Origin of the sequence: Enterococcus sp. DIV1767, from assembly GCF_050542585.1 — a bacterium.
GTDB lineage: Bacteria > Bacillota > Bacilli > Lactobacillales > Enterococcaceae > Enterococcus_D > Enterococcus_D innesii.
On the sequence record NZ_CP172936.1, the window covers coordinates 3373187 to 3455000 of the forward strand.

General features: G+C 45.3%; 68 protein-coding genes, 6 tRNA genes and 1 riboswitch (2 of these 75 cut by a window edge). Of the genes, 13 read left to right on the forward strand and 61 right to left on the reverse strand.

Translation table 11 applies throughout. The features are described from left to right. Nucleotides 1-767: the 3' portion of an argininosuccinate synthase gene (locus IGI78_RS15950; protein WP_005233014.1), read on the forward strand. It extends 448 nt beyond the left edge of the window; the window shows 767 of its 1215 coding nt (coding positions 449-1215); its start codon lies off the left edge, out of view; it ends in the stop codon at nt 765-767. Between the two features lie 54 nt (nt 768-821). Beyond that, entirely contained in the window at nt 822-2201 is a 1380-nt protein-coding gene (argH, locus tag IGI78_RS15955) for an argininosuccinate lyase (RefSeq protein WP_430618167.1), read from the forward strand. A 40-nt stretch (nt 2202-2241) separates the two neighbouring features. Here the strand turns inward: argH and IGI78_RS15960 are convergent, their stop codons facing one another. Beyond that, nucleotides 2242-2730: a Dps family protein gene (locus IGI78_RS15960; RefSeq protein ID WP_005230382.1), complete on the reverse strand. Its 489-nt coding sequence runs from the start codon at nt 2728-2730 to the stop codon at nt 2242-2244. 125 nt (nt 2731-2855) lie between these two features. Here IGI78_RS15960 and IGI78_RS15965 point away from each other — a divergent pair, with 125 nt between their 5' ends. Beyond that, nucleotides 2856-3527, forward strand: coding sequence for a prepilin peptidase (locus IGI78_RS15965; protein ID WP_430618169.1), 672 nt, complete (start codon nt 2856-2858; stop codon nt 3525-3527). An 81-nt stretch (nt 3528-3608) separates the two neighbouring features. Here the strand turns inward: IGI78_RS15965 and IGI78_RS15970 are convergent, their stop codons facing one another. Beyond that, a complete protein-coding gene (locus IGI78_RS15970) occupies nt 3609-10472 on the reverse strand; it encodes a Spy0128 family protein (RefSeq protein WP_430618170.1) in 6864 nt (2287 codons plus the stop codon). Between the two features lie 294 nt (nt 10473-10766). Between IGI78_RS15970 and IGI78_RS15975 the strand changes: the two genes are divergently transcribed. Further along, the gene (locus IGI78_RS15975) at nt 10767-12182 is read left to right on the forward strand and encodes a helix-turn-helix domain-containing protein (protein WP_121260512.1); all 1416 of its coding nucleotides are present in this window, start codon (nt 10767-10769) and stop codon (nt 12180-12182) included. A 64-nt stretch (nt 12183-12246) separates the two neighbouring features. Here IGI78_RS15975 and IGI78_RS15980 read toward each other — a convergent pair whose 3' ends face one another. The 8 genes from IGI78_RS15980 to rpoB all read right to left on the reverse strand — a co-directional run bounded on the left by IGI78_RS15980 (nt 12247) and on the right by rpoB (nt 25064). After that, entirely contained in the window at nt 12247-13146 is a 900-nt protein-coding gene (locus IGI78_RS15980) for a ketose-bisphosphate aldolase (protein ID WP_005230365.1), read from the reverse strand. A 21-nt stretch (nt 13147-13167) separates the two neighbouring features. Continuing rightward, complete coding sequence (locus IGI78_RS15985) at nt 13168-14022, reverse strand: class II fructose-bisphosphate aldolase (RefSeq protein WP_430618171.1); 855 nt, start codon at nt 14020-14022, stop codon at nt 13168-13170. A gap of 17 nt (nt 14023-14039) precedes the next feature. After that, nucleotides 14040-15119: a PTS fructose transporter subunit IIC gene (locus IGI78_RS15990; RefSeq protein ID WP_086291468.1), complete on the reverse strand. Its 1080-nt coding sequence runs from the start codon at nt 15117-15119 to the stop codon at nt 14040-14042. Between the two features lie 46 nt (nt 15120-15165). Next, nucleotides 15166-15480 carry a PTS fructose transporter subunit IIB gene (locus IGI78_RS15995; RefSeq protein WP_010748878.1) on the reverse strand — a complete coding sequence of 105 codons (315 nt, stop codon included), beginning with the start codon at nt 15478-15480 and terminating at the stop codon, nt 15166-15168. A gap of 16 nt (nt 15481-15496) precedes the next feature. Beyond that, nucleotides 15497-15994, reverse strand: a complete 498-nt coding sequence (locus tag IGI78_RS16000) for a PTS sugar transporter subunit IIA (protein ID WP_430618172.1) — start codon at nt 15992-15994, stop codon at nt 15497-15499. A gap of 2 nt (nt 15995-15996) precedes the next feature. After that, the gene (locus tag IGI78_RS16005; protein WP_430618173.1) at nt 15997-17463 is read right to left on the reverse strand and encodes a BglG family transcription antiterminator; all 1467 of its coding nucleotides are present in this window, start codon (nt 17461-17463) and stop codon (nt 15997-15999) included. Nucleotides 17464-17708: 245 nt separating this feature from the next. Next, entirely contained in the window at nt 17709-21359 is a 3651-nt protein-coding gene (gene rpoC / locus IGI78_RS16010) for a DNA-directed RNA polymerase subunit beta' (protein ID WP_144771836.1), read from the reverse strand. Between the two features lie 87 nt (nt 21360-21446). Further along, on the reverse strand, nt 21447-25064 hold the full coding sequence (rpoB, locus tag IGI78_RS16015; RefSeq protein WP_008381746.1) for a DNA-directed RNA polymerase subunit beta: 3618 nt from the start codon (nt 25062-25064) through the stop codon (nt 21447-21449). 432 nt (nt 25065-25496) lie between these two features. Here rpoB and IGI78_RS16020 point away from each other — a divergent pair, with 432 nt between their 5' ends. Then, complete coding sequence (locus IGI78_RS16020) at nt 25497-26459, forward strand: biotin--[acetyl-CoA-carboxylase] ligase (RefSeq protein ID WP_430618174.1); 963 nt, start codon at nt 25497-25499, stop codon at nt 26457-26459. A 278-nt stretch (nt 26460-26737) separates the two neighbouring features. Here IGI78_RS16020 and menA read toward each other — a convergent pair whose 3' ends face one another. The 3 genes from menA to pplA form a co-directional block, all read right to left on the reverse strand. Beyond that, nucleotides 26738-27691 (reverse strand): 1,4-dihydroxy-2-naphthoate polyprenyltransferase, encoded by a 954-nt coding sequence (menA, locus tag IGI78_RS16025; protein WP_142968601.1) that lies wholly within the window; start codon nt 27689-27691, stop codon nt 26738-26740. Between the two features lie 12 nt (nt 27692-27703). After that, nucleotides 27704-28780 (reverse strand): FAD:protein FMN transferase, encoded by a 1077-nt coding sequence (locus tag IGI78_RS16030; RefSeq protein WP_074536301.1) that lies wholly within the window; start codon nt 28778-28780, stop codon nt 27704-27706. Nucleotides 28781-29042: 262 nt separating this feature from the next. Continuing rightward, on the reverse strand, nt 29043-29981 hold the full coding sequence (gene pplA, locus IGI78_RS16035) for an extracellular electron transfer flavoprotein PplA (protein ID WP_430618175.1): 939 nt from the start codon (nt 29979-29981) through the stop codon (nt 29043-29045). Nucleotides 29982-30251: 270 nt separating this feature from the next. Here pplA and IGI78_RS16040 point away from each other — a divergent pair, with 270 nt between their 5' ends. From IGI78_RS16040 to IGI78_RS16055, 4 genes are all read left to right on the forward strand, one after another. Next, nucleotides 30252-32192 carry an NAD(P)/FAD-dependent oxidoreductase gene (locus IGI78_RS16040; protein ID WP_005230327.1) on the forward strand — a complete coding sequence of 647 codons (1941 nt, stop codon included), beginning with the start codon at nt 30252-30254 and terminating at the stop codon, nt 32190-32192. 207 nt (nt 32193-32399) lie between these two features. Beyond that, on the forward strand, nt 32400-32807 hold the full coding sequence (locus IGI78_RS16045) for a NusG domain II-containing protein (RefSeq protein ID WP_005230326.1): 408 nt from the start codon (nt 32400-32402) through the stop codon (nt 32805-32807). Nucleotides 32808-32817: 10 nt separating this feature from the next. Next, nucleotides 32818-33378: a Gx transporter family protein gene (locus IGI78_RS16050; protein ID WP_005232987.1), complete on the forward strand. Its 561-nt coding sequence runs from the start codon at nt 32818-32820 to the stop codon at nt 33376-33378. 11 nt (nt 33379-33389) lie between these two features. Then, nucleotides 33390-34376 (forward strand): polyprenyl synthetase family protein, encoded by a 987-nt coding sequence (locus tag IGI78_RS16055; protein WP_195266417.1) that lies wholly within the window; start codon nt 33390-33392, stop codon nt 34374-34376. Nucleotides 34377-34537: 161 nt separating this feature from the next. Here IGI78_RS16055 and gor read toward each other — a convergent pair whose 3' ends face one another. From gor to IGI78_RS16145, 18 genes are all read right to left on the reverse strand, one after another. Then, complete coding sequence (gene gor / locus IGI78_RS16060) at nt 34538-35884, reverse strand: glutathione-disulfide reductase (protein ID WP_096741972.1); 1347 nt, start codon at nt 35882-35884, stop codon at nt 34538-34540. 93 nt (nt 35885-35977) lie between these two features. Next, nucleotides 35978-37219 (reverse strand): peptidase U32 family protein, encoded by a 1242-nt coding sequence (locus IGI78_RS16065; protein ID WP_008381725.1) that lies wholly within the window; start codon nt 37217-37219, stop codon nt 35978-35980. A gap of 13 nt (nt 37220-37232) precedes the next feature. Then, nucleotides 37233-38153, reverse strand: coding sequence for a peptidase U32 family protein (locus tag IGI78_RS16070; RefSeq protein WP_195266419.1), 921 nt, complete (start codon nt 38151-38153; stop codon nt 37233-37235). A 269-nt stretch (nt 38154-38422) separates the two neighbouring features. After that, nucleotides 38423-40903, reverse strand: coding sequence for an ATP-dependent Clp protease ATP-binding subunit (locus tag IGI78_RS16075; protein ID WP_008381720.1), 2481 nt, complete (start codon nt 40901-40903; stop codon nt 38423-38425). Nucleotides 40904-40908: 5 nt separating this feature from the next. Next, a complete protein-coding gene (locus tag IGI78_RS16080) occupies nt 40909-41376 on the reverse strand; it encodes a CtsR family transcriptional regulator (protein ID WP_005230319.1) in 468 nt (155 codons plus the stop codon). A 223-nt stretch (nt 41377-41599) separates the two neighbouring features. Beyond that, nucleotides 41600-43603 (reverse strand): Stk1 family PASTA domain-containing Ser/Thr kinase, encoded by a 2004-nt coding sequence (pknB, locus tag IGI78_RS16085; protein WP_195266421.1) that lies wholly within the window; start codon nt 43601-43603, stop codon nt 41600-41602. Further along, a complete protein-coding gene (locus IGI78_RS16090) occupies nt 43600-44340 on the reverse strand; it encodes a Stp1/IreP family PP2C-type Ser/Thr phosphatase (RefSeq protein ID WP_077454136.1) in 741 nt (246 codons plus the stop codon). Before IGI78_RS16090 ends, pknB begins: the two co-directional genes overlap by 4 nt. A 14-nt stretch (nt 44341-44354) precedes the next feature. Continuing rightward, entirely contained in the window at nt 44355-45713 is a 1359-nt protein-coding gene (gene rsmB / locus IGI78_RS16095; protein ID WP_015510616.1) for a 16S rRNA (cytosine(967)-C(5))-methyltransferase RsmB, read from the reverse strand. After that, on the reverse strand, nt 45703-46656 hold the full coding sequence (fmt, locus tag IGI78_RS16100; RefSeq protein WP_195266423.1) for a methionyl-tRNA formyltransferase: 954 nt from the start codon (nt 46654-46656) through the stop codon (nt 45703-45705). Before fmt ends, rsmB begins: the two co-directional genes overlap by 11 nt. Continuing rightward, a complete protein-coding gene (gene def, locus IGI78_RS16105; RefSeq protein WP_005230314.1) occupies nt 46649-47140 on the reverse strand; it encodes a peptide deformylase in 492 nt (163 codons plus the stop codon). Before def ends, fmt begins: the two co-directional genes overlap by 8 nt. Nucleotides 47141-47150: 10 nt before the next feature. Continuing rightward, nucleotides 47151-49553: a primosomal protein N' gene (gene priA, locus IGI78_RS16110; protein ID WP_194195668.1), complete on the reverse strand. Its 2403-nt coding sequence runs from the start codon at nt 49551-49553 to the stop codon at nt 47151-47153. A gap of 128 nt (nt 49554-49681) precedes the next feature. Beyond that, entirely contained in the window at nt 49682-49987 is a 306-nt protein-coding gene (gene rpoZ, locus IGI78_RS16115; protein ID WP_005232977.1) for a DNA-directed RNA polymerase subunit omega, read from the reverse strand. Nucleotides 49988-49992: 5 nt separating this feature from the next. Next, nucleotides 49993-50607 carry a guanylate kinase gene (gene gmk, locus IGI78_RS16120; protein ID WP_005230308.1) on the reverse strand — a complete coding sequence of 205 codons (615 nt, stop codon included), beginning with the start codon at nt 50605-50607 and terminating at the stop codon, nt 49993-49995. A gap of 124 nt (nt 50608-50731) precedes the next feature. After that, complete coding sequence (locus IGI78_RS16125; protein ID WP_005230307.1) at nt 50732-51013, reverse strand: hypothetical protein; 282 nt, start codon at nt 51011-51013, stop codon at nt 50732-50734. A gap of 13 nt (nt 51014-51026) precedes the next feature. Further along, nucleotides 51027-51911, reverse strand: coding sequence for a YicC/YloC family endoribonuclease (locus IGI78_RS16130; RefSeq protein ID WP_086332810.1), 885 nt, complete (start codon nt 51909-51911; stop codon nt 51027-51029). Nucleotides 51912-51938: 27 nt separating this feature from the next. Continuing rightward, a complete protein-coding gene (locus tag IGI78_RS16135) occupies nt 51939-52154 on the reverse strand; it encodes a YdbC family protein (protein WP_005230288.1) in 216 nt (71 codons plus the stop codon). Next, nucleotides 52147-53811, reverse strand: a complete 1665-nt coding sequence (locus IGI78_RS16140; protein WP_195266425.1) for a patatin-like phospholipase family protein — start codon at nt 53809-53811, stop codon at nt 52147-52149. Before IGI78_RS16140 ends, IGI78_RS16135 begins: the two co-directional genes overlap by 8 nt. A 75-nt stretch (nt 53812-53886) precedes the next feature. After that, nucleotides 53887-54603: a class A sortase gene (locus tag IGI78_RS16145; protein ID WP_077454132.1), complete on the reverse strand. Its 717-nt coding sequence runs from the start codon at nt 54601-54603 to the stop codon at nt 53887-53889. 231 nt (nt 54604-54834) lie between these two features. Between IGI78_RS16145 and IGI78_RS16150 the strand changes: the two genes are divergently transcribed. Next, entirely contained in the window at nt 54835-55623 is a 789-nt protein-coding gene (locus tag IGI78_RS16150) for a hypothetical protein (protein ID WP_096741981.1), read from the forward strand. Nucleotides 55624-55677: 54 nt separating this feature from the next. Here IGI78_RS16150 and thiT read toward each other — a convergent pair whose 3' ends face one another. The 7 genes from thiT to IGI78_RS16185 all read right to left on the reverse strand — a co-directional run bounded on the left by thiT (nt 55678) and on the right by IGI78_RS16185 (nt 62647). Continuing rightward, entirely contained in the window at nt 55678-56250 is a 573-nt protein-coding gene (thiT, locus tag IGI78_RS16155; protein ID WP_321206003.1) for an energy-coupled thiamine transporter ThiT, read from the reverse strand. A 52-nt stretch (nt 56251-56302) separates the two neighbouring features. Beyond that, a riboswitch (TPP riboswitch) is annotated at nt 56303-56404 on the reverse strand. Between the two features lie 181 nt (nt 56405-56585). After that, nucleotides 56586-57560, reverse strand: coding sequence for a ribose-phosphate diphosphokinase (locus IGI78_RS16160; protein WP_005230276.1), 975 nt, complete (start codon nt 57558-57560; stop codon nt 56586-56588). 116 nt (nt 57561-57676) lie between these two features. Further along, nucleotides 57677-59050 (reverse strand): bifunctional UDP-N-acetylglucosamine diphosphorylase/glucosamine-1-phosphate N-acetyltransferase GlmU, encoded by a 1374-nt coding sequence (glmU, locus tag IGI78_RS16165; protein ID WP_195266427.1) that lies wholly within the window; start codon nt 59048-59050, stop codon nt 57677-57679. Between the two features lie 177 nt (nt 59051-59227). Then, nucleotides 59228-60052, reverse strand: a complete 825-nt coding sequence (gene purR, locus IGI78_RS16170; RefSeq protein WP_005230273.1) for a pur operon repressor — start codon at nt 60050-60052, stop codon at nt 59228-59230. Between the two features lie 151 nt (nt 60053-60203). Continuing rightward, nucleotides 60204-61034 carry a metal ABC transporter permease gene (locus tag IGI78_RS16175; RefSeq protein WP_005230272.1) on the reverse strand — a complete coding sequence of 277 codons (831 nt, stop codon included), beginning with the start codon at nt 61032-61034 and terminating at the stop codon, nt 60204-60206. Next, nucleotides 61007-61687 carry a metal ABC transporter ATP-binding protein gene (locus IGI78_RS16180; RefSeq protein ID WP_005232967.1) on the reverse strand — a complete coding sequence of 227 codons (681 nt, stop codon included), beginning with the start codon at nt 61685-61687 and terminating at the stop codon, nt 61007-61009. Before IGI78_RS16180 ends, IGI78_RS16175 begins: the two co-directional genes overlap by 28 nt. Nucleotides 61688-61699: 12 nt before the next feature. Beyond that, nucleotides 61700-62647: a metal ABC transporter substrate-binding protein gene (locus IGI78_RS16185; RefSeq protein ID WP_195266429.1), complete on the reverse strand. Its 948-nt coding sequence runs from the start codon at nt 62645-62647 to the stop codon at nt 61700-61702. A 306-nt stretch (nt 62648-62953) separates the two neighbouring features. Between IGI78_RS16185 and IGI78_RS16190 the strand changes: the two genes are divergently transcribed. After that, nucleotides 62954-63133 carry a hypothetical protein gene (locus IGI78_RS16190; RefSeq protein ID WP_081119209.1) on the forward strand — a complete coding sequence of 60 codons (180 nt, stop codon included), beginning with the start codon at nt 62954-62956 and terminating at the stop codon, nt 63131-63133. A 177-nt stretch (nt 63134-63310) separates the two neighbouring features. On the opposite strand, the gene ispE is transcribed toward IGI78_RS16190, so the two are convergent. After that, nucleotides 63311-64162, reverse strand: coding sequence for a 4-(cytidine 5'-diphospho)-2-C-methyl-D-erythritol kinase (gene ispE / locus IGI78_RS16195; protein WP_195266431.1), 852 nt, complete (start codon nt 64160-64162; stop codon nt 63311-63313). 174 nt (nt 64163-64336) lie between these two features. Between ispE and IGI78_RS16200 the strand changes: the two genes are divergently transcribed. Then, on the forward strand, nt 64337-64744 hold the full coding sequence (locus tag IGI78_RS16200; RefSeq protein ID WP_077454126.1) for an Hsp20/alpha crystallin family protein: 408 nt from the start codon (nt 64337-64339) through the stop codon (nt 64742-64744). 57 nt (nt 64745-64801) lie between these two features. Here IGI78_RS16200 and IGI78_RS16205 read toward each other — a convergent pair whose 3' ends face one another. The 3 genes from IGI78_RS16205 to IGI78_RS16215 all read right to left on the reverse strand — a co-directional run bounded on the left by IGI78_RS16205 (nt 64802) and on the right by IGI78_RS16215 (nt 66733). After that, nucleotides 64802-65557 (reverse strand): DUF6681 family protein, encoded by a 756-nt coding sequence (locus IGI78_RS16205; RefSeq protein WP_086291449.1) that lies wholly within the window; start codon nt 65555-65557, stop codon nt 64802-64804. 8 nt (nt 65558-65565) lie between these two features. Then, entirely contained in the window at nt 65566-66000 is a 435-nt protein-coding gene (locus IGI78_RS16210; RefSeq protein ID WP_077454124.1) for a hypothetical protein, read from the reverse strand. 181 nt (nt 66001-66181) lie between these two features. Then, a complete protein-coding gene (locus tag IGI78_RS16215; protein WP_195266433.1) occupies nt 66182-66733 on the reverse strand; it encodes a hypothetical protein in 552 nt (183 codons plus the stop codon). 124 nt (nt 66734-66857) lie between these two features. Between IGI78_RS16215 and IGI78_RS16220 the strand changes: the two genes are divergently transcribed. Then, nucleotides 66858-67370 (forward strand): type 1 glutamine amidotransferase domain-containing protein, encoded by a 513-nt coding sequence (locus IGI78_RS16220; protein ID WP_142425192.1) that lies wholly within the window; start codon nt 66858-66860, stop codon nt 67368-67370. A 138-nt stretch (nt 67371-67508) separates the two neighbouring features. On the opposite strand, the gene IGI78_RS16225 is transcribed toward IGI78_RS16220, so the two are convergent. From IGI78_RS16225 to IGI78_RS16315, 19 genes are all read right to left on the reverse strand, one after another. Then, nucleotides 67509-67808, reverse strand: a complete 300-nt coding sequence (locus tag IGI78_RS16225; RefSeq protein WP_005232957.1) for a hypothetical protein — start codon at nt 67806-67808, stop codon at nt 67509-67511. Between the two features lie 175 nt (nt 67809-67983). Continuing rightward, entirely contained in the window at nt 67984-69132 is a 1149-nt protein-coding gene (locus IGI78_RS16230) for a mannitol-1-phosphate 5-dehydrogenase (protein WP_195266435.1), read from the reverse strand. 22 nt (nt 69133-69154) lie between these two features. Next, on the reverse strand, nt 69155-69592 hold the full coding sequence (locus tag IGI78_RS16235; protein WP_096741989.1) for a PTS sugar transporter subunit IIA: 438 nt from the start codon (nt 69590-69592) through the stop codon (nt 69155-69157). Nucleotides 69593-69607: 15 nt separating this feature from the next. Continuing rightward, nucleotides 69608-71380, reverse strand: a complete 1773-nt coding sequence (locus IGI78_RS16240; protein WP_142425191.1) for a PTS mannitol transporter subunit IICBA — start codon at nt 71378-71380, stop codon at nt 69608-69610. A 315-nt stretch (nt 71381-71695) separates the two neighbouring features. Further along, entirely contained in the window at nt 71696-72130 is a 435-nt protein-coding gene (locus IGI78_RS16245) for a PTS sugar transporter subunit IIA (RefSeq protein WP_016612038.1), read from the reverse strand. A gap of 12 nt (nt 72131-72142) precedes the next feature. Then, nucleotides 72143-74173, reverse strand: a complete 2031-nt coding sequence (locus IGI78_RS16250) for a BglG family transcription antiterminator (RefSeq protein WP_142963102.1) — start codon at nt 74171-74173, stop codon at nt 72143-72145. After that, nucleotides 74154-75902, reverse strand: coding sequence for a PTS sugar transporter (locus tag IGI78_RS16255; protein ID WP_142425188.1), 1749 nt, complete (start codon nt 75900-75902; stop codon nt 74154-74156). Before IGI78_RS16255 ends, IGI78_RS16250 begins: the two co-directional genes overlap by 20 nt. Nucleotides 75903-75972: 70 nt before the next feature. Beyond that, a complete protein-coding gene (locus IGI78_RS16260; protein ID WP_195266437.1) occupies nt 75973-77334 on the reverse strand; it encodes an NlpC/P60 family protein in 1362 nt (453 codons plus the stop codon). 185 nt (nt 77335-77519) lie between these two features. Next, nucleotides 77520-78029 (reverse strand): rod shape-determining protein MreD, encoded by a 510-nt coding sequence (gene mreD / locus IGI78_RS16265; RefSeq protein WP_005230239.1) that lies wholly within the window; start codon nt 78027-78029, stop codon nt 77520-77522. Between the two features lie 2 nt (nt 78030-78031). Next, on the reverse strand, nt 78032-78889 hold the full coding sequence (gene mreC, locus IGI78_RS16270) for a rod shape-determining protein MreC (RefSeq protein ID WP_077454117.1): 858 nt from the start codon (nt 78887-78889) through the stop codon (nt 78032-78034). A gap of 142 nt (nt 78890-79031) precedes the next feature. After that, on the reverse strand, nt 79032-79664 hold the full coding sequence (locus IGI78_RS16275; protein WP_144771828.1) for a thiamine diphosphokinase: 633 nt from the start codon (nt 79662-79664) through the stop codon (nt 79032-79034). Continuing rightward, on the reverse strand, nt 79665-80315 hold the full coding sequence (gene rpe / locus IGI78_RS16280; RefSeq protein WP_034871943.1) for a ribulose-phosphate 3-epimerase: 651 nt from the start codon (nt 80313-80315) through the stop codon (nt 79665-79667). 12 nt (nt 80316-80327) lie between these two features. Then, nucleotides 80328-81212: a ribosome small subunit-dependent GTPase A gene (gene rsgA / locus IGI78_RS16285; RefSeq protein ID WP_195266439.1), complete on the reverse strand. Its 885-nt coding sequence runs from the start codon at nt 81210-81212 to the stop codon at nt 80328-80330. Between the two features lie 103 nt (nt 81213-81315). Beyond that, a tRNA-Pro gene (locus tag IGI78_RS16290) sits at nt 81316-81389 on the reverse strand. A gap of 30 nt (nt 81390-81419) precedes the next feature. Next, nucleotides 81420-81493: transfer RNA gene (locus IGI78_RS16295), tRNA-Arg, on the reverse strand. An 11-nt stretch (nt 81494-81504) separates the two neighbouring features. Next, a tRNA-Leu gene (locus IGI78_RS16300) sits at nt 81505-81590 on the reverse strand. A gap of 18 nt (nt 81591-81608) precedes the next feature. Beyond that, nucleotides 81609-81680, reverse strand: a tRNA-Gly gene (locus IGI78_RS16305). Nucleotides 81681-81690: 10 nt separating this feature from the next. Next, nucleotides 81691-81763 (reverse strand) — tRNA-Thr (locus IGI78_RS16310). Between the two features lie 7 nt (nt 81764-81770). Beyond that, a tRNA-Leu gene (locus IGI78_RS16315) sits at nt 81771-81814 on the reverse strand; it runs 38 nt beyond the window's last position.

An 81814-nucleotide genomic window follows, 5' to 3' on the forward strand; every position in this document is an offset into this window, starting at 1 on the left:
GGGAAGAAGAGATTGCCTATGCGGCTGAAAAAGGGGTACCGATTCCCGCTGACTTGGACAATCCGTATTCCATCGACCAAAACTTGTGGGGACGTGCTTGTGAGTGCGGCGTCTTAGAAGACCCTTGGGCAACACCGCCAAAAGGAGCCTACGCCATCACGCAAGAATTAGAAGATACTCCTGATGTACCAACGATCGTTGAGATCACCTTTGATCAAGGGGTACCGACCGCCATTGATGGTGAAACGATGAATCTAGCAGAATTGATCATGAAACTAAACCGGATGGCTGGCGAGCATGGCGTTGGTCGGATCGACCATATCGAAAATCGTCTGGTGGGGATCAAATCACGGGAAGTTTATGAATGTCCAGGAGCGATCGCTTTGATGACGGCTCATAAAGAATTGGAAGATTTGGTCTTTGTACGGGAATTGGCGCATTTCAAACCAATCATCGAGCAGCAATTAGCGCAAGTCATCTATGACGGCTTATGGTTCAATCCATTGACGGAAGCCTTGATTACCTTCCTGAAAAGCACACAAGTCTACGTCAACGGAATCGTGCGTTTGAAATTATTCAAAGGCAACGTCATTTGTGAAGGACGGAAATCTGAAAACAGCCTGTACGATGAAAACTTAGCAACGTATACTTCTGCAGATACCTTTGATCAGCATGCGGCTATCGGCTTCATCAAATTATGGGGACTGCCAAGCAAAGTGCACGCTGAGATCCAAGCACAACAGCAACTAACAGAAACATTGATTTAAGTATGCACGGCTGAAGCTGCCGCTTCAGCCATAATCTTTTTTTGAGGTGAGAATATGGCAAAATTATGGGGCGGACGTTTCGATGGGAAAAACGAAGCATGGATCGATGCTTTTGGGGCTTCCATCACGTTTGATCAAAAGTTAGCAAAGCAAGACATTCTTGGCAGTTTGGCACATGTCAAAATGCTGGTCCATACGGGCATCATCAGTCAACCCGATGGCGAAGCGATCATTGGCGGCTTGACCACGATTCAACAGCAAGTAGCCGCTGGCGAATTGACCTTCACGATTGAAAATGAGGACATCCATTTAAACATCGAGACATTCTTGCATGAATTGATTGGACCAGTGGCAGGCAAATTGCATACTGCCCGTAGTCGTAATGACCAAGTGGCGACCGATATGCATTTGTATTTGAAAGAAGTCGTTCAAGAGGTGATCACTTTGATCGCTGAATTGCGAGAAGCGCTGGTTTTACAAGCCGAAGCCAACATCTACACCATCATGCCTGGTTATACCCATCTGCAGCATGCACAGCCGATTTCTTTTGCCCATCACCTCTTAGCCTATTACAGTATGCTGACGCGTGACCAAGAGCGTTTCAGTGAGAGTTTGAGCCGCATCGATGTGATGCCTTTAGGCAGTGCTGCTTTGGCAGGAACTACCTTCCCTATCGATCGTGATTTCACTGCTCAAGAGTTAGGGTTCAGCAATATTTACAGCAACAGCCTAGATGCGGTCAGTGATCGTGATTTTATCTTGGAATTTTTAAGCAACGCCTCTTTATTGATGATGCATCTGTCTCGTTTTTGTGAAGAGCTGATTCTTTGGTGCAGCCACGAGTACCAATTTGTGGAACTGACCGATACCTTCTCCACCGGCAGTTCCATCATGCCTCAAAAGAAAAACCCTGACATGGCGGAGCTGATCCGTGGAAAAACAGGACGTGTCTATGGGAACCTCTTTGGTCTTTTAACAGTCATGAAGGGCTTGCCGCTGGCGTACAACAAAGATTTCCAAGAAGACAAAGAAGGCATGTTTGACAGCGCCGAAACCATCACGAAAAGCTTGCAGATCATGACAGGCATGATCGCAACGATGAAGGTCAATCAAGCACGGATGCAAGAATCCACTGAAAAGGATTTTTCCAACGCAACAGAATTAGCGGATTACTTAGCTGGCAAAGGCGTGCCTTTCAGACAAGCCCATGAGATCGTCGGCAAGCTCGTCAGTGAGTGTTTGAGCAAAGGCATCTATCTGCAAGATGTTTCCTTGGAAGACTACCAAGCGATCCATCCTGCCATCGATAGCGATATTTTTGAAAAACTTGATTCCTATACCGCCGTCAAAAATCGTCATTCTTATGGCGGCACCGGTTTTGATCAAGTGGCACAACAAATTGAAGCCGCCAAAGGGTTATTAGCAATCAAGTAAAAAAACCAGCGAAGAAAATTCTTCGCTGGTTTTTTGTTGATTAATGACGTACGCGAGATTTCGCTGGATCGATCAATGGCGCTTCGCCTAAGTGCGCTTGGATCATCCAAATACGTTTTTCGATGGCTGTTTTGAAGCCGATGAAGATATCTTGGGTTGGATCGTCGCCTTCTTCACCAGATACTTCGATCCCTTTTTGGTATAAGTCCGCTAAGTAACGGTAACCTTCCACCAATGTAGCTAAGCGTTCTGGAATCGTGCGGTCCCAGTTACCCACTTCATCAGGGATTTGAGTGTGTTCTGCCATTTCACGCAAAGTTGAATATGGTGAACCGTCTAATGTAATCAAGCGTTCAGAAACTTCATCCAATTGCTCATTTAAATCATCCATGAATTCGTCCATCATTGGATGCAATGTCAAAAAGCCAGGTCCACGCATGTACCAGTGTGTTTGGTGAACGACCATAGCCATTTGGCTTAAATCAGCAACAAGTTGGTTTAATACTTCTTTTGTTTGTTCAAATTTCATAACGATTCCTCCTCTAAATTATCTATTTTAAGGATAATACGAAACAAATAAAAAGTACAACAAAATCATCTATTTGAGAAAATTTCTCACTCTCTTACGTATTTCTTTATAAGGAGGATCGAAAAATGACGATTTTCGTGTTTTTTTTAGGCGCTTTACTCGGCTTCTTTTGGCTTTTGCTCTTACAAACCCTGTTTTGGAATCCGTCAAAAAGTGATTCTCGTTCTCATTACCAGAAGGTGAACAAAGTTTCGGATAACCATTGGTTTTTTCTGCTTCCTACAAGATGGCCTTCATCCCCGCTTTATTGGGTCTTCGCTTGCATATGCTATGGCGGACTTTGCGGGGTTGCCTTTCATGCTTCAGAAAGCTTTCTGGCTTTTGTCTGGCTGACCAGTGCCTTTTTACTCAGCTTGACCGACTTGATAGACTATAGCGTCTACCCGCAACTGCTGTACCCCGCCCACCTACTGCTAGCGCTGGCACAGCTTAGAAGCGACGCTTTTTTTCAATGGCTGTCTTTAGGCTTGCTGGTTCCACTGGTCTTTTTTGTCTGGCAGAAAAAAATGGGCGGCGGCGATCTCTTAGTGCTGGCAGGCTGGGGCACTTGGCTAGCGCCAAAGACACTTTTGGCCCTCTTACTAGTAGCCAGCAGTCTCGGTCTCCTCGCTTTTTTTAGCTATCAAGGCATCTGGAAGAAACGATTGGCGCAGTTGCCCTTCGTCCCCTTCTTGAGTCTGGGTTTGCTGATTGTTCGCTTTCTAGTGTTTCATACTTTTGACACTTTTTTTCTTTGAAGTGAAGAAAAACAGGACAGGAAAAAGCGGGACAAGTTGGCCTCATCCCGCTTTCTCTTTCTGCTCTGTTGCTTCCCCTGCCTATGATAACGGCGTCCGTTTTTTGCGATCAAGGTAGATGGCTACTGCGATCACTACTAACAACAGTCCCAAGACGACCCAACCAGCGGTCGTGGTGTCATTGGTTTTCGGTAAGTTGCCAGTTCCCGGTTTCGTTGTTTTGCCTTCTTTGACACGGTTGTTGAATACCATGTCTGCCGTTTGCTCCGCTTCAGCTACTAATTTTCCTGCTTGATCTTTGACGGTGACCGTTACTTGATAGGTGGTTTCATCATAGATGATCGTTGCATCGTTGCCAGCTTTTTCACGAATCGTGTAACGATGTTCCCCAGCATCGTCATACGTCAATGCATCAAAGGTAATCGTTCCATTTGCATCATTGCGTTGGGTTTGCAGAACCTTTCCAGCTTCATCCACTAATTCAAATGCGAATTCGTTGGCTTGCAAATCTCTACCTGTCAAGACTTTCTTAGCACTTAGTACGACACTGCCAGCTTGTGGCTGGTAGCTGTTTTCAAAGACTTGACTGCCTTCGTATTCGGCAACTGCGGTCAACTGTCCGTCTTCATCAGTGACGGTCACAACTACCGCTAGCTCTTTCGTATCGTACGTGATGGTGCCATCAGTTCCTGTTTTCTCACGAATGGTGTAGTGGTACTCACCTGTTTCATCATAGGCGAGAGCGTCAAAGTAGATCTTGCCCGTGGCGTCGTTGGCTTTTGTTTGAAGTACGTTGCCTTCTTCATCGACTAGTTCAAAGTCGAATTCATTTGCTTGTAGTGTACGACCAGTTAAGGTTTTCTCGGCACTTAGAACGACACTGCCAGCTTGTGGTTGGTAGCTGTTTTCAAAGACTTGACTGCCTTCGTATTCCGCCACTGCGGTCAACTGTCCGTCTTCATCAGTGACAGTAACGACTACTGCCAGTTCTTTCGCATCGTACGTGATGGTGCCATCAGTTCCTGTTTTCTCACGAATGGTGTAGTGGTACTCACCTGTTTCATCATAGGCGAGAGCGTCAAAGTAGATCTTGCCCGTTGCATCATTGGCTTTTGTTTGAAGAACAGTTCCGTCTTCATCGACTAGTTCAAAATCGAATTCATTTGCTTGTAAGGTACGACCAGTTAAGACTTTCTCAGCACTCAGTACGACACTGCCAGCCTTTGGTTGATAGCTGTTTTCAAAGACTTGATTGCCTTCGTATTCCGCCACTGCGGTCAACTGTCCGTCTTCATCAGTGACGGTAACGACTACTGTCAGTTCTTTCGTATCGTAGGTGATGGTGCCATCGTTTCCTGCTTGCTCACGGATGGTATAGCGGTATTCGCCAGCTTTCTCATAGGCGAGAGCGTCAAAGTAGATTTGTCCGGTTGCATCATTGGCTTTTGTTTGAAGTACAGTTCCATCTTCATCCACCAGTTCAAAGGCAAATTCGTCAGCTTGTAAGGTGCGGCCTGTCAACACTTTCTCGGCACTTAGTACGACACTGCCGGCTTTTGGCGTATAGTCGTTTTCAAAGATCGCATTGCCATCATACGTTGCTTTTGCCACTAGTTGCCCGTCTTCATCGGTGACTTTTACGACAACGCCAATTTCTTTCGTGTCATAGGTAATGGTACTATCTGCGCCAGCTTTTTCCCGAATCGTATAACGGTATTCGCCGACTTCGCCATATGTCAATTCATCGAAATAGATTTGACCATTTACGTCATTGGTTTTCGTCTGCAACACGTTGCCTGCTTCACCGACTAGCTCAAAGGCAAACTCGTTGGCTTCCAGCGTGCGGCCCGTCAATACTTTCTCAGCATTCAGCACCACTCCGCCGGCTTTTGGCGTATAGTCGTTTTCAAAGACTTGGTTACCTTCATATTCGGCAACTGCGGTCAACTGTCCCGCTTCATCCGTCACAGTAACGACTACCGCAAGTTCTTTCGTATCGTAAGTGATGGTGCCATCGTTTCCTGCTTGCTCACGGATGGTGTAGTGGTACTCGCCTGCCTTGTCATATGCAAGAGCATCGAAGGTAATTTGTCCGGTTGCATCATTGGCTTTTGTTTGAAGAATGTTACCTTCTTCATCTACCAGTTCAAATATAAATTCGTCAGCTTGCAACGTGCGGCCTGTCAACACTTTCCCGGCACTCAGTACGACACTACCAGCTTTTGGTGTATAGTCGTTTTCAAAGATCGCATTGCCATCATACGTTGCTTTTGCCACTAGTTGCCCGTCTTCATCGGTTACTTTCACGACAACACCAATTTCTTTCGTGTCATAGGTAATGGTACTATCTGCGCCAGCTTTTTCCCGAATCGTATAACGGTATTCGCCGACTTCGCCATATGTCAATTCATCGAAATAGATTTGACCATTTACGTCATTGGTTTTCGTCTGTAACACGTTGCCTGCTTCACCGACTAGCTCAAAGGCAAACTCGTTGGCTGCTAGTGTGCGGCCTGTCAACACTTTCTCTACATTCAAGACCACACCGCCAGCTTTTGGCGTATAGTCGTTTTCAAAGACTTGGTTGCCTTCATATTCCGCCACTGCGATCAACTGTCCGTCTTCATCGGTGACGGTCACGACTACCGCTAGTTCTTTCGTATCGTAAGTGATGGTACCGTCAGTTCCTGTCTTCTCACGAATGGTGTAGTGATACTCACCTGTTTCCTCGTAAGGGAGCGCGTCAAAGTAGATCTTGCCAGTGGCGTCATTGGCTTTTGTTTGAAGTACAGTTCCATCTTCATCGACTAGTTCAAAATCGAATTCATTTGCTTGTAAGGTACGACCGGTTAAGACTTTCTCGGCACTTAGTACGACACTGCCGGCTTTTGGCGTATAGTCGTTTTCAAAGACTTGGTTGCCTTCGTATTCGGCAACTGCCACAAGCTGTCCGTCTTCATCGGTGACGGTCACAACTACCGCCAGTTCTTTTGCATCGTAAGTGATGGTGCCGTCAGTTCCTGCTTTCTCACGGATGGTATAGCGGTATTCACCTGCTTTATCGTAAGGAAGAGCGTCAAAGTAGATCTTGCCCGTTGCATCATTGGCTTTTGTTTGAAGTACAGTTCCTGCTTCATTGACTAACTCGAAGTCAAATTCTTCTGCTTTCAAATCACGACCAATCAGTACTTTCTCAGCACTCAAAACGACACTACCGGCTTTTGGCGTATAGTCATTTTCAAAGACTTGATTGCCTTCATAGACTGCTTTCGCAATCAACTGGCTGTCTTCTTCCGTGACGGTCACAGTTACCTTTAGTTCCTTGTCAGTATAGGTGATGGTTGGATCGTTGCCGGCTTTTTCCCGAATCGTATAGTGGTACACGCCAGGCTCGTTGTAAGTGATGGCGTCAAAGGTAACTTGACCGTTACCGTCATTGGTTTGCGTTAAAATCACAGAGCCAGCTTCATCCACCAGGTGGAAAGTAAATTCGCCGTCTTTCAACTCGCGTCCATCAAGCATTTTCTGAACATTCAAGGCAAGGGTTGTTTCTTTGATTTCTCGCTTATTGGCTAGTTCAAAAACATAATTGACTTGCTCATCAGAAATAGTGAAGGTGTACTGAGTCGCATCTCGTTCATATCCTTCTGGTGCGGCGATTTCTTGGATCATGTAATCACCGTAGCGCAGATTGTCGATCCGTTCAATGGCGTTGCCGTTTTCCATGATCTGATTGTTTTTCACCACCAGATTCGACAAGATGACTTCATAGGTGTTTTGCGCATTTTTGCGGCTTAGTTGGAAAACTGCTTCTTCATCGATCCCTCGTTCTTTCGTGCCATCGGCATCGTATTTCACGATCGTCAAGGAGCCGTTCGTCCCAGAAGAGGTTCCGCTACCGTCTGTCGATTTGATGGTAACTTCTTTGGTCACTGTGTGAATTTCGATCTCACTACCCGTCAAATTGACACTATTGGCCACCCGTTCATTGTTCAAAATCCCGGGATCAAGCTGTGTTTGATAAACGATAAAGTACGGTTTATCAATCAATTCTTCAAAAGCGATCACTAACGATTGCGTCCCTGCGACCACATCCGAGGTGATTTTCGGATTGTCTTCGTTGGTGAAGGTGACTTTTTCGCCTTTTTCCCACGTGCCATTGTTTAAGACTGCTTCATACACATCTACGATCACGTTATCGTCGGCATCGCGTAAAAAGGTGTGCTGATTGTAGTTGATGGTATCGGTCACTACCGCATTGTGGATTTTGCGACTGTCAGCGTTGATCATGATTTCCCAATCGAGCAATCGATTGTTCTCGGCATTCTGGCTGCCGTTTTTCATCAACCAGTCCGTTTTCGCAGACTTGTCGACTTGCCCATCAGCCGTCAACGTTGTGTCATTGTCCGTCAATGTAATAGTATTTTTGTAGGTAAATACTTCTTCAGATGCTTCCGTTGCCAAGAAGACCGCCAGTGTTTCTGACGTTTCTTTCAGCAAGGTGATCGTAACTTTCTTCGTGTCAGGGTCATAAGTGTAACTGTAATCCTCGTTTAGCACCAATTGCTCTTTCAGTGCTCTGACTTGTGTCGTATATCCAGTTACCGTGACCGTGTAAAGCGCCAAGTCTTTCAAGGTTTGGCCTTCTTGCAGCTGGTCCGTTATGATTGCATCTTTGTTGATTTTTTCTTTGTACGTATTGAATAGCCCCATCCAATAGACTTGATCGCTTGAAGCAGTCTGCTCATCAAAAATAGTTCCTAGATTCCGACCAAATACAGCGGTAATCGCTTTGGCGACATCTTCCCCTTCACCAATGAATAGGCCATATTTCAAGGCATTTTTTAACCAGTTGGTATCCATCCAAGTATTGGATTCAGAAGCTTCCGTGAACGTATTGCCGGCTTCATCTTTATAATGGACAAACGCTGCATTACTAAACCGGCTGCTAGAACTTCCTAATGCGATCTGCTGTGAAACATCGAAGCTGGTTTTGAAATTAGCAGTGATCGTTGCCGAGGTCGTTTGGTACGCTCCTTGCAACTTGATGCGAAAACCAGTCTCAAGTTCCTTCGTTGAGCCATCGGCTAGCGTTTTCGTTTCTGTGATCAGCTCTAGCGTATAGTCGGTATTGAGCTCTAAAGGCTCGGTCACCCCGCTGGCTGTCACGACTAGCGTATCCGCCAATAAAGCTAAAGCACTGCTGTTTGCACCAGAGATCAATTGATAGCGGTCTTCTATGATCAGGTCGCTAACTTTTTGCTGATTGGTATTGGCTTCAATTTTCCATGCGACAGTCTTCGTTTCATAGTCTTTGGTGCCAGCGGTTTTCACGACACCGATCGTTTTGGTTGGTGTCACTGTCCCGCTGCCCGTCAACGAGGTATTTTGATTGTCGCGGATCGAAGCGTAATTGTATATACGGGTATCGGCTAAAACCGATTCATACAACTGGGTGTCGTATTGGATCTTGTAGTAGCCAGCTTTGGCAAACGTGATGCCAAAGCGTACGATTTCCCCCTCTTTGTCCAGCTGGTATGACCCATCAAAGGACCAGTCCTCTGAAGGGATTGGGTTACCGTCTTTGTCAGTGATCACCAAAGTTTCTGGAACAAAAAAGTGCAAGGCTTTTTCAGGATCTGTTCCCGAGTAGGTCTGATCCAAAACTCTGGCTTGATCTTTGTCCAATGTAACGGAAATTTCCCAAGATGCTCGTTTCGTTTCTGGATCGTAGCCTTTAAATCGTTTGTATTCTGATTGTTCATCGTAGGTAACCGTTGCTTCTGCGGTTTTTTCTGTAAAATCGCTACCGTTGATTGTTGCCGTGTTTTTGAAAGAAGAAGCCGTTGGATCGGTGACTGCACTATTGATCACGATTCGAACCGGTTGATTAACCGTTTGATTGAAGGTAAACGTATTGTTAACACTGTTATACGTATATAAGCCATCGGTACGAATCCATTCATCGGTGGATTCATCGTACAAGTAGCCTGTCGAGGTACTATAAGCTAATCCTTGTGGCATCTTATCGGTGATCACAACATCATGCAATTCACGACTGGCTTGGTTAAAAATAATTTCCCAAACCACTGAACCGCTGGAAGTTACGTTACCCGTCTTAATGATATCGACCTCATAAATAGGCAATGTAATGATGATCTCATGGCCATCTTCATCGTAAATCCCGGTAGGAATGGTCACTTCCTCAGTAACGGTGCTTACACTTAATTCAGTGATCAGATCAATAGTCCCTGAGCGGTTGGAAAGTGTTTGTGCTGCCTCATTAAAAGTAACGGTCAATGTACCATCGAGTGCTAAGGTAAAGCTTCCGATCGATTGTCCGCCGGAACGGGTCAATTCACCACTGACGGTGTTATGAATGGCAAAATAATTCGGCAATTGATACGTATAATAATCACCAGCACGAATTTCTTCCGTATCTGCTAACGACCAGTCAAAATGAATTTTGATATTGTCATTATACATCGGTGGATTTTCGGCAGTGAAGGGTTGATCGTTTAAGTCAGTGATTCGGACATTGTCAAAAAGTTGTACTCCCCGTTCGTTTAGGTTGGCACTAAGATTTTCAGCGGTAGTAGAAGCTTCCGTTTCCGTCTCTGTCTCAGTATCTGGTGCTCGGGGTTGAATGCTGTTTTGATTCAGTGTCGAAGATGCTTGGGTTGCTTGACTTTCACTAGGGACGGTTGCTTGTTCTTCTTCTGCTTGACTCGTTGCTGACTGAACTGCTCCCGCTGTCGATGAATCCGTAGGTGCTTTTTCCGTATCGATCGTTCCGGTCACAGGTTCAGTACTTTCTAACGTTTCGGTCGTTCTTTCGGTACTTTCGGTTGCATTGATTGCTTCTGCTAGAATGATCGTTGGTTCACAAAAAATGGAACCAAGCAAGACTAGCAAACATATATAGATAGAAAATTGTTTTTTCATAATTGTTCATTCCTTTTTATAAATTTTTTTTCAATTGATCTCGGAAGTGCTCTGCGCATAACATTGTTCAACAGTGAGCAATACATCCCAATAAACAACTGCTTTTTGCCTCCTCACTAAGGTTCAATCATTTTGGTCTTTGCTACTTGTATCAAACGTATTACTACTATTCCACACTTCTATTTTCCCAAAATTTGGGTGGGGGATGTATTCAAAAAAAATACAACACGTAATTTTTTTGAATACATGTAAAAACGTGATACTATTTACTTAAAAGGGGGCTCGACAGGCATCATGTTACGGAAATTGTTATCATCTACCACACAAAAGAAACTACAGCTGATTGAGTATTTATTAGACGATCAGGGGACGAGTCTTCACGATTTGGCAGTGAAATTTTCCATTTCAATGTCTGCAGCGAAAACCTATATCGCGGAAATCGACAATGAATTTTCGTTTCTGGACTTACAATTTGACGATTATTCAGCTGTTCGCCTACACTTGCAGCCTTTCGCTACTCGACTAGACGTATACAGCCAGTTTTTAAATCGCTCGTCTGCGTTTCAATTGTTAGAACTACTCTTCTCATCAAGTTTCACTAGTTATGACATGCTGGCACTAGAATTAAATTTAAGCAAGTCATCGATCATTCGTTTGATCAAGAGGATCAATTTGGTTCTGGCACCGTATGATTTCTTCATCGCAACCAAACCCATCCAGTTAAAAGGAAATGAAAACAATATTCGCCAATTTTTTCTGATTTTCTTCTTAGAGAAGTACCAGTATGAATTTGTGGATGCCAACATTAACCAAGAGCAGGATTTCTTGAAGATCGCCCGTATCATGGCTGCTGCGACACCCTTAAAACTTTATTTTTCCGACATCAAAAAAATTGCCTTTGTAATCTATATCAACACGAAGCGCGATCGCTTATACGCTTCCAATCCCAATGGGAACCACATCGAATATTTCTTAGAAAAAATCGATTTAAGCGAATTTACTGGCTACAGTCGTGCTTACGTCGAGAAAATGGTCGGCTATATCACAACCCATATCGGTCAAGACCCCGCTGTCTTTCGCGAGACCAAACAAGAGTTTTATCAAATGACCAAGCGTATATTTAAAAAATACAACTATCATGAAGCCAATTTTGAAGAGAAGTTGGATGCCGTCGTCTTTTCCTATTTTCTTGGAATCAACTTGCAGGTTCCTTACTGCATCTTGGATGATCGCTTTGCTCGTTTTGTCAATAACTGTGATTTGGTCCAACAGACAGTCAATCAAGACATCGTTCAGGTTTTGACCCATTCGAATTTGCCAATCATTCGACCAAGTACGATCAATTACCTAATTTATATTTTCCATACCTCTTTTCCAAATTTCGCCAAAGAAATCATCGATACCCACGCTGACTTTCGCTTAGCTTTGTTTTATGATACAAATAGTTACCATACGGAATTTATCCAGACGAAAATCCAACAGTTTATTCCTTATCAGCTAACAATCACGATTTTAAATCCTCTGGACTCGTTTTCTCTGACCAAACTGGACGAGACTTATGATTTGATCATCGGCAATTTGACCCCCTCCTGCAGAAAAAATGTGTTTCATTATGCAGACATCAACCTGACTTCGAATGATTTGGCGTTTATCGCTCGGCAGATTCAGGAAAAGGGGATTCGGATGCTGCAAGAAAAGAGTGCGCAATAAAAAAACCCTCGAAAAGTCGCAATTTAGCGATTTTTCGAGGGTTTTTTTGTTATTTATTTACTGTTTAATTTTGTTCACTACGCCATGGCTGGACGTTTTGCTGGCGATACAGAGCTGCTTTCCCAATTGCATTGAAGAGGGTCATTTTTTGCGTAACCACTGCTTTGGCTGCCTCAATACATTCTGGGTAAATGGCATTTGGATCCCACAATTCCGTTTCTGCTAAGATTTGGCGGCATTTTTTATAAAAGGCGTATTTATAGTCAGAGGAGATATTTACTTTTTGGATACCGATTGCCACTGCCTGAGCGATTTCTTCATCGGGATTGGCCGATCCGCCATGCAACACCAATGGGATATCGACACGATCTTTGATTTCTTGCAAGACATCCATTTTTAATTCCGGTTTGATATCTTTTGGATAAATACCATGGGCAGTTCCAATCGCAACTGCTAGTGTATCAATGCCTGTCTTCTCAATGAATTCTTGTGCATCTTCTGGACGAGTATAAATCACTTCGGAGACGCCCCCTTCAACGGAGGTTCCGGTATTGCCGATCGTTCCCAGCTCGCCTTCGACAGATACCCCAATCGGATGGCAAATCTCGGTAATCTGTTTTGTCAGAGCAATATTTTCTTCAAAAGGCAGCAACGACCCATCGATCATCACTGAGCTGAACCCGCAATGGATCGCCCGCATAATACTCGCCAGACTGTCGCCATGATCCATATGGATCACGATTGGCACAGAACTGTTTTTCGCTCTGGAAACTGCATAGTGGAAAAATTCATCCTTTGTAAAGGCCAATTCTGTTGGGTGGACCGCAATGATGGCTGGTGCATCGTTTTCTTCCGCTGCTTCGATAACGACGCGTAAGAAGTTACTGTCTGCGACATTAAAGGCACCAACAGCAAATTGATTTTCTTTGGCAACGGTCAGTAATTGTTTCATATTGATTAACATATAAGTGTGCTCCATTCTTTTTTAAAGTGATTTGTTTTTTGATCCAGATAATTCGATATACTCTTTAACGACTGCTTTTCCTGCTTCGATGGTTTGGTGGATCAGGGTCGGATAATCGCTCTCGGGACAAGCATCCAGCTGTTGGTGTAGGGCATTTCTTTGGGCTTTCATAAAATCAGCCCCTACATTGATTTTATTGATTCCTAATGCCACGGAACGTAAGATATTCTCTCTACCGGCTCCCGAGCCACCATGCAAAACCAGCGGTAGGTCAGTGGCTTCTTTGATTGTTTGAACGATATCAAAGCGAAATGCCGGGCGGTACCCTTCTGGATAATCCCCATGACTGGAGCCGTAAGAAAGAGCGAGACAGTCGACCCCGGTTGCTCGAATAAAATGGATGGCTTCCTCTGGATCGGTATACATCCCATCGCTAGTATACTGATCCCCAGCCACTGCTCCCATGTCCCCAACCTCTGCTTCGACACTGGCATTATAGGCTTGCGCAAATTGCACGATCTCTTTGGTGATGGCGATGTTTTTTTCTAAAGGATGCATAGAGGCATCCATCATGACGCTTGAGAACCCTTCATGGAGACATTGTTTGACGAAGGCGATATCCTGTCCGTGATCCAGATTGATGGCAACCTCCACATTGACATTTTCCGCCATCCGAATGATCGGCTGGGTTAAGTAACGATGATCCAGATGGGTTTTTAAATGGCCTTGCAACAAATCCACGATGATGGGTGCATGAGATTCTGCAGCGGCATCGATCACTGCTTTAGCGGTTTCTAGGTTAAAACAATTGATAGCCATAACCGCATAGTTTTCTCGATTGGCTTTTTGCAGCATCTCTTTCATTGATACATACATCTTCTTCGCTCCTTTTCTTAAGAAATTTCAATCGACGAAAAGTCAATGTCTTCTTCCTCTTCCACGATGGGCGTTTCAACGGGTGCCTTTTTCAATGCAAAGAGCAAAACACCGGTGATGGCAGAACCAATCAAGAGTGCGATGGTAAATTTCAGTGGATCCGTCATGGCAGGAATGATGAAGACCCCTCCAGATGGTACCGGTGAACCGACGCCCCAAACCATGCTTAGACCACCGCCGACGGCTGCTCCGGCCGTACAGGAAAAAATGACGCGAAACGGATCGACGGCAGCGATCGGGATCACCCCTTCTGTGATCATGCAAAGACCCATTGGAAAAGCGATCTTGATGTTGTCTTCTTCTTCCGTAGAATATTTGGGTCGGCGTAAGAGACGAGAGAGGACCCAAGAGATCGTAACACCAAAGGGCGGCACCATTGAGGCTAAAATTTTCACGGCTTCGGGTTCTTGAATGCCTTCCAATAATAGCCCATCAGCAAATAGCGAGGCGACTTTGTTGACGGGTCCGCCAAAATCAAAGGCAGCCATACCACCGACAATCGCGCCAAATAAGAAATTCCCCGAGCCTTGCAGATTCGTTAAGAAGGTAGTCAACGCGTCAGTGGCCCACACGATCGGTACACCGATGACGAAGAACATCAAAGCACCGACGATCAGTGTCGACAAAACTGGAACGATCATCATTGGCATCAGACCTTGTGCCCAACGTGGTACTTTAAGGTTTTTTACTAAGAATAAGACCAGATAACCTGCGAGATAGCCTCCTAACATTCCCCCTAAAAAGCCTGCGCCAATCGCATTGGCAATCAGTCCCATAAAGAGTCCGGGAGCGATTCCTGGACGATCGGCAATGGAGTAGGCGATCGCGGCAGCGATCACTGGCGCCAGCAGCCCCATCCCTAAAACGCCCAGCGAGACCAGTGCATCCGGGATCGTATAGGCAGCATCGTAATTTTCAATGACTGTGCCGTTGGTAAGATTTCCGATCGCAATCAAAAGCCCGGCTGTTACAACGACCGGCAGCATATACGAGATGGCGGTTAAGGCATGTTTTTTCAACTGCAGCTGTTTCATCATTTGTTTCATCCCCCTTTAAATTTGCATTGTCAGAACATCCATTGATTCATCCCTGATTTAATTTTTCTTCAATCGTTTCAAGCAAACGCTTAGGCGCTTTGATCACCATACTAGTTGGAATTTCTACTATTCGCTTGCCTTCAAAGCGGTCTCTGCCGCCGATTTTGATATCTGCCGCAATAATGACAACATCAGCTGCTTGAATATCTGCTTCTGTCAATTCACTTTCTGTCCCGATGGTTCCTTGGGTTTCGATATGGACTTCATGACCAAGTTCTTTCGCAGCTGTTTCAATTTTTTGCTTAGCAATATACGTATGAGCGATTCCTGAAGTACAAGCAGCTACACCAACGATTTTCATCTCTTCTCCCCCTTTCTTAGTTTTCTGCCATTGGATCTTTAGCAAGCAAGGCCATCATTTGATCCTTTGTCCCTGACGCAACGAGACGATCAATAAACGATTCATCTGCTAGTAGCATCGCTACCTTTTGCAGCAGCTTGATATGCATCGTATTGGCATCGGTATTTTTGACTGCAAACAAGATAATTACTTGAACGGGCGCTTCATCGATGGACTCCCATTCAAGCGGACGCTTGATTTTTCCGATCACTAAGGAAGTCTTTTTCACACTGTCTGACTTTCCATGTGGGATTGCTAAGCCATGTCCGATACCGGTCATTCCTTCCATTTCTCGGGCAAAGACATCTTGGGTGAACCCTGCTAAATCGGTAATTATCTGGTTTTCATATAAAAGTTCAGAGAGTTCAGTGATTGCCTCTTCTTTTGAATTCGCTTCCATTTCCATCTTGATAAGATTGGGATTGATTACATCTGCGATACTGAACGCTTGGATCGTTTGGCTTTCGTTTTTCATCTTTACATCTCTCCTAATAGTTGTTTGACTCGCTTTTCATCCTGTTTGGTAAATACCGAATTGACTAAAATCGTCGGCACCTTCGTTTCTACTGGCAAATTAATGGTGGTTAAGATCAAATCGATATTCTGGTAGTCTTGCGCATGCTTTCGGTACATACGAGCGGAAAGCACATCCACGATATCCAACTCTGGAAATGCTCGTTGGACTTTGACTTTCAGCAGCTCAGAAGTCCCTACGCCGCTGCTGCACATGATTAAGACTCGCTGTCTGCGCCGACGAATGACTTTAAATTTCACAAAATACAGCACTAAGAAACCAATCTCGTCTTCCGATATGGGATTCGTTCCATAGGTTCGCTCCACTTCCTTGCTGACTTGTGCCACTTGCTCAAAAATCCTTGGATACTCTAGTTGAATGTCATTTAGCAGACCGTTTTTCACGATAATTTTATTCTTTAGCCGATAGAGCATCGGCTGGATATGGCAAAGTAGATCGGTCTTGTCTGTTTGCTGGTTCAATTGAATACCCAGTGCTTTTTCCATCTGGTTAGTAAAAAACTCCGTGATTTCGCTGGCTTCTTTTGTCAGATTGGTCATTGCCAAGGGTTTGTTTTCCACTCTGGAAGACACTAGATACTGGTAGAGATAAAATACCTCACTTTCTGGCAGCTCCGTCACGAGATAGGCATTGATTCTTTCAATCACTTGTTGGGCAATTTGATAAAACTCTTGGTGCTGTTCAATCAAATGCTGTTCTTCCTCATCTAAACCCTCAATTATCTCTTCACGGTCAATTTCTCCTTCCCTCATTCGTAAAATCAGAATATACAGATGCGAGAAAATATTCATGTTGTAAGGATACGCAATACTGTTCGCGAGTTTTCGCTCAATGAATTCAAGAATTGAGGTAATAAAGTTGATATCAAAGGCATTGATGGGATATTTTTGCGTGACCATTTCTTCATTCCACACATGGGTTTTCGTAAAGAGATCATTGACACAGCGACGGATATTTTTTTCGGTACCAATCACTGCAATTCTCTTATCGGATCGGATCAACTGGAGTTCAAAGTACTGAAAATATTCCGAAAGACGATTGATATCACTACTTATCACTGCTTCACTCAAATAGTAATGAGCGAACAACTCTTTGATCATTAAACGCTTTGGTGATTTAAACAATAAATGCAGTGCAATCGCATGACGTCGCTCAAGCGGCTCATCATGTTGATCCGTTTCTTGATTTTCAATCGTCCCTTTGAGATACGCTTCATAATCCAAACAAAATCCTTTGCCGATTTCAGACCGAATGATTTCTGAACCAGCAGCCTCATTGATCCGCTTGATCGTCCGATAAATGGTTTTTGTTGAAACCTTAGCAGCTGTGGCTAGTTCATTAGCGGTCAAATTCATCCCCTGTATCATAAACTGCTCAATCAAACGTGTTTCTCTCTTGCTCAGCTTCATACTGTCTCCCTCCGTATCTTTACTATAGCCTTCTTTGGCTCGAGTATTTCTTAATCGATGTCCACTGATTTGGACATTTCAAAAATAACGCTTTCATTAATCGTCCCAAATGCCCCCTTTTCTAAGATGAAAGAAGGGCGCATTCTTTTTCGTGACATCTCCTTTTGCTAAACAAAAAAAGCTTGCCATTCCGAAGAATGACAAGCTTTTCCTTCACACTGAGTCAATCAGGTGCTGGGCATTGATTAGTTTTGGCTGTTCAATGCGTCTTCAGCAGCCATTTGTGCTTCGATGTCTGAGATGCTGTAGACATTTTCGCTGGCAACTGTTACTTCTTTTGGTTCCATTTCACGGTAACGAGGCATACCAGTACCAGCTGGGATGATCTTACCGATGATAACATTTTCTTTCAATCCAAGAAGTGGATCTTTCTTGCCGCGGATCGCTGCATCGGTCAACACGCGAGTGGTTTCTTGGAAGGACGCAGCAGACAAGAAGCTGTTGGTTTCCAAGGATGCTTTCGTAATCCCTAATAGGACTGGACGGCTAGTTGCAGGAACGCCGCCGGCTACCAAAGTGTCGTAGTTGCGGTCTTTAAAGTCGGCGATATCCAACAATGTTCCTGGCAAGATGCCTGAATCACCTGGATCCATGACGCGGACTTTGCGCAGCATTTGACGAACCATTACTTCGATATGTTTGTCGCCGATTTCTACCCCTTGCATACGGTACACGCGTTGAACTTCCCGTAATAGGTAGTTTTCAACAGACAAGACATCGCGAACTTGTAACAGTTGTTTTGGATCGATCGATCCTTCTGTCAATGGTGCACCACGATGGATAAAGTCGCCTTCTGCTACTTTCATCCGGGCAGTATAAGGAACGGTATACGTACGCGTATCGGTTTCCCCTTTGATGGTCACTTCTTTGGTCCGAGTTGAAGGATCTTCTGAGATATCGATGACTTCTCCGGTAACTTCGGTAATGACCGCTTGTCCTTTCGGATTACGGGCTTCAAAGATTTCTTGGACACGAGGGAGACCTTGCGTGATATCGTCTCCGGCAACCCCGCCGGTATGGAAGGTACGCATGGTCAACTGAGTACCAGGTTCACCGATTGATTGGGCAGCGATGGTACCGACTGCTTCCCCAACTTCAACTTCAGAACCAGTGGCTAAGTTGCGGCCATAACAATGTTTACATACACCATGTTTGGTGTTACATGTAAAGACAGAGCGAATCGATACTGTTTCGATGCCAGCATCTACCGTTGCTTTGGCTAGGTCTTCGGTGATCAATTGGTTGACCCCAAGAATCACTTCGCCAGTTTCCGGATGGATGATTGATTTACGAGTGTAACGACCAACTAAACGTTCTTCTAAGGATTCGATGATTTCGTTTCCTTCGCGAATTGCTTGAATATCTAAACCACGGTCAGTGCCACAATCGTCTTCACGGATGATGACATCTTGGGCAACGTCAACGAGACGACGTGTCAAGTAACCGGAATCGGCTGTTTTCAAGGCGGTATCGGTCATCCCTTTACGGGCACCATGGGTCGAGATAAACATTTCCAAGACAGATAGACCTTCACGGAAGTTTGAGATGATCGGCAATTCCATGATACGTCCGTTAGGCGCGGCCATCAATCCACGCATCCCAGCAAGCTGAGTAAAGTTGGAGATGTTACCACGGGCACCGGAATCAGACATCATGAAGATTGGGTTTTTCGCTTCCAATGATTCCATCAGTTTTAACTGAATTTCATCTTTGGCTGCATTCCAAACACCAATAACTCGTTCATAACGCTCGTCATCGGTAATCAAACCACGACGGAATTGTTTCGTGATCGTTTCTACTTGTTTGTGGGCATTGTCGATGATGTCATGTTTTTCGTGCAAGTTCATGATATCAGCGATACCAACGGTGATACCCGCCATTGTTGAGTGGCTGTATCCTAAGTCTTTCATGCGGTCAAGCATGCGTGACGTTTCAGTGATGCGGAAACGTTTGAAAACTTCTGAAATGATGTTTCCTAAGTTTTTCTTCTTGAATGGGCCAACAAGCTCTTGTTCTTTGATGAAGGCAGGCACATCTGTACCAGCTTCAATAAAGTACTTGTCTGGTGTTTGAACCGTCAAGTTGTAGTCTGTCGGTTCGTTCAAGAATGGGAATTCTGGGGGCATGATCGAGTTGAAGATCACTTTACCCACTGTTGTTACCATCAAACGTTGTTTTTGTTCAGACGTGAATGGTTTGTCCCCTAAAGTGTTTGGATTGATGGCGATCCGTGTGTGTAAATGCACGTAGCCATTGCGCCATGCCGTAACTGCTTCGTCCATGTCACGGAAGATCATGCCTTCCCCTTCACGGCCTTCTTCTTCCATCGTCAAGTAGTAGTTCCCTAGGACCATATCCTGAGATGGTGTTACAACTGGTTTTCCGTCTTTTGGATTCAAAATGTTTTGGGCTGCTAACATCAGCATACGTGCTTCTGCTTGCGCTTCTTCGTTCAACGGTACATGAACGGCCATTTGGTCTCCATCGAAATCGGCATTGTAGGCTTCACAAACAAGTGGGTGCAAACGAATGGCACGGCCTTCAACTAAGACTGGTTCAAATGCTTGGATACCTAATCTGTGAAGCGTAGGTGCCCGGTTCAATAGCACTGGATGTTCTTTGATGACATCTTCTAAAACATCCCAAACTTCGTCTTCTTGACGTTCGATTTTGCGTTTGGCATTTTTGATGTTTGACGCGATTTCACGAGAAACAAGTTCCCGCATCACGAATGGTTTGAACAATTCGATCGCCATTTCTTTTGGCAGACCACATTGGTACATTTTAAGGAATGGACCAACGACGATAACTGAACGACCTGAGTAATCGACCCGTTTTCCTAGCAAGTTTTGACGGAAACGACCTTGTTTCCCTTTCAACATGTGAGAAAGAGATTTCAATGGGCGGTTCCCTGGACCTGCAACTGGACGGCCGCGACGACCGTTATCGATCAAGGCATCAACTGCTTCTTGCAGCATCCGTTTTTCATTTTGAACGATGATGTTTGGTGCATTCAAGTCTAACAAGCGTTTCAAACGGTTGTTACGGTTGATTACACGGCGATACAAGTCGTTCAAGTCACTTGTGGCAAAACGTCCACCTTCTAATTGCACCATTGGGCGCAAATCAGGCGGGATAACTGGGATAACGTCCATGACCATCCAGCTTGGTTTGTTTCCTGAAGCACGGAATGCTTCTAAGATATCCAAACGGCGGATCGCACGGGTCCGTTTTTGACCAGTTGCGTTTTTCAATTCTTCTTTTAATTCAGCAACTTCGCCTTCAAGATCAACGCCATCTAATAATTGTTTGATGGCTTCGGCACCCATCGCTGCTGAAAATTCTTGACCGTATTGGTCACGTTTTTCACGGTATTCCCGTTCAGTCAATAGTTGTTTTTTCTCAAGGCTGGTGTTTCCTGGTTCAATCACTACGTATGAAGCAAAGTAGATGATTTCTTCCAATGCACGTGGGCTCATGTCTAGGACAAGACCCATCCGTGAAGGAATGCCTTTGAAATACCAAATGTGTGATACTGGTGCTGCTAATTCAATGTGTCCCATGCGTTCACGACGCACTTTTGAACGTGTTACTTCCACGCCGCAACGGTCACAAACGATGCCTTTATAGCGGATCCGTTTGTATTTGCCGCAAGCACATTCCCAGTCTTTGGTTGGACCGAAAATACGCTCGTCAAACAACCCTTCGCGTTCAGGTTTTAACGTACGGTAGTTAATGGTTTCTGGTTTTTTTACTTCACCATAAGACCAGCTTCTGATTTTTTCAGGAGAAGCCAAACCGATTTGCATACTTTCGAATTTATTTACATCGATCAAAAAAGGTTCCCTCCATTTCATTTCATGGACATATCCGATAGAACGGGGGCTATTTCCGCTAGTGGCGGAAATAGCGAGGGCCGTCTATTATTGCAAGCGATCTTCTGCTGTCTCGATTTGTTGGTTCAACGCGTCGGCGGCATTTTTAGCTTCTGTTTGTGCTTTTTGTTCTAATTCGCGGGCTGTTTGTTGCTCCGCAAATTTTGTTAAGGCATCAACGGTGATCAAATCATCATCGTCATCATCCATATCACGCAGTTCGATCTCTGCATCATCGATATCTAGGACACGCATGTCTAGACCCAGTGATTGCAATTCTTTTACTAATACGCGGAATGATTCTGGTACACCTGGTTTTGGAATTGGTTCCCCTTTGACGATCGCTTCGTATGTTTTCACACGACCAACCACGTCATCTGATTTGTAGGTCAAGATTTCTTGCAAGGTGTAAGCAGCACCGTATGCTTCCAGTGCCCAAACTTCCATCTCTCCGAAACGTTGTCCACCAAATTGGGCTTTTCCTCCCAATGGTTGTTGAGTAACCAATGAGTAAGGTCCAATGGAACGGGCATGCAATTTATCATCGACCATGTGGGCCAATTTGATCATATACATGACACCAACGGAGATGCGGCCATCAAATGGTTCGCCGGTACGTCCGTCGTAAAGCACTGTTTTGGCATCGCTGGCCATTCCTGCTTCAGCAACCGTTGCCCAAACATCTTCATCGCTGGCTCCATCAAAGACTGGTGTTGCCACGTGAATGCCTAATTGACGCGCAGCCATTCCTAAGTGTAATTCTAATACTTGTCCAATGTTCATCCGAGAAGGTACCCCTAATGGGTTCAGCATGATATCGACTGGTGTGCCATCTGGTAAGAAAGGCATGTCTTCTTCTGGCATAATGCGAGAAACGACCCCTTTGTTTCCGTGACGTCCGGCCATTTTATCCCCTTCATGGATTTTCCGTTTTTGAACGATATAAACGCGAACCAGCATGTTCACACCTGGTGACAATTCATCGCCAGCTTCGCGGGTAAAGATTTTGACATCGTGGACGATTCCGCCGCCGCCGTGAGGCACGCGTAGAGAAGTGTCACGCACTTCGCGGGCTTTTTCACCAAAGATTGCGTGCAACAAACGCTCTTCTGCTGAAAGTTCCGTTACCCCTTTTGGAGTGACTTTCCCAACAAGCAGATCGCCATCTTTGACTTCCGCACCAATGCGGATAATCCCCATTTCGTCTAGATCTTTCAATGCGTCTTCCCCTACGTTCGGGATTTCGCGAGTGATTTCTTCAGGTCCTAATTTTGTGTCGCGGGCTTCTGATTCATATTCTTCAATATGAACAGAAGTGTAAACATCATCTTTCACCAAACGACGGCTCATGATGATGGCATCTTCATAGTTGTACCCTTCCCAAGTCATGAATGCGACTAAGACGTTTTGTCCTAGTGCCATTTCGCCTTGTTCCATAGATGGGCCATCTGCTAAGATGTCGCCTTTTTCCACTTTTTCACCAAGTGCCACTAATGGACGTTGGTTGTAGCTGGTTCCTGAGTTTGAACGACGGAATTTGGTAACAGAATAAACGTCTAATGCGCCATTGTCACGACGAACGCGCACTTCGGCTGCATCCACGTATTCTACGATCCCATCATGTTTACATAACAAAGCAGCTCCTGAGTCATGTGCTGATTTGTATTCCATACCAGTACCAACCCAAGGTGCTTTCGGATTGATCAATGGTACTGCTTGCCGCTGCATGTTGGCACCCATCAAGGCACGGTTGGAGTCATCGTTTTCCAAGAAAGGGATACATGCGGTTGCGACTGCGACTACTTGTTTTGGTGATACGTCCATGTAGTCGACTTTATCGATCGATACTTCCAAGTTTTCAGAAGTAGCACGCGCCATAACAACGTCGTTTACGAAAGAGCCGTCTTCATTTAACAAGCTGTTTGCTTGGGCCACAACGTAGTGGTCTTCGGTATCGGCAGTCAAGTAATCGATCTTGTCAGTAACACGACCTGTTTCGCGGTCAACGCGACGGTATGGTGTTTCAATGAAGCCATACTTGTTGACTTTGGCATAAGAGGCCAAGCTGTTGATCAACCCGATGTTTGGTCCCTCAGGCGTTTCGATCGGACACATACGGCCATAGTGGGAATAGTGAACGTCTCGGACTTCATAGCCGGCACGGTCACGGGTCAAACCACCAGGTCCTAAGGCAGATAGACGACGTTTATGGGTCAACTCACCCAGTGGGTTTGTTTGGTCCATGAACTGTGACAACTGAGAAGAACCAAAGAATTCTTTGATACTTGCGACAACCGGACGAATATTGATCAATTGTTGTGGTGTCAAGGTTTCAGTGTCTTGGATCGACATCCGTTCACGCACGACACGTTCCATCCGAGCAAGCCCGATACGGAATTGGTTTTGCAATAATTCACCAACAGAACGAATCCGACGGTTTCCTAAGTGGTCGATGTCATCGACATTGCCGATGCCTTCCATCAAGTTGAAGAAGTAGCTCATTGAAGCAATGATGTCTGCTGGACGAACGGTACGTGTGGCAGTATCTGGATAGCCATTACCGATCACGTTGACTTCTTGTTCTGGATCTTTTGGTGAAAAGACTTTGATGACTTGGACGGTCATTGGTTCGGTCACGACCCCATCTTCTGATGGATAGTACGTTACACTATTTAGGCCATTATCGATAAATGCGCCTAATGTTTCCATGACTTGGTGAGTCAAAACAGTGCCTTTTTCAACAATGATCTCGCCTGTTTCAGGGTCAACCAAGGTTTCTGCTAAGGTCAAGTTCAATAGACGTGTTTTCAAGTCTAATTTTTTGTTTACTTTGTAACGACCAACATTTGCTAAGTCGTAACGTTTTGGATCGAAGAAACGTGCGTTCAGCAAGCTGCGTGAGCTGTCTGCTGTTTTTGGCTCGCCTGGACGAAGACGTTCGTAAACATCTTTCAATCCCTCTTCGGTACGAGAATCGCTTGCGTTTTTATGCAAGTCTTTTTCGATCGTGTTACGCAATGATTCACTGTCGCCGAAAATTTCAAAGATCGTATCATCAGAACCAAACCCTAGGGCACGGACTAAGACCGTCAAAGGAATTTTACGGGTACGGTCAATCCGTACGTAAGAGATATCTTTGGCATCAGTTTCCATTTCTAACCACGCACCGCGGTTAGGGATAACAGTTGACCCAAAGCCTTCTTTGCCGTTTTTATCGACTTTGCCATGGAAATATACACCCGGAGAGCGGACCAACTGAGAAACGATAACCCGTTCTGCCCCGTTGATGATAAAGGTTCCTTGTTCAGTCATTAATGGGAAATCACCAAAGAATACTTCTTGGGATTTGATTTCCCCAGTTTCACGGTTCGTCAAACGCAAAGTAACATGTAATGGTGCCGAATAGTTTGCATCATGGGCACGTGCTTCTTCTACTGTATACTTTGGTTCTTTCAATTCATAATCCACAAATTCTAGGGACAAGTTACCGTTGAATCCTTCGATTGGCAAAATATCTTCAAACATTTCTCTTAGGCCCTCATCTAGGAACCATTGGTAAGAGTCGGTTTGAATTTCAATCAAATTCGGTAATTCTAATACTTCACTGATCCGTGCGAAACTTCTACGTTCGCGATGCTTTCCGTATTTTACTACGTGTCCAGCCAAGCTCTTCACCTCTTCATAAAGTCTTTCAAAAAGGCTATCCGATTATTTACAAAACTGTAACAAATATTAAATATAGGTTACAGAAAGCATTTTTTGCGGCTTTTAGGCAAAAAAAAACCAAAAATAGAACGGATGCATTGGGCATTTTCTACTTTTGTTTCCTTATTCCTAAGCCGAAACGGACAATATTTCGTTTCTGCTTTTTTCGTTCAGATAGTTTTTGCAACTCCTTATTATACAGATGAAGCACTTTTCTGTCAAGCTTTCATTGGAAGTTACAATGCTTTTCTGACGCACCCATTTCCTAAGATTTTCTAAAGAAAAAAACAGGCTGGTGGGGACTGTTTTTCGTAAAAAACTACTTTGCTTTTTGCCGATTTCTTGCTATGCTAACGAAAACGTTACACGTGAAACATTAGGAAGGATATCCTTATGACGACAAAAGAAAAAATACTGACCTTATTACAAAAAGAAGATACTGTGCTATCTGGAGAGAAATTAGCCCAAGCTTTGTCGATCTCCCGCACCGCAGTCTGGAAAGCCATTAAAGAACTTGAGAAAGAAGGCTATCATTTCGAACACTTGGCCAACGGCTATCGCTTTGTCTCGGATGATCGCTACGATCAAGCAGTACTTGCGGCCGCCTTGCCGATGATCCCCACGATTCAAATCAAGGAAGCTGTTGAATCCACCATGAAAGAAGCCAAGATCGCCGCTTTGGACAGTGGACTGGCAACCCCCGCCCTTTTTTTGACCGAAACACAAACAGGCGGTCACGGCCGCTTCGAACGTCCGTTTTTCTCACCGAAAAAACAAGGGATCTATATGAGCTTGCTTTTAAAACCAAACCAAGCGTTTCAAGAATTGCCACAATATACCGTTTTGGCGGCGGTGGCAGTCGCCGAAGCCATCGACGCCCTTCTAATGAAGGAAACGGCCATTAAGTGGGTCAACGATCTATACTTAGATGAAAAAAAAATCTGCGGTATTTTGTCTGAAGCAACCAGTGACTTTGAGACAGGCCGCATTACCTCGGTTGTGATCGGTATCGGCATCAGTTTTTCGATTCCGCAACAGCAGTTTCCAGCAGAGATTCGGGAAAAAGCGACTTCACTCTTTCCTGGTGAGGAGTATCCAACCTTTTCTCGGGCAACCTTGATCCAAGAAATTTGGCGTCGGTTCTTCCAATTGTTGGCACAACTGCCTGACATGGATTATATGGCCCGCTATCGGCAAAAATCCTTCGTTTTGGGCCGCACCGTTCAATTTACGCAACAAGGTGTGACCTATGAAGGGATTGCCAAAGACATTACCAACACCGGTGAATTGGTGGTGGAAACAGCGACGGAGCGCAAGGTGCTTTCTTCTGGAGAAATCAGTTTGGAGCGGTATTGAGGCTGCTTTCGTAGGTAACCAGTCACAGCAAGCGTAAACACAAACACTCCATAAACAGACCTGCTTATTCCGAGGGGTCAAATAAAAAGCAACCTAGGCAGCTCCCAAACAAACTTTACTGCTACGATCAATTCCGCAGAAAAAGCGAGCCTTATCTTTTCATAATAAGTATCATGCTCGTTCTTTTATCATGTCTTTTCTACAGTTTTTACACGCTATTTCATTCCCCACATAAAAAAGATCGACCTGCTCTTTCAAGAGCGGGTCGATCTTTTCTTTTACAGCAATTGCCACAACAGACAGAAAAGCAAGCCTAAGGCATAGCTGCTGTTGAATAAAATCATGTTCTTAATCGAATAGCCGAAGCTACGTGGGTGGGGCAGGCTGGCTTGATGCTCCTTCAAGTTTTGGCGGATTTTCGGCAGTGTTAGAAACACGAGCAAAATCGGCCATTGGAAGAGACCAAACAAGAGGCCCAACAAAATAGCGGCGTAGGAAGCTAGCATCATTCCTTGAAACAGACGGATACCTGCTTCGCGACCGATGTAGTACACCAGCGTGTAGCGGTGATTTTCGATATCGGCTTCCAGATCCCGTAAGTTATTGGCTAACATGATGTCAGCAATCGTGAAAATCAATGGCAAAGATGCCAACACGATGGCACACACGGCCCAGAGGTTCCCCACTAAGCCAAAGGTTCCGTTCGCAAAATCCAGTGCCAGATAAAACACTTTTTGATCAATAGTATTGATATAGATCGTGATGGCAAAAATCCCTAATCCCATCGTTACGCCACTGAACACCTCGCCTAAAGGCATCCGCGATAACGGAATGGGGCCAAAGGTATAAAAGACTCCGATAAAACAAACCACCAACCCCATCACTAGCAGCAGCCAGCCGGTAACAAAGGTCAAGTAAAGACCGATCAGTAAGGTTCCTGCCAACATCGCAAAAATCAGATTGCGAACAGTAGCTTCTGAGATGTTTTCGCGCCCGATCACATTGTGCTGGTATTTGTAGGTTTCTGATTTGGCTTTTTTGAAATCCATATAATTGTTGATGGATGTCGTCGTCAAATCAAACAGCAGCATCCCCAGAAAAAAAATTACAGTATTCAACGGATGAAATTCATGAAAATACACCAACGAGAACAATACACCCATAATGAAGGGGAAGACACTGGCCACTTTGGTACGGATCTCCACTACTTCTAAAAACACTGAAAGAGACATCTTTCACTCCTCCTATTCTAAATCCGCACGATCACCCATCGTGTAGCCTGATTCCTCTGAAAGTTCAAAGGTATCTTTGATACCGTCGGTTACATACACTTTGTCTTCTTTTGTGATAAAGATCGCATCGGTACCCTTTTCGGTATGTTGTTCGATATAGGCTAAGCCTTCCTTGACCCCTTTATCAAATGCCACCGTAGTTAACCCATCGCCATCGATGGATTTGTCGGTGATGACAGTTACACTTGCCACATCGCTGTCGTAAGGATAGCCAGTCTCAGAATCGAAAATATGATGGTACGTTTTGCCGTCTACTTCTAAATAGCGTTCGTAGATCCCTGAAGTAACTACTGTTTTATTGGTTTCTTTGATACTGCCGATAATCGAGCCGCGAGATTTGTTCGGGTCTTGGATTCCGACATTCCATGGCTCATCTGTGCCGCGGTTACTATGACCTAACACATAGACATTCCCGCCCAAATCGACGATCGCGGAAGTCACACCATTGTCCTTCAACACTTTGACGACTTCGTCCGTGATATAGCCTTTAGCGATCGCCCCAAGGTCAAGGATCATGTCCTTGTCTTTTAAATAAACGGTTTGATCTTCATCGTTAAACTCGACTTGTTCATAATTGATATGTTTCAATGCTTCATCGATCTCAGATTGCTCTGGCTTGCGGGCATCATCAAAGCCGATCCGCCATAATTGAGTGATGGCACCGATGGCCATATTAAAGCCGCCTTCTGATTTCACACTATAATCGTAAGCTTCTTTTAACAAATAATAGATGTCATCCGAAACCTTTACCGGCTTGATACCAGCTTGCGCATTGATCTCATCGATCTCTGACCCTGCTTGGTTGATGGTGATTTTATCGCCTAACTCTCTGATGCGGTCAAAGGCCGGCTTCATGGCGTCCTCTTTGCCTTCATCATAAATGCGAATCCGAGTATAAGTGCCTAATAAAAATTCTTCTTGAAAATATGGTTCTTCTCGCAGCGTCGTTGCTTCCTGATCACTGCCACAAGCTGCCAACATTGTGCCTAAAAAAACAAACATCAGAAAAAACGTTACTTTCTTTTTCATGATTTTCCTCTTTTCTATTGTCTTCAACCTTCATATAATAGCCTTTTTTTGGCAGAATGAAAAGGGGCATTCCGTGATTCCGCAACGTATTTTAGGAATCCTTAATCGAACTTTTTCTTCTTTGTAAAAAACAGTTCTTTTAAAAAAACCTTCCCACCAGATTGCTTCCTTTTGCACGAACTTGCTTTTGTGACCTTGCTGCCTACGAAAAAAAGACAGCACTCAAAGCGAATGCTGTCCTCTTCATTCAAAGAAGTTGTGATTATTCAGTAACGAAGTTATCCACTTCGATTGTTGTTTGGTCGCCTTTTTCAGCGGCATTCAACAATTGTTGTGCATAGATAACAAAGCTGTGGAAGCTGTGGGTTGCACCAGAAACTACATCCATGTCTGCCACAGAACCATCTTCAGCATTGACTGCAGAAACAAAAGCTTCATTGAAGTTTGGAATGAATTCTTCTGGACTTGTACCAGATTTAGCTTCCATGTTTTCGTTGTATGATGCATCATCTTTTTTCGACTCGCCGGCTTCGTTTAGGTAGTCGTAGTTTGATTCAGAGATTTTGCCGTCAGCCACAGTCATTGAGAAGACCACGCGGTAACCGTTTGAGTAGTTCTTTTCTTCTAATGTATAGGTTCCGTCTTTCAAGTCTGCCCCATTGTCGATTTCAATGGTTTCCGTGTTGCCTGCTTGCGCCGCTTGGATCAATTGTTGTGCATAGTTTTGGAAGGAATCAAAGGAATGAGTCGCGCCAGAAACTACTTCGATTGAAGAAGGGCTTTGTGCGGCAACTAATTCTTCATTGAATTTAGGAATAAATTCTTCTGGGCTGATACCTGCTTTTTCTTTCATCGTTTCATTGTATTCAGTGTTTTCTGTTTTTGATTCGCCATCCGCATTGACGTTGTCATATTTTGATTCAACGATTTTGCCGTCTTTGACTGTGATCTCAAAGGTAACACGGTAGTCGTTTTTGTAGTTCTTTTCTTCTAAACGATATGTCCCATCTTGCATTGGCTCGCCTGCAACAACGGTTGCTTCCGTGCTTTCTGTTGATGCTGAATCGCTCGCAGAAGTTTGTGATGTACTTTCACTAGTTGACGAAGAAGCTGTATTGTTGTTGTCCGCTCCGCAACCCCCTAAAAATAATGCTGCGAATGAAAATACCGCCATACCTACAATCAATTTCTTTGCTTTCATAATTATCCACCTTTTACTTGTTTATTTTCCCCACAAAAAAGTTTGTGATACATCTAACATTGTAAAGTAAATTTACGATATGTCAACCGCTTCCTTTCCGCTTTTTCTCGAAAAAACGACTTATTTTTTGATTTTCGCAAGTTTTCACGAATTTCAGGAAATATGCGTTTTTTTCATCAGAATCGTTAGACAAATGAACCATTTGTCTATATAATAGGAACGATTGTGTAATTATTATCATAGATTATTTTTATTAAGGAGAGATTTGCAATGGCAAAGAAAAACATTGTCGTTGTCGGTGCCGGTTATGCAGGCGTTTCTGCTACGAAGTACATGGCAAAGAAATTGAAAAAAGACAATGATGTTGAGATAACATTGATCGACCGTCACTCTTATCATACGATGATGACTGAACTGCATGAAGTCGCTGGAGGACGTGTAGAACCTACCGCAATTCAATATGACTTGCAGCGCTTGTTCTCACGCAAGAAAAATGTTCGTTTAGTAACCGATACAGTAACTGGGATCGATAAAGAAAATAAAACTGTCCAAACAAAATTAGGTAGCTATTCATTTGACTACTTGATCTTAGGGATGGGTGGCGAACCGAATGACTTCGGTACACCTGGCGTTAAAGAAAACGGCTTTACTTTATGGTCATTTGACGATGCTGTCCGCATTCGCGAACACATTGAAAAAACTGTCGCAAAAGCAGCGATCGAACCAGATGCAGCATTACGCAAAGCAATGTTGACCTTTGTCGTTTGTGGTTCTGGATTTACCGGGATCGAAATGATCGGTGAACTGATCGATTGGAAAGATCGTTTAGCTTCCGATTATAAATTGGACCCAAGTGAAATCAGCTTGAAAGTCGTTGAAGCAATGCCAACGATCTTAAACATGCTTGATCGTAACGATGCAGCCAAAGCAGAACGTTACTTGAAGAAAAACAATGTTGATCTTGTCTTGAATGCACCAATTGTTGAAGTGGCACCTGACCACATCAAACTAAAAGATGGTTCAACGATCCCAACCCACACATTGATCTGGACTGCCGGTGTCAAAGGAACTAGCGATGCTGCTGATTTCGGTTTAGAAACCGCGCGTGGGTTCCGTCTAGTTGCCAATGAGTACATGGAAGCAAAAGGCTACGAAGACAAAAACATCTATATTATTGGTGACTTGGTTTACTTCGAAGAATTCCCGAATACACCAACACCACAAATCGTGCAAGCAGCTGAACAAACAGGTCACACTGCAGCAACGAATATCGTTTCAGCCATCAAAGGCGGCGAAAAACATAAATTCAAAGGAAACTACCAAGGATTTATGGTTTCCATCGGTGCCAAATGGGGCGTGGCGAACTTATTCAATAAGATTCACCTGAGCGGTTTCTTAGCGATCATTATGAAACACATCGTTAACTTGAAATACTTCTTTGATATTCGTTCTGGTTACTACATGTTCCAATACTTGATGCATGAAATCTTCCACATCAAAGATGACCGGACAGTCGCTCGTGGTCACACGTCTCGTTACGGTAACGTCTTGTGGAGTGTTCCGCTTCGTATTTTCTATGGTCTTGTCTGGTTCGTTGAAGCCTTCAAGAAAATTTTAGGTACGAATGGGGAAGTCTTCAAACCTGGTACTTGGTTCGGTGAAGGTTCTTGGTTCCAAGGCAACAGCGTATTCCCTTGGACTTGGGAATATCAAACAGTCGCTGATGCAGCCAGTGGTGCTAGTGAAGCAGCCGATGCAGCAAGTGCCGCTAGTGGTGCCGGTGAAGCAGCCGATGCAGCGACACAAGCCGCACACTTCGGTTTGAGCTATGCTTACGGTGAGCAACCAATGATCGTGATTGAAAAATCACCTGACTGGTTCACAAAAGTTATGCAATTTATTATGCCAAACAACGACGTTGCCATGTTCTTCCAAAAATTCATGGTCTTCTTTGAAATTGCTTTAGCTCTTGCATTGATGGCTGGTCTCTTCACTTGGTTAGTAAACGCAACGACTATCGTTTTGGTGTTGACTTTCTGTATGTCTGGTATGTTCTACTGGGTAAACATCTGGTTCATTCCAGTTGCATTTGCCTTGATGAACGGTTCAGGACGCGCAGTCGGTTTAGACCGTTGGGTAATCCCATGGTTGCAACGTACCCTTGGAAAATGGTGGTACGGTACCCCTCGCTCCTTATATGGCAATAAATAAGCCAGCAAAATAGAATACCTGTACGACTTCATGAGACTAAGACATTCTGATTTTTCAATCAGTGTCTTGGTCTCTTTCCAAGTACAGAACTTTTTCTTGATCGTCCTTGCACAGAAATCGGTGGATTATTGAGGATTCAGCTAGTAGAATCTTGTCTTCTTATGCTAGAATGAGACACATCACATGAAAGAACAGGAGTCTTTTTTGATGAAACTAAAAGAATTTATCCGCGATGCCCATTTAAAACCATGGGATGGCGTCATCATACTTGTTTTGATCCTCAGCTCTTTTTTACCGCTTTTTATTTTTGGCCAGACACAAACGGCGGACAAAGAAGCCGTCTTACGGGTCGATGGGACAGAAATCAAACGTTTTGACTTAGTTGAAGGTCAAAAAGCATACACCTATCTTTATGAAGATGAAGACGGAGATACCAATTTACTGGAGATCGAAGGCGATCGGATCCGAATCAAGGAAGCTGATTGCGGCGACCAGATTTGTGTCCGCCGTGGCTGGGCCAGTAAAAATGGGGAAACCATCGTCTGTCTGCCTCATAAATTGGTGATCGAAATCCAAGCCGCAGATGGGAGTGAGACCGACGATCTAATTTATTGATCGTTTGCTTATGAGTCGATTACAACGAATAATTTTCATCTCACTGCTGGTCGCCCAAGGGGTCGTGATTGGTTTAGTTGAAAATATGATCCCTTATCCATTTGCCTTTGCGCCTGGTGCGAAACTAGGTTTGGCAAATTTAATTACCATTATTGCTTTGTTCACCATGCCGAAAAAAGACAGCTTTCTCTTGATTTGGCTAAGACTGATTTTAACGACGTTACTAGGAGGAACGGTTTCGACCTTCTTATATAGTATGAGCGGTTCCTTACTGAGCTACTTTGGGATGTCTTTGGTGAAACAGTTGGGGCCTAAGCGTGTCAGTATCATCGGCATTAGTGCGGCTGGCGGTTTCTTGCACAACGTCGGACAGTTGATCACCGCCTCATGGATCGCTCAATCCTGGAGCGTGATGCTCTACTTGCCGGTCCTGTCTTTCTTTGGGATCTTGTCCGGGATCGCTATCGGGATCGCCGCCAACTACTTGCTGCGCCGTGTCGAAACACTGCGCCGTTTTCAAATTGATTATGAACGCCAGACCAAAGTCAAATGGCGCTCGGATTCAGAATAAAGGAGTTAATTATGAAACTTCATTCCATGTGGCAAGAGTATCCAGCACTGCAAGCTGACTTATCTGCCTCCTTGCAATTGATGGAAAAATCATTAAAACTAAAAAACAAAGAGGTCGAACAAGCGATCCTGTCCATGATCCATTCAGGTGGGAAACTGCTGCGTCCTGCTTATCAGCTGCTCTTTTCTGCTTATGGCAGTGACAAAGATCGCGAGAAAGCCGTCGCATTGGCGGCTTCGATCGAGATGCTCCACACTGCCTCGCTGATCCACGACGATATCGTCGATCATGCGGACACCCGCCGCAAGCTGCCGACCATTCGTTCCGAATTTGGCAACGATGTCGCTGTCTATGCTGGTGATTACCTCTTCGTCTGCTGCTTTAAATTGATGGCGGATTATGCCAGCTCCATGAAAAGCTTGCAGATGAATTCCCGTAGTATGGAAAAAATCCTGGCCGGCGAATTAGGGCAAATGAGCAAACGATATGATTTGTCCGTCACTGTCGAGGATTACTTAGAAAACATTCGCGGCAAAACCGCTGAGTTGTTTGCCTTAAGCTGCTTTATCGGGGCTTACGAAAGCGGCACTTCCTTGCGCTTTGCCAATCAAGCCCGTGAGATCGGCGAAGCCATTGGCCTTGCCTTTCAAATCATGGATGATGTCTTGGATTACAGCCAAGAAGCGACTGCCTTAGGAAAACCAGTATTGGAAGATGTTCGGCAAGGCGTCTATTCTTTGCCGCTGTTGATGGCACTGAAAAGTGACCGCCAACAGCTGTTGCCACTGCTGGAAAAACAAGCCGAAATGACTGAGGCGGATACCCATGAAGTCTATCGGATCGTCCAAGAAAGTGCCGGGATTGACGAAGCCAAGAAACTCGCTGCCGACTACACGAAAAAAGCTTTGCAGGCGATCCAGAAACTGCCTGAGACCAAAGATGAAACCAAAACATATCTTTATCAGATCACTGCTCAGATCCTTGGGCGTCAGAACTGATCAAGGATCTAGCATAAACCCAGCAGCTGGGATCATCCTGAAATAAGCCCCCAAGGTTAGATTTCTGATCTACTTTTGGGGACTTTTTAGTTGATAGCTAGAAGTTTATACGAAAAAAGCCTCAACGGACAATTCATCTGTCCGTTGAGGCTTTTTTTCTTTTAACGCATCGTCACAAATTCTTCTGACCCCGTCGGATGAATGGCAACGGTTTGATCAAAGTCTGCTTTCGTAGCACCCATTTTGATGGCTACAGCGAAGCCTTGCAGCATTTCATCGACACCGATCCCGATGCCGTGCAGACCGATGATTTTTTCTTCTTCTCCTAAGCACACCAATTTCATCTCACACTTTTGGCGATACTCATTTAAAGCAAAGTACATCGGTGTAAAGCGCGAACGATACACCTTTATCTGCTCTTGGCCGTATTTTTCCAAGGCTGCTTCTTCGGATAAACCAATCGTGGCAATCGGTGGATGCGTAAAGATGACCGTCGGTACTAAATTATAATCCAAGTACGCATCGCTTTGACCGTTGAACAAGCGTTCAGACAAGCGACGACCGGCGGCGATCGCAACCGGGGTCAAATCCAATTTTCCAATGACATCGCCCACTGCAAAAATCGAGTCAGCCGTAGTAGTTTGATATTTGTCCACAATGATAAACCCTTTTTCATCCAATTGGACATCGGTGTTTTCTAGGCCTAACTTGTCCGTATTCGGCACACGACCACCAGCAAAAAGGACGCAATCGCCGGTCAAGGTTTCGCCATTTTCAAAGTGAACGATATACTCGTCACCTTCTTTAATGATACGAGAGGCAACGTAGCCTGCATAAGTTTCGATTCCTGATTCTTGGTACATCTCCACGAGATTATCCGCAAGCATCTTGTCAAAGGTTCGTAATGGCCGCTCTTTGCGGTACGCCCAAGCCACTTGGCTGCCCAGCTGTTGGCTGACACCGCTGATTTCGGCTGCGATGTAGCCTGCCCCTAAGACGACCATACGCTTTGGTGCTTCTCGCAACGCAAAAAAACCATTCGAGTCAATGGCGTACTCACCGCCGGGAATATTCATCGCGCTAGGTTTTCCACCGGTGGCAATCAAAATATTTGCTGCATGGTAGTTTTCCCCATTGACGGTAATCGTGTGGTTATCCACAAACTGTGCATAACCGTGGATAACTTCTACATTGTTGCTGTCTAAGCCTTTTTGATAGGCCGTGTGTAAAAAATCAATGTATTTTTCACGGTTATCCACAAGCTCAGTGAAATTAAATTTATCCACATGTGGATAAATGCCGTAGCTAGTTGCGTCCCGTTTGATCATTTCTAACATCTCACTAGCTTGCCACATGACTTTTTTCGGTACACAACCGACATTGACACAGGTGCCGCCTAATTCATTGCCTTCGATCAATAATACTTTGGCGCCGTGCATCCCTGCCCGATTGGCTGAGGCGATCCCGCCGCTGCCGCCACCAATTACTATGTAGTCGTATGTTTCCATATTTGTTGTTTCCTCCTTAAGATTGTCTATGTTCTCATCGATCCTTTTTGGCTGGATTGATTCAACAAAAAAAGCCGAGAGAAACTCTCGACCTTATTTTTTCTTCCGAATCATGTCTCCGACTTCCACCGGTTCTTTGACCGGCATCGTCAGCAGCATCATAGGATTTGGTGCACGATCGATGGATTCACCGTCTTCATTATACATGACTTCGACGGTTTGGTGAAAGTGATGGAATCCGGGACCGTAAAATTCGATTTCATCGCCGACGGAAAAGTGGTTTCGTTGCCGAATCGTAGCTGTTTTCGTTGCCGGATCATACGCCATGACTTCCCCAATAAATTTGTATTGCGGAATTTTCCGACGTGGACCAAACAACTGCTCATTTTCACTCGGGGTATCGTAGTAAAAGCCTGACGCAAGCTCGCGCTGCGCAACTTTCCACAATTCATCGATCCATTCTTGTTTGCAGACATAGTTCTCTGGATCGGCCATGTAACTGTCCACGGCTGCTTTATAAACGTTCGCCACAGTTGAAACATAGTGGATCGATTTCATGCGACCTTCGATTTTGAAACTATCCACGCCGTTTTCAATCAAATCAGGGATATGTTCGATCATCGACATATCCACGGCACTCATGGAAAACTCTTCTTCCACTGTCCCGTTTTTAGTCAAACTGTTTCGTTCCGTTGCAAACGGCATGTCAAACAAATCATATTTCCAGCGGCAAGATTGCGAACAGCCGCCGCGATTGGCGTCTCGCATCGACATATGATTGGACAAAGTACAACGGCCAGAATACGAAATACACATGGCGCCATGAATAAAGGCTTCGATCTCCACGCTAGTATTTTTGCGGATCTCAGCGACTTCCTCCATCGACACTTCTCGGGCGAGGACGACCCGTTCTAGGCCTTCTTCCCGCCAAAATTCCAATGTTTCATAGTTCGTGGCACTAGCTTGGGTGGACAAATGGATCGGTAGACCCGGCGCTTCTGTTGCGCAGATCTGGATCAAAGCGGGATCAGAAACGATCACGGCCGAAATACCGACATCTCGCAATTCCCGAAAGAATTCCCCTGCACCTTCTTGATTGCCCTCATGGGTCACCATATTGGCTGCTACATAGACTTTTGCGTTGTGGGCTTTGGCAAAAGCCACCCCTTCCGCCATTTCTTCATAGGTAAAGTTACCCGCGCGACTCCGTAGACCATAGGCATTGCCGCCGATATAGACAGCGTCAGCGCCATAGTGGATCGCTGTTTTTAATTTTTCTAACGTACCAGCTGGTGCTAACACTTCTGGTCGTTTCAATGCTTGTTTAACGGTCATTTGTTCTTGCTCCTTACTTGATATCGTCAGGATCGATGGCATAAAATCCAGTGTCTAACCCACGTTCTGCCGGATGAAGTTGGGCAACTTGTTCACTGAGCACAGCTGCTTGCTCTGCTTGCCACTTCCCACTTTCCACAAGGCTCTTGGCTTGGGCAAACAGTTTAGCAATTGCCACAAAGGCAGCCCCTCGTGTATAGATTCCGTCCAGCTTCCAGGTTTGAAAGCCTGTTGCGTCTAATTCCGCCAGCTGCAGCATCAGATTGATGTCGTTATTGGCAAAAATGTGCGTGCCGTGGCTATCTTCATAAATGGAATAGTGGGTTTCTTCTTTTTTCGGTTCGGATAAAAACAACCCACGGTCGTGGTTCTTTTCTTCCGATTGTTGGGTATAGTTATAATAATTTTGTAAAAGCGGACGCTTCGATTGGTGAATGCAGGTCGCACCATAAACCAATACTTCCACAGGAATATTTAGTTGCGGGGCCATGATTTTCATTTCCTCGAAAGGAACTTCTCGCGCTAAAACGGCTGCCTTTGCTCCTTTTTGTCCCCAAAAATTGATTTGACGAGCGCTCGTTACTAAGGTTTCCCCTGCATAGATAAATGGCAAGGCACATTCTGGATTTTGCTTCATGCGGTAAATAATCCCAGGATCTCCGAGAGCGATTTGATCGGCTTGATTGGTCTTCAGAAATGCTAGGTATTCTGGAATCAGCTTCATTTTTTCTGGATGCATGATGCCATTGACTGCGATCGTCACTTTCTTTCCAGCTTCGTGGGCCATGTCGATCAGTCCGATTTGCTCTTCACGAGAAAAAGAGGCCGGTAGGCGCAGCCCGAATGTCTCTTCTCCAAAAAACAATGTATCAACATAAGGGATGAGCTGCTGTGCTTGCTCGATCGATTCCACCGTGGCGATAATCTCAACCATAATACTCCTCCTTTTTTCAACTCATTCATAGTATCACACAGCAGGGTTCTTTCCAAGAGGTCTCGTTACTCTTTTTTTCACGAATAGTGCTTTGATCATTAATCAACCGTTGTCATAAAGCTGTTTATAAGGATATTTCTTTGTGAATCATCAATCATAATCAGTGGAGACTTCTTGATCACTACTAGACATAACAAGACAAAAAAGCGGCGTTCCTATGGATGCCGATTGCTCGACCATAGAAACGCCGCTGCCGTTATTGGCTCGACTTAAACTTGTTGCAAGACACGTGCTTGTCCCTCTTTGACATTGAGGGTGATCGATCCTTTGGAAGCACCGATCGTCACTTTGTCACCTAAATGAATTTGTCCTGATAGGAGTGCTTCACTTAAACGGTCTTCGACTTCTTTTTGCAAGGCCCGACGAATCGGCCGTGCCCCATATTCTGGATCAAAACCAGCTTTACCGATCACATCAATGGCAGATGGCGTGATCTTCAATTGGATGTCTTGGTTGCCTAATCGTTTGATGATCGCTTTGCTCATGATCTTCACGATCTCGTGGATCTCCCCTTCACCTAAGGATTGGAAGACCACTGTTTCATCCACACGGTTCAAGAACTCTGGACGGAAGGCTTTTTTCAGCTCTTCTAAGATCCGTTTTTGCATCGCTTGGTGATCTTTCGTTAAATCAGTGACATTGAAACCAACGCTTTTTTCTTCGCGGATTTGTTGGGCACCGATATTAGAGGTCATGATCAAAATCGTGTTGCGGAAATCGACTTTCCGACCTTTGGCATCCGTCAAATGGCCATCATCCAGCACTTGCAAGAGGATATTGAAGACATCGGGATGGGCTTTTTCCACCTCGTCCAATAAGATGACGGAGTAAGGTTTTGAACGGATTTTTTCCGTCAATTGCCCACCTTCATCATAGCCGACATAGCCTGGCGGTGAACCGATCAAACGGCTCGTGCTGTATTTTTCCATAAATTCGGACATATCGACACGAACCAAGGCATCTTCACTACCAAACATCGCTTCTGCTAAGGCTTTGGCAAGCTCGGTTTTCCCGACACCGGTCGGCCCTAAGAACATGAAGGAACCGATTGGGCGGTTGGGGTCTTTCAATCCACTGCGGGCGCGGCGGATCGAACGAGCGACTGCTTTGACCGCTTCTTCTTGGCCAACTACCCGTTGATGCAAGATCTTTTCAAGATCCAACAAGCGTTCGCTTTCTTTTTTCTCCATCTGCTGCAGAGGTACGCCGGTCCATTGGGAAACGACCGTGGCAACATCTTCTGCAGTAACACTATCGGCATAGCCTGACGCTTCTTTGACTTCCATAAACGCTACTTCCGTCAGCTGTTGGGTCAATTTCTTTTCCTTGATCCGTAGACGAGCTGCTGCTTCAAAATCTTGCTGACGAATGGCGGCTTCTTTTTCTTCGATCAAGTTGGCGATCTCGTTTTGCAGATCTGCCAATTCTGAACTTTCATCGGTTTTGTCTAAACGCACTTTGGCAGCTGATTCATCCATCAAATCGATGGCTTTATCTGGTAATTGGCGCGAATTGATGTAACGCACGGACAGTTGCACAGCGGCGTGTAACGCATCATCAGAAATTTCCACCCCATGATGTTCTTCATAACGAGGACGCAAGCCCCGTAAAATTTCTTCTGCTTCTTCTGGTGTTGGTTCGTCGACTTGCACCCGGGCAAAACGGCGTTCTAACGCAGAATCTTTTTCAATGTATTTTTGGTACTCATCTAGCGTTGTGGCACCGATGGTTTGCAATTCTCCACGGGCTAAGGCTGGTTTCAGAATATTCGAGGCATCAATCGCCCCTTCGGCTCCGCCGGCCCCAATCAGTGTATGCAATTCATCAATGAATAAGATGATTTGACCATCTTGATAGATCTCATCGATGATTTTTTTCATTCGGTCCTCAAATTCCCCACGGTATTTCGTTCCGGCAACTAAAGCCCCCATGTCCAGCATCATCAAGCGTTTGTTTTGCATGTCTTCTGGGACTTCCCCATTGATGATTTTTTGGGCTAAGCCTTCGGCGATCGCGGTTTTCCCAACACCAGGTTCCCCCACGAGAACAGGGTTGTTTTTGGTCCGACGGCTAAGGATCTGGATCAACCGCTTGACTTCTTTGGCACGCCCGACAACAGGATCTAGGCGTTTTTCACGGGCTAATTTGGTCAAATCACGGGCTAAGGAATCCAAGGTCGGTGTTCCTTGCTGCGCTTTGGCTTGGGCTGGACGACGACGACCAGCACTTCCGTTGGTTTTGCTTTCATTGAAGCCCATTTTTTTCTTCAAAAGCTGACGCATTTTCGCGAGACTCAAGCCGAGATTCAGCATGATTCGTGAAGCCAATATGTCTTCGTCTCTTAATAAGCCCAATAATAGATGTTCGGTACCGATTTGTGGTGCCCCTAAACGCTTGGCTTCATCCCCTGCATAAGCAAATGTATGTTTTGCTCGTGGTGAATATGCGAGATAGGCATTTTCTGGATATTGACGAACGGTGCCGTACCCTGTTAAATGTTCGATTTCTTCACGAATATCATTTTCTGTGATATTCATTTCCCGCAAGGTTTTGCCGGCGATCCCGTTTTGTTCAATGACCAATGCCAATAGAATGTGTTCAGAACCTACTGCTTGGTGCTTAAAGTATTTTGCTTCTTCTTGGGCGATAGCCAAAACGGCTTTCGCGCGTTGGGTGAATAATTCATCCATCTCTTTCACTTCCTGTCTTCGTAACTTAATCGTTCTAGAATTGCATGGAGCAAATCAGCTCGTGTTCTATTTTCATAAGGAGAACGTCCTAGAACTGCTTTCGCGATGACGGTCAACAATAAATTGCCTTCTCGCTTGGACAGGATTCCTTCCTCATAAAGTTTCTGGATTATTGCATATGCATCTTTTTCCGAGATGGTTTCATCGAATAATTGATTCATTTCTTTTAAGTAGTGGTGGCTGTCAGTAATTTTGACTTTCTCGATCCGAATATAGCCGCCCCCGCCGCGTTTGCTTTCAACCGCATAGCCTCTTTGAACGGTAAAGCGGGTATTGATCACGTAATTTATTTGTGAGGGCACGCAGTTGAACAAATTTGCCATTTCTGCGCGACGAATCTCAATGGTTTCACTGTCTTCAAGAATTTTCTTCAAATATGCTTCAATCAAATCGGAAGTATTGTGATGACTCAATTCATTCCCTCCCTTGACTAATTCTGACCTTCATTATACCCAATTTTTGATTCCTTGGAAAGATGTACGCTTGCACAAAGGGCCGGACTAAAGGAAATTTTAAAGACACCTGTGCCTCACTATAAGGTTTAGAAACAAAAACAAGCAGCTGGACGGGGAACAAAAAGAGAATTCTTTGGTCCCCGAAGGCTGCTTGGTTAAAGTATTTGGTTTTAGCTAGTTTCTAATCACTTTCTGAGCTACTTTCACTCGTAGCACTTGAATCAGAGGAATCATCTGAACTACTGCTTGGCGTCGATGAGGACGAATCATCTGGTTCAGGTCCTCTAGAGATCGTGACCGTTACAGTAGAGCCAACTTCGACGGAGGTTCCAGCACCTGGAGAGACACGGACAACATGTCCAGCTGGTACTGAGTCATTATAGCCGTCCTCTTCCTCAAAAGTTGAGTCCAATCCCGCTTCATTCAAGTCTGCTTCTGCATCGGCTTGGCTTTTCCCAACAATTCTTGGTACATTGACCATTTCCTGCCCACTGCTGACCGTCAAAGTGATGGTCGTTTGGGAAGTCACCACCGTTTCACCTGTTGCGGGTGCTTGGGCGATGATCGTGCCTGATGGTTGACTGCTAGATTGATAGTTCACTTCGATCTGTGATCGGTCGACACCGCGAGAAGTCAATGCTGCTCGTGCATCTGCCTCTGTCATGCCATAATAGTTGTCCATTGCGAAGCTATCTGGTCCGGAGCTGACCTTAAAGGTGATTTCGTCTTCTGCTGGGGAAACTTCCCGCCCTGCTGCTGGTGATTGACTGATAATATCCCCTTCATCGACATCATCTGACGACTCTAGCTCTTCTTTGATTCTGTCTTCATCAAAGCCCAAATCGATCAACTCTTTTTTGACATCATCAAAGGAACGGCCTTCATAGTCATCAAGGGTGATTTTCTTCGTTCCGCTACTGATGTAGAGGGTCACGACGGAATTCTTTTTGACTTCATTGCCTTCTGGGGGATCGGTTTTGACGACATTGCCTGCTTCGACTTCATCATCTTCGATTTCTTCCACCTCGTCTGCCACTTTCAAACCGGCGGCTTCCAGTTCGGCCCGAGCGGTGGCTTCTGTCTGACCACTGACTTCAGGAATTGCCACATCTCCCCGACCACCGCCGAATAGGAAGTAACTGCCTATCCCTAGCAGTGCGATCACCATAATGATTGGCAGCAGTAGCCAGCGCTTGCGTTTTTTCTTTTTCGGCTGCGCCGCTTCTTCAGCTTGATCCGCAGCCGTTTCTGCCACGGGTTCTTCCACTGGCGGCGTTTCGACTTGGGCTGCTTCCACAGGGGTCAGCACTCTCGTTTCATCCATCAGGGCATGAGGTTCCCATCTCGGTTCATTGAGCCGTTCAGGAGACAACACGGTATCGAGATCTGCCCGCATTTCATCGGCGGTCTTGTAACGATCCGCCGGTTCTTTGGCGGTCGCCTTCAACACGACGTTTTCCAACGATTGCGGAACATTTTTGTCATAGATCCGAATCGACGGGATCTCATCTTGGAAGTGTTTCAAGGCGATCGTTACGGCTGATTCGCCATCAAAGGGTACTTTGCCGGTTAAAATTTCATAGAGGATGATCCCAATCGCATAAATATCTGATTGATTGGTGGCCATACTGCCTCGTGCTTGTTCTGGTGAAAGATAATGCACCGAGCCTAGCATCGAGTTGGTTTGGGTGATCGACGTTTCGGATAGGGCGATCGCGATCCCAAAATCGGTGATTTTCACCACGCCGTCTTCATTGATAAGCACATTCTGGGGCTTTAGGTCCCGGTGAATGATACGGTGCTGATGGGCCAATGCCACCGCTGATAAGATTTGTTGGATGATATCAACGATCTGCAAATAAGGTACGGGATAGTGCGTTTGGATATAGCGCTTGAGATCCATTCCTTTGACATATTCCATCACCAAAAACTGCATGCCGTCTTCTTCACCGACATCATAAACGGTTACGATGTTGGGATGAACCAGCTCAGTCGCCGCCAAGGCTTCTCGTTGAAAGCGCCGAATCGCACTTTGGTCGTTTTGGAAGTCAAAACGAAGCACTTTGATTGCCACTTCACGGTCTAAGATCAAGTCATGCGCCAAAAACACATTTGCCATTCCGCCGCTGCCGATATTGCCGATGATTTTGTATCGGCCGTTTATCTTCTTCCCAATTTCGATCATGGGCGCTCTCCTCCAACTTTAATCAATAATACCGTGATATTGTCGACACCGCCGCGTTCGTTGGCTTGATCGATCAATGATTGCACTGCTTCTTCCAGCTCAGGGGTTTCTTGGATCGTTGCTGTGATCTCTTCATCTGAGACCATGTTGGTCAATCCATCTGAACACAGCAGCAAATAATCCCCGTCTGCAATAAAGTGGATCGCCACATCGACTTCGACTTCGCTTGGCATACCGATCGAGCGGGTCAAAACGTTTTTGCGAGGATGATTCAAGGCCATTTCTGCCGTGATTTGTCCTGACTTCACCAATTCATTGACCAGTGAATGGTCCTCTGTGATTTGGGTCAGCACTTGATTGCGTAAAAGATAGGCACGGCTGTCCCCAACATTGGCGATCGTAAACTGGTCGCCTAATAAGGCCACAGCAATGATCGTGGTGCCCATGCCGCTAAGTTCTTCTTGTTCTTGTCCTTTTTGGAAAATCACTTGGCTTTCCGCTTGGATTTTTTGGATCAGCCATTGGGCAGTTTTTTCACTATCTGTCAGTTCTGTCTGTTCCCAAGCGGTGCCGATCTCACTGACTGCTTGACGGCTAGCGACATCTCCGGCCCGGTGGCCCCCCATGCCATCGGCAAGCAAGGCCAATGTCACATTGGCTTTATTTACATAGGTTGCTGCAAAATCTTGGTTTGTGTTGCGACGTTTGCCGACATCTGTTTGAAAACGAATCTCCAATTTCTTTCACCTCGTTACTTTTTGCGTAGACAACTGATAAAAAAGCCATCTGTCATAAAATCTTGCGGATAGATCGTCAACATATCCTCTTGAACAGCTTCGGCTGCCAGCGGTCCTACCGCAAGAGGCATTTGCTCAAATTCAGGATGGTCAGCGAGAAACGCTGCCACGACTTGTTGATTTTCTTCCGCTAGAATCGTACATGTGCTGTAGACCATTATACCCGATTTTTTCAAGGTTGGGGCGGCACTTTCCAAAATCTCTCGCTGAATCTGCGGCAAGCGTTGGAAATCGGCTTCCGTCTTGCTGTATTTGATGTCCGGCTTACGGCGCATCAATCCTAATCCAGAACAAGGGGCATCCACTAAGATGCGATCAAATTGTTCAGGGGCAAAGGTTTGAGCCGTCTCCCGCGCATCCATCACGCGGGTTTCCACAACTGCTTCGACACCTAAACGTTGGGCATTTTGCTGAATCAGCTTAACCTTATGGGCATGGATATCCAGTGCTGTCACTTTGCCGCCCTCTGCGGCAGACAAGAAGGCAGCGATATGGGTCGTTTTGCCTCCTGGTGCGGCGCAGGCATCCAGTACTTGATGGTCTCGGGCTACTTGTAAAACGGGGGCAACCAGCATCGAACTTTCATCTTGGATCGTCAGTAAGCCTTCTTTGTAGAGGGACGAGCCCGCCATAAAGCCTTTGTCAGCCACAACCCCATAGGGGGAAAGCTCACTTGGCCGTGCGTCGATGCCTTCTTCTTGCAGCCGCTCGATCGCTGCTGCTTGCGAGATGCGCTGCAGATCGATACGACCACTGGCATGATTGGGTTCAAATAGGGCATAGCCCAGCTCACTGGTTTCTTCGATCCCAATTTGTTTGACTAGTTTCTTCGTTAGCCACAGGGGCAAACTGATTTCCGTTGCTAAACGTTCCATTGGGTCTTTGATCAATGCCAAGTCTGGCACTCCTTGTCGTTGGATCGTGCGCAGCACGCCATTGACGAATTTACCGGTTCCCGGATTGCCTTTGGCTTTCGCGATATCCACGGCTTCATGAATGATGGCATGGGCGGGTACTTTATCGAGATACAGCATCTGATACAAGGAAAGCCGCAGCAGCGTTTTGACCCACGGATCGACTTTGCGGGCATTTTTAATAAACCGGTCCAAATAATAATCCAATAAAAGCTGACGACTGATGGTGCCGTACACCAATTCAGTCAGTAAGCGACCGTCTTTGTCATTTAAACGCCCTTGATTCATCAATTCCCGTAGTAGTAGATTGGAATAAGCGCCGCCTTTTTCGATTCGTAACAACGCTTCTAGGGCCACAAAGCGCACTGTATATTGTATGTCTCCAAGATTACGCTTCATAGGTACCTACCTGATCTCCTTTTTGAATCTGTTGTCCACTGCCGTTTAAGAATGCGGCAATGTCTTGTCGGCCTTTTCCAGCTGGCTGCAATTCATCGATAGCCAATACCGTGCCTTCACCACAAGCGATCAGCAACGTTTTTTTCGTCCGTTCAATGATCGTTCCTGGCGGGGCTGTCGTCGTTTGCTCCAACGGTGTTACTTGCCAAAGCTTCCAGCGGTTGCCGTTTTGTGTCGTAAAAGCGATTGGCCATGGCCGCATGCCTCGGACTTGGGCGTCGATTTGCACCGCCGTTTTCTGCCAGTCGATGGCTTCTTGTTCACGGCTGATATTCGGCGAGAAGGTGACTTTTGCTTCTTCTTGCGGAACCGGCTGCAGCTCTCCTGACAAGATTTTCGGCACAGTTTCCAGCAGCAAATCTTTGCCTAATAGGCTCAACTTATCAAACATCGTCCCCACATCATCTTGGGCCGTGATCGGCAAACGAGCTTGAGCAAAAATACCGCCAGCATCCATTTTTTTGATCATTTCCATGATGGTTACACCCGTTTCTTGCTCACCTTCCATGATGGCATAATGCACAGGAGCCCCGCCACGGTATTTCGGCAGTAGGGACGCATGAACGTTGATAGCGCCATACTTCGGTACTTCTAGTAAAGCACTAGGTAAAAATTGGCCGAAAGCTGCCGTGATCAGCAGATCAGGTGCCAAAGCTTGAATCTGCTCCATTTCTGGTGACCCACTGATTTTTTCTGGTTGTAAAACCAACAAGCCATGCTTCAACGCCGCTTCTTTGACGGGGGTCGGAGTAATGATTTTTTTGCGACCGACGGGACGATCCGGCTGGGTCACGACTGCTGCCACTTCATAACCGGCTTCAAGCAAGCCTTCTAAAATTGGGACGGAAAACGCCGGGGTACCCATAAAGACGATTTTAGTCATTTTCATGTTCCTCCATATACTTTTCTAAGTCTTCTTCAGGAATGCGTTCGACGAGCTTGTCGACAAACAGCACGCCATTTAAATGATCGATCTCATGCTGCATCGCCCGCGCCAAGTAACCGAATGCTTCCACTTCCATTTCTTCTCCTTCTCGATCGAAATAGCGGACAGTGATCTCGTCTGCTCGTTTGACGGTCCCGAAGGTGTGAGGAATACTCAAGCAGCCTTCCACATCCAGGGATTCACCAGAAGAAGCGATGATCTCAGGGTTGATCATTTCAAAGCGATCGTCTTCTTCGACTTCCACGATCGCCACTTGCAGGTTTTTGCCGACTTGCGGTGCGGCAATACCGATCCCATCGTGAGCAACCATCGTTTCATAAAGGTCGTCTAGTAGCTGAACGAGCTCATCGGTAATTACTTTGACGGGTTTTGCTTGCCGACGAAGACGTTCATCGGGGGTAATAATAATAGGATAACGCATATTTTCTCCTCTAAATAAAATTCAACGGCTCTTGGTCAATCGACACGTACAATCCTTTGCGCTGATCGATTTGACTTTGATCCAACAGACGGGTCAACAATGCAGGTAGCTGCGGTTCATTTTTGTATTTAATGATCAATTGGTAGTAATAACGGTTTTTCACCCGCAAAATCGCACTTGGTGCCGGCCCCAACAAAATACTTTGCGGTGACAGCTCCTGCTGCAGATCCCGCGCGATCGCAAACATCTTCTGAGCGGCGACTTGCTCTTCGGGATGACTGCAGGTGATTTTGACGGTGAAATAATACGGTGGGTAGCCGCTTTGGTGCCGCATCCACATCTCTTTTTGATAGAAATCTTCGTAGTCTTGCGACTGCGCCAATTGGATGGCGTAGTGCTCAGGGTTGAATGTTTGGATCACCACTTCGCCGGTTTTTTCTGCCCGACCTGCCCGACCACTGACCTGAGTCAACAGTTGGAACGTCCGTTCACTCGAACGAAAATCTGGCAAGTTCAAGGCAGTATCGGCATTCAAGACCCCTACCAGTGTGATATCAGGGAAATCCAAGCCTTTGGCGATCATCTGAGTCCCCAACAAAATATCCGCTTTTTTCTCCCCAAACAAGGTCAAGATTTTTTCGTGGGCACCTTTTTTGCGGGTGGTATCGACATCCATCCGTAAGACCCGCGCTTCAGGAAACAGTTCCTTCAATTCTTCTTCCACTTTTTGCGTGCCCGTTCCGTAATAACGAATCTTGTCTGCATTGCAGTTGGGGCAACGATGGGGGATGTGTTCTTCATGCCCGCAATAATGACAGCGCATCGTTTTGGTATCCATATGCAGCGTCAAGGAGATGTCGCAATTTGGACAAGGCAAAACATACCCGCAATCGCGGCACATCACGAAGGAAGAGTAGCCGCGCCGATTCAGCAGCAAGACGATCTGTTCTTTGCGGGCCAAACGGTCTGTGATTTTTTCCTGTAACGGACGAGAAAAAGTTTGATACTTTTTATTGGCAAATTCGGTACGCATATCCACGACTTCGATCTGCGGTAATTGCGCACTGGTTTTTGCCCGCTGATTCAATTTCAATAAGCGGTAGACTTCTTTTTGGGCCCGAGCACGAGATTCTAATGACGGCGTCGCACTGCCTAACACCACTGGACAGTGATGGTACTGGCTGCGCCAAATCGCTAAATCTCTCGCATGATAACGAGGGGCTTCCTCTTGCTTGTAGGAAGCTTCGTGCTCCTCATCGACGATGATGACCCCAATGTTTTTCAACGGAGCAAAAATCGCCGAACGGGCGCCAACCACCACCTGCGCCTCCCCACGTTCGATCTTACGCCATTCATCGTATTTTTCACCTTGGGACAAGCCGCTGTGTAAAACAGCCACTGCGTCGCCGAGACGGCTTTTAAAGCGTTCGACCATTTGCGGGGTCAAAGCGATCTCCGGTACGAGCATGATCGCGGTTTTGCCTTGTTTCAGCAATTGGGCGATCGCTTGTAGATAGACTTCTGTTTTTCCACTGCCGGTGATCCCTTCCAGTAAAAAAGTCTGTGCCTCTTGGTTATCCGCACAAGCAGTGATTTGCGCTACTGCAGCTGCCTGTTCTTCATTTAATTCAAGGGGGACCGTTTTTTGAAATTGACGGTCTTTGTAAGGATCACGGTAGGCTTCAACTTCCGTAAAGGTCAGCCAGCCAGCTTCTTGCGCTTGGTTCAAAGCCGCGGTGGAAATCCCTTGTTCGGTAAAAAAGGAAACCGGCAAGCGGGCTTCCTCTGTCAAAATCTGTAAGATTTCCAGCTTGCGTTTGGCCCCTTTGCGCAGCTGTTGCTGGACGGCGGGGATTTCTGCTGGCTCGATCTTGCGTTCAATGTAACGGGTCATTTTCGCTTTGTTTTTATTTTTCACGAGATACTGCAATTCAACTACTGCGGCTTCCCGCAAAGGCTTCAACTGCGGCAGCAGCCCTGCACTTTCGGCGTCTTGCCAACTGAGGATGCCGTCTTCGGGAAAATATTCTTTGATGGGATGATTTCCTTCCAGCAAAACGATCTGCTTTTGGTACTCGGCTTTCATCACACTAGGCAGCATCGTCTGCAAGCAAGTAATCTTAAAGGCAAAGGTCGTTTCCTTCATGTAGTCGGCTAATTGGAGAAGTTCTTCATTGACGACAGGCGACAAATCCAACAAACGAACGATTGGTTTTAAGGTCTGCTGCGGTTCGGCAACTTCTGAAAGGCCGACGACGAACCCTTGGATATGGCGGTCGCCCTTGCCAAATGGCACTTCGACCCGCATCCCTGTCTCAATGGCGGCTTGTAATTCTGATGGGATCAGATAGGTAAAAGGCTGATCGGTCTGCATCGTGGGAACATCCACGATCACTTCTGCTATGTACGCCATTTCTTCTCCTCCTTTTAGGTTCTATTTTACTAAATGGGTGGGGGTTTGTCTGTACCCCTTACAAAAATTTAACCATCGCCATTCAAAAGAAAAAGCCAGAACACAGGCGTGCTCTAGCTTGCTTTTGTCTATAGCTTTTGTTCGTCGCGGATACGCGCTTCTAATTCTTTTTGTTCTTGGTCTTTTTGCGCTTTGCGCTCTTCTTGTTCCATTTTCAAGCGGGCCCGTTTGATTTCTGGATGCGGATCATTAACGACTAATTCCGCTTCGATTTCTTCAAGCGCTTGACCCACGCTTTTCACTGAATCAAAGTTTTCTAGTGTTGCTTGCGCACCGGCATCAAGTTCATGCGCCCGTTTGCTTGCTAAGATCACTAATGAATATTTTGAATTGACACGATCCAACAAAGAATCGATTGAAGGTTTTAACATCATATTTCTTACAGCTCCTCTAACATTTTGATATAGGTTCCGATCACTCGGTCAACGCGAAAATGTTCACTTGAAATAATTTCGCGAATTCGTTGGACTGCCTTAGGTACTTCATCATTGACAACGGCATAATCATACAAAGCCATCATTTCGATTTCTTCACGGGCGACACGCATCCGTTCATCGATCACTTCGGCAGAGTCGGTTCCTCTTCCTGTAATACGAGAGCGTAATTCTGCCAGATCAGGTGGCGTCAGAAAAATAAACACACCATCGGGAACTTTGTCTTTTACTTGTTTTGCCCCTTGCACTTCGATCTCTAAAAACACATCTTTTCCTTGATCCAATGTCTGTTGGACATAAGATAATGGGGTGCCATAATAATTGCCGACATATTCGGCGTATTCCAGCATTTCACCGGCTTCGATCAAGGCTTCAAATTCTTCCCGCGTGCGGAAATAGTAATCGACCCCTTCCACTTCCCCCTCGCGTTTTTGACGAGTGGTCATTGAAACGGAATATTGAAAATCGTTGTCGTCACTCTCAAAAATTGCTTTGCGCACGGTCCCTTTCCCTACTCCGGAAGGTCCTGATAAAACTATAAGTAATCCTCGCTCTGACATAATGACGTCCTTTCACTGACATTTGCTTAACGTCTATTTTGCACTTTTTTTCAGCAACTTTCAAGAACTACTTTATTATAATGGGAATTTCATGAAATTGCTAGTCTACACTTCGGCCGCTTTCTTAAAAGCCCATGTTGCTTAAGGTATTGATGACCCCTGCCAATTCGTCTTTGGCAGTGATCGCTTTTTCAGTAGGATCCGTCACTTCTTGGCAATCGATACGTACGATGTACCGACGATTTAAAGAAACAGCTACGCCATCAACTAATAGATGGAGAAAATCCGGCTCGATGGCTACACAGGCATCTTCCCACGCCGAGAAATTCTCTTTGTCAGAGGGAATACTACGCTTGATGACATTTTTTCCGCTTAGTTCGTGAAAGGTGATATCGTAATATTTCATTGGTTCATTCCTCCTACTCGATGTTTTGAACTTGTTCTCTGATTTTTTCAATGATCGTCTTCATTTGGACGACACTGTTTTTGATTTGGATCGGACTCGATTTTGAGCCAATCGTATTGACTTCCCGGTTCATCTCTTGGATCAAGAAATCCAGCTCTCGACCTATTGGTGTCTCGGCTGCCAGCAGCTCCGTCATCGTCGTTAAATGGATACTTAAACGATCCAGTTCTTCGTGGATATCGCCGCGTTCCAATAAAATCGCCAACTCTGTCAGTAAACGATCGCGATCGACTTCTTCCCCTAGATAGGCAGTCAGTTTCTTTTCAAAGCGTTCTTGGTAGTCCGCCTCATAGAGGGTCACGAATTGTTTGAGTTCTGTCAGTTTTTCCTGCAGCTGTCGCTGGTTTTCTTGCAAGATCTGCAGAATGCCTTGCCCTTCCACCCAGCGGCTTTGATCGATCGCTGCCAGCGCTTGATCTAATGCTTCCATCACGCCATCGGCTAAGGTGCTTTCTTCTGGCTCTTGATCAGAGATCGTTAGAAAAGCCTCATGGAGCAGGAATTGTTCCAGCAATGCTGCTTTAGGCAGCTCTGCTAAGTCAAAACGGTCTTTGGCTTCGGTATCGATCTCCTGCATGAAACGTTCCAGCAGGTCCCATTGGATCTCGATCTGTTTCGTATTTGCGGTTTTTTCTTTTAAAGTCACATACAATTCGATCCGTCCTCGCTGGAGGGTCTGCTTGATCGACTGCCGTAAAGCACCTTCTAGAGGATTCAATTGTTTGGGCATTCGCAGCTGCAGGTCTAAAAAGCGCTGATTGACACTTTTGATTTCAATTTCGATCTGCACATCTGGTGTTTCTGCACTGCCTTTGCCAAAACCAGTCATACTTTTCATTTGATCACTCCTCACCCTTTTGCTTTCTTACATGGAAAGCAGGGCTTTTTTAAGTTCTGCAAATTCTTCATTGGATAAGGTCACGCCTTTGCCCATCTTCTCGTGCTCTGGGCCCCAATCTCTCAGATCAAATTTTGGCGGACGCCCATTCCAGCTCACCAAATTCAATTCTTTGCGCCAGCCTCTTTGATTTTCCGAAAGCACGGCGATCTCTTCAACGATTTCATACGAAAATTTATCCATTTTCTGCTCCTTTCAAAAGATAGTGACTATACGCTGCCATTAAAGCAGTCAGCGGGTAACGCCGACGAATCTGCTGAAGGGCGGGCAGATTCAATTGCTGCGTCCGATAAAAAAAGAAAAAGCGGTTTTGCTCGGACAAGACAAAAAAACGGTCGCGATAATAGCTCAGCCACTCGGTGATCGACCAGGCATCGGCTTCTTCCACTGCCTTTAGCGCAATTTTTTCAGCTAAAGCCGTTAGCATCGTTTCCTGCTCATAAATCACCGTAGGCGCTAGATACAATACTTTCGCGGTACACTCTATCAGTATACGCCCCCACTGCTCAAATGGCACATCCTGTTGATAGAATTTACGCATTTTTTTCCAAAATTCTTTTTTCTTTAGTTCCTGATAAAGCAACGGGTCTGTCTGGCGTAGCTCTTTCAAAAAGCCCCGCCATAACGGCTGAAAATCAACCGTCTTTTCAAAGGTATACCAATGGCCTTGGTATTTGCCGAACACTTTCAAGGTTTCCAAATAGCCCAAGGTCATATTATCCAGCGAACGCTGGGCATCAAAAACCAAAAAGCTGCCTAAGGACCAAGGAGACCCCAACGAAAGTTGCGCAGTTTCTTCCATCAAAACCGTCCTTTTATTGATGCCGGGTCCTTGGACATCCACGGTGATACATTCCGTTGCCCCTTGCTGGAGAGCGACATCGATGGGCAGGTTGTTGCGATAGCCGCCATCGATATAATAAGCATCATTAATTTTTTGCGCCTGCATTGCTGGATAAAATGAGGCGGATGCCAACAACCAATGCAGATTTTCCTCAACTGCGGATGGATCAAAGGCATAGATCGTCTCCTTGAAGTCGGGCAGACGAGTCGTACAGATCAGCAAATGACAAGCAGTTTGGCTGAATTTTTCTTGATCAAAGGTCTTCTGCAAAAGCTTTGCCAAGGGTTCGGTACTGGCGCCGTTGCTTTTGACCGCTTCGCGGACCAGCGAGTTGGCTTGATTCATCAAATCCCGCAGCGTTTGGGCTCGTACCGAAGCAAGCGGATAGTGCAATACTTGCTCGCTGGAGATATTTGCCCATAAATCGACGGCCGCTTCCACATCGTTCATTAAAATCAAGGCGCCATTCAACGCACCAACGGAAGTTCCCGTGATCCATTCAAAGGTGATGCCCCGTTCTTGCAGCGCTTGCCAAACCCCGATTTGATACGCCCCATGAGCACCGCCACCGCCTAAAACCAGCGCCGTCTGATAAGCTAGCGCTTTTTGATACCCTTGAGGGACCACCTGATACCCTTGCTGGATAAACCACTCAGCCAAGGGGGTCCGATGAGGGAGCTGCCACAAGATGGCTGCTACAAAACGACTGCGGGCAAAGCTTTCTGTCACAGCTAGCAGTTGTTTCCAAGTAAACTCGGCGGCTGCTTCCACCAGCAGATTGGTGATAGTCAGTGTCTTTTGGTCAAAATCAAACTGCCCGGCAAGGTAAAAGCGGCCATAACGGCTGTCGATCTGCCAGCCCTGCTGCGACATGTCGGCAAGAAATGCTCGTCGCGCTTTTGAGTGCGACTCAAAAAAGGAAAAGACCAGTCGGCTTTCTTGAAACCCTGCCCTTTGTGCAAGAAAATCGATCGAAGTCAGTTTTTTCACTTTCATCAAGACGCCTCCTTAAGCAAAAAAGAATAGACGAATGACACGCCGGCTGCCGTACCACTCGAGCTATTCTTTTGATTAAAATGTTCGTTGTGCCATGTTGAATGCTGCCAACATCTCATCCGTGGCTTCATCGACTGGCGTCACAGATTCCAAATCACCTTGGATCACACGACGGGTGACACCGCCCATTTCGCCACAGGTGATCAGCGTGATCATTTTGCGGCCTTCTACTTCGTCAAGCAAATAGACATCGGTCGGATCGACCCGCACAGAAGAAGTCGCGGTATACGTGTAAATATTTTCCAGATCGGTCACATAGATAGCCGCCCCGATGGCGACATCATCCAATGGTGTAAACAAAAGATCTGGCGATTGGGCGCGATGGCTAGCCAACGCGTAATTGCCTTCCCCCATTTTTTGGGTGGGACTTAACGTACCAGCACCATACAGCAAGGCCTCGTTGGCCAAGCCTTTAAAAATCGGCAGATTGATCCCAACACTGGGAACCGCCACGCCGCCGATCACTGGCAAAGCTTTGTTGCTCAGCTGCGCCCGTAAGACTGCTTCTGAACTTGCCGGCTCCACGGCATCAAAATCAAAGGTCGCTTCCGCTTCCATGTTTTTTTCCACATCACTACGATCAATGGTGCCGACTGCGTAAGCTTCACCCGTTTGTTTAATAAAATAATTTTTGATTTGATTATTAAAAATCAAGGCTAAACCAATCAATAACAGCAAAAGCAAAAAGAGATTGCTCAGCCAATTGGAAAGTCTACTTTTCTTTTTTCTCATAGGTTCTCGTCTCCATTAGTTTCTTCTTTTATCATACCAAAATCCTCATAAAGACGCCAATTTGGGCAATTTTTTTTACGAAAAGACAAGATTTGCCTTTTTTTGTCGAAAAAGAGAACTTAAAAATTGTTTTTTCTGTTATTTTGTAATATAACTTTAAACGAAAAGATACAAGCAATTTTCAGCGCTTTGTTGTAGAATGAACTTAGTAGATAGGAGGGATCGATCGGCATGTCTAACACGATTTACGTACATATTGATACAACCAGCAATGCCGTCTTGACCCGCGGGCTTGCCCCCCAAGATTTTAACAAGAGCATTGTCCATCAGCCCAAGAATCTGCTCTTGCTTGATCCTTCCAGTGATTTCGGCGAATTCGACGGTCATACGGGCTTAAAAGTTATTCGTGGAATGGAAGATGTCCAACTGTTTTTTCAGCAGATCAACAAAGGTCGCATTGCCGAAGAAATGAAGTGGATCGATTTTAATGATTACGAGATGGTCAAAGAATTGACGCCTTTAGAGATCTCCGAATTGTTATATTTTGGCCACATGAAGACACACCTCCACTCCCCTTTCTTTTACAAACTGCAAAATAACTTTGTTTTCTTTGACTTAAAAGATGCACGTTCCCGCGTTTATTATCGCTATTTAGATGAATATTACCGGATCTTGGCGGATCGGATCACCCGTATCGTCTTAGAAAAAATCAATGATCGTCTCTCCTTTTTTAAAAAAGCGACACCGGTGGAAAAGCTCGACTTTAATTTGCTGAAAGAATTACGGGGAATCATGCAAGAAGGCATCGTCTTCTGTCTGACACAAGAGCAACTGATCGATAAAACTTATACGATCCCGATCTATCTGTCAGAAGATGCTGGCTTAAAAAACACGCTGGTCAATCAAAAAGAGCTGGATCAAATTGCAGTTTTGCGCTACTCAGCCAGCAAAAAAAACTGGTCGTTGGAAATTGATCAAGAAGATTTGGCTTTTGGATTTTTCGACAAAAAAATGTCTTGATGCTTCTCTTTTTCAAAGAGCATCAAGACATTTTTTATGATTTCATTTCTAAAACTAAACTTTCGGCACAAATAATTTTGGAGCGGCCTTGACTAAGAGACCTAATACGACCCCTACATAAACGATATTGATGATGACCGATGACCCATTAAAGATCAAGGAATACAGATACGGACTTTGTCCTGGCGGTGCGTACATTCCCCAGACAAAAACCCCTGCCCAATAATGCCAAAACCAACGGCTAATCACCGCCACGATGCCCCCTAAGACGACATACCACGTAACGGTTTTGCTGTTTTGACGGATCGCTTGCTGGATTTTATTAGCAAACAAGCCGCCCACCCCACCAAAAGCAAAGGCAAAGGGATATTCAAAGATGATCTGTGGAACGGTGATAAAGTTACGCATCGCACTACCAATCAAAATATTCAGCAAGCCCCACATAAATCCCGCCGTCATTCCCGGCAGCACCCCGCGACGATACGAATACAAGACCAAGGGCACGAGCCCTAGAGACAAGTCGATACTGGAATTGGCTGTCTGGATCGGGATATACGACAAGACGACCCCGATAGCAGCGATCATCGTTCCTTCCGTCCAGACCTGCAGCGACATTTTTCGTTTCAAAAAAAACTCCTCCTTTAGAATCATCACAATTCACAAAGGAGAAGTGTTGGACACTTCAACTCGTCACAATTCCTACGTTCGCATGATCGAAACAGGTACGAAGGGTTTAGAGTACTCTCATTCTCAGCCTTTGCAGACTCCCCTTTGTGATTAGATTCTATTTTATTTTTTGCTTGCGTTTCGCAAGTCACTTTCAAGAATACCATAAATTGGTGAAAAGAAACATGACTGCGATCGTTTTTTCTAAAAACATCCTGAAACTCCTCAGAAAAAAACAGCCAATGAGGGGCTAAAGACCGACCATTGGCTGTTGTTCTCATGCATATGAGACACGATTAAATTGATAATTTTGATTCAAACAGTGGACTTACTGGTTTGTTCTCATGGATTCGTTTGATCGCTTCGCCCATCAAGGCACCGACACTGATCTCATCGATTTTTTTCGACTTGCGGTCTTCTGGCAAGTGAATCGAATCTGTCACAACTAGATGCTCAATGGCCGAATCTTCGATCCGTTCCAAGGCAGGTCCTGACAAGACAGGGTGGGTACATGAGGCGTAAACACTTTTAGCTCCTGCTTGTTTCAACGCGTTCGCAGCCAATGTGATGGTACCCGCAGTATCGATCATATCGTCGATCAAGACACAAGTTTTGCCTTCAACATGACCAATGATATTCATGACTTCCGCTACGTTGGCTTTCGGACGACGTTTGTCGATGATCGCGATTGGTGACTTAAGAAACTCAGCTAATTTGCGGGCACGAGTCACGCCACCGTGGTCTGGTGAAACAACGACGACATCATCGCCTTGAATGCCTCTTTCCAAGAAGTAGTTGGCGATCAATGGTGCACCCATCAAGTGGTCAACGGGGATATCAAAGAACCCTTGAATCTGTGAGGCATGCAAATCCAGTGTAACCATGCGGTTCGCACCGGCTTTTTCGATCATGTTTGCTACAAGTTTTGCGGTGATTGGTTCTCTTGATCGCGCTTTGCGGTCTTGTCTTGCATAACCATAATAAGGCATTACTACATTGATCGTCTTCGCACTGGCGCGCTTCAAAGCATCGATCATGATCAGCAATTCCATTAGGTTATCGTTTACAGGGCTGCTGGTTGATTGAATCACGTAGACGTGGGCACCACGAATACTTTCTTCAATATTCACTTGGATTTCACCATCGCTAAATTGTTTGACTGAACACTTACCTAATTCAACACCTACTGCAGCTGCGATTTTTTCCGCCAAAGGACGATTTGAGTTCAGAGAAAAAATCTTCAATCTTGGATCAAAATAATGATTTGACATGAGAACCTCCACTTTCTTTGCGTTCATCTAGAAAAAAATGACTCCTTTTTACTAGAATCTTCTTCCTAATAAATAGTAGTCATTTTTCCTTAAGAAATCAAGTCATTTCGCTATTTCTAATTTAGATAAGGTAACTTTTTCGCGTAATCCGCTTTATTTTCCTGACGGGCGCGGGCAATCGCCATACTGTGTTTAGGAACATCTTTGGTGATCGTTGAGCCAGCAGCGATCATCGTTTCCTCTTCGATGGTCAATGGCGCAACTAGATTGGAGCCAGAGCCGATAAAGCAATTGTCGCCGACAGTCGTTTTGAATTTGCTCTTGCCGTCATAATTAACAAAGACTACGCCGCAGCCGACATTGATGTTTTTGCCTAGGGTCGCATCGCCAACATAAGACAAGTGTCCGACTTTGGTGCCTTCACCAATCGTCGCATTTTTGACCTCCACAAAGTTCCCGATATGGGCATGGGCCAAAATTTCCGCATGGGGACGAAGATGGGCATTGGGACCGACATCAGCGCCATCATGAATGATGCTCTCCTCGATCGTCGATGCCTTGATCGTCACTTGGTTGCCGATCTTGCTGTCTTCAATTTCAGAAGCTGCCGTAATGACACAATCTTCTCCGATCGTCGTCTTCCCTTTGATGATCACACCGGCTTCGATCAAGGTATCTGAACCGATCACAACGCCTTCGTCGATATAAGTCGTCGCCGGGTCGATCAAGGTCACGCCGTTTTGCATGTGCTGACGGTTGATCCGTTGGCGCATCAAGCGATTGGCTTCGGCTAAGGCGATGCGGTCGTTGACCCCTAAAGATTCATGGAAATCTTCGGTTTGATAAGCAGCGATGATTTTGCCGTCTTCCTTTAAGATCTCGATAATATCAGTCAAGTAGTACTCCCCTTGGGCATTGTCCGTATCTAATTTTGCCAAGGCGTCAAATAGCAATTCATTGTCGAAGCAATACGTGCCTGTATTGATTTCTTGGATCAGCGCTTCTTCGGTCGACGCATCTTTTTGCTCAACGATTTTCTCCACGATACCGACATGATCCCGTACGATCCGGCCATAGCCCGTTGGATCTGCCGCTTGTGCCGTCAAGATCGTCGCCGATGCATTTTTCCCTTGATGGTAATCGAACAAGTTATCCAAGGTTTCCGTCGTCAATAACGGTGTATCCCCACTGATTACTAAGGTCGTGCCTTTTTTGCCTTTTAAAAATGATTCGGCTTGAACGACAGCGTGACCGGTACCTAATTGTTCGGCTTGTAAGGCATAATTGGTGCGATCCCCCAGTTGCTCTTTAACCATTTCCGCCCCGTGACCAACGATCGTCACGATCTCTTCAGGATTTGTTTCCACCACTCGGTTCATGATGTGCTCCACCATTGGCTTACCGCAAACCGGATGTAACACTTTATATAACTTCGATTTCATGCGCGTGCCTTTTCCAGCCGCTAAAATTATTGCAAAACGTGCGTCCACGTATTCCACTCCTATCAATCTGAAGGATTTTTATTCATTGAATTTCCTATAAACAGTTTAGCCCAAGTACTTGTAAATTTCAACGATTTAAGGAATCGCCACCTAGACCAATCAAAAAAAGACTGGCAGCCGCCGTTTTAAAAACAGCTGCTTGCGCCAGTCTAAGAGCCACAAAAATCAGGCTTTTTTCTCAAAATAATTTCCCGGTACTACCGAGATCGTTTTGGTCTGGGTATCGACATCTTCAACATAAAGCAGAGAGCTGTAATCGCTGATGGCCCGCTTGCCTTTGAATTTCGTTTCGGCAAAAACCGTAATACCGACTAATTCGGCCTCAAATTCTTCAATCAAGCTCTTCATCCCATTGACCGTGCCGCCGCCTTTCATAAAGTCATCAACCACCAATACTCTAGAGCCGCGCTTTAAGCTGCGTTTGGATAATTCCATTTTTTCGATGCGCTCTGAAGAACCAGAGACATAATTGACACTCACGGTCGAGCCTTCAGTGATCTTGGAATCACGACGCACGATCACGAAGGGAACATTCAAGTAGTAAGAGACTGCTTGAGCGATCGGCACTCCTTTAGTAGCAACGGTCATCACCGCATCGATTTGTTCGCCTAAATATTTGGAAGCGATGATGCGGCCGACTTGGCGCAGCAATTCCGGTTCGCCTAATAAGTCAGATAGATAAACATAGCCGCCAGGCAACAAACGGTCTTGCTCAGACAAGCGTTCTGCCAGCCCTTCGACGTACGCATACGCTTCTTCTTCAGAAATTTCAGGCACAAAAAAAACACCGCCAGCAGCGCCTGGCACGGTATCAAGAATGCCTGTTCCTCGTTCTTTAAAGGTCTTTTTGATAATAGATAAATCTTCGCTAATCGATGATTTTGCAGAGGCATATCGTTTAGAAAAGAAGGACAATGAAATCAATTCATGGGGATGATTCAACAAGTAATGTGTCATATCGATCAGTCGTTCACTTCGACGTATTTTCACACCGGACAACTCCTTTAGTTTATTCGCCTTATTATAAGGCTTTTTCGGGATAAATGCGAGCATTATCTGAAATATTGCTTATATTGTTCGGTTTTGATTAGAGTTTAAAAAAAAGAAACGAAAATTCTTCGTTTCTTTTTCATAAAGCCCTTTATTTGAGGCGCTGTTTTCGTTGCACGAGGATCACGATGCGTTTGATCAAATTGATCACTAAGAAAAGAGCGATAAAAACCAGCGTGATCGTCGCTCCCGGTGGTGTGTCCAAATAAAAGGAACTGGTCAAACCAGACATCATCCCAATCATGCCGATCACGACACTGATCAAAATCACCGCGTTGAAGCTCTTGCCTAAACGCATACTGATGGCAGCTGGTAAAACCATGATCGCAGAGATCAACAATGCACCCGCAATCGGGATCATCATGGCGATTGCCACCCCCGTCAAGACATTAAAGAGCATCGACATCACTCGCACAGGCAAGCCATCGACATGTGCGGTATCTTCATCAAAGGTCAAGATGTACATGGGCCGTTTGAATAAGAAAAATAAAGCAAAAACGACTAAAAACAAAAAGCCTAAGATCCAGACTTGTTCTTGTGTGATCGTAACGATCGACCCAAACAAATACGATTGGATACTCGTTGCGGAGTTTCCACCGCTAAGGTTCATCAGTACGAGGGCTAACGCTAAACCGCCGGACATCAAAATGGCGATCGAGATCTCTGAATAACTGCGGTACAGTGTTCGCAAGTATTCCAAAATGATTGCGGCAATGACTACGATCAATAGCGTCGTCAAACTGGGATTTAGATTTAGAAAGAAGCCTAGTGCCACCCCTGCTAAAGAGACATGGGACAGCGTATCAGCCATCAATGACTGTCGTCGAATCACCAGAAAGACCCCTAGCATTGGTGCGATACCAGCAATAAAAATCGCCGCAAGAAAAGCTCTTCTCATGAATTCATATGAAAGCAGCGCCATGGTGAATCCTCCTTCCGCACTAAACGGATCTGACGGTCCGCATATTCTTTGATATCTTCGTGATCATGGGTGATCATCAAAATCGACTTGCCGTGGTCATGAGCATTGTGTCGCAGCAGTTCATAAAACAGATTGCGGGATTGTTCATCCATCCCCGTGGTTGGTTCATCTAAAATAAATAAATCAGGATCCGTGGCAAAGACCCGTGCCAAGCTGATCCGTTGTTTTTGGCCACCGGACAACTCACCGATCCGTTTATGACGCACGTCCCACATCCCGACGGCATCTAATGCACGGCGGACATGTTCATGGTCTCGTTTCGTCAGTCGCTTGAACCAGCGGTCTCTTGGGTAGCGGCCTGATTGGACCAATTCCAAAACGGTGCTGGGAAATCCCACATTAAAGGAAGCAATCTGCTGAGGAATGTAGCCGATGCTTAATTTTTCACCAGCGGCATTCTTGGTCGCCAAGGTGACTGCTCCTTTAGAAGGTTTCAACAAACCAAGGGTTGCTTTGATCAAAGTAGATTTTGCCGCCCCATTTTCGCCGGTCAAAATCACGAATTCGCCGTCTTCGACAAAGTAGGAAATATCTTCCAAGACGGGCTCATCATCATAATAAAAGGTCAAATCTTTTACATCGATATAACGCACGCAGGCGCCTCCTTAGTGAATACTTTTTTGTAATGCTGCCAAATTGTCTTCCATTACAGACAGGTATGTTTCGCCGTTATCCATCTGCGCTTGCGTCAAGCTTTCTAATGGATTCAAGACCGCCAGCTCCACTCCTGTTTCAGAGGCTAAGGTCTCAGCCACCTTCGATGACGCGTTTTCTTCAAAATAGATAACTTTGACTTGCTTTTCTTCTACATATTCTTTCAGTTCAGCCAACCGACTTGGCGTTGGTTCTTGATCGGGTGAAATGCCCGAAATCGATTCTTCGACTAAATTATACTGCCGTGCCAAATAGCCAAAGGCTGCGTGCTGCGTAACGAAGGTCCGCTGAGTCGCATCCTTTAACGCCGCTTGGTAGGCTTCATCTAAAGCAGAAAGTTTTTCGATATAGGCAGCCGCATTTTCCGTGAAGGTTGCCTTTTGCTCAGGAAACTTCGCAATCAGGTCATCGCGGATCGTTTCTACTTCTTGGATCGCTAAGACTGGATCGGTCCAAACATGAGGGTCATACGTATGATCATGGCCTTCATGGCTGTCTTCATCCTCGTGACCATGCTCTTCCTCTGTGCCTTCCACCAACTGAATGTTTTTGGCCGCTTCGATCACGGCTGTTTGCTCAGGATCGACGGAATCCGTCAAACTAGCGACCCAAGTTTCTAGCTCAGGACTATTGTAGACAAAGGCATCTGCATCCATAATTTTGGTCATATCTTTGGCACTTGGCTCATAGTCGTGAGGTTCGGTTCCTGCAGGGATCAACAAGGAGACCTCTGCTGCATCGCCTACGACTTCTTTCGTAAATTCGTACATTGGATAAAACGTCGTGACGATCGACAGCTTCTCGGTGTCACTCGATTGACTTGTCGCTTCTTGCTGCCCGCAAGCGCCAAGAAGCACGCCCCCTAAAAGGAGTGCTGTAGTAAGTAAGATTTTTTTCATCGGGACTTCCCCTTCCATTTGCTGGCTCATCTTTTTATTTTAAAACGGAACAACTCCGTTTTGTTAGCAAAAGTTACTCTATCAAATGATTTCCGGTTCGTCAAGACAAATCGTACGTTTTACGATTTAAAACTTTTATTTCGAGATAAATCGGAAAACATAGGAGATAACGTTCATTTGAAGCGGATTCTTCTCTCAGAAACTTAGTTATATTTTACACCATTCGCCATGCGCCCCTACTGTGTCAGCTTGAAAAATTAGAGAGTATGTAGGATAATGATCTAAAAGCACTTGGAGGAAACGAAGATGAACGAATTTGTAACTGTGCCGCCAACTGTAACCAACAGTGAACTGCTGAATCGAATCGATTTACCGGAAGATCCTGCATCGCAACAAACCGAAGAAATCCGCAAAGCGATCGACAAATCATTGTACGAAGAAGACAAAAAGAAAAAATCCGCAAAGCAGCAGCACCAAAAAGAATAGCCTTTGCTTTACGTAAAGATTCAGACCCCGACGCCTTTTTTTCGTCGGGGACTTTTGTGTAGGGCAGCTTCTAGATGCTTCCTCCCTACCTCAGCTGCCTTTTTCTTCGCTATATGACTGATTTTTATCGAAGGAACGAAAAAACACAGGCACTTCCTGCCTGTGTCCTTGACTCATTCATTTCAATGTACGTACAAGATAAACCTCGTCACAGAACCCTTTTAAGGCATTGTAGACCCGCTGTGCCCGTGAATATTTTTGACAAAGAGCAAAAACAGTCGGTCCGCTGCCGGTCATCAAGGCAACATCGGCACCATATTTCATCATGCGATCTTTGATCTGTTGGACGATCGGATATTTGGGGATCGTGATGGCTTCTAGGCTATTGCCCATGGCAGCGATCATAGCCGAGTAGTCTTCGGCTAAGACGGCGGCAGACAATGCTGCGATATCTGGATGGTGCAGTTGGTCTAGCTCGACTTCTTGAAAGATTTTCCCCGTTGAAACACTCAGACGAGGTTTGACTAAGATGACCCAACATTGCGGCATCGGCCGCAGCGGCGTCACTAGCTCCCCCTTTCCTGCAATATGAGCAGTGGTCCCATACAGACAATAGGGAACATCGGTACCAACTTCCATACCAATATCGATCAGCTCTGCCATGGAAAGATCCAAGTCCCAAAGGCGAACCATCCCCCGCAGCGCTGCCGCACAATCCGTACTGCCACCCCCTAACCCAGCTGCCACCGGGATATTCTTGGTGATGCGAATGCGGATGCCTTTTTTGATACCATAGCGTTTTTTTAAAATACTGGCGGCCTGATAGACATTATTGCGTTTATCGATCGGTAAAAAAGCTTTGTTGGTTTCTACAATGATCTTATCTTCTGCTATCTCTTCCATTATCAGACGGTCGGCTAGATCAACACTAGACATCACCATTTCCAACTCATGGTAACCGTCTGTTCTTTTCTCTATCACATCGAGACCGAGGTTGATCTTAGCTGGCGCTTTTTCAATAATCTCCATCTTCATTCATCCAATCATCTGATAGTTATTTAGTTCTATCATAGCAGATTCTTATAAGATAGTTGAGTGATTTCTCTTGTTTTTGTGATTGTTGCCATTTTGGTTGCCCTTTGGCTTGGTTCCTCGTAAAATAGAGGTACCAACTCAATAGATAAAAGAAAGCGGGGGAACCACATGGCAAATTTGATTCCAAGAGATTTAGCAGGCGGCGAAGAACTATTAGGCAAATTAATGAACAGTTTTTGGCAAGAACGGCAAATGAACACGGACATTAAAGAGTACGAAGACAAGTATCTCGTTCAAGCAGATTTACCCGGCATCAAGAAAGAAAACATCCGCGTCAGTTACGTCAACAATACCTTGACGATTTCAGCGGCTCAAACAGAGACCACTGAAACCGAGGATGATTTCGGACATTATTTGCGCAAAGAACGCTCTAGCAGTGCCTATCAACGGACCTTCACCATCACAGACATTGATGAAGAGTCCATTAAAGCAGTGTTTGAAGACGGCGTTTTGACCCTGACCTTACCGAAAGCTAGCTACAAAGACGCACCCGCAAAAAATATTCCGATCGAATAACCGAGATACCAAAAAGGCAGTCCCTTCAGAGAACGCTCTGGGGGGAACTGCCTTTTCTTATTTGCGTGCTTGTCGTCGATATGCCTGTCTTGAGGTCTGTGGTTCTTCTTCGGAGACCTCTTTTTTGACGTACAATTTCAAACTGTACGGTTCATGGTATTTGACATCGTTTTTGACAAAGTCACCGCCAGTGATAAATAAGCCCACTGGCTCTAAAGGTTGCTTGCCGGTCCATTGAATCGTGCCGACTTTCGTCATCTCCGTGTAGCTGGTCCCGATCTGCAATACGTACTCGTTTTTCCCTTGCTGTTTGACAAAATAGTAAGGGTACAAAGTATTTTTCGGGATCGTAAAGCCGTTGGATGACGGTTTGATCGCCAATTCTTCTTGAGCGATCAAGGTCTGCAAATGATTCGCCAATACTAGCTGATAGTCTTCTTCAAAATCGATCACCGCTTTTTCAGTCGTCAAACGATCAATGTCGGTGGTGCTGATAGTTTCCCCTTCAATATTGAAGACTTCATCCGGCAAGACTTTGACAAAGGTCTGAGTGACATCGAACTTCAGGTTTTTATTCAAGAAATAATAGAAGATATTCAGTACCCAGAAATAGACTAAGACCAAAAAGCCGATCGTATAAAGGATCGCTTGAAAATAGTTTTGGTTCGCAAACATTCCATAGACGATCCGCAAAATATACGCCGTTGGAATGATACTGAGGATGGTATAGGCGCGATTCAAGTATTTGGGACTGATGTCAAGATAGCCCAAAAATTTGTGGATGCCGTTGATTAAATCTAAAATAAGCGTCATTTTCTCACCTACTCATTTCCTTGATTCTCATCCATGATCACTTGCTGATCTGGCGTGGTTTCTTCACTTGAAGAAGGCGTTTCTTGATTGTTTTCCGGTGTCGTCGGTGAAACACTCTCATCGCTTGATGGTGTCGTTTCTGTCGGCACCGAAGAAGACGGGGTCGTTTCTGGTGTTACTACTTCACTGCTGGATGACGGTGTTGTCTGCTGGTCATCGTTCGTCGGTTGTGAGTCCGTGCTAGCAGGTGTTTGATTTTGACTGTCCTCCGTTATCGAAGACGGTGTGCTTTCACTTGGTGCTTGTTCGGTCGTTTCTGTCGTTTCCGTCGCACGACTTGGTTGGCGATAACTGCCTGAATTCACCACGCCGGTAGCAGTGGCAATGATCGTTGATATCGTTAAAAGTGCAATTGGTTTTAAAATAGGCGGGACTTTTCGCATGATTCTCATCCTTTTCTTACCCGATTCTGCCCATTGGCAGTCTCGGTTCCTTCAGCCTCTTCTTACCTTTATAATCGTTTCTGACAAAAGGGTCAAGATTCCCGAGGCTTCTGTCGCAGGATTTAAAAAAAACTAAACATGTAACTGTTTTCACAAAAAATAACGACGACAGTTGCCGCCGCTACACAAGGTATTCATAAAACTTTTCAAAGGTCAGGTGCAACGTGCCATGGTAATCCCGTAAAAGGGCGGGCAATGCGATCACTTCTTCATGTTGGATCGGGGCATCGATTTGGATCACCGCTTCTTCCTCATCCAGATAATAAGAACTAAACAGTTCATCATCAGCGACTTCTTCTAGCTGATTGGTCAGCTCCTCATAAAACTTTTCTACGATCGGTTCTGCCAACTCATCAAAGACTGGCTGCAAGGCTGCTTCTACATCTGGAAAAGGCTGCGCGAGTAATTGCTGTCCGCTGAGGGAATGGCGGGTATTCTCATAGGTCAAATAAAGCAGGTCGAAATAATCCTCTTCTTCCCCGATCGCTTCTAGCGTCAAAAGGGCTTTTTCTACCAATGAAACCAAGGCCGAGGATACTTCCTGATGCATCACCGCATCAACTTTTTCAAATAATTGCTGTTTCTCGATGACAAATGTTTCTTCCATAAAAGTGAATTCCGCTTTTTCAAAGCAAAAGGGGGTATCAGAGATAAATAGTTGGATCGTTGCCATGACGTTGCCTTCTTTCTTTTTCAAGCTGCGGACAAACAGATGATTTGTCAACAGCGAAAATCTTCGTTAGCATAAATAATAGCAGGTGAACAAATTGTTCATCAAGTAATAAGGAGGAGATCGAATGAGTAAAGTTGCTGTTATTGTCACTGATCTAGTTGAAGATGTTGAGTTGACGTCACCCAAAGAAGCACTGGAAGCGGCTGGACACGAAGTAGTCGTTATTAGTAATGAAGGCGCCGAGACCGTCGAAGGCAAACAAGGTGGAACATTTCCCGTCGATGCGGCCATCGATACGATCGATCCCGCCAGTTTTGATGCTTTGTTGATCCCAGGCGGTTTCTCCCCTGACCAATTACGAACCGATGAGCGCTATGTGTCATTGACGAAAGACTTTTTGACATCTGATCGTCCCGTCTTTGCCATTTGCCACGGGCCACAACTGTTTATCCAAACAGGACTGACGAAAGATTTGACCTTGACGGCTTATGATTCTGTGCGACCAGATTTAGCCTACGCAGGGGCCACCGTCAAAGATGAGCCCGTCGTGATCGACGAAACTTATCGGTTGATCACCAGTCGGAACCCAGATGACCTAGATGCCTTCAATCAAGCGATTACTGAGGCATTGAACTAACCGCGAATAAGACGTGGTTTCTTTGATAGAAAAAAAAGCCGCCAGTTGCAGCGTTCGATCCTTCGTATCGATCGAGCTGCAGCTGAGCGGTTTTTTCTTGCGTAGCTTTTCGGTTTTCAGTGAATGGCTCGTTTCCCGTTACTCGTCAGAAGGCAACTCAAAACCATCGAAAGTCTCGCCATCATAGTAGCGCAATAATTCTTCCGTCGATAATAAGGAAGACGTCATTTCTTCCTGCGCCTCATTGACCTCTCGAAGTTGGGCAAGGTAAGCCGCGTAGGCTTCTGCCAACTGCCGATAAACAGCTTGCCGCGAAGTTCCTTCCCCTTGGATCGTCGGCAATTCACGGATAAAGGCCCGATAGACGGGACGGTTTTCCTGCCATTCGATCGGCAACTCAATTACTTGAAGCTGGGCTTCTTCAAACCATCGTTCCATTGCTCTCCCTCATTTCTTTTCTTATTATCGTCAAGTTGGCAGCAAAGGTCAATCGGTGAGCAAAAAAACACAGAACAAGCGCTGAAAGAAATTGACCTATCCGCAAAAGCTCACTTGTTGGGCTAGCTTTTACGGATGCGGCAATTTATCTGCTTGCTCTGTGTGTTACTCGTTTTTATGCGGCAACATACGCATATTTTTCAATGTTTTGTCGGATCGTTTCAATCATGTCTTCATCTTGCAAGCCAGTGATTTCTGCAATGACTTCCGGTAGTGACTTTTCATCCAAAAGTGCTTGTAACTGTTGGCTTTGCTCATCTTCAGGGTCTTTGTAGTTGAAGATCATGCCGATCGTTTCATAGAGATGATCTGGCTGCATGTTGCGTTTTTCTAACTCAAGGACTGGTCGAATAAAGCGTTCTTCGGTTCCTAATTTGCGGACAGGTGTCCGTGCCACCCGTGTGATGGCATCGGAAATGTGTTTGTTTTTAAAGCGTTGGATGATTTTTTCGATATACCGTTCATGTTCTTCAGGATCAAAAGCCCATTTCTCAATTAAAAGCCGCCCAGTTTCTTCGAGAACGGATTTTAATTGGATCACCACTAAATGGTCCTGCATCGCTTCATCGATCGTCTGATAGCCTTGGAGGGCACCTGTGTACGCTACCGTGGCATGACCCGTATTGACACTGAATAATTTCCGTTCAATATACGGTTCCAGATCCGCCACATAATGGACCCCTTGCAGATGGATCGAGGATTTCATCCCTGTCTCTTGGATCACCCATTCGCAGAAGGGTTCTACTTGAACGAATAAGGGATCATCATGGTGCTGCAGCGGTACGATGCGGTCCACCGCTGCATCTGGAAAACCAACCGTCGCTTCCAATGCTGACCAATCCGCAACGTATTTTTGCACTTCGCTTTTTAAAAAGGTCGATCCGCCGATCATGTTCTCACAGGCGATCACATCAATGGCTGGCTTGTCTGGGTGTTGCTGACGTGCTTCTAAGCCTTTGGCGATCAGCTCAGCGATATGCGGCAAAATGTTGGGACCAATGGCGGTCGTAAGGATGTCTGCCTCGGCGATCGCTTGGATCACCGCTTCTGGTTCTTTGGCATTGTTCAATCCCGTCACATGCTCAATGTGGATCTGTTCTTGGGTCTCATCGGCTAATTCGATGGTATACCCTTGTCTTGCTTTTAAGGCGTCAATGATCGTTTCATTGACATCAATAAATGTGATTTCAAAGTTGTTGGCAGCCAATATCTCGCCGATAAAGCCGCGACCAATATTACCTGCACCAAAGTGAACTGCCTTCATGTCTTGTCTCCTCCTTAAATCCTTATGCCACGGTCAAACTTTGGGCGATTTCTTCTTTATCTAAGGCATCCGCCAATTCGACAACGTTATCGATATCGCTGCAAAAGAGGGCGATTTGTTGGACCAATTGCAGATGATCTTCTCCTTTGCCCGCGATGCCGAAAAGGACGGTGACGATTTTTTCTTCGTCCGCGGTACCGAAATTCACGCCATCCGGTACTTGCACGATACAGATACCTGATTTTTTGACGTATTTTTTGGCTTCATCCGTACCGTGAGGAATCGCAATAAAGTTCCCCATATAGACTGAGAGCATCTCGTCACGCTCAAGCATGGCATCGATGTATTCTTTTTCCACACAGCCTGCCGCCAGCAGTTTTTCGCCGCAGTAACGAATGGCTTCTTCTTTGGTCGCAAATTGTTTGTTCAATTCAATCATGTCTTTTTCTAATACTTGCATTCGGCTCATCCTTTCTTAATTCGCTGCTTTGATCGATGCCACGATCCGTTGATAGTTCGTCGTTCCCATCAAATTATTGACGGATAGATGGATCGCTTCTGGCGCTGAGTTTTGCGCTTGCGGCGTTAAGGCTTCTTTCGTGATCACCAATGAAGAGGCGTTGGCATGGAGATCATTGATATGGCTTTTTCTGATCGGCATCGTCAGAGCTTCTTTGGCTAAAAGATCTTGAAAGACTTTCTGAGCCATCGTTGCCGAACCTTTGCGGTCATCGTGGGCCAAAATGATTTCACTGACTTGCTTAAGGTCATTGGCGGAAGGAACATCTGCCTGGTTGCCTGCTTCAGACTTTTTTGCTGACTCCCCCGCTGTCTTAGTCCCTGACAATGTGGCTACGATTTCATCGTACCGTGGAGAGTTCAGGAAATTCTCAACCGCAACGAAGGTCGCATTTGGCGCTTTTTGTTTGGCACGTTCTTGCAATTCTTCTTGAGTGACGATCAATGTATTGGCATCGTCCGTCAAATTGTTGATGGCGGAATTCGAGACATTTTGTGGAAGACCGGCTTCTTTGACTTTTTTACGTAAGATCGATGCCCCCATAGCACTGGAGCCCATGCCTGCATCACATGCGAAGATGATACGATTGATGCCAGTCATTGGTTGAGCCGCCAAGCCTTTAGCGCTGAGTTTTGCTGCTTGCGTTTGTTGTACTTTTTCTTCAAAATTATCCACTGTATCCTTCGCATCCGCTTTCAAAATTGCGGCAGCGACGATAAAGGACACGCCTGCTCCTACGGCAATTCCGGCTAAGACAGAAACGACACTCATCACCGAGTTGAATGGCGTCATTGCTAAGATCGCAATGATCGAACCTGGTGAAGCAGGTGCCCGTAAGCCTGCACCTAACAATTGGAAGGTAAAGCTTCCTGATACACCGCCGGCAATCACTGCTAAGAACATCAATGGTTTCATCATGACGTATGGGAAGTAGATCTCATGGATCCCACCGATAAAGTGAATGATGATCGCTCCAGGTGCCGAAGATTTCGCTGCTCCTTTTCCGAAGAAAGTGAAGGCTAGCAAGACTCCTAAACCAGGTCCAGGATTGGCTTCTAACAAGTAAAGAATCGATTTCCCAAATTCGCTGACTTGCTCAGTACCTAGTGGCGTCAAAATTCCATGGTTGATGGCATTGTTTAAGAATAGGATTTTTGCTGGTTCAATAAAAATATTGGCTAATGGAATCAAGTGGGCATTGACGATCACTTCTACCCCTGCTGCCATTGCTTCTGTCAAGGTGTTAACAACTGGCCCGATTGCTACAAAGCCCAGTAATGCTAAAGCAAAACCGATCAAACCTGATGAAAAGTTGTTGACCAACATTTCAAAGCCAGCGCGAACTTTGTCTTGGAAGATCTCGTCAAATTTCTTGATGACCCAACCGCCTAAAGGACCCATGATCATTGCACCCAATAGCATTGGGATATCCGTTCCGACGATGACCCCCATCGTTGCGATCGCCCCAACCACGGCTCCGCGGTCACCAGCAATCACTTTCCCGCCAGTATACCCAATCAAGATTGGGATCAAATACGTTAGCATTGGACCGACCATCGTTGCAAAGGCTTCATTTGGTAAATACCCATCTGGAATAAATAATGCCGTTAATACACCCCATGCAATCAATGCGCCGATATTCGGCATCACCATACTCGACAATGTACTGCCTAATTTTTGAACTTTTGCTTTTACTGATGATTTGGCTGCTTTTTGTGTCTGTTCCATTTTTTTCTCTCCTCTCGTCTGCTTACACCCTTATTGTAGGCGCTTCCCAAAACGGTCGAAAGTCGTACTTTGGCACAAAAAACTGTGCCAAAACTTGTAGCCAAACGGATAGAACAAAAAAAGGCGAGCAGCCCCTGCACTCGCTTATTTTTGTTCTGTTTCACGTGGAGCATTTCTATCTGGTTTTTGCCAAAACACAAAAAAAAACGTGTACCCGCTCCTTCTACACAAGGTAGAAAGAGCGAGCACACGGAGGCAGCTCATTCACTCATTTCGTTCGCTGCTCTTGTTACAAGCCAGTCTGCTGCTGATTGCTTATTCTTCTGCCAGCAAAATCTGTTGGATCTCTTCAACCGATTCGGCATCACTCAGCGCCCGAACATTTTGCATATCGGAACAAAAAAAGGCGATTTCTTGCAAAACAGCTAATTGCTGCTCTTTTAGGACGACTACGAAAAGGATCGTAGCGATTTTGGGTTGCTCCTTCGTGCCGAAGTCGACGCCATCCGGCACTTGGATCAAAAAGAGCCCTTCTTCCTTGATCCATTGCTGGGCTTCTTCTTCCCCATGGGGCAATGCAACAAAGTTACCGATGTAAACACCTGTTTTTTGATGGCGCCGCAAAAGGCTTTTGACATAAGGTAAAGAGACGATCTCCTGGTTGACTAAATACTCGCCAATTTTTGTCAGGGCCTCTGTGGCATCGGTAAAGTGTTGATCCAACAAAATCCGCTCCTGTGGAATATACATCGCTGATCCCTCCTATTGTTTTACTTCTTCAATCAAGAGCGAAGAGAGTAACTGATAAATAATCGAATCATTGCCGGAATTAAAAATCTCCGTATTTAGATCATTCATAATGATCGAACCACTGATCTTCCCTAACATCTGAGAGCTTGTTTCATTGATAGGATACGGCGCCAGCATGACTAATAAACGGGTAACAGCGATTTCTTTTTTATCCATCGCTAAAAGCGGCAAAGGCTGTTTCAAATCGAAAATACGAAAAACAGGTTGCAGGATCGCCGAACTCGCCGCGTGAAACAAGGCAAAGTGAGTGTCAGGAATGCCCACTGGCGCTTGGAAGTAGCGTCTTAAGAGACGATCAACAACTTTCTCACGATCCAAAACAACATGTTCATCAAAAGACGTCAGCACCAGCTGCAACGTTTCTTCCAAGTCCGCTGGGTTATCAATGGTCTGCACTTGAAACAGCGCCAATAGCTGGTTAATAGCTTCGATAAAAGCCAAGACCGCTTCATAGGATTCCTCTTTGACCAAAGCAGAGGGCGCTTTTTTGGCGGAACGTTTTTTCTGACTAATGGCTTGGAAGGCCTTCTTCAACTCTTGAATGTCTTCTTCTAGCAGGATCGGTGAAACGAGTTTGTATTCTCCTTGATACCCTGGCAGCAATGAAGTCGAGATCACCAAGTCATAGGTCTCCTCGATATTTTCCCGTTTGACATCCCCCACTCGAAAGAAGGTGATTTGATTGATAAAGGGAAAATGTTTCCGCAGCTGCATCTCTAACAAACTGATGGAGGCTAATCCGCTAGGAGAGATCCCTGCAATATTGACTTCTAACACTTTCGGATTTTTTTCCAACGAATTGGCAAAATGCAGGACCATATAGGCGATTTCTTCTTCCGAGAACTGCTGCTGCGGAAAGACTTGCGGCAAATGATTGCGAATCCCGCTGGCGATCTCGACATACTGGTTCATGATTTTTTCTAGGATAGGGTTGTTCAAATGATCTTCTTCTAAAATCGCCCGCGTCATCACTCCTGAGATATGGGTCAGCAGCATTTTATACAAGTTCGTGTCTTCATAAAACGCCACTTCCGTTTGCTCACTGACCAATTCGATCAAGCGTTTCACGCGATAAGCCAAGTCAGTATCAAAATTGTCATCAAAAAAATCACGATCAAAGGAATTGGCAAAATCACCTAGTAACACGGCAAAAAAGACGATTTCGTTGATAGAATAAAGCAGTTTGGTCTTTTCGGCGATCTGAGCAAAAATCTTTTTCGCCACCTTCAGCAAGTCTTTGTTGATCTGACTCGGGTATGTCTCTTCTTCCACCGTGTAGCCCAAAGCTACCCGATCCATGGCTAGCGCCAGCATCAAGACGATAAAGGCCAATTTGCGGTCACTAAGTTCCTTAAACTGCGGCTCGATGGTTTCTCGAATCAGCCGCTGGGCTAGCAATAGATGGTCACGGGACAGAAATTGAAAAATAAACGGGGCTTCATCATCGGTTTCCAGTAAATGGAAAAATTGGTACTCATTGATCTCCATCACTAGTGTATTGGCTGTGAGCAACCGCCGATACTTTTCGGAGCCTTCGATCTCATACCCTTGATTGCGCACGATCCTTAACGGTAGCCGTGCGAGACTCTCTTCTAGCTGTTTGATGTCTGAAAAAAACGTCGTATTGCTGATTTGGTAACGCTCCAAGAAAAAATGACTAGATACAGGCTTCGTGGCGGTAGTCAGTTGCAGCAAAATACGATGTTGTCGCTCACTAGCCGCGAATTCTTGATCGGTATCTGCCATAATGGCTTCTTGCAATTGGCGAATGCTCGTTTCTGATGCAAAAATTTGGAAATGACCACGACCGACCTTCTCTAAGGTAGCTCCTACTGTTTCCAGCGATTTTTCTAGATTAGCCAGTTCACGGTACACCGTTCGTTTACTGACTTTTAAGACTTGCATCATGCGATCTAAAGAAACCGGACCGGTACTATTCATCAATTCCGTTAATAAAAGTGTTTCACGATTGGTCAAAAACATAGTCGACTCCTTCTGTCAGTAACTGACGATACGCATCTGTCGTCAATAAATCATCCACCACCAGTAAAGGAACATCTGGGATCGGGCACTTTTCTGCAAGTTCTTTCGGGAGAATATAGACTGCCGTAGGATCAAGAGCTTGTCCTTCATATGCCATTTTTTTGACGGTCAAAGACAGTGCTTGTTGGCGAGCCATTTTTCTTAATATCTCCACTGCCATCGTTTGTGAACCGCGTTTTTTTCCAGTATACAAAAAGATGATCGTTGAAAACCCTAGCGAATTTGCTGCTTCGATTTGTAGCGATTGTTGCGGATCCTGTTCTCTTCTTTGTAATTCTTGGATCAGCGGGGCATACTCATCTGCCGCCAAAAAATTATCTAACACATAATGCTGTGCGTGTGGTGTCTGCTTTTGGGCAATAGCTGCTAATTCCCGTTGGGTGATCACTAACAGCTTGGGATCATCCGTCACACGATAAATCGACTGATAGCGGACAGGAAACGTTAGCTGGGCTTCTTCTAACTCTTTCTTTAGTATGCTGGCACCGATTGCACTGGACCCCATCCCTGCGTCACAAGCCACGACGATTTCCGTAACTTTCTTCATTTTCGGCATCTTACGCTCCTCATTTTCTGTATTGGTCTTCCGTTTTAATAGCACACTAGCAATTGCAAACGATACGACCGTACTGACGACAATCCCAGCTAAGACACCTAGGATCATAGAAGCCGGTGTATTGAGCAAAATCGCCAAAATCGAGCCCGGGGACGCCGGTGCTCTCAAGCCTACTCCTAAAAATTGGAAGATCAGCGTACCGCTGAAACCACCAACGATCGGACCGAGCAACACCCAAGGATCGAGCAGAACAAACGGGAAATACACTTCATGAATCCCACCAATGGCCTGCACAAAAATGGATGCTGCGGCATTCGTTCGGTTTCGCTTTGAACCAAAGAAAAGATACGCCGCTAAGACCCCTAATCCCGGACCGGGGTTGGCCTCGATCAAAAATAAAACCGACTGACCGTTAACTGCCGCGGCTTCGATTCCTAGCGGCGTAAATAGTCCATGGTTGACAATATTATTAAAAAACAAAACCTTCAATGGTTCTACAATGATATGAATAAAGGGCAAGACGTTTTGCCGAACGAAATAATCAACGAGCTGATAGCTGCCGAGACTGAACCAATTAAAAAGCGGCGCCAATAGGAAATAACTACCTAAAAAAAGGAGTCCGCCAAGCGCACCTGCAATAAAATTGCGCACCAGCATCTCATAGCCACTTTTGACCTTACTAACGAACGAATCACTGCGATACAACAGCCAGCCTGCCAGTGGTCCCAGTAGCATCGCCCCAAAGACTTGGGGAATATCCGTTGCGAGAATAGCCCCTAAGACCGCCACTGCTCCTACGACCCCACCTCGCTCAGGTGCCAACATTTGCCCACCTGTATAAGCAATCATGAGGGGCAGCAACACAGTCAAGACCCCTTGTTCCATTTGCTGAATCACTTGTTGATCGACTGAAAAAAAAGGCAGCAGGAATGAAATCAGCATCCACGCAATAAAAATACTTAAATTCGGCATCATCATGCGAGAAAGATAATTCGTATAAAACTTAACCGTTATCATTTTTTCTCTGGAAGACGAGGTCTTGTTCATTTTATCCGCTTCCTTTCTCTTTTCTATTATAAGATGTTCTGGCAAGACTGAAAACAAAAAAAGCATACGTTTTTTTTTAACAAAAATCAAAAAAAGCTGACGTAAAACGCCAGCTTTTGAAATAGCTTCAATTGATTTAGTTTACGCGTACCGCGAAATCTGGTGAGTAATAAGAGTAACTGCTGACAGAAACACTTTGACCAGGTGTTGGTGCATGAATGTATTGTCCGTTACCCATAGCGATCGCCACGTGATGCGTGCTTCCACGGCTACCCCAGAATAACAGGTCGCCAGCTTTTGCTTCGTTGATCGAAATCACCGTACCGGAAAATTCTTGTGCGTAAGTTACCCGTGGTAATGAGATGCCAACTTTAGCAAATACATATTGTGTAAAGCCAGAACAGTCAAAGCCATCTGGTGTCGTACCACCCCAAACATAAGGGGTACCAATGTATTTCATTGCTTCTGCTACGATTGCTGAACCGTTGACCGTTTGTGCGGGTGCAGGAGTATTGCTTGCACCATTGCCGCTATTGTTCGATCCTTGGTTGTTATTGCTATTGTTATTGTTGGCAGGCGTCGATGGTGTCGTATTTGTTGAACCGCCACCTTGTGATGAACTGCCTTGCGTAGTATCAGTCGTCGTACTAGAATTTGTTGTGGAGCTTGATGTCGTTGAATTCGACGTTGAAGACTCGCTTGATGCTGCTTCCTGAGTAGTTGCTTCAGCTGCTGCCGCTTCTTGAGCCGCTGCTTCTTGTGCTGCTTGTTCACGAGCTGCTGCTGCCGCCGCTTCTTCTGCAGCGATGCGAGCTTGTTCTGCTTCGTATTCTTCTTTTTGTTTTTCTAAATCAGCTTTTTCATCTTCTTTCGATGCTTGTTGAACAGCCAATTCCGCTTGCAAAACATTTAAATCAGCTTGTTTGGCTTGTAGATCCCCTAATTGTGTTTCTAATTCAAATTGGTTCGCTGCGATTTCTGCCAATTTATCGTCGTTTTCCGCTTTTTTCGCTTCAACTGCTTCTTGGTCTGCCTTTTGTTGATCTACAAGATCTTTGTTAGCATTGACGATCGTCGTCATTGCTTGCACACGACCAATGGCATCGGTTAAAGAGTCAGCTTCTAATACTGCATCAATAAAGTTCGTGCTTTGTCCATTGACTTGAACATCACGGGCTTGTTTTTGGATCGCTTCTTCACGCTTTTCGATTCTGACTTTCAAATCGGCAATTTCTTGCTTCAACTTTTCAGAATCCGCACGCAAATCCCCTTGTTGTTGCAACAAAGCTTGGGCTTTTTCATTGATTGCAGCCACGTCGCTTTCAAGTGCTGCTACTTGTGACTGGATGCTTGCTTGCTGGTTTTGCAAGTCAGAGATTTCTTGATTTTTTTCTTCAATTTTATTGTCAAAATCTGATGCAAAGACAAGTGTCGGTGCTGCTGCAGAAGTAAGAACAATTGAACTTACTAACAAGAAAGATAAAATTCGCTTTTTCACTCTTCATTCCTCCGGCTGTTGCTTCCCCTAATATGGTTTTTTTATGTATAAATGCTTAAGAATACCTAAAGTCCTTCACGATAGTGTGATTGTAACACAGCCGTATGTCAGAGAGATAAAAGGAATATTACAAAAACATTTCAATCGCTGTTATTTTTATACCGTCAAAGGCAAAAAAAATGAAGCTATTCGTCTTTGAATAGCTTCATGAATGGAACGACTAAAAGGATAAACAAAATGATGTTCAATAAAAGCGTTGGTGCTAAAAAGCGGGAAACAAAGAATGACGTGCTAACTGATGCGATCTTAAATAGCAACTGGACGCCCAACGTCACAACTTCTAAGCTGGTAACAAAGATGATCATTCCGAAAAACATGGTAAATACATTTTGATAAAGCGTATTTTTCAAAATGTACATGATCCACACGATCAGAGGAAACGCCACCGTGTAGATGCCGATCACACCGACATAATACACGTCATAGAGGCAGCCGATCACCAGCGCCGTGGTAATCAAAAAGTTTTTCGGCAAATACTTTGCGCCACACAAAAGGGCGATCAGCAAAAGATGGGCACTGGCGATATAATTGTCTTGGGTCCATTTTTCCAAAAAACGCGTCAGTTGTCCATCTGCCAACATCATCAAAAAGAAGACGCCCGCTGCCAGGTATTTGATGTAGTCATGCTTTTTCATGGCTATTCCTCACCTGCCAAGCGTTTGATAATCGTTACTGCTTGAATATCATACATTTGGGCATACGGTTTTACAAATACTTGGGTATCAAGACCAAACTCATCTTTAGTGGTACGGATCACTGTTCCGATCGCTAAATCGGCGGGCGAGTTTCCTCCTAATCCAGAGGTCTGCACGACATCGCCTTCCTTCAGCTCATTGTCCCCCGTCAATTGGGTAATGACTAAGGAACGTTCTTTTTGATCGTAACTACTTAGGATCCCAAAATTTGACCCATCTTCGCCGCTGATTCGAACCGGATAGTGGTTGGAATTCTGGTTTTCAGAAGTCAAAAGTTCAATTTTAGAAGAAGCTGCATTGACCTCAATGACACGACCAATCAAGCCTTTTTGCGACATGACTGCCATGTTGACCTCAACGCCGTCTCTTGAGCCTCGATCCACGATCAGCATATCTTGCCAAGTATCCGGTGACCGATTGATGACATTGGCGGAGATCCGTTCATAATTCGTCAAGGTTGCATTCAGCTCTAGCTCTTCTTTCAAGGCATCGATTTCTCTTTGCGCATTGTCCTTCGCTTGTTCCAGTTCCTCAAAACTGTCCAATTTCTCTTTTAAACGTTCATTTTCTTCATAGGTCACAAACAAATTTTTGACTGAATTGGCACCATTTTCGATCCAACGAAAAGGAGCGGTAATCACTTTATCGATAAAGCCAACGGAGTCATTGACCGTAGATTGCACGGCATTGGTGGAGTTTCCCGCTGCTCGGCGGGCGATCGTCACGCTTAATACGGTGACAACTAAAATCACAATAATCAATGTGATGATAATATTTTTATTAGGATTAAACTTTTTCACAAAGACACCTCAAATAATTCCAAACTGTAGTTCCAATTTTACCATTAATGCCCTGCAAACAAAAGCTAAGTTGACCGTCTTAATGTTTTTTTTGTAATTAAGTTTCTGAAATTTTCAACAAAAAAAAGAGACGTTCCGTCTCTTAATCACAACTTTGAATGACTGCTATCATCCCGCTGCTAAAGGAAAAACCTGCTGTCTGTGTCAGAAATTCATTGCTGGCATAAGAAGTTGGGTACGGTACTTGGACGTTTTCTAATAAATACTTGCTGCCTGTTAACGTCAAATCTGTTACCGGCGTCAAACAGCAATACGCCAAATACTGCATTCCGGGTTCTTTTTCCAGTTGATAGGTGCCTGGTAAAAAGAACTGAACAACATTTTGACGATCTAAAAAACGCAGATTTGGGGCAAATGGACGAAACCGATCTTCTAAGGGCAGCCATAGATTGGCTAAAAGATGGTCGAGACGTCCCCCTGTTGCACCAATCAAGTCGATTTGCGCTTCTGGATAGCGGCGCAACGTCTCCACCAATGCCAATTGGGTATCTGTATCATCTTTTTCAGCAGGGGCTTGGATCACTGTCTTAACTTGTTGTTTGACCGCTTGCAGTTCTGCTACGGTCAGGGAGTCGAAATCACCGATTGCCAGATCGACTGGCCGTTGGTGCTGAAGCAAAAACAGGGCCCCACGATCAATTCCAATGTATTTATCATACGCCATCAACTGTGGCCAATTTTCAGGGCGCCCCCCTGCTGCTAACAAAATCTTCATTTATTGCAAAGCTTCTTTCAAGGCTCTGATTTGTGCTGCAGGTTCATCGGCATCGTAAATATAGCTTCCTGCTACGAAAACATTTGCACCTGCTTCCAGACAACGTTTGGCTGTCTCAGGAACGATCCCGCCATCTACCTCGATATCATAATGATAGCCTTTTTCTTCTTTTAAAGCAGCCAGCGCCGCAATTTTTTCCAGTGATTCTTCAATAAAGGATTGCCCACCAAACCCTGGATTGACCGTCATAACTAACACTTGATCACACATGGATAAAACATGTTCAATGGCTGAAACTGGTGTGCCTGGGTTGATGACGATTTCTGCTTTGACATTTTCTGCCACAATCATTTGGATCGCACGATGGATATGAGGTGTTGCTTCTGCGTGGATACCAATGATATCTGCTCCAGCTTCTGCGAAGGCATGGATATACTTTTCTGGCTCGGTGATCATTAGGTGAACATCCAACGGCAGTTTGGTAACTGGGCGAATCGCTTTAACGATGTTTGGGCCTAAGGTAATATTAGGGACGAAATGACCGTCCATCACGTCTACGTGAATGTAATCTGCGCCATGGCGCTCTACCAGCTCAATGTCTCTTTGAAGATTTGCAAAATCGGCACTTAAAATAGATGGTGCTAGTTTCATTATGCTTTTCCCTCACTTTTTCTTCTTTTTATAAACCGGACGTCGGTTTTCAATCTCTTCTAAAAATTGCACGTAATTCTTATAACGAGTCTCGGCGATCTCATTTGCTGCAACCCCCTGCTTAACTGCACAATCAGGTTCATTAAGGTGCATACATTCCCTAAAACGGCAGTTGGCAGCTACTGCTAAAAAATCAGGGAAGAGCTTTGGTAACTCTACTGCTTCGATTTCCAGAAAATCGATTGAACTAAAACCAGGCGTATCGGCAACCAATCCATCACAAATCGGCAAGAGCTCCACATGACGGGTCGTATGTTTCCCCCGTCCGAGAGATTCTGAGATCCCTCCTGTTTCCAATGCCAATTCCGGGACGATTCGATTCAATAGCGTAGACTTTCCAGCACCGGATTGCCCCATAAAGACGGTAATCCGCTCTGGGAAGTACCGTTGAAGTTCCAATAGATCTTCGCCTTCTGCTTTTGACGTGATCACGTGGTAGCCAATTGCTTGATAGGTCTCCTCAATTGCTTTCATTGCGGCAAGATCTTTCACAAGATCCGCTTTTGTCAAAAAGATGATCGGTTCGATCCCCTCATACTCTAACGTCACTAAAAAGCGATCCAATAGATTATAGGAGAAATTCGGCTCAACTAGACTTGTCACGACCACCCCTTGATCCACATTTGCGACTGGCGGTCGAACCAGCTCATTTTTTCGCGGCAAGATCTCTAAAAGATAACCGTCTGTTTGATTGCTGCTTTCAAAAATCACTTCATCCCCAACCAAAGGAGTGATTTTTCGATTCCGAAAATTTCCTCGAGCGCGGGTTTGAAAGATTTCATCTTCTGATGCCACATAATAAAATCCGCTTAGCGCTTTGATGATTTTTCCCTTCAAACAATTTCCTCCTCGTTTTTTACTATTGTATCATATTTTCAGGTCTTCTCACTGGCTGAAAACACAAAAAAAGCCTGAAGCGAATGCTTCAGGCATCAAAAAATCGGGAAGACAGGATTCGAACCTGCGACCCCTTGGTCCCAAACCAAGTGCTCTACCAAGCTGAGCTACTTCCCGATAATAAAAATGAAACAAATAAAAAGACTACGCGCCCAAGAGGAGTCGAACCCCTAACCTTTTGATCCGTAGTCAAACACTCTATCCAATTGAGCTATGGGCGCATATTATAAAATGCCGAGGACCGGAATCGAACCGGTACGGTGATCACTCACCGCAGGATTTTAAGTCCTGTGCGTCTGCCAGTTCCGCCACCCCGGCTGAAAATTGCTAAGGCAAAGCGGAAAACGGGGTTCGAACCCGCGACCCCCACCTTGGCAAGGTGGTGCTCTACCACTGAGCTATTTCCGCATATTCCTGATGCCGGCTAAAGGACTTGAACCCTCGACCCTCTGATTACAAATCAGATGCTCTACCAACTGAGCTAAGCCGGCAATGAAGTGCGGGTGAAGGGACTTGAACCCCCACGCCCGAAGGCGCTAGAT

Excerpts from the sequence above, each read along its gene's own strand:
- argH (WP_430618167.1), top strand. The coding sequence starts at position 822 with ATGGCAAAATTATGGGGCGGACGTTTCGATGGGAAAAACGAAGCATGG.
- IGI78_RS15960 (WP_005230382.1), bottom strand. The coding sequence starts at position 2,730 with ATGAAATTTGAACAAACAAAAGAAGTATTAAACCAACTTGTTGCTGAT.
- IGI78_RS15965 (WP_430618169.1), top strand. The coding sequence starts at position 2,856 with ATGACGATTTTCGTGTTTTTTTTAGGCGCTTTACTCGGCTTCTTTTGG.
- IGI78_RS15970 (WP_430618170.1), bottom strand. The coding sequence starts at position 10,472 with ATGAAAAAACAATTTTCTATCTATATATGTTTGCTAGTCTTGCTTGGT.
- IGI78_RS15975 (WP_121260512.1), top strand. The coding sequence starts at position 10,767 with ATGTTACGGAAATTGTTATCATCTACCACACAAAAGAAACTACAGCTG.
- IGI78_RS15980 (WP_005230365.1), bottom strand. The coding sequence starts at position 13,146 with ATGTTAATCAATATGAAACAATTACTGACCGTTGCCAAAGAAAATCAA.
- IGI78_RS15985 (WP_430618171.1), bottom strand. The coding sequence starts at position 14,022 with ATGTATGTATCAATGAAAGAGATGCTGCAAAAAGCCAATCGAGAAAAC.
- IGI78_RS15990 (WP_086291468.1), bottom strand. The coding sequence starts at position 15,119 with ATGATGAAACAGCTGCAGTTGAAAAAACATGCCTTAACCGCCATCTCG.
- IGI78_RS15995 (WP_010748878.1), bottom strand. The coding sequence starts at position 15,480 with ATGAAAATCGTTGGTGTAGCTGCTTGTACTTCAGGAATCGCTCATACG.
- IGI78_RS16000 (WP_430618172.1), bottom strand. The coding sequence starts at position 15,994 with ATGAAAAACGAAAGCCAAACGATCCAAGCGTTCAGTATCGCAGATGTA.
- IGI78_RS16005 (WP_430618173.1), bottom strand. The coding sequence starts at position 17,463 with ATGAAGCTGAGCAAGAGAGAAACACGTTTGATTGAGCAGTTTATGATA.
- IGI78_RS16020 (WP_430618174.1), top strand. The coding sequence starts at position 25,497 with ATGACGACAAAAGAAAAAATACTGACCTTATTACAAAAAGAAGATACT.
- menA (WP_142968601.1), bottom strand. The coding sequence starts at position 27,691 with ATGTCTCTTTCAGTGTTTTTAGAAGTAGTGGAGATCCGTACCAAAGTG.
- IGI78_RS16030 (WP_074536301.1), bottom strand. The coding sequence starts at position 28,780 with ATGAAAAAGAAAGTAACGTTTTTTCTGATGTTTGTTTTTTTAGGCACA.
- pplA (WP_430618175.1), bottom strand. The coding sequence starts at position 29,981 with ATGAAAGCAAAGAAATTGATTGTAGGTATGGCGGTATTTTCATTCGCA.
- IGI78_RS16040 (WP_005230327.1), top strand. The coding sequence starts at position 30,252 with ATGGCAAAGAAAAACATTGTCGTTGTCGGTGCCGGTTATGCAGGCGTT.
- IGI78_RS16045 (WP_005230326.1), top strand. The coding sequence starts at position 32,400 with ATGAAACTAAAAGAATTTATCCGCGATGCCCATTTAAAACCATGGGAT.
- IGI78_RS16050 (WP_005232987.1), top strand. The coding sequence starts at position 32,818 with ATGAGTCGATTACAACGAATAATTTTCATCTCACTGCTGGTCGCCCAA.
- IGI78_RS16055 (WP_195266417.1), top strand. The coding sequence starts at position 33,390 with ATGAAACTTCATTCCATGTGGCAAGAGTATCCAGCACTGCAAGCTGAC.
- gor (WP_096741972.1), bottom strand. The coding sequence starts at position 35,884 with ATGGAAACATACGACTACATAGTAATTGGTGGCGGCAGCGGCGGGATC.
- IGI78_RS16065 (WP_008381725.1), bottom strand. The coding sequence starts at position 37,219 with ATGACCGTTAAACAAGCATTGAAACGACCAGAAGTGTTAGCACCAGCT.
- IGI78_RS16070 (WP_195266419.1), bottom strand. The coding sequence starts at position 38,153 with ATGGTTGAGATTATCGCCACGGTGGAATCGATCGAGCAAGCACAGCAG.
- IGI78_RS16075 (WP_008381720.1), bottom strand. The coding sequence starts at position 40,903 with ATGGATGAATTATTCACCCAACGCGCGAAAGCCGTTTTGGCTATCGCC.
- pknB (WP_195266421.1), bottom strand. The coding sequence starts at position 43,603 with ATGATCGAAATTGGGAAGAAGATAAACGGCCGATACAAAATCATCGGC.
- rsmB (WP_015510616.1), bottom strand. The coding sequence starts at position 45,713 with ATGAAGCGTAATCTTGGAGACATACAATATACAGTGCGCTTTGTGGCC.
- fmt (WP_195266423.1), bottom strand. The coding sequence starts at position 46,656 with ATGACTAAAATCGTCTTTATGGGTACCCCGGCGTTTTCCGTCCCAATT.
- def (WP_005230314.1), bottom strand. The coding sequence starts at position 47,140 with ATGCGTTATCCTATTATTATTACCCCCGATGAACGTCTTCGTCGGCAA.
- priA (WP_194195668.1), bottom strand. The coding sequence starts at position 49,553 with ATGGCGTACATAGCAGAAGTGATCGTGGATGTTCCCACGATGCAGACC.
- rpoZ (WP_005232977.1), bottom strand. The coding sequence starts at position 49,987 with ATGATGTTAAAACCTTCAATCGATTCTTTGTTGGATCGTGTCAATTCA.
- gmk (WP_005230308.1), bottom strand. The coding sequence starts at position 50,607 with ATGTCAGAGCGAGGATTACTTATAGTTTTATCAGGACCTTCCGGAGTA.
- IGI78_RS16125 (WP_005230307.1), bottom strand. The coding sequence starts at position 51,013 with ATGAAATATTACGATATCACCTTTCACGAACTAAGCGGAAAAAATGTC.
- IGI78_RS16130 (WP_086332810.1), bottom strand. The coding sequence starts at position 51,911 with ATGAAAAGTATGACTGGTTTTGGCAAAGGCAGTGCAGAAACACCAGAT.
- IGI78_RS16135 (WP_005230288.1), bottom strand. The coding sequence starts at position 52,154 with ATGGATAAATTTTCGTATGAAATCGTTGAAGAGATCGCCGTGCTTTCG.
- IGI78_RS16140 (WP_195266425.1), bottom strand. The coding sequence starts at position 53,811 with ATGAAAGTGAAAAAACTGACTTCGATCGATTTTCTTGCACAAAGGGCA.
- IGI78_RS16145 (WP_077454132.1), bottom strand. The coding sequence starts at position 54,603 with ATGAGAAAAAAGAAAAGTAGACTTTCCAATTGGCTGAGCAATCTCTTT.
- IGI78_RS16150 (WP_096741981.1), top strand. The coding sequence starts at position 54,835 with ATGTCTAACACGATTTACGTACATATTGATACAACCAGCAATGCCGTC.
- IGI78_RS16160 (WP_005230276.1), bottom strand. The coding sequence starts at position 57,560 with ATGTCAAATCATTATTTTGATCCAAGATTGAAGATTTTTTCTCTGAAC.
- IGI78_RS16175 (WP_005230272.1), bottom strand. The coding sequence starts at position 61,034 with ATGGCGCTGCTTTCATATGAATTCATGAGAAGAGCTTTTCTTGCGGCG.
- IGI78_RS16185 (WP_195266429.1), bottom strand. The coding sequence starts at position 62,647 with ATGAAAAAAATCTTACTTACTACAGCACTCCTTTTAGGGGGCGTGCTT.
- IGI78_RS16190 (WP_081119209.1), top strand. The coding sequence starts at position 62,954 with ATGAACGAATTTGTAACTGTGCCGCCAACTGTAACCAACAGTGAACTG.
- ispE (WP_195266431.1), bottom strand. The coding sequence starts at position 64,162 with ATGGAGATTATTGAAAAAGCGCCAGCTAAGATCAACCTCGGTCTCGAT.
- IGI78_RS16200 (WP_077454126.1), top strand. The coding sequence starts at position 64,337 with ATGGCAAATTTGATTCCAAGAGATTTAGCAGGCGGCGAAGAACTATTA.
- IGI78_RS16205 (WP_086291449.1), bottom strand. The coding sequence starts at position 65,557 with ATGACGCTTATTTTAGATTTAATCAACGGCATCCACAAATTTTTGGGC.
- IGI78_RS16210 (WP_077454124.1), bottom strand. The coding sequence starts at position 66,000 with ATGCGAAAAGTCCCGCCTATTTTAAAACCAATTGCACTTTTAACGATA.
- IGI78_RS16215 (WP_195266433.1), bottom strand. The coding sequence starts at position 66,733 with ATGGCAACGATCCAACTATTTATCTCTGATACCCCCTTTTGCTTTGAA.
- IGI78_RS16220 (WP_142425192.1), top strand. The coding sequence starts at position 66,858 with ATGAGTAAAGTTGCTGTTATTGTCACTGATCTAGTTGAAGATGTTGAG.
- IGI78_RS16225 (WP_005232957.1), bottom strand. The coding sequence starts at position 67,808 with ATGGAACGATGGTTTGAAGAAGCCCAGCTTCAAGTAATTGAGTTGCCG.
- IGI78_RS16230 (WP_195266435.1), bottom strand. The coding sequence starts at position 69,132 with ATGAAGGCAGTTCACTTTGGTGCAGGTAATATTGGTCGCGGCTTTATC.
- IGI78_RS16235 (WP_096741989.1), bottom strand. The coding sequence starts at position 69,592 with ATGCAAGTATTAGAAAAAGACATGATTGAATTGAACAAACAATTTGCG.
- IGI78_RS16240 (WP_142425191.1), bottom strand. The coding sequence starts at position 71,380 with ATGGAACAGACACAAAAAGCAGCCAAATCATCAGTAAAAGCAAAAGTT.
- IGI78_RS16245 (WP_016612038.1), bottom strand. The coding sequence starts at position 72,130 with ATGTATATTCCACAGGAGCGGATTTTGTTGGATCAACACTTTACCGAT.
- IGI78_RS16250 (WP_142963102.1), bottom strand. The coding sequence starts at position 74,173 with ATGTTTTTGACCAATCGTGAAACACTTTTATTAACGGAATTGATGAAT.
- IGI78_RS16255 (WP_142425188.1), bottom strand. The coding sequence starts at position 75,902 with ATGCTTTTTTTGTTTTCAGTCTTGCCAGAACATCTTATAATAGAAAAG.
- mreD (WP_005230239.1), bottom strand. The coding sequence starts at position 78,029 with ATGAAAAAGCATGACTACATCAAATACCTGGCAGCGGGCGTCTTCTTT.
- IGI78_RS16275 (WP_144771828.1), bottom strand. The coding sequence starts at position 79,664 with ATGAAGATTTTGTTAGCAGCAGGGGGGCGCCCTGAAAATTGGCCACAG.
- rpe (WP_034871943.1), bottom strand. The coding sequence starts at position 80,315 with ATGAAACTAGCACCATCTATTTTAAGTGCCGATTTTGCAAATCTTCAA.